The sequence below is a fragment of the Rhodococcus shunpengi genome (assembly GCF_048381395.1).
Lineage (GTDB): Bacteria > Actinomycetota > Actinomycetes > Mycobacteriales > Mycobacteriaceae > Rhodococcus.
Genome location: NZ_JBLWIU010000013.1, coordinates 1 through 102,795 on the forward strand (window position 1 = coordinate 1; position 102,795 = coordinate 102,795).

The following is a 102,795-nucleotide window of genomic DNA, read 5'->3' on the forward strand; positions in this document are numbered from 1 at the left end:
GTGGGAGTCGAGGTTTCCGTCGAGGGGCTGACCAAGTCCTTCGGCTCGCAACGTATCTGGCAGGACGTGACGTTGACGTTGCCGGCCGGTGAGGTCAGTGCGTTGCTCGGTCCGTCGGGTACCGGTAAGTCGGTGTTCCTCAAGTCGTTGATCGGTCTGCTGCGCCCGGAGGAGGGCTCGATCGTCATCGACGGCACCGATATTCTGCAGTGCTCGAGCAAGGAGCTCTACGAGATCCGCAAGTTGTTCGGGGTGCTGTTCCAGGACGGTGCGTTGTTCGGGTCGATGAACCTCTACGACAATGTCGCCTTCCCGTTGCGCGAGCACACCCGCAAGTCCGAGTCGGAGATCCGGCAGATCGTGATGAGCAAGCTCGAGCTCGTCGGTCTGCTCGGCGCCGAGGACAAGCTCCCGGGGGAGATCTCCGGGGGGATGCGCAAGCGCGCCGGGCTGGCGCGGGCGTTGGTGCTCGATCCGGAGATCATCCTGGTGGACGAGCCGGATTCGGGTCTCGATCCGGTGCGCACGACCTATATTTCGCAGACGTTGATCGATATCAACGCGGAGATCGATGCGACGATCCTGATCGTGTCGCACAACATCAATCTGGCGCGCACGGTGCCGGACAATATCGGGATGTTGTTCCGTCGGCAGTTGGTGATGTTCGGTCCGCGGGAGGTGTTGTTGACCTCGGATGAGCCGGTGGTCAAGCAGTTCCTCAACGGCACGATGATCGGTCCGATCGGGATGTCGGAGGAGAAGGACGAGGCGACGATGGCGCACGAGCAGGCGCTCGTCGAGGCGGGTCATCATGCCGGTGGTGTCGATGATGTCGAGGGGATCGTGCCGCAGATGCAGGCCACGCCGGGGATGCCGGAGCGGCAGGCGGTGGCGCGTCGGCAGGAGCGGGTGCGCTCGATCCTGCACACTCTGCCCCCGGCCGCCCAGCACGCCATCCTCGACGACTTGGACTCTCAGCCCCGAATCGCGGCGTTCACGGGGTCCGACGCGCCCACCGAACTGATCCCGGTGGTGCTGCGCTAGATAGGGGACGACAGCGACGGCCGGGGCACCTGCCGGCCGGCCAACCGAGCGACGAGTTCCGCGCGACTACCCGATCCCGTCTTCGCATAGACGGATTTGAGGTGGTCGTGCACCGTGTTCGGCGTGATGCCCCGGTGCCGAGCGATCTCGGCCGTCGACAGTCCGCTCAGCACGTCGGTGCACACCTCGCACTCGCGGGCGGTCAGCGCGTACGCAGCGAACAGCATGTCTGTGAGCTCGCTGCCGGCCGCGGGTTCGATCGTGACCGCGGTGCGGGATTCGTCGCCGTCGGTGCTCAACGGCGCCGCACGGACGACGATCCAGCCTCCACCGTCGTTGCGGATACGCGCCCGGAACACTCCGGTCGAACTCGCCCGAGCCCCGAACGTTGCCGCCCGCAACAGCAGTGCCAATCGCAGGGGACCGGCGAGCCATTCCTCCCATGCCCGCGCCGCGACCGTCGATGCGACCGGCTGACCCGCTGGATCCGTCACGATCACCGCCGGTCCCGGATCGGCTCCGGGGCGCGCGTGCAGGGTGTGGACGGCGGCCGCCCGGGTCGCGACGGCCACCGCCGGCGCGACCATCGTCAGGAACTCCAGCTCCCGCTCCGTGAAGTCCGGTCCCGAACGGACGAAACCCGCTGCTCCCCAACAGAACCCGTCCACTGTGAAGACGACCCGCACCTCACGGTCGAGTCCGAGTGGGCACCATACCGCAGCGTGCCGAAGGCTGTGGGCGACTTCGGTCGACGGTAGATCCGAGGCCCGCACCACCGTTCGTCCACTGCGGGCGATGTCTGCGAAGGTCGCGGGATCGTGTCCACCGCATTCCGATTCGGCGAGTAATGGCTCGTATTCGGAGGGAATGCGGTTGCGCCCACTGGTCATCGAACCGAATGCCGGGGTCAGGGGATCGAACAGTGCCCAGCACGTCAGGTCGCTGCGTACAGTGCGATCGACCAGTTCGATGGCACGCTGGTGCAGTGCGGTGACGCCGGCACCGGTGCCCGCGAACGCCAGGATCTCGCGGCGTAGCCGCTCCGCCCGCACTTCGAGCATGAACCCAGTATGCGCCGGATCCGGAAGACGGGAGCATCCCCGATTCAGGGGATGGTCCGGCTGCTTCCGGATCCATAGCGTCGCAGTTGTGTCCACGATTCATCTCCAACGTGCCGGTACGGGCAGGCGATTGTCGGTGCCGGATGCCGTCGTCACCGTGCTGTCGTCCGGTGAACACACCGGCGACGCCTACGAGCTCATGCTGGTCGAGGCGCCCTGCGGCAGCCCACCGCCGCTGCACACCGAGCCCTGGCCCAAGACCTACCACCTGCTGCGCGGCCGGATCCTCGTCCTCCTCGGCGGTGAGGGCTGCGAACTCGCCACCGGTGACACGCTCACCATCGCGGCGGGAACGACGAACAGCTTCTCGGTCCTCACCGACGACGCGGTTTTTCTCCTCGTCTGCCACGGCACCGGGATGAGCGGTTTCTTCACCGACCTCGACGCGCTGGGGGAGGAACACCTGCCCGAGGACGCGCTGACGAGCAGGTTAAGGCAGATCGCTACGCGCTATGGCATCCGATTCGCCGAGGAGGTCTCGCCATGATCGTCGTTGCGCAACTCGCGGCCTTGGTCGCTGCCGCGGTGCATCTGCTGGTCTTCGTGTGGGAGACGATCCTGTTCCGCCGTCCGAGCATCCACCGAGACGTGTTCCGCATCCCGACCGAGGACGTCCAGCCGGTGCGGATGTGGGCGTTCAACGTCGGCTTCTACAACCTCTTCCTCGGATCCGGAGCGCTCGCCGGCGTGATCCTGTGGTGGACCGGCCACGAGACGCCGGGCCGCACCCTCGTCGTCTACACGTGCTCGTTCATGTTCCTGGCCGGCATCGCACTGTTCGCCTCGGATCGGATGGCCATGAGCCGTCCACGCGGGGCCGGGGTCGTGGGGTCGCTGTGCCAGAGCGTGCCGTCGCTGGTCGCGCTCGTGACGCTGGCACTGGCGTAGAGGCGTCGCGGCCGACGATTCGGTGTTGTCGCAACTACCCGTTCAGGCTTCCTCGTCCGAGGTGTGCACGGCGGGAATCGAACCGAATCGCCCGGCCTGGAAGTCCTCCATCGCCTCGATGATCTCGGCGCGGGTGTTCATGACGAACGGACCGGCCATGACGACGCGTTCACGAATCGGCTTGCCTCCGAGCACGAACACCTCGAGGGCGTCGGTGCGCGAATCCTGCGTCGCGGCAGCAGAGATGGTCAGGCTCTCACCCCTGCCGAAGACGGCGGTCTGTCCGGTCCGGATCGGACGGTGTTCCGGTCCGGCCGCGCCATCACCGGCGAGCACGTATGCCAGGGCGTTGAACTCAGGGTTCCACGGCAGGGTGACGCTCGCTCCCGGTGCCACGGTCGCGTGCAGCAGGGTGATCGGCGTGTACGTCGAACCGGGGCCGCGGCGCCCGTCGAGTTCTCCGGCGATCATGCGGATGAGCGCGCCACCGTCGGCCGAGGACAGCAGGGCGACCTCGCCGCCGCCGATGTCCTGGTACCGCGGGGCGACGAACTTCTCGGCCTTGGGCAGGTTCACCCACAGTTGCACGCCGTGGAACAGTCCACCGCTGACCACGAGATGTTCCGGTGGTGCTTCGATGTGCAGGATGCCACTGCCGGCGGTCATCCACTGGGTATCGCCGCCACCGATGGTGCCGCCGCCTCCGTGGGAGTCGCGGTGCTGCATGATGCCGTCGATCATGTAGGTGACGGTCTCGAAGCCGCGGTGCGGATGCCAGGGTGTGCCTTTCGGTTCGCCGGGCGCGTAGTTCACCTCGCCCATCTGATCCATGTGGATGAACGGATCGAGGTACTTCGTCTCGATGCCCGCGAACGCACGGCGAACCGGGAAGCCTTCGCCTTCGAAGCCGCGCGGTGCGGTGGTCACGGACAGGACGGGACGCGAGAGCGCGTCGGGTGCGGGCTCTTCCACGCGGGGAAGAGTGAGAACGTTGTCGACAGTTACGGCAGGCACGGTAACCCCTCTCAGGCATGTAGTTGATTTGTCAACTACCTTACTGCACTCAACCTCCGTCCTCCTCGGGTTGTTCCCAGCCGAGGCGCGCCGCATCCACGACTTGACCCTGACGTAGCGTCAGGGTCGATGCTGAAGCCATGAGGATCAGCGACTTGGCCCAGGCCGCAGGAACCACCGTTCGCGCCGTCCGGCACTACCACCGGCTCGGGCTCATGCCCGAACCCCTACGGACACCCAACGGATACCGCGACTACGAACTCGCCGACCTGGTGCGCCTGCTGCGCATCCGATGGTTGGCCCAGTCGGGTGTTCCACTGGGTTCGGTGGCGACCGTCCTCGGCGGCCACTTCACCGACGGCGCCGACCGCGATGCCGAGTCCGACCTCACCGCAGACCTCGAATCGCTGCTCGAGGCGGCGGATGCCCAGATCCGGACCCTGCAGGTCAAGCGTGATGCTCTCGCCGCGATCCTCGAACGCCACCGCGCCGGCGACCGGCTCTCGCCCTTGCCGTCACCGATCGTCGACGCGTTCGACGAACTCATCGACGGCGAGGACGACCCGCACACCCGGTCGCTGTTCGTCCGCGAACGCGACAGCTGGGAGATGCTCGCACTCACCGGGCAGGCATCGCCGGAGTATCTCGACGCCATGCGAACCCTGCTCGACGACCCCGAACAACGGCACGCGATGGTCGCCGTCTACCGACGCTTCGGAGCGCTCGCCGGACAGGATCCCACCGCGACAGCCGACGAGATCACCGCCGTCATCGACGGCATGACCGCGCTGCTCGACGACATCCCGATCATGGCGGAGGTGCTCGGCTCGTGGGCGGCCGAGGCGGCAACTGCCCTCGAATCGAACACCGAGGTGCTCGCCGAGTTCCTTCCGGACCCGGCCCAGCAGGCCGTCGCGATCGGGTTCGTCCGGCGCGTCGCCGCACAGTCGGGACGGCAGCAGGACGGAATGCGGGCATGACCGGGCGCACCGTCCGGCTCGCCCACCGAGCCGCCCTCGTCCTCACCGTGGCGGTGGCTTGTACGAACGCCGTCCTCGCTGCGCTGGGCGTCTTCACACCGGCGACAGCACTGAAGGTCTGGCTCGGCTTCGAGTTACCTCTCGGGATCCTGGTGCTGATCGTCGGCGCACTGCGCGTCCGAGTTCTACGCCGATCCGGAATACCGTGGGCGGGGGTGCTCGACGAGCTCGTCGGCCGCGTGCCCGCGACCCTGATGCGCGCGGAGTTGAGAAGCTACCGCGCACTGTGGTTCCTGATACGAGGACGTCGCGTCGGCGCCGGCCCCGGGGTGACGACGATCGGCTACACCCGCGGCACGATGAGCGTGCCGATCGCGTGGCTTGTGGCGTCGGTCATCGAGATCGCGGTGGTCCACATACTCGTGCCCTGGGAATGGCTGCGCTGGACCTTGTTGATCGTGTCGGTGTACTCGCTTCTTCCTCTCGTGGGGTGGCTCGCGGATCGTGTCGTCAACCCGCATCTTCTGACGCGGGACGGCCTGGTCCTGCGCTCCGGGCATCAGGTCGTGGCCCATATCGATGCCGACAACCTGCAGCGATGCATCCCGCGCCATCGCTTCCAGCCGACGGAGACGGGCGTGGACGGCGAGGTGCTGTTCCTGCCCGGTCCCGACGGCACCAATCTCGACCTCGTCCTCGCGGAACCCGTCGAGGCCCTGCTGCCGGCATTCTTCGAACATCGCCGCCGTCCGGCGCTCGTGAGCCGGTTCGCGATCCACATCGACGATGCCGCAGCGGCGCGCCGAGTGCTCGACGCCGCGCTCCTCGCCTGACGCGGCGAGGGGGAAATCGACGATTTCGTCCACCGAATCCGTTCCACAGGCGGTGACCTGCGTTTATCGTGGATGCGACGAACGGAGCCTCCGTGTCCCGCAATTCATCCCGAGCCCTCCGCGCTCGCCTCGTCGCCGCGATCGCGTTCCTGTGCGCGAGCATCACGGTCACCGTGCCCCCGGCCGCCGGCGCCGAACCGGCCTTGTGCGCGTGGCGGTTCATGTCGAACGAGACGGTGCTCAACGTGGCGTTCCCCGACGTCAACGCCACCTACTGGGTGCTGCCCTATGCGCTGGGCCCGGGCGACTCGATCGAGGTGTCCGGCACCTATCCGGCCGCACGATACTTCTCGCTCAACACCTACGGCACGAACTTCGACACCGTCGACACGCTGCGTGACGACATGATCGTGCCGGATTCGGGCAGCGGGAACCCCTTCGCGGATGCGGCGGCGCGGAATCTTCCTCCGTCACAGCAGAAGTGGCGTGCCACCGTGGTACCCGGTCCGGCGGACCACGCGCGCAACGAGATCCGCGGGGTTCGAGAGGGGCAGAGCACCCCGGTGGGCTTCCTGATCATCCGCGTGTACGTGCCCGACGACGCCACATCTGTCAGCGGCGGCGTGCCGTTGCCCGAGGTGACCATGCGCCTCGGTGGGGCGACGATGCTCAGGCAGCCGTGCGAGCAACCGTTCGACCCGAACTCCTACACCGGACCCGTCGCACAGTTCGCGCAGGCAGGTTTCGACCAGGTCATCGCCGGTGCGGCGAGCGGTGCGTTCCCCGGTGGCACACCCGAGACGGTGTTCGTGAACCCGGCGAGTTCGTCGGGCCTGTTCCCCAACGGCGACAACAAGTATCTCGGAACGGCGCTGACCTACCAGCCGGGGCGGATCGTCGTGGTGCGGGCCAAGGCGCCACTGTTCCCCGACACCCGTGCGGGAGTGCCGGTCACGGTTCCCGATCAGCAGGTGCGGTACTGGTCGATGTGTCAGAACGATCTGGTCTCGCCGTATCCGGTGGTGGCGTGTGCCGGCGACTTCGAGACCGCGCTCGACGCGTCGGGCTACTACACGTACGTGATTGCTGCACCCACCGACCTTCCCTCGGTCGCCGACCCGACCGTGACCGTGCTGCCGTGGGGCGATACCACGGTGCCGAAGAAGGTGCTGTTCCTGCGCTACATGCTGCCGTCGTCGGCCTTCTACCCGCAGTCGATCCAGGCGTCGCAGGCGACCGGCACCGATCCTGCGACGGTGATGGGTCCGTACTATCCCGAGGCCGTGTACTGCTCCGCGACGACCTTCGTCGCCGGAGGCTACGCGGCATGCCGGGACGAAGCCGCGGGCTGACTCTCCGGGACGCGATGGTGCGGTGATCGCACACTGCGCACGAGAATTTTCTGATAGACGAGTGCAATGAACGATGACGCCCGACGCGGGACTCCGCCGAAGGATGCGCGTGCCGTCGAGGTGCAGGAACTCGTCGTGGTGGTCGGTGAGCGGCTGCAACGGCGGTCCGACGAGATCGTTGCGAGCATGGACGCGGCGATCGAGTCGGTCGTCGAGGATCTCGGCGAGTCCGAACTGACGGACATGCTGCGGGCGAGTGTGGAGGGCAATGTCGCCACGATCCTGCACATGATCAGCCACGACATCCCGCTCGATCGCATTCAGCCGATCACCGCGGCCACGGAGTATGCGGTGAGGCTCGCGCGGCACGGCGTTCCTGCGGCGGCGCTGCGGCGGGCGTACCACATCGGCTCCGACGACCTGTTCAACCAGGTGTTCGCCGAGATCCAGCAGCTCGATTGTGCACCCGACCTGAAACTCGAGCTGCTCCATCATTTCGCCGGGTGGATGCACAAGTACGTGGACTGGATGACGCGCGTCGTGCTCGACGCGCACGAAGAGGAGCAGCGGGTGCTGGTCCAGCAGTCCGAGAACGTGACGTCGGCGCTGGTGGAGCAGGTGTTGAGCGGCGGTGCGTTCGATACCGAGGAGTTCGCGACGAAGACGGGTTACCGGCTCGACGGAACCCACCTCGGTGCGATCGTGTGGATCGAAGGCCCGGCCCAGGGTGCAGACCAGACACCCGCGCTCGCGGTGGTGGCGGAGACTCTCACCGTCGCGGCCGGTGGGGGAGGCTCACCCCTGTTCGTGCCGGTGGATCGGCGCACGGCCTGGTTGTGGACGACGGCCGGTGGCACGGTCGTCGACGTGTCACGCCTTCGGACGGCTGTGCAGGCCGTCCCCGGGTTGCGCGTGGCGTTCGGGAAGCCGGGGGTCGGGGTCGCGGGATTCCGGCGGAGTCACGAGCAGGCCGAGGTGGTGCGGATCGTCGCGAGCACCGCGACCGTTCGGCACAGCCGAGCGGTGTACTACGGCGAGGACGGCATGTCCGCGACGGCGGTGCTGGCGCGCGATCTCGCGACGACCAGGCGTTTCGTCGCCGATACGCTGGGGCGGCTCGCGATCGACAGCCCGGCCGCGGAGCGGTTGCGGGACACGACGCGGGTGTTCCTGCGGACCGGCGGAAGCTATGTGCAGACGTCCGAGGAACTCGTCCTCCACCGGAACACCGTGAAGTACCGGCTGCAGAAGGCGGAGGACGAACGGGGGCGGCCGATCTCCGACAACCGGCTGGATCTCGAGTTGGCTCTGCACGTCTGTCATGTGCTCGGACGACCCGTGCTGATTCCCAAGGAGAAGCGTTCGTCCGGCCGCTGACCCGATTTTTGTGCAGGATCGACAAGAGAAGCGTCGAAGTTGGTCTCGTGGGGACGTGTCCTGGATCACGCCGGCAGCATAGTGTCGTGCATCACAACCGATACGTGCTCGTCGGACCGAGGAGCTGTAGATGCCCTTCTCCCGCTTTCCCTTCCTCCCCTGGAACGTCCCCGCCGAGGATCGCTCTCGTGCGGCGGTCCGGGACGACAGGCTCGAACTCACTTACGCTCAGCTCGACGACCGAACCCGCGCTGTCGCAGCACAGTTCGCGCGGCACGGCGTCGGCGCGGGCGACATCGTCGCGATCATGCTGCCGAACCGGGTCGAACTGCTCGTCGCGATGCTCGCGTCGTGGCGTCTCGGTGCTGCTGCGACACCCGTCAATCCGGCGTTCACGGAATCCGAAGCGGCCTATCAGATCTCGGACTCCGGCGCTGTCCTGGTGGTCAACCACTCGGTGGACGCACCGGCCGGCGGCCGACCCAGCATCGCAGTGGACGATCTCGCCGACGAGGGCGACGGCCCCGACCCTGTGGCCCTGCGCGGCGACGAATTGAGCCTGGTCATCTACACCAGCGGGTCCACCGGACGGCCGAAGGGCGTGATGCTCGATCACGACAACGCCGAGGCCATGTCGTCGACGATGGCGCAGCATTTCCGTCTCACCGCCGACGACCACTGCATGCTCGTCCTGCCATTGTTCCACGTCAACGCGATCATGGTGAGTGCACTGGCGGTCTGGCGTTCGCACGGACAGCTCAGTGTCATCGGGTCGTTCTCCGCGACCCGGTTCTTCGACCACGTGGAAAAGCTCCGTCCCACATACTTTTCCGCTGTACCCGCGATCTACGCGATGCTCGCGGCGTTGCCCGACACCGTGAGCCCCGACACCTCGTCGCTGCGGTTCGTGGTGTGCGGCGCCGCGCCGGTATCGAAGGAACTGCTGCAGCGGTGCCACGACCGCTTCGGCTTCGTCATGGTCGAGGGATACGGACTCACCGAAGCGACCTGTGCGTCCGCCTGCAATCCCGTCGACGGTGTCCGCAAACTCGGAACGGTCGGACCGGCACTGCCCGGACAGCGGATCGGGATCATGTCCCCGGAGGATGAACTGCTGGCACCCGGCGAGACAGGGGAGGTGGTCATCGCGGGACCGACGGTCATGCGTGGCTACCTCGATCGCCCCGATGCGACCGCCGAGACCGTCCGCGACGGTTGGCTGCACACCGGGGACATCGGGCTCCTGGACGAGGACGGTTATCTGCGCATCGTCGACCGCGTCAAGGACATGATCATCCGCGGAGGTGAGAACATCTATCCCAAGGAGATCGAAACCGTCCTGACCTCGGTCGACGACGTTCTCGAAGCCGCGGTCGTCGGGCGGCCCGACCCGGTCCTCGGCGAGGTTCCCGTCGCCTACGTGGAGCTGTACCCGGATGCGACGACGACCGCCGAGGACCTCCTCGAGCACTGCCGGCGGCACCTGATGCGCGCGAAGGTGCCCGAGCGGATCGACATCCTCGACGCGCTACCGAAGAACCCCGTCGGCAAGATCGACAAACCCTCACTCAGGCGCGCATTGCAACACGCCTGACCCTCATCCCTCGTCCTACCTCGACGCGAGTGCCCCTCGCGGTGATGAGCCCTGCCCACCTTCAGGAGTCACAATGGGATTCAAGACGGCAGACATGCCACCGGTCGACCCGGCCACCTACGACGACATGCCCTTCATGGAGCGCATGCGGGTGCTGGCGACCCACTGGGCCGAATACGGTTTCGGCAGCCCCAAACAGATGCACATGCTCTACGTGTACAAGCTGATCTTCTACGTTCTCGGTGGGGTGGCGGTCGTCGGACTCACCACGCCCGGACTGGGTTTCGCCGATCTCGCCGACTGGTGGGGCGAGCCGATCGTCTACCAGAAGCTGATGGTGTGGACGATCCTGTTCGAGATCACCGGCTACGCGTCGTCCTCCGGCCCGCTGGCGTTCAAGTTCAAGCCGTTCACGGGTGGCTGGCGTTACTGGACCCGCCGCGGCACCCTGCGGCTCCCACCCTGGCCGAAGGTGGTGCCGTTCACCCGCGGTGACCATCGCACCGTCGTCGATGTCGCGATCTACTTCGCGCTCCTGGCCACGCTGCTGTTCCTACTGCTCGGACCCGGCGTCACGACCGCTACCCTGCCGGGAAGCGAGGTCGGGTTGCTCCCGCAGTGGGCGCTGCTGACCTATGTCGGCCTCATCGTCGTCATGGGTCTGCGCGACCGCGTGGTCTTCCTGGCCGCACGCTCGGAACAGTACGTCGCCGTCATGTTCTTCTTCGGCATCTTCAGCAACCACGTCGACATGATCCTGGCCGCCAAGATCGCGCTGGTCACCGTGTGGTTCGGCGCAGGTGTCTCCAAATTCGGTCACCACTTCACCAATGTGATCCCGCCGATGCTCAGCAACACCCCGTGGATCACTTCGAAGCGGTTCAAGCGCTCGCTCTACCGCAACTTCCCGCAGGATCTTCGTCCGTCGAAGGTCAGCTGGTTCCTTGCCCACGTCTGCGGCACCGTCGTCGAACTCGTCGTCCCGCTGGTGCTGCTGTTCTCGACGAACACGACGATCACCTGGCTCGCCATCATCGGCATGGTCATGTTCCACATCTTCATCACCTCGACCTTCCCGCTGGCGGTCCCGCTCGAGTGGAACGTCTTCTACATGTTCGCCGCCGTCTGGCTCTTCGGTGGATTCCCCGCCGGCGCCGGCTACGGGGTGGGCGACGTAAGCTCCGTTTGGATCCTCGCGCCGATCCTCGTCGCCTTCCTGCTGTTCCCGATCCTCGGCAACCTGCGCCCCGACCTCGTCTCCTTCCTGCCGTCGATGCGTCAGTACGCCGGCAACTGGGCGTCGGCCCTGTGGGCCTTCCGCGGTGACGAGGCGGAGAACAAGCTCAACGAGAACCTCACCAAGTTCAACGACAACCAGATCGACCAGCTGAGTGGGGCGTTCGGCAAGGAGGTCGCCGAGATCTTCATGCAGAAGGCAGTCGCATGGCGCACCATGCACAGCCAGGGTCGCGGCCTGATGTCGCTGATGATGCGGCACCTCGACAAGCTCGAGAACTACCGCATCCGCGAAGGCGAGTTCACCTGCACGACCCTGGTGGGCTGGCAGTTCGGCGACGGTCACCTGCACAACGAGCAGACCATCAGCGCGGTGCAGGAACGGTGCCGGTTCGAACCGGGAGAATGCGTCATCGTGTGGATCGAGTCCCAGCCGATCCATCGGAAGACGCTGGATTACAAGGTGATCGACGCGGCGCTCGGTGTCGTCGAGCGCGGTCACTATCACATCGAGGACGCGGTCTCTGCGCAGCCGTGGCTGCCCGACGGCCCGATCCCGCACACCGTCACCTGGCGGATGTCCGGCTACGAACCAGCCGGGACGGCCTACCTCCACCCGCAGGTCCGGCCCGATCGTGTCAAGGTTGGAGCATGACCGACGCGGTGATAGTCGGCAGCGGGCCCAACGGGCTCGCTGCCGCCGTCGTCCTCTCCTCCGAGGGCGTACGGGTACGAGTGCTCGAGGCAGCAGAGACGATCGGTGGCGGTACGCGCAGCAGCGAACTGACCCTGCCGGGCCTGCTCCACGACGAATGCAGCGGCTTCCACCCGCTGGCCGTGGACACACCCTTCAGCCGGGAGTACGACCTCGCGGAACACGGGCTGAGCTGGTCGTGGCCCGAGGTGCAGTACACCCATCCGCTCGACGGCGGACGTGGCGGCGCGGCCTATCGATCTGTAGACGACACCGCCGCGGAACTCGGGACCGACGGGTCCATGTGGCGCCGGATCTTCGGCGCGCTGACCGAACGATTCGGCGGCATCACCGAGGACTTCCTGCGCCCGATGCTGCACGTGCCCGTCCATCCGGTGCTACTCGCCAGATTCGGGATGTTCGCCGCGATGCCCGCCGACGTGCTCGCACGCGCCTGGTCCACACCCGAGGCGCGCGCCCTCTTCGGTGGGGTGGCGGCCCACGCCCTGCGGCCCTTCGGCTCGCCGATGTCCTCGGCCATCGGCGTCGCGCTGGGCACGGCCGCGCACGCCTACGGGTGGCCGGTCGCGCAGGGCGGATCGCGCGCCATCGCCGCAGCGATGGCGTCACTGATCGAGAAGAACGGCGGCACCGTCGAAACCGGGGTACGCGTGGAGTCCCTCGACGAACTCGGCGACCCCGATCTGGTGTTCCTCGACACCTCACCCGCCGACGCCGTGCGGATCGTCGGCGACAGGCTGCCCCGCCGCACCGCCCGCGCCTACCGCCGGTACAAGCACGGTCCGGGGGCGTTCAAGGTCGAGTACGCCGTCGAGGGCACCGTGCCCTGGCAGCACGAACCGTCCCGCCGCGCCGGCACCGTCCACGTCTGCGGTTCGTACGCCGAGACGGCGGCAGCCGAACGCCAGGTGAACCGGGGGATCATGCCCGATCGTCCCTACGTCCTGGTCGGCCAACAGTTCCTCGCCGACCCGTCGCGATCCGCAGGGAACCTGAACCCGCTCTACGCCTACGCGCACGTCCCGCACGGGTACACCGGCGACGCGACCGAGCCGATCACCGCACAGATCGAACGGTTCGCCCCGGGCTTCCGCGACACGATCCGTGCCGTGCACGTGCGGACGACGACCGAGATGTCGGTCCACAACGCGAACTACGTGGGTGGGGACATCGTCACCGGAGCCAACAGTGCGGTGCAACTCGTGCTCCGGCCCCGCCCGGCACTGGACCCGTACGCGACCGGCGTTCCCGGGGTGTACCTGTGCTCGGCGGCGACTCCGCCGGGTGCCGGGGCGCACGGCATGTGCGGCTACCACGCCGCCCGGTCGGCGTTGGCGTACCTGCAGACACGAGGTGATCTTCCGGGGTGAATGTGCGGTGACGGGCGCGCGCGGCGCGCGAAACTTCGCACACGCAAATAACATTCTCCCGACATGCACTCCCCCCGGTGCTGAAGGAGCCCCCGTGACCGCAACCACCCCCCACCCTGCCCAGAACGCGCCGCGTGAAGACGACGGCTACTTCGGCCCCGGCTCCGTCTCGTGGAGGGTGTACGCCGACCCGTCCTCTCGCGTCGCGGGCATGGCGGGTCTGCTGCTGCAGGCACTCAACCCCGGGATGATGCGGCTGTTCGAGCACGCGTCGGCCGCGTACGTCGATCCGAAGGGGCGGGACGAGCGCACCGGCCGCTATCTCGACACGGTCATGTTCGGTGACAAGGCCCATGCGGATGCCGCCGCTGCGTCGGTGCGCCGCATGCACGCGCACGCCGTCTGGGACGACCCGCACACCGGCACCACGCTGCGCGCCGACGAGCCCGCGTGGATCGACTGGACGCACAACGCCCTCGCGTTCGCGCTGCTGCGCGGTGCGGAAGCCTTCGGCCTCGACCTGACCCCGGCCGAGCAGGACAAGTTCGTCGTCGAGCAGCACATCGCCGCAGAACTCGTCGGCGCGGACCCGGTCCGCCTGCCCGCTACCCGGGCCGACCTCGAGGCGTACGTCGACGAGCAGCGCCACTGGTTGTCGCTGTCGCTCGCGGCCGCCGAGGTGACGCACGCGCTCCGCAAGCCGAACCTGTGGGGCAATCCGGTGAAGGTGTTCACCTTCGTCGTCGTGCAGGACGGCATGCTGTCGCTGCTGCCGGAGTGGGCGCGCCTGATGTACGGAATCGAGGGGCGCCCGATGAACCTGCGCGCCGCGGCACGCACCACCAAGCGGCTCATCGGCATCGCTCGTAAGAACGAGTCGTACGACAAGATGGTCGCCGAGATCACCACGCGCATCGACGAGGCTCCCTACCGCAAGGTGCGTGCGCGCAAGGCCTGACCCTGTCTCAGAAGGAGGGATTCGGCCGGACGAACCGTTCGTCGATGTCGGCGATCGATCGGGCGCCGGTCAATGCCATGGTGAGGTCGAACTCGGCGATCACGTTGCGGATCACCTCCTCGACACCCTGTCGACCTGCGATCGCCAATCCGTACATGTAGGGCCGGCCGAGCAGCACGGCGTCCGCGCCGAGCGCGAGCGCAACGAAGACGTCGGCACCGCTTCGGATCCCGCTGTCCAGCAGCACGGTCGGCTCCCGGCCGATCGCGGCACGGATGTCGAGCAGGGCATCGAGCGAGGCGATCGATCCGTCGACCTGGCGTCCACCGTGGTTCGACACGACGAGGGCGTCGACTCCGAGATCCACGGCGCGACGCGCATCGTCGGGATGCAGAATTCCCTTGAGCACGATGGGAAGTCGCGTCCGATCACGCAACGTTGCCAGATGCTCCCAGCTCAGTCCCGGATTGGAGTAGATGTCGAGGAAGGTCTCCGCGGCGGCGCGCGGCACGGGGGAGCGGAGGTTGTCGAGGAGTCGACCCGGATGGTTGCGGGTCATCGACAGCAGCGTGCGGATCGCGCCGAGTGTGACATCGGGTCGCTCCGTCACCATCTCGCGGGCGGCGTCGATCCGCTCCCGGACGATGTCGAGGAAGCGGGGATCCGAGGTGTACTGTGCGATGCCCTCGCCACGTGCGAACGGCAGCGACCCGAGATTCAGGTCCTGCGGACGCCACCCCAGCATCGTCGTGTCGAGGGTGACGACGACGGCTTCGGCGCCGGCTGCTTCGGCCCGTCGCAGCAGGCTGTCGACGAGATCCTCGTCGGAACTCCAGTACAGCTGGAACCAGCGGGACGCAGAGCCCATCGCGCCGGCACAGTCCTCCATGGAATTGCAGCCTTGGTTGGAGAAGATGTACGGCACGCCGGTCGCGGCAGCCGCCCGCGCGATCGCCAGGTCGCTGTCGGCAGCCATCAACGCTCCCGCCCCGATCGGGGCCAGCAGCAGCGGCGAGGAGAGCGACGTGCCCGCCACGGTCGTACGCAGGTCGCGTTCGGTGATGCCGTGGGCCATGCGCGGGACGAACGCCCACCGGTCGAACGCGCGCCGATTGTTGCGCATGGTGCGTCCCTCACCGGCACCGCCCGCGACATACGCCCAGGCCCGCTTCGAACTCGCACGTCGGGCGGCGCGTTCGAGGTCGCCGAAGGACGTCGGAACGGCCGGACGCCGGCCCAACGCTCCATTGCGGTACACGACCCCCTGACGTTCCCGGCCGGGGCCGGCGGGTGCAGATGCGGCAGTTTCGGTCACGAGTGAGTTCCCCTCTCGAGCGGTGGCGCTTGTCGATCCTTCCTCACGAACCCGGTCGAGTGAACCGGTTACCGGTGTCGAATTCGTAATCGGTGCGGTGGATCCGACGGCGGGCGTACCGTCGGATCCATGACCGAGGACGGCCAGGTTGCCCCGTGGGACGACATCTACCGGGGCGTCGCCGAAGGGTTTTCGGGCCCCGTACCGTGGAACATCGGCGAACCCCAGCCCGAGATCGCCCGATTGATCGACGAGGGCAGATTCCGCAGCGACGTGCTGGACGCAGGCTGCGGACATGCCGAGACCTCCCTCCACCTGGCGGCACAGGGCTACACGGTGGTCGGTCTCGACCTGTCACCGACCGCCATCGAGGCCGCTCGAGACGCGGCAACGGAGCGGGGTCTGACGACCGCGACCTTTCAGGTCGCCGACATCACTTCGTTCACGGGTTTCGACGGCCGGTTCGCGACGATCGTCGACAGCACCCTGTTCCATTCGCTGCCTGTGGACCGGCGCCGCGCCTACCTGAGCGCCGTCACTCGTGCCGCTGCTCCGAGTGCGTTCTTCTTCGTCCTTGCCTTCTCGAAGGACGCCTTCCCTGAAGAGGGCCAGGGACCCAATCCGGTGACGGACGACGAGTTGCGCGACGCGGTTGCAGAGTTCTGGACCGTCGACGACGTGCGGCCGGCGTTCATCCACGCATTTCTCGGCGACGAGGATGCTGCCGCGTGGCAGCGTGACGACAAGGGCCGCTCGAAGCTCCCGGCCTGGTTGTTGTCGGCCCACCGCGGTTGAGGGTGCACGCGGACATTCGATTGCAGTGCCGGGGTGCGGAGTTCACCATCGGATCTGTCGGAGCGGACCACCCGCGCCTCGTCATGATCCAGGAGTCACCGTGCACCCGGATGTCCTACCCGGAACCGATCCGCTGGTCGAGTACGGCTGGTCCGAGCAGATCGCGGAACGGTTCGCGAACAACGATATCCAGGGAACTCCCGGCCGGATCGTGCGGGTCGGTCACCGTCTGTGCGGTGCTGCCGCGTACCGGCGCGATTCGTCGTGCCGACGCGTCGGGACGTTCGGGAGAGCAGGTTCTCGCCGCGAACGTCGACACCGTTCCGCCTTCCCCCGAGATCGACGAGCTCGCTCAGTACTGCCGCTTTACGGACTGTTCGCACGAGACCGAGCCGGGATGTGCGGTCCACGCCGCCGTCGACTGTGGCGACCTCGATGCCCGGCGAGTGGAGAGTCATCGCAAACTGCGGCGTGAGAACGAGTGGATCGCGGCCCGGTCCGATGCCCGGTTGCGGCACGAGCGGACCCGCGAGATCAAGGTGATGAGCCGCGCGATCCGGGCGTATTACCGCGACCGCTGAAGTTCTCGGCGCGGCATACAGGGCGGTCGGTACCAGTCAGTGCAGTTCGCGCGATGAACCGGGGCTTGCTACCGCAACACGCCGCGTCGACCCCGTTTCGGCGCGCTGATCATGGACGCCCCTGACCGAACGGTCGGGTCTTCGACCTGCGCGAACATACCGGTCGGTACTTCCGATTCGGGTCCGTTGCACCGTGAAGGCGGATGGACTCTTCTGCTCACGGCAGCGCGTTATCGAGGTGTGTCGTCGGACACGAAATGATTACGACCCGGCTCGGGGGTGTACACCTTCTCGGTCGAATCGAACTGGTCTGTTCTCGAGGGGGCGACCCATCGCGGCCTCGATTCGATCATCTGTGGGGCGAACCTTCGGCGCGTGCGGTCGTGTCATCGAAGGTGTTGCTACGCAGGGAATTCGGTGAGAGCACGTCGATCCTCCGTGGACGAGGGACAGGATCGGCCAGGTGCCGTTGCGGAAGGTTCTCGCTGGGCCGGCCGAATGCGAGGGCCGCAATGATCGACTTTCGAGTATGGCGTGGCTCACTTGCTTCGGTTCAGATGGCGTCGGCCACGATCGCTTGAAAACCTCTCGACCTGCGACGTTACCTGGTTGTGACCTGATGGTCGCGTGTTGGCCCTCCGTGCGGTGGTAACGATCCCGCCGGTGATGCCCGCGGCCCCGTTCGAAGGCCGAACCCAGCTTCGGCGAATCTTGGAGCACGACCCTTGTCCGTTTCATCATTGCGCCGTTTCCGTGCCGCGGTCGCCACCGCGGCCGTCCTCACCGCCGCGCTCGGCGTCGGCACCTCCGCCGCCCACGCCGACACCGCACCCACCACCCCCACCCAGACCCGTTTCCAGGAGCCCCGCGACCTGCTCCGGGCGCTCGACTTCGACGCCCTGGCCGCCGACGGCTGGACCGTGACCGACGACGAGGAAGAGGCCGAATCCGCAGAGACGACCGAGGTGGTCGAACTCGTCGCCGAGACGACTCCCGCGCCGCCCCCCGCCGTCACACCCGAGGAGCTGGCTCGCATCGTGCCGGGCATCCCGGCGGAGAAGGTCGAGCAGTTCATCGCACCGCTGAACGACGCGATGGCGCGCAGCGGCATCGACAACCCGGTCCGTCAGGCGGCGTTCATCGCCCAGCTGGCCGTCGAATCGGACTCCTTCCGCACCTTCGAGGAGTACGCGTCCGGTCGCGCCTACGAGGGGCGTGCCGATCTCGGCAACACCCATCCCGGCGACGGTGAGCGCTACAAGGGTCGCGGCGCGATCCAGATCACGGGCCGCCACAACTACGAGAAGGTCAGCGAGCACATCGGCGTCGACTTCGTCGCGCACCCCGAGCTGCTCGCTGCGCCGGAGAACGCCTTCACCACCGCTGCCTGGTACTGGACGTCGCGCAACCTCAACGAGGTCGCGGATACCGCAGGAATCGTCCGGGTGTCCGAGCTCGTCAACGGCGGTCACCACGCCCTCGGTCGCCGCATCGACGACTTCAAGCGTGGTCTGGACGTGCTGCTCCAGCCGTAAGCCCGACACGGTCGCACCGGGCCGATGAGTTCGGGGTGCGCCGGCGGTCTATCGGAGCATGAGAAAACTGATCTACGACTTCGGCGTGTCCCTCGACGGTTACATCAACGACCGCGACGGCAACATCGACTGGACCGACCCCGACGACGAACTGCACCAATTCCACAACGACCGGTTCCGTCAGCTCGAGCTCTCGCTGCACGGCCGGCGGATGTACGAGCTGATGGCCGAGTACTGGCCGCACCTGCCCGAGGACGCCTCGCCCATCGAACGCGACTTCGCCGAGCTCTGGACGACCACACCCAAGGTCGTCTTCTCCCGCACCCTCACCGAGGTCCACTGGAACAGTCGCCTCGTCAGCGACGACGCGGTGGAGGAGGTGCGCAGGCTCAAGACCGAGGGCGACGGCGTCATGGAGGTCGGTGGGGCAAATCTCGCCGCGTCGCTGATCCCGCACGGTCTCATCGACGAGTACCAGGTGTTCGTCTCACCCGTCCTGCTCGGTGGAGGCACACCGATGTTCCCGCCCCTGGAGAAGCGCGTCGATCTGCGCCTGGTCGAGACACGACAGTTCACCACCGCCGTGATGCTGCGTTATCTCGCCGAGTGAAAGTCCGCCGGCCGCCGGCTCAGAAGAGCTCCGGCGTCACCGGCGGCACGTCGTCGAGGAACGCCGTCACCATCGGCACCAGCACGTCCGCCTCTCCGGAGATGCCGAGGTGTGACATCGCGGGGAGGATCACCAGGCGTGCCCGGGGAACCTTCTGCAGCATCCCCGTCGCTGCTGCTTCCTCGTCGCCACCGCCGAGCAACCGGAACATCGTCACCGCGTGTTCCGGTTTCACGCCGTCCGCGTCGCCGACGATCACCATCGCGTTCGCAGTGATCGACCGCATCTGTTCGTCCGTGATCTGCTGGTCCTCGATGTTGAGGACCTTCATCTTGTCGACGTAGGCGGCGAACGCCGCGGGATCGGGCGTGTGCTCCGTGAACGACTTCTCGACCGAGGAACCGGCGAACACCTCGGCATCGAGATGTCCGACGCCCTCGAGCACCGACGCGTACCAACCGTCCTGCCGGTAGGTGGCCGACAACGTGACGAGCTTTCCGAGAAGGTCCGGATGGCGGAGCGCTACCTGCAACGCCACCCCGCCGCCCTGCGAATAGCCCATCACGTCCGCACGCTCGACGTTCAGAGCCCGCAGCAACTCCGCCGCATCGTCGCCGAACTGCACGTACGACATCGGACGATCGGTGTCCGGGGTGCGGCCGTGCCCCTGCTGATCGAAGACGATCACCGGGCGCCGTTCGGCGAAGGCGGTCACCCAGGACGGCATCGACTCGGTGCTCATGAACGCGCCGGGAATCAGCAGCAAGGGCAGCGGAGCGGACCCGCCGAGTTCGCCGTGCACCTCGAAGTACAGGCTCAGACCGTTGATGGGTAGATGTCCGCTGCGCGAGGGTGTCGAGTCCGCCATGTCACCCGGCCTTCACTGCGCGCCGGTGCCGGGACCGTAGAGCCGCGCCACGTCCGGGGAATCGAGCCACCCCGAATAGGTCGGCGACTGCGGCCAGCCCTCGGGCGAATCCTGCCATTTCTCCTGACGGCCCCACGGAAGAAGGTCGATCAGCGCGAAGGTGTAGCTGAGCTGTTCGGTGCCGCGGCCGGTGGTGTGCCAGGTGCGGTAGACCTTGTCGCCGTCGCGCAGGAACACGTTGACCGCGAACCCGCCACCGGGAGGTGCGTCGACGTCGGCGCCGAACGAACTCTCCGACGACGAGTACCACTCCATCGTGTTGCCCACCTTCGCCTTGTAGGCGAGGGCTTCGTCGATCGGCCCGTTGGTGACGATGACCATGCGGGCGTCGTAGTTGTCGAGGATGCCGAGCCGGGTCCACTGCGTCGTGAGACTCGTGCATCCGCCGCACTGCCATTCGGCACCGTCGGACCACATGTGGTGATAGGTGATGAGCTGCGAGCGGCCCTGGAACACATCGACGAGCCGGATCGGGCCGTCGGCGCCGACCAGCGTGTAGTCGGGCAGTTCGACCATCGGCAGCCGGCGGCGCTGCGCTGCGATGGCGTCTAGTTCGCGAGTGGCGGCCTTCTCCCGTCGCCGTAGGTCGTCGAGCGCCGACCGCCATGTCTGCTCGTCGACGATCGGAGGAAGGGTGCGGGTGGTCTGCTGGGTCATGACATCTCCCGGAGTCGGACGGATCCGTTCACGAATGTTGACCGGGGCGGGAGCCGGGAATCATCGCGGACGCGGCCACGAGTCCGAACGCCGGAGTGAGCACGGCCCCGTACCGGCCGGTATGTAGTGTCGTCGCGTGTCTCCTGATCCGTCTGTGACCGACCTGATCGACGGCGCGTGCAAGGTGCTGCGCGCCTACAAGCACGACGAGGTCGCCGACCGCGCCGAACGCAAACTGGCCGACACCGGCCGGCCGACGTCGATCGTGGTGGTGGGGGAGATCAAGCGCGGCAAGAGTCTGCTGGTCAGTGCTCTCATCGGCCGCGACGGCGCCGCTCTCGACGACGTCGAGCACTCGACCGCCGTCGCAACCCGTTTCGTCACCGCCACCGACGATTTCCCGGAGGGCACCGTCGAATTGGTGTTCCCCGACGGGCGCCGGCGCATCGACCGCGACGAGCTGGGGGAGTGGATCACCACCGGTGGCCGCTACGTCCAGGACCCGACCGTCGAGGTGCTGCCGGTCGCGGCGGTCGTGGCGATCGCGTCCGAGAAGCTCTCGAACGCGTCGGTCGTCGACACTCCCGGCATCGGCGGCCTCGACCCCCGGCACGCCGCGATGGCCGCTCACTCCGCCGATCGGGCCGCCGTGCTCGTGCTGGTGTGCGATGCGTCGACCCCGCTGACAGAACCGGAGATGCGGTTCCTGCGCGAGAGCGCTGCCGGGGTGGAGAACGTGCTGGTCGTGGTCACCAAGACCGACAAGAACCTCACCCGCTGGGAACAGATCGTCGCGGAGAACCGCCGCGCCGTCGCGGAACACGTCGGTCGCGACATCCCCGTCGTCGCGGTGTCGAGCGTGCGTGCCCTGGCCGCGACCGCGCTACCGCTCTCCCCGGTGCGCGAGCGCAGCCTCGTCTGCTCCGGGCTCCCAGGACTGTGGGAGATGCTCGACGAGCGGGTCGCCGCCGCACGGCACCGCCCCGAAGCCGACGCGCTGCGCGTCGCCCTCGACGGGTTGCGACGCATCGAAACCGGAATCAGCGACGAACTCTCCGTCGTGCGCCACGGCGAATCCGCGACCCCGGACCTGACCGCCGAGATGGAACGGCTCGAGGGCCTCGAGGACGAGGCGCAGCAATGGGAACAGCACCTGCAGCGCGACCTCACCCTCGCACGGCAACGGGCGATCACCCGCCTCGACGAGGAGATCGCCCGCGTGCGCGAGGACTGGACGACACGCATCAACAAGTCGTCGATGCAGGTGCTGCGGCGCTCCCCGCAGGTGTTCACCGCCCAGATCCAGACCGACCTGCTCGACGCGATGGCCACCACCGCGCAGGTCTTCCTCGACGACCTCGAGAAGATCGTCACCGACCTCTTCGACGACCCGCAGCAGTGGGAGCACATCCGCGAGATCACCCTCGAGGCGCTGCAGACCGATCCATTGGTGACCGGGGAGGTGGGCTCGAAACGCCAAGGGCTGCTGGATCCGAGCGTGCTGACGATGGGCATGATCGGCACCACCATGCTCGGCGCGGTGATCGGGGCCGGTGCCATCGCCGGCGTCGCCTGGGTGGCGATCAATCTCGGGTTCAAGGCGATGCGCACCGGCAAGACGAACCTGCTGACCTGGCTGCGCGAGACCCTCGCGACCGTGCGGACCGTCACGACCCGCATGCTCGAGGCCGCGATGGCCACCACCCGCCCGGAGATCGTGCTGCGTCGCCGCAAACACCTCCAGGACCGGATCACCGAGTTGCAGAAGCGTATCGACGAGGCCAAGCGCGCCGCGCGGGCGGACGCCGCGACCCGCACCGCGAACATCGAACGACTGGAGAAGAACCTGCGCATCACCCGCGCCCGCATCACCCCGATGGAGACGGCTCTGAGGGGAGGTGCCGCATGAGTGCCCCGCATACCCCACCGCAAGCCGCGCCCGATCCGATGCACCAGCGCATCGACGCGGCCCTGCACCAACTCGCCGCGCTGAGCGGCGATCTCGTCGCCCACGCCAACCGCATCGGCGCGATCCTGTGGTCGCCGCCGCGTATCGTCGTCGTCGGGCGGCTCAAGGCCGGCAAATCCACCCTGGTGAACGCGTTGATCGGGGCGCCGGTCGCCGAGACCGCGGCGCTCGAGGCCACCAATGTCGTCACCGTCTACGAGAACGGTGCGCCCTCCCGCGCCGACGTGGTGTCCACCGATGGCACCCGCCGACCCGTGCCGCTGGCACTCGGCACCACCGTCGACCTCGGCGTCCCGCCGGAGCAGGTCGCGTACGTGCACCGCTACCTGCCCTCCCATGCGCTGAGCACCATCACCCTCGTCGACACCCCCGGTCTGGCGACACTGACTGTCACCAATGCCGCCGCAACCGAGCGCGCCCTGATCGACGGATTCGAGCAGACCCGCTCGGCGTCCGTCGACGCCGACGCGGCGGTGTTCCTGTTCGACTCGATGCCGCGCACCGACGAGGTCGAATTTCTGCAGCGCCTCGGCTTCACTCCGCTGAACACACTCGGAGTGCTGTCGCGCGCAGACGGTTTCGGCCGTGGGGTGCTCGGCAACCGCGATCCGCTCGGACACGCCGCCGAACACGCGAACGTGCTCGCGCGGCGGTTGGCGGGACAGGTCGGCACGGTGGTGCCGGTCGCCGGGTTGCTCGCGCAGACCTCCCACACCGGTGCGTTCACCGACGCCGACGCCCGCGCGCTCGCGGCGCTCGACCCACTGGCCCCGTTGGAGCTGTTCGATCTGCTCGACGCCGATCCGGCCGCGCTGCCGGTGCCACGCGACCAGGTGTGGCGACTGCTGGAGCTGATCGGGGAGTACGGGCTCGTGCACGCCCGCGCGCAGGCAACGGGTGGGGCGCACCAGGTCAACCAGTGGTTGTCCGGGGTGTCCGGCGTCCATCCGCTGCGAGCGGTGCTCGAACAGTCGTTGCGTCGCTTCGCGGTGCTGCACCGCGCCGGCCGGATCCTCGCCGAACTCGACGCCCTCGTCTATTCGCATCCGGCGCGCGACGCCATCCGGCAGATCGTCTCGGCGCTGCGCACTGACCCGGCGCTGGTGCCGGTGGAGTTGTTGCGGGCGTTACGATCTCTGCTGCAGGCCGACCCGAGCGCGCCGGTGGTCGACGAACTGGTCCAGGTGCTGCGCGGGGTCACGATCGCCGAGGCCCTGAGGCTGGAGCCGACGGCGTCACCCGAGCAGATCCGAGCGATGGCGCAACAGAAGCTTGTCGCGGTGCAGGCACAGAGCGTGTCGACGCGGTCTGCGGCGGAGGACACGGCCCTGACAGCGCTTACGCACGTCTATACGGTGATCGCCCGCGGTTACTGACCCGGCCTGCGTGTTACGCGTCTACGCGTTGAGATCGGGCTCGTCGACGCTGTCGGTGAAGTCGGACGGGGCGGCCTCGTCGTCCGAGGAAGGCTCGCTGTTGTCGTCGTCGAGGGCGGGATCGGTTCCACCTGCGCTGGCGAGGTCGGCGTCGGAGTCGGAGTCGAGGACAGGATCGAGGTCGAGAGAGCCGACGGTGACCACCTCGGGGTCGATCTCGTCGTCGTCCGGGATCAGTGAGATGTCGACCGCGGCAGTGCCGGGGTCGGTGGCGATGTCGAGCGCGCGCTCCCAGACCTGATCGGGCAGTTCCGGTAGGCCGGCGAGCACATCGATACCGAGCAGCTCCCCCAGGGAGGGCAGCGGATCGGTCTCATCGCTTGTCATGGGCTCTTCCTTCTTCCCCCGTTGTCCGTCGTCTTCAGGTTGGAGTCGTGTGGGCCCCGGAATGTTCCTGCCACGTCCCAATCTACCGGTCAGGGATCGAGACCGGCGGGATCGAGGCGGGCGGGATCGAGCAGTTCGACGAGTTGTGCTCGTCCCCGGTTGATACGGGTCTTGACCGTCGCGACCGGCACGTTCTGATGCTCGGCGATCTCGGCGTAACTCATCTGGGCGTACTCGCGAAGCACGACCGCGACGCGGAACTGTTCCGGGAGTTGAGCAAGGGCGTGACGCACCGCATCGGTGTCGACGACGCGATCGGCCGGTCCCGGCACCGTGGAGGCCCGACCGAGGTCGATCTCGTCGTCGGGGATCTCGCGGCGCTTGCGCACGATCGCCAGCGCGGCGTTGCTCGCGATGCGGTAGAGCCAGGAGCCGAAGCGGGAGGTGCCCCGGAACTTGTCGAGGTTCTGCCAGGCGGCGATCAGGGCGTCCTGCAGGGCGTCCTCGGCGTCGTGGCGGTTGCCGGTGATCTGCACACATACCGCCCACACCTGGGTGCGGGACGGTTCCACCAGTGCGGCGAACGCGGCGCGGTCGCCGGACCGGCACCGCTCGATCAACTCGGTCTCGTTCATGGCACCCCCATCTGTACGCGGAGTAACCTACCCGGCCGCGTCGCGCAGCGGTCCGGTGACCGTCATCGGTGGCGCGCACCGACGTTCACCGGACCGCGAGGGAGGTCAGTTCTCACCCAGGCCCATTTCCTCGGCGCGGACGAACTTGACGTACTGCGTCGCGACGCGCTGTGGCACGGTGCGCAGGGTGTCGGAATCGGGGTTCTCGTTGCCGATCGAGCGGAAGCCGGACAGTTCGGCCATGTAGCGGCCGTAGGTCATCAGGCACGCGGCGGCTCGGCCCTCGGCGACGTCTCCCGACCAGCAGGTGGTGTTCGGAAGTCCCTGCGTCAGCGAGGGATCCTCGACGAGGTCCGGATAGGCCTCCGCCGTGTGTGCTGCGAACGCGTCCTTCAGGACCTCGGCCTCGTCGGGGCCGGCGGTGCGATAGACGACGCTGTTGACCTTCGCGACACGATCGGTGCCGGTCTGCTCGAACACCACCCCGGTGTCGGCCGGAGCGGAGTCGTAGTGCAACCAGCCGTCGGGTCCGTAGACCGCCATGTCGGAGTTACGCGAGTACTCGCTGTCGACGAATCCCACGGCTCGGGCCATCACCTTGTCCAGATCGATCGGCAGCGAGGCGATCTCGTCGGTGGGGGTGGCCGGGAACCGGTCGAGCAGTTCGATCTGCCGCTGCACGCCGCGGGTCGCGGCATCGGTGATCCACTCGGTCCCACTGCTGTCGTCGCCGCTGTAGGTGTAGACGACGAACATGCCGCGTGTGGTGAGCGTGCTCAGGGAGATGGTGTCCAGTTCCGGCCAGGAGTGGGTGGTGGCCAGCGTGTCGGGTAGCTCCGGCAGCGATATCGGGGTTTCCGGACCGGTGGCGAACGGGCCGTCCGCGGGCGCGAGCTTGTACTCGTACAGGGCCTGTGCGGCGCCGGAGGCGTCCTCGGTGGTGGGGAAGCGCCAGACACTGACACCGAATTCGCGGCTGTCGTCGTCGGTGCTCCGGAAGCTGGTGAAGGCGTTGATGATCGAGAACTCTTTCAGGATCTCGTTCTCGCTGCCGGAGAAGATGTTGCCCGTGCCGCCGAGGAACACCCCGTTGGTCGATCCGCCGACGGAGAGAGCCGGGTCGACGGTGTGCGGGTGGACGACGAACTCGGCGAGTCGCTGGCCTTCCACCGCCGGACCGAAATCCTCGGCCGCCATGCCCAGCGCAACGAAATCGCGCGGCTGGGTGTTGTAGTCACCGGTATCGAGCGAGTCGAGATCTACACCGGCAGAGGTCTGTTCGGTCGTGGTCTCGTCGACGACGGTGGCGTCGCTGTCGGAGGAGCAGCCGGCCACGGTGACGACGGTGACGGCCGCCAGGGCCAGGGCGAGACGGCCGGTTCGAGGGATGCGCATGAGAAGAGGACTCCTGAAGAGGAAGGTATGGAAAAGGGGAGACGGAGGGCGCTCAGGCGTTCCAACCGAGTTCGGCGAGCAGTGCCTCGCCGCGCTCCGTCGTCATCGAGAACTGCGCGACGAGTCCGGTGGACTTGTCGATGACGGTGAAGTACGAGTTGCCGCCCGGTGGGTGGTCGTAGTCGGCGATGCGCGTGCCGTCCGCCGAGACGATCCTGGTGTTGTCGTTCTTGGCGTCGCGGAGCCGGATGAAGTTCGAGCGTGCGTACTGATCGTCCCGGTACGCCGACACGGATTCGTAGTCGGTGGGCTCCATGCCCAGCGCCTTCCCGAGGTTGGAATTGGGGCTGATCTGGCACCGCACCTGCATGGCACCCTCCAAGGAGAAGCCGGACTTCTCGCACGAACTCGACCCGGTGAGCAACTTGGTGGGCAGCAGTTCCACCACCTCGTCGGTGCTCTCGCTGCGATAGACCGAATCCGACGTCGCCGGAGGCGGTGCTCCGCTGTCCGACCTGTCCTCGGCCACAGCGGGGGCGGCTGCGGCGCCGGCCGACGCTCCGTCGTCCGCGTCCCCACGGGTGAGTCCGAAGACCGCCCCGGCGGCGACGAGCACCGCCAGCACGGCGCCTCCGGCGATGAGCAGGGGCCGAGACGGTCGTGACCGCTCCGTGTCGCGCGTCGTTGCCGAGTCCGGTTGTGCCGCCGGGGTACCCGGACGGGGAACGCCGGGTCGCGGTGTTGCGGGGCGGGGAGTGTCCGGCCGCAGTACCTCGGTGTCGCGGTCGGCGGCGGGTTCGGTGGTGCGTCCGCCGGCGACGAACCCTGCCGCGCCCTTGGCCACGACGGTCTTCGGGTCGTCGAGGGTGGCGATGGACCCGAGTTCGGACAGCCGCCGATGCACGTACGGGATTCGGGAGGAGCCGCCGGTCAGATACAGCGCCTGCAGACCCGACCGGTCCACCCCGGCATCGCGCAGCACCTGGGCGGCGAGCTGCACGCCACGGGTGATCTGCGGTTCGATGAGCTGCTCGAACTCGTCGCGGGTGATGGTGAAGGTCAGGTCCGCGCCGTTGCCGGTGATCCGGATCGTCGCCGAGGGGTGCTCGGAGAGCAGTTCCTTGGCGCGGCGGATCTGATCGTCGAGGGTGCGTCGGGCGTCGAGTCCGTCCGGGGTGTGCAACCACGCCGCCAGGTCCGGGGCGTCGTCGCGCAGGCGTTCGTCGACCCACCGGGCGACGGTGGCATCGAGGTTCTTGCCGCCGAGGGTGTTGTCGCCGCCGGCCCGGATCACCTCGAAGGTCCACTCGCTCGTCGCGGTGAGAACGGCGATGTCGAGGGTGCCGCCACCGAAGTCGAAGACCGCGATCGTCGAGCCCTTGACGATCTTCGCGTCGTGCTGGCGCGAGTAGTAGAACGCCGCGGCGCGGGGTTCGGAGATCAGCGAGACGCTGCCGCCGAGACCGGCCAGGGACGCGGCGTGCCGCAGCACGTCGAGTTCGCGCTGGGACCAGGCCTCGGGGTGGGTGAGCACGACCTCCGCCGGAGGATGGTTGTTGTGCCGGGGCAACGCCTGGTTGTAGACGGTGCGCAGGACCGAGGCGATGGTGTGGGCGACGGGGACGTCCTGGCCGCGGACCATCACCGATCCGACCGCGACGTGGGTCTTGGGGTAGGCGACGAAGCCGGCCGGGTCCACGGTGGCCTGGTTGATGGCCACGTCGCCGGTGGTGATCGCACCGGTGTGGTCGACGTACACCGAGGACGGCATGAGGTTGGAGGTGTGGGTCAGCGGCAGTGATTCGACCCGGTCCGGGCCGATCCGGTGTGCCGCCGACGTGTTGGACGTGCCGAAATCGACCGCCAGAACCCAGCTCATCTCGATCGTGCCTCTCGAATGCGAACCCACAAAACCTGCATGGACGGTGTGATGACCGTCGCGGACTCTATAGCGGCGACCGGTCGTCGCCCGGTGGCGGGTGTCACGATGCCCCCGGGGCGGGGCACTGCGCCGGAGGAACCTGCACCCGCACCTCGACGTAGCGCAGGATCTGCCCCTCGTGACACCAGCCGGGCCGGATCATCGCGGCGACCAGGTTCTCCTCCGCCGGTGCCGTTGCCGGCGTCACCGCCACCGCACGGTGACGGCTCGGATCGAACCGCGTACCGGGCTCGATGGCCAGACGTTCGACCCCCAGCTCGGCGAGTCGTGCGGTCGCGGCGGCGCGCTCGGGCCCGTCCGCCGCGACGTCCGCCGCCGCGATCAGTTCGTCGATCCGCTCACGGATCTGCGGTGACATCACCTGCTTGCCCTTCGTCTCGGATCGGTCGGAGTGGTTCTCAGGCCAGATCGGAACCGGCGTCGGTCGACTCGGAACCGTTGTCGAAGGCCGAGACGTCGACGTAGTCGTCGGCGATGCCGTCGCCGTCGTAGTCCACCGCACCGGAGTGCAGGTCGATCACCACGTCGACCTCACCGTCGCCGTCCTCGTCGAAGACGGCCAGATCGAGGCGGCCGTCACCGTCGAGATCACCGGCGACGGCGTCGATGTAGCCGTCGCCGTCGCGGTCGAACTCGATCAGGTCGGCGTTGCCGTCGCCGTCGGAGTCGCTGATCTGCGCGTCGGTCCTGCCGTCGCCGTCGTAGTCCACCAGCGACAGGTCGACCTGACCGTCGCCGTCCACGTCGACGTCGGCGACGCGGGTGCCGTCACCGAGGGTGTACTCGTCGAGCACGACCGGCTCGGTGGAGGCGGATCCGGACGTCACGCTCGAGGTGGACTCGGCGTTCTCCGCGGCGGTGCGATCGGAGGCCGAGGAGGCCGATCCGGCGGAGCTCGACGCACCCGAGTTGCTCGCCGAGCCGTAGGACGAGTCCGAGCTCGAGGAGCCGGAGCTGTCGTACCGCTCGTAACGCTCGTAGGACTCGTAGCTCGTCGATCCCGACTGGTCGGCCGAAGACGAACCGTAGGAGGAGTTGCCGTCGTAGGAGGACTGCGAGCCGTACGACGAGTCCGCGCGGTCGCTTGCGGTGGACTGCGATGCGGCCCGGTCGGAGTTCGAGGAGCTGCTGCCGGGAAAGGAATTGGTAGCCATGGTCGGTGCCTCTTTCGGTGTCTCGGTGACTGACACAGGTAAGAGGGACCGGGAGGCGGAAAGGTTCCCGCCGAATCGAAAAAGTTTCCGAGATTCCTGATCGGCGGTGGAAACCCCAGGTCACGGCGCTGCAACCGGTCGAGGTTCGTGTCGGTCGTGGAACGCAGAACGGTGCGGCCGCATCAGCGACCGCACCGTTCGATGGGGTCCGGAGGACCGTTACGCGCCCTGGCGGACCGGCATGCGGCGGCCCATCGTGGCGAGGGCTGCGCCGAGCACTGCGGTGGCGGCGAGTCCGGCCAGTGCCGCAAGGAATTCGGTGCCGCTGAGCGTGCCGTAATCCGCAAGGCCGGGAAGACCGGCGAAGGCAGCGTCACCGACCGGCAGCGAATAGGCACCCACGATGTGCTCGAGACCGTCCGGGCTGCCGGACGCGACGAGCGCCAGCGCGCAGGCGCTGACCACGCCCAGGCCGCCGATCGCGGCGAGACCACGCCGGACGGCAACGGGAGTGACGGAAGGCCGCGCGTCCCGCGCGGCGACGCCGGGCGCGAACGCCATCACGGCGCTCAGCACAGCGGCGGTGATGAGGGCTTCACCGAGACCGATGGCCAGGTGGACCGCGGTCAGATCGCCGATGAACGCTGCTGCGGCGCCGGTTCCGACGGTCGCCGAGTACGCGACGCCGAGAACCGCGGCGCTCACCGGCACGGACAGACCGGCGCCGACGGCCGCGGTGGTCCGCGTCAGCTTCCCGAGGCCGAGTCGCTCGGCGCCGGTACGGACGGCGGCCGTGACGAGGACGGGCAGCACCGCCATCAGCAGCACGTTCACCCCGAGGGCGTTGATCCCGCCGTCCCCGAACAGCAATGCCTGCACGCCGACCACGGCGGTCATCGCGAGAAGGGCGAGCCGGGGCCCGAGGAGCGCGGTCACGAGAGCGCCGCCGATGAGATGGCCGCTGATGCCGCCGGAGATGGGGTAGTTGACCATCTGAGCGCCGAAGATCATTGTGGCGGTCGTTCCGGCGAGAAGGGTGTCCCGGGTCGTGATGCGCGGCCGCCCGGCGGTGGCGGCGAGGACGACCGCACCGGTGGCGATCGCCGCGGCGGGCGCGGTGGCGCTCATGGGGAGGAAATGGTCAGGGACGTGCATGGGTGAGACTCCCTTCGAGGGTGGACGGGTGAACGTGTGTGGAGCGCCAGGAGCGCCAGGTCGACTCGAGCGGCGAGGAGTGGGTATCGGCGCCGAGGAACCGCAGCAGGCTGCCGGGCCCTTCGAGCTGGACGACGCCGTCGCCCTCGGCGCGTCGCCCGTAGTTCGCGATGACGTCGTGCACCCGGGCGGAACCGAGGATCCCGGGCTCGGGGAACACGCCGTGCGCGTACAACTCCTCGACGAAGAGGGGACGACGATCGAGCGTGACCGAGGTACGGCTGCGGATCGCACCCCCGGTTTCTCCGTGGCGTCCGAGGACGAGGGTCTCCCGCATGCTCACGGTGGCGTCGGAGGCGAGTTCGATCCGGGTGTCGCGGTGCACGCGGGCACCGGTGGCGATCACGAACGGGTAGGTGTCCCAGACGAGAGTGCCGCCCTCGGCGACGGTGATCCGCACGTCCCACCGGGACAGCCGGTTGTCGGCATCGTAGGCGACGGTGCCTCCGATGTCCTGCAGTTCGAGCGTGCACCCGGCGTCGACGTGAACGTCGACGGTCACCGCGTCACCACCGAGCAACAACGCGCCGGCGGCGACGAGAGCGACACGCGCGTGGTCCGGGCCGACCTCGACCGTGCGGGGGACGAGCATGCCCGCCCGCAGGGTCAGGCGTGCCCGGCCCGGTGCGCGGTCGATGCGGATCGTGGTGCGGGACATGATCAGTCGTGGGTGTGTGCGACGGCGTGATCGTGGCTGTGACCGTGACCGTGACCGTGACCGTGCCCATGGCCGTGATCGTCGTCCTCGTCGGCGTGGAAGTGCGGAGCCATCGGACCGGGATCGACGGGGGTGTGCGACCCGGCGCGGTGGGCTGCCAGCATCTCGCGCACCCAGTCACCGAGCGCCTGCACGGATGCGGCATCGGTCCGGGACAGAGCCAGCACCGGTCCGCCCTCGCGGGCCTTCTCGGCGTCGGCGACCATCTGCGGCACGTCGACACCCACATAGGGGGAGAGATCGGTCTTGTTCACCACGAGCAGGTCGGCGCGGCTGATGCCCGGACCACCCTTGCGGGCGACGTCGCCACCACCGGCGACATCGAGCACGAAGATCTGCGCGTCGACGAGGGCGGGGGAGAAGGTCGCGGTGAGGTTGTCGCCGCCGCTCTCCACCAGGACGACGTCGAGCGGCGCGAAGTCACGTTCGAGATCCTCGACGGCCAGCAGGTTCATGGTCACGTCGTCGCGGATCGCGGTGTGCGGGCACGCACCGGTCTCCACCGCGCGGATGCGCTCGGGATCGAGCACGCCCGCCGAGCGGAGGAAGCGCGCGTCCTCGTCGGTGTAGATGTCGTTGGTGATCACGCCGAGCTGCAGCTCGGACGCGAGGGTGCGGCAGATCGTCGCGATCAGCGAACTCTTGCCCGTGCCGACGGGACCGGCGACGCCGAGACGGAGCGAACGGGTGGTGGTGTGTTCAGGCACGGAACAGCCTTTCTGGAGCGGATGCGTGGGCTTCGGCCCACAGTTCGGTCTGGGGGCCACCGGTGGCCGGGATGTCCGCCGGATCGGTGAGAGCGGACAGCTCGGCGATGAGCGGTTCGAGATGAGCGCATGCCTCGAGCGCCCATCGCGAACCGGTGGCCGGGTCGGTGGGGTGCAGTTTGAGGAAGGCCGCGACGATCGCCTGCGCCTCCTCGTACAGCACCAGTCGGGCGGTGTCGATCGCTGGAATGCGCGCGAGCGCTGCGATGGCCCCGACCACCAGTCCCCGCGACGGCCGCGGGGTCCGGACGTCGAGATCGTCGAGAACAGTGGAGGGCCACAGGTTCCGGGCCAGTCGCAGATAACCGCGGGCCAGCAACCGGGACGCATCGCGTTGGGCCGGGCCCGGAGTGCGCGCCGCCCAGTGGTCCTCGATCTCGTCGATCCGTAGCGCCAGGGCCGCTCCGGCGGCGGAGTCCACCGCGTGCCGGGTCACCACGGCGACACCGGCCTCGACCGCCGCCGAGGTGCGCAACCGTGCGACGAGGAAGCGGCGCACCTCGGTCGGTGACATCCCACCCTGGAGCGCGGGCTCGAGCCCACCCGAGTTGACGTTCCCGCCGACCGGCGCGCGCCCGTCCGCGAGGAGGAGCAGCACCGTGGTGGGGGACAGAGTGTCGGGCAACATCAGAACATCGAATACAGCTGCGCGAGCGGCAGTTCGGTGGCGGGCGCCGGAACGACCCGCTCGCCGTCGATGTCGATGTCGAAGGTGTCGGGACGGATCTCGATGCGCGGCAACACGTCGTTCTGCTTCATGTCGGCCTTGCCGATGTGCCGGGTCGGCCGCAGCGGCAGCAGTCTGCGGCGCAACCCGAGCCGTTCTGCCAGGCCCTCGTCGAGGGCGGCGGGGGAGACGAACGACACCGATGTGTGCGGGGCGAGCGCATCGCCGAACGCCGGTCGCTGCAGCACCGGCTGCGGAGTCGGGATCGACGCGTTGGGGTCGCCGAGCGCGGCCCAGGCGATCGATCCGCCCTTGATGACCAGCGACGGCCGGATACCGAAGAACTTCGGATCCCACAGCACGAGGTCGGCGAGCTTGCCCTCCTCGATCGAACCGAGTTCGTGGTCGACGCCGTGCGCGATCGCGGGGTTGATCGTGTACTTCGCGACGTAGCGACGAGCCCGTTCGTTGTCGGCGGGCATGCCGCCGTCGAGCGCCCCGCGCCGGTTCTTCATCACGTGCGCGACCTGCCAGGTGCGGGTGACGACCTCACCGATGCGGCCCATCGCCTGGGCGTCGGACGAGGTGATCGACAGGGCGCCCATGTCGTGCAGGATGTCCTCGGCCGCGATGGTGGTGGCCCGGATCCGGGACTCGGCGAACGCGAGGTCCTCCGGCACGGCGGGGTTGAGGTGATGGCAGACCATCAGCATGTCGAGATGCTCGTCGACGGTGTTGATCGTGTGCGGCAACGTCGGGTTGGTCGAGCCCGGGATGATGTGCGGCAATCCGGCAATGCTCAGGATGTCCGGGGCGTGCCCGCCGCCGGCGCCTTCGACGTGGAAGGCGTGGATCGAGCGTCCGCCGATCGCAGCGAGCGTGCTCTCCACGAAGCCCGCCTCGTTGAGCGAGTCCGAATGCAGCGCGACCTGCAGTCCGTGCTCGTCGGCCGCGCGCAACGCCGCATCGATCGCGGCCGGTGTGGAGCCCCAGTCCTCGTGCACCTTGTACCCGGCGGCACCGGCGAGGGCCTGCTCGCGCAGCCCCTCCGCAGAGACGGTGTTGCCCTTGCCGAGCAGCAGCACGTTCACCGGCAGCACGTCGAGCGCGCGGTGCATCTGCATCAGGTGCCACGGACCCGGCGTGACGGTGGTGGCCTTCGATCCCTCGGACGGACCGGTCCCACCGCCGGCGATGGTGGTGATGCCGGTGGCAAGCGCCTCGACGATCTGCGACGGCGACAGCAGGTGCACGTGCGAGTCGAAGGCGCCCGCGGTGAGGATGCGACCTTCACCGGAGATGACGTCGGTGGACGGGCCGATCTGCAGCTTCGGGTGCACTCCGTCGGCGATGTCGGGGTTGCCGGCGCGACCGAGGGCGACGATGCGGCCATCGCGGATGCCGACGTCGGCGCGCACGATGCCCCACCAGTCCAGCACGATCACGTTCGTGATCACGGTGTCGGGAGCGCCCTCGGCTCGGGTCGTCACACCTTGGGCCATCGATTCGCGGATGGATTTGCCGCCACCGAAGACGGCTTCCTCGCCGCCGAAGGTGCGGTCCTCCTCGATCTGGATCCACAGGTCGGTGTCGCCCAGGCGCACCTGGTCACCGACCGTCGGTCCGTACAGTGCCGCGTACTCGGCGCGTGTGATCTCCACGTTCTCAGTCCTCCTGCTTCCGCACCTGGATGCCGGGTACGACGCGTTGTCCGCGCAGGGCGACGGCACCCAGCTCGCGGCTGCTGCCGGGTTCGAAGCGCTGCGAGGTCCCCGACGGGATGTCCAGGCGGAAGCCCTGCGCGCGTTCGCGGTCGAATTCGAGGGCCGCATTCGCGTCCGGCAGGTGGATGTGTGAGCCGATCTGGATGGGACGATCACCGGTGTTGAGGAAGACGAGGGTGATGCGCTCGTCGTCGGAGCGGTCCGCGTTGAGGGTGAGGGAGCCCTCGGCGACGCGAATCGCTCCGGGTCCCGAAGTCGGTCCGGATGCCATGTCGGGGCTCCTTTCAGGAAATCGGGTGGTGGATCGTGACGAGTTTGCGTCCGTCCGGGAAAGTGGCCTCGACCTGCACGTCGGCCAACATCTCGGCGACGCCGTCCATCACCTCGTCGCGGGCGAGGACCTCGCGGCCCTTCACCATGAGGTCGGCGACGGCGGCGCCTTCGCGTGCCCGTTCGATCACCCAGGTGGACAACAGGGCAACGGCTTCGGGATAGTTCAGTCGGACGCCGCGGTCCCGCCGGTCGCGCGCCACCATGCCGGCGACGGCCAGAAGGAGTTTCTCGGTGTCGGCGGGAGTCAGCTGCATATGTCGTTCTTTCGTACGAGTCGGCGGTCGTGCAATCGATGCCGATCATGCGCGGCTGTTGTTTCGCGGACGTTACCCCCGCGTATCGCGGAGAAATCCGGACACGCCGACCTCAGAAGTGCTGCCGCACTGCGTGACCGCGACGACACCCGGAGCGGGATGTCTCTACCGTCGTTCGTGGTCGAACAGTCCTACGGCCGCTCCCGATCGATCGGAAACGGCCGTAGGTCAGCAATATTCGAGACGTTCGTCGCTAGGACGGAACAGTGACCTCCTGATATCCCGCGAGGATGTCGTCGGTGTGTTCCCCGTGCAGCGGCGGCGCCGACCGCAGCGGTGGTCGCTGCCCACCGAAATTGACCGGGAACGCGATCTGTTCGAGCGGACCCGACGGGTGGTCGACGGTGCCGACCATGCCGATCGCGGCGGTGTGCGGATCGCCGTAGATCTCGTCGAGATGCCGGATGGGGGAGACCGGCACGTCGTGGTCTTCCAGGACGCGGCACCAGTGCTGCACCGTCCCGGTCGCGAACGCCGTGGTGAGGACCTCGTCGAGTTCGCTGCGATGCTCGATGCGATCACGATTGCGGAGGAACCGCACATCGGTCGCAAGTTCCGGTCTTTCCAGTGCCGTGCACAGCTTCTCCCACAATCCGTCGTTCCCGACCGCGACGACGAAATAACCGTCGTTCGCCGGATACGCCTGGTAGGGCGCGAGATTGGGGTGCGCGGAGCCCAGGGCGTGCGGGCGCTCCCGGGTGGCGAAGTAGTTCGTGGCCCAGTTGACGTGCATCGCCAGCTGGCATTCGAACAACGACGTGGTGACGTACTGGCCGCGACCGGTGCGAGCGCGTTCGACCAGCGCGGCGAGCACCCCGATGACCCCGAACAGGGCCGCACCGAGATCGCCCATCGCGTAGCCGGCCTTCATCGGCGCGCCGTTCGGTTCCCCGGTCAGCGACATCAGACCGCCTGCGGCCTGGGCGACCATGTCGTAACCGGGCTGGTCGGCCAGCGGGCCCTCGTCACCGAAGGCCGAGATGTGCAGCACGATCAGGTGCGGATACTGCTCGGACAGGGCGCGGTAGTCGAAGATCTTCTGCAGACCGCTGCCCGGCTTGAAGTTCTCGACCACGACGTCGGCGTCGGCGAGCATCCGGTGCACGATCCGCTGCCCTTCCTCGGACTTGAGGTCGATGGTCACCGACTTCTTGCCGCGGTTGACCGCGAGGTAATAGGTGGCGTCGTCGCCGACGAAGGGCGGCCCCCACACCCGGGTGGGGTCGCCATCGTCGGGGTGCTCGACCTTGGTGACATCGGCGCCGAGGTCGGCGAACGACATGGTCGCGTACGGTCCGGCGAGGATTTTCGACAGGTCGAGGACCTTGACGCCGGCGAGCGGGGCGGGGCCGGTGGGATTCGTGCTCATGAGCGGGCTCCTGTCAGTGCAGTCGGTGCCGCATCGGCGGCGGCCGCGGCGGCCGCGACGGACGGGTCGACGTCGGTGCCGTCGGTGATCGCGGCGAGGTGGTCGACAGCGACGGCATTCGGCTCACCGGCCAGGCCGTCCAGGTAGGCGTGGGCGACGAGCAACGACCGGTGGCCGAGACCGCGCTCGATGCGGTGCGACGCCAGGTCCACGAGCAGGGTCGCCATCACCGTCCGTGCGAGATCGTCGGTGTAGATCGCGCAGCGGGTCTGCGCGTGCGTGTCGTCGCCGGCGAGCAGGTCCTCGCCGCGCGCCTCGAGTGCATTCCAGCGTTCCCGCAGTGCCGCGACCGCCGGGGCGCATTCCGGATGCGCCGCGTCGAGCAGGGTGCGCTGCGCGTCGGCGAGGACCCGGTGCGCGCCGCTCTTGCGCATGGACCGCAGTACGTCGAGCGCGATGACGTTGCTCGAACCCTCCCAGATCGATCCGAGATGCGAGTCGCGGACGAGGCGGGCGAACACGCGGTCCTCGATATAGCCGCTGCCACCCCGGATCTCCATCGCCTCACCGGTGACGGTGCGGGCACGTTTGCAGATGTAGTGCTTGGCGACGGGCGTGAGGATCCGGACGACACCGCGGGCCTGCTCGTCGCCCTTGTCGGCACGGTCGAGGGTCGCACCGCTGTAGGCGACGAGTGCGAGCGCGGCCTCGGCGTCGAGCAGCAGCGGCAGCAGGGTGGCGCGCATGAGCGGTTGATCGAACAGGGACCTCCCGAAGACCTCCCGTTCCTTCGTGTGAGCGACGGCGTCGCGCACGGCACGCCGGATCAGGGCGCTCGAGCGCATCGCGTTCGACAGGCGGGAGGTGTTGAGCATCTCCGTCATCTGCCGGAATCCACGGTCGAGGTCGCCGACCTGCAGCGCGTACGCGCCGTGCAGGGTGATCTCACCACTGGGCATCGATCGCGTGCCGAGCTTGTCCTTGAGCCGGTCGATCGTGTACGAGTTCCGGCTGCCGTCGGGAAGTTGCTTGGGCAGCATGAACATTCCCACCCCGCGCGTGGAGTTCTCGTCGCCGCCGGGGAACCGGGCGAGGGTGATCACGACGTCGGCGTCCGGGTTGGAGGCGAACCACTTACGTCCGGTCAATCGCCATGTGGTGCCGTCGAATTCGGCCCGGGTCTCGGTCTTCGCGATGTCCGTTCCGGCCTGGGTCTCGGTCATGAACATCGCGCCGGTCAGGGCGGTGGCGGGATCGGGGGAGGTCAGGCCGTCGATCCACGGACCGAACACCGTAGGGTCGCCGAACATCCGCAGGGTGCGCGCGGCGGCATCGGTCATCGACACCGGGCAGGCGAGGCCGAACTCGGCCTGCACGAACAGATACGACGCCAGGTACTTGACGAGATGCGGGGGTGTGTCCGTCCAACCGTGGATCGGGCGGTGCGACAGTGCCGAGAGGCCGTATTCGCTGTAGGCGGCGCGGCACAGTTCGAGATAGGCGGGGTGGTATTCGATGCGGTCGATCCGTTCGCCGTCGGGGTCGTACTGGTGCAGTACCGGCGGATGGGCGTTCGCGGTGGCCGCGAGCGCGTCGAGACGGTCGGCGGCGTCGGCACCCAGACGATCGAGGAGGCGGTCGGTGAGCGGCCGGTCGGCGTCGGAGATCCAGCGGTCGAGTACCGCGTGCAGGGCCGGGTCGGTGTGGGCGTAGTTCATGGTCGTCCGTTCGTGTCAGGAGGCGTCGGCCGTCGTCCGGGCGGGTGCGGGGCGTGGTTCGTCGGGCTCGGTGCCGGTCGGTGAGCGTTTGAGCAGGGTGGTCATGCAGACGAGAGAGAACAGCACGTACCCGATCCCGAGGCCGACGACCGGCCGGATCGAGTCGGTGCGCTCGAGGAGGAACTGGCTCGCCATCGGGATCACTATCACCGGCGCAACCGTGTAATGTCCAAGACCTAATCGAGCACGATTGTGTAGATAAACCGACAAAATCGAGGTCGGCATGGAACTTCGGCAACTGCAGGCCTTCCTGGCGGTGGCCGAGGAGTTGCACTTCGGACGCGCAGCGGAGCGACTGCATATCGCCCAGTCGCCGCTCAGCCAGACGATCCGCGCGCTCGAACGCGAACTCGGCGCCGAGTTGTTCGCCCGCACCACGCGCTCGGTGCAACTCACCGCGGCCGGTGAATCGCTGCTCGGACCCGCACGCGTGATCGCCGCGCAGATCGAGATCGCCCGGACCGTCGTGCGGTCGACGGCCTCGGGTGTCACCGGGGTGGTGAGCGTCGGGTTCGGCGGCGCGAGCGGATACACGGTGATCTCGCAGCTGACCCGGCTGCTCGAGGAGCGTTGTCCCGGCATCGAGCTGGATCTGCGTCCGCAGACCTACACGGGGGAAGTGCTCGATCTCGTCTCGCAAGGACTGCTCGACATCGGGATCGTCGGCCTCCCGGTGCCCCGGGACGTCGCCACCGAGACGGTGCGGCAGGAATCGCTCATGGTCGCGCTGCCGGCCGACCATCGGCTGGCGGCGCGGGAGGAACTCGATGCCGCCGATCTGACCGGCGAGCGGTTCGTCGTGTATCCCGCCGCCCACGGGTCGAGCGTGCGGGAGATGACCTTCACGGTGTGTCACTCCGCCGGATTCACCCCGGTGATCGCCCGGGAGGCGCCGGATCCCTACAGCCTGCTGGCCCTCGTCGGAGCCGGGGTGGGGGTAGCGGTCGTCGTCGCGTCGACCACCGACATCACCGTGACGGGCGTGCGATACGTCCCGCTGCGGAACAGTCCGGTGCTGCCGATCGCGCTCGCGTGGCGCTGCGACAACCCGGCACCGGCGGTCCGGCGGGTGGTGGATGTGCTGCGCGCCCATGTGAACTGACCGCTGCCGCGCCCTGGTATCTGCCCTGCGGGTAGTGCGGGCGTGCCAAGGTGGAAGGCACCCTCGAAGGGCCCGACGCTCGAGCGGAGGAGGTGACCCGACGGTGCCTGTGCCTGCATAGGTCATGCGGGACGGAAAGTCAACGGTTGACGGATGTCGAGTGCTGCAGGTTACATCTTAGCGGTAAGCCATTTAGGGCTTAAGTAACTGGAACACGAAACCGAGGACCCCATGACACCGGTATCGACCACCATGTCCAGTAGTGCGGAAATGATCAGTGCACGCCTCGAACGGCTGCCGATGAGCCGGTGGCACATCAAGGCGCGGGTCGCCGTCGGCGCCGTGACCTTCTTCGACGGCTTCGACCAGCTGATGATCGCGTACTCCCTCCCCGTCCTGATCCCCAAATGGAATCTCACCCCCGCCTCCGTCGCGTGGGTGATCGCCATCGGCGGCATCGGCATGCTCGTCGGCGCACTCGGTGGCGGCTGGCTCGCCGACCGCATGGGCCGCCTCAACGTCATCATCGCCTCGCTCGCGCTCTATGCGGTGATGAGCCTGGGCATGGCGTTCACCGACTCGCTGATGCTCTTCCTGGTCTTCCGCTTCGTCCAGGGCATCGGACTCGGCGCCGAAGTCCCCGTCGCCGCCACCTATATCGGCGAGATCACCAAGGCCCACAAGCGCGGACGCTTCGTGCTGCTCTACGAGGTGATCTTCCCCGTCGGCCTCGTGGCCTCCGCGATCGTCTCCGCCTGGGTGGTCCCGCGCTTCGGCTACCAGATCCTCTTCGCCCTCGGCGCCATCCCGATCCTGCTGCTGCCGGCCCTGTTCCGGCTGCCCGAGTCGCCCCGCTGGCTCGCCGCGCGCGGACGCCTCGACGATGCCGACGCCGCGATGCGCCGGATCGAGACCGAGATCTCCGGTCGCCACGGTGAACTGCCCGAACCCCGCCCGATCGTCTCCGCCGTCGCCGTCGACACCTCCCGCGGCCGCTTCATCGAGGCGTTCCAAGGTGTGTACCTGCGCCGCACCCTCATGCTCGCCGCGATCTGGGGCAGCGCCTACTTCGTCAATTACGGCATCGCCTCCTGGCTGCCCACCCTCTACCGCACCGTCTTCGAGGTCAGCGTCGACACCGCGCTGCACTACTCGATCTTCACGACCGTCGCCGGTCTCGTCGGCTGCCTGGCCGTCGCGTTCCTCATCGACAATCTCGGCCGTCGCATCTGCATCACGTCGTCGATGGTTCTGTGCGCGGCGCTGCTGTTCCTGCTCGCCGGTACCGGCACCGGTTCGGCCGTGACGGTGCTGCTGTGGTCGGCCGGCGCGGCACTGTTCGTCTTCGCAGTGAACATGGCCCTGTACGTCTACACCGCCGAGCTGTACCCGACCCGGATGCGCGCCATCGGTTGCGCGATCGGCGGCGCCGCCGGCCGCCTCGGCATCATCGTCGGCCCGCTCGTCCTGGGCGGCATCCTCGACGCCGGCGGCACCCTGACCCTGGTCTTCGGGCTGTTCGGACTCGTCGCCCTCGTCGGCGCGATCGTCGTGGGCCTGTTCGCGACCGAAACCCGTGAGAAGACCCTCGAGGAGATCTCCCAGTGACCACCGCACTCCACCCCGCCGTCACGGACACCGATCTCGACTTCGTGCCCGTCCCCGACGAGATGCTCGTAGCCGGTACCTGGCGCCGTGCTACCGGCCCGGCCTTCGAGGTCACCGACCCCGCCACCGGCCGCGTCCTGCAGACCGTGCACCAGGCCGTCGCCGCCGACGTCGACGACGCCGTCGCGGCCGGGAAGGCCGCCTCCGAGGATCCGGCCTGGCGCGGACTGCTTCCGCACCAGCGCGCCCGCTACCTGCACCGCATCGCCGACGGCATCGAAGAGAACTCCGCGCGACTGGCACTGTTGCAGAGCTACAACACCGGCAAGACGCTCGCCGAGACCACCGCCCTCGTCGGCAGTGCGGCGGGAACCTTCCGGTACTTCGCGGCGGTCCTCGAATCCGGGGACGACGACCTGACCGTGCCGCGCGGCAACTACCTGTCGATAAGCGTGCACGAACCGATCGGCGTGATCGGGGCGATCGCCCCGTGGAACTCGCCCGTCGCGAGCGACGCCCAGAAGATCGCACCCGCCCTTGCCGCCGGTAACGCCGTCGTCCTCAAGCCGGCCGAGTGGACGCCACTCGTGTCGCTTGCGCTGGGAAGGATCATCGACGACAGCGGTCTGCCCGCCGGATTGCTGTCGGTGCTGCCGGGCAAGGGCTCGATCGTCGGCGATGCGATCGTGCAGCATCCGGGCATCGGCAAGGTCACCTTCACCGGCGGCACCCGCACCGGTCGCACGATCGCCCACGCCGCGGCCGAGAAGCTCATGCCCGTCTCCCTCGAACTCGGTGGCAAGTCGCCGACGATCGTGCTCGACGACGCCGACATCGAGCAGGCCGTCGCGGGGGTGATGTACGGGATCTTTTCGTCGAGCGGACAGAGTTGCATCGCCGGTTCGCGGCTGTTCGTCGACCGGTCCCTGTACGAACCGTTCGTCGCGCGGCTCGTCGAACGCACCCGCGCTCTGCGCATCGGCAACGGCCGCGATCCGCTCACCCAGGTCGGCCCGCTCGTGCACCACGCCCACCGCGACTCGGTCGCCTCGTACGTCGACCTCGCCCGCCGCGAAGGCGGACGTGTCCTGTGCGGGGGAGCGGTACCCGACGATCCCGCCCTCGCGGACGGCGCCTACTACCTCCCGACGATCGTGGACGGGTTGAGCAACGACGCCCGCGTGTGCCGCGAGGAGATCTTCGGCCCGGTGCTCGTGGTCCTGCCGTTCGACGGGGTGGACGATCTCGTCGCGCAGGCCAACGATTCGGTGTTCGGTCTGGCCGCCGGGATCTGGACCCGCGACTACCGCCGTGCGTGGCGGCTCGCGCGGCGCCTCGACGCCGGCACGGTCTGGATCAACACCTACAAGCGGTTCAGCATCTCCACCCCCTTCGGTGGGGTGAAGGAGAGCGGTCTCGGTGTCGAGAAGGGCCGCGACGGCATCGCCGCTTATTCGCGGTGCAAGAGCGTGTATTTCGGTCTCGACGACAGCCCCGACACCTGGGCGGACTGATCCCCGGCCACCCGGCCGGAATCGCCTCTGTACACCCAAATATCTTAGCGCTAAGATAGTTACCTGTAAGACATTGGAGGGATCGTCATGAACGAACCGATCGCCCGACTGCGGCGCCTACGCTCCGTCGAGCTCCGCACACACGCTGCCGCCGAATCCACCGACTTCTACTCCCAGGTCTGGGGCCTGCGCGTCGTCGAACAGGGCCGCGAAGGCGCTTGGCTGCGCGGCACCGGCGACCAGCACCACGCCCTGCAGCTCACCCAGGCCGAGCGAAACGGGCTGGGCCGCGTCAGCTTCGCCGTCTCCACTCCCGCCGAGGTCGACGAGGCCGCACGACGCGTCGCCGCCCGCGGCATCCCCGTCGTCTTCGGTCCCGGCCCCCTGGACGACGTCGGCGGCGGCTACGGATTGCGCATCGTCGATCCCGAGGGCCGCGTCCTCGAGCTCGTCGCCGACACCCTCGCCGTCCCCGCCCTCGGCCGCGAGGACGCCGTCCCGGTCGGGGTCACCCACGTCGTGCTCAACACCGTCGACATCGACGCCGCCGTCCGCTTCTACTGCGACGTGCTCGGCATGCGGGTCTCCGACTGGTCCGAACACCAGATGGCATTCCTGCGCTGCAACTCCGATCACCACAGCATCGCCTTCAACCAGGCGCAGTGGACGTCGGTCAACCACGTCGCCTACGAGATGCCCACCGTGGACCACTTCATGCGCGGCATCGGCCGGCTGCGCCACCACGGCCAGCTGCCCCTGTGGGGGCCGGGCAAGCACGGACCCGGCGACAACACCTTCTCCTATTTCGCCGACCCCGCCGGCCTGGTGTGCGAGTACACCTCCGGCATCGCACAGGTCGACGAGGACCGCTGGCTGTGCCGGGTGTGGCGCCGCGTCCCGGAACTGTCCGACCTCTGGGGCACCGCCGGACCACCCTCGCGTCAGGTGCGTGAGCACATGGCCGGCATCCCTGACCCCGGTGCCTTCGAACGCTACGACCTCGAGCAGGCGTCATGATCCACGTCGCCGACTACGGCACCGGACCGGCCGTGCTGATGCTGCACGGCATCGGCGGCAGCTGCGACAGCTTCTCCCCGCAGTTCTCCGGCCTCGGTGACTCCCTGCGCATCCTCGCCTGGGACGCGCCCGGTTACGGCCACAGCGACGATCCCGACCGCCCGTTCGACCTCGACGACTACGCCGACGCCGCCGCCGACGTCATCCGCGCACACTGCGGCGACGACGGCGCCCATGTCCTCGGCATGTCGTGGGGAGGCGTCGTCGCGACCCGGCTGGCCCTGCGCCACCCGGGCCTCGTACGCAGCCTGATCCTCGGAGACTCCACCGTCGGCTCGGGCACCGACGCCGACACCGCCTCGGCGATGCGCTCCCGGGCGGCCGACCTCGCAGCGAACGGCCCCGCCGACTTCGCTGCCCGGCGCGCACCGCGCCTGCTCTCACCCGAGGCACCCGCCGACCTCGTCGACCGCGCAACGGACATCATGGCCGGCTCGGTCCGGCTACCCGGCTACGGCCACGCCGCCGAGTCGATGGCCGCGACCGACCACACCGGCGACCTCGCGCACATCGACGTCCCCACTCTCGTGTTGTGCGGCGACGCCGACACCGTCACCGGTGTCCCCGCGAGTCAAGTACTCGCCGGCGGCATCCCCGGCGCGGTCTTCGTGACCCTCCGCGGCGCCGGGCACCTCGCCAACCAGGAACGCCCCGACGCCTTCAACGCGTGGACCGAATCCTTCGTCCACATCACCGAACGCCTGCGCGAACACACCCCCGCGCACGTCTGACCCCCCGCATCTATCCCGGAACGGAGCATCACCATGGCACTCGACTACACCACCTCGGACCTGAAGGAATTCACGGACTCGCTCATCCTCACCCGCGGCACCCGCCACGAGGACTGGGACACCCTCGGATTCCAGGCCAAGGCCGGCGACCGGTTCCGCCGCGCCCAGATCCGCTACGTCGGTTCCGGTGCCACCGGCAACCACGAGAACGACAACCGCACCATCCCGTCGCGCGGCTTCACCTTCTCCAACATGCTGCTGCCCGCCGGTGCCGAAGGCCCCGAGCACACCCACCACGACGCCGAGGAAGCGTTCTTCGTCCTCGAAGGCGAGGTCGAGGTCGGCATCCACCGCGACGGCGTCGTCGAGAAGCGCACACTCGGGTACCGCGACATGATCGTCGTTCCTGCCGGTGTGCCGCGCAGCCTCAAGAACACCGGCACCACCGACGCCCTGTTCTGCGTCATCATCGGCACGCAGAAGCCGCAGGTCCCGACCTACCCGGAGACCTCCGCCGTCTTCGGCATCTCCCGGGACTGAGCGTGGGCACCCTCGACGACCGCACGATCGTCGTCACCGGAGCGGCGCGCGGCCTCGGACTGGCCATCGCGCGCCGCCTCGGCGACGCCGGCGCCGCGGTCTGGATTGCCGACATCAACCCGCACGGTGAGGACGCCGCCGCGAAACTGCGCGCCGACGGCATCGCCGCGCGGTTCGTACACGTCGACCTCGCCGACGCCGACTCCGTCGATGCCTTCGCCGCGCAGGTCACCGCCGACGGACCGATCTACGGACTGGTCAACAACGCCGCGCTCGCCGACGGCGTCGGCGGCAAGGCCGTGCACGAGCTGGCCGTCGAGGACTGGGACCGGGTGCTCAACGTGAACCTGCGGGGCACCTTCCTCGTCAGCCGCGCCCTCGTCCCGTCGATCCTCGATTACGCCGAGCAGCACGGCACCGGCCGGGTCGTCGCCATCGGTTCCGACGCCGCGCTGTACGGATCGCCGCGCCTGACGCACTACATCGCCTCCAAGGGCGGAGTGTCGGCGCTGACCCGCACGATGGCCCGCGACCTCGGCCCGTATGGGGTCACCGTCAACACCGTCTCGCCCGGCCTGACGGAAAGCGAATCGGCACAGTTCGTTCCGCAACACCGGCACGATCTGTACCGGCTGAACCGGGCGTTGACCCGGCCGCAGCAACCCGCCGATCTCGTCGGCGCCGTCGCCTTCCTCATGGGTGACGAGGCGTCGTACATCACCGGGCAGGAACTGGTCGTCGACGGCGGCTTCGTCCTGCACTGACTCTTCGAGTCCTGCACTGATCTCACGGAAGGACCGGGTCGTGGACCTGCTTCTGAACAACCGCACCTGTCTCGTCACCGGCGGCAGCTCCGGCATCGGCCTCGCGACCGTCGCCATGTTGCTCGCGGAAGGTGCCAACGTCGTCACCTGCGCCCGCGACCTCGATCGACTGAACACTGCGCTGGACGCGTTGCCCGGCCGCGACCGGGCGCACGCCGCAGCCTGCGACGTCCGCGACCCCGCCGCGGTGGCTGCTCTCGTCCAGGGCGGATACGAGCGGTTCGGCGGACTCGACGGCCTGGTCAACAACGCCGGCAACTCGCGGATGAAGGCCCGCGCCGAGACCACCCTCGACGACTGGCGCGACGAGTTCGACCTGAAGTTCTCGAGCGTGCTCAACACCGTCGACGCAGCGCTCCCGCTGCTGCGGAAATCGGATGCGGCGTCGATCGTCAACATCTCCGCGGTGCTCGCGCGTCAGCCCGAGACCAAGCTGGTCACTACCAGCGCCGCACGGGCCGGACTGCTCAATCTGAGCAAGTCGCTGTCGCTGGAACTGGCCCGCGACGGGATCCGCGTCAACTCGGTCGCCCTCGGTCTCGTCGACACCGGCCAGTGGCGTCGCCGCTACGAGAACTCCGGCTACACCGGAAGTTTCGACGAGTGGGAGGCCGAGATCGCCGCCGACCGCGGTATCGGGCTCGGACGCTTCGGCACCGCCGACGAGGTGGCCTTCCACATCGTCGGCCTGCTCTCACCCCGCTCGTCGTACGTGACGGGCACCAGCATCGACGTGTGCGGCGGTGTCGCGCGCTATGTCTGAAAGGAATGTCATGACCGCACGCTCGGGTAACGGTGGGGATCTGCTGGTCCAGGTGCTGCGCGAGGCCGGTGTCGACACCGTCTTCGGCATCGTCAGCGTGCACAACCAGCCGCTGGTGGAAGCGGTGAGCCGGCAACTGCGGTTCGTGCCCGTGCGGCACGAGGCGACCGCCGTCAACGCCGCCGACGGATACGCCCGTGCCACCGGAGGACTCGGCTGTGCCCTCACCAGCACCGGCACCGGGGCCGGCAACGCCGCCGGATCCCTCATCGAATCCCTCAGTGCCGGAACGCCGGTGCTCCATGTGACGGGACAGATCGAGTCGCGCTTCCTCGGCTCGGGACGCGGGTTCATCCACGAGACGAAGGACCAGCTCGGCATGCTCGAGGCGGTCTCGGCGCACGCCGCGACGATCCTCGACACCGGCAGCGCCGGAAAAGTACTGCGCGAAGCCGTCGCCCACGCGTTGTCGACGCCCGGTGGACCGGCCAGCATCGAATGGCCGATCGACCTGCAGTACGCAGACGACTACATCCTCGAACCGGCACCGGTGACGCTCGGGACGCCGCGCAGCGCGGATCGCACCCAGGTGGAGGCGGCGCTCGCTGCGATCGCGCAGGCTCGGCGACCGGTGATCTGGGCGGGCGGCGGAGCAGCGCGGGCAGGGGACGCGCTGACCGCCCTCGTCGACCGCTGGGGTGTGCCGCTGCTGACCAGCAACTCCGGTCGCGGCGCCGTGCCGGAGAGCCACCCGCTGTGCATCGGCAATTACGGCTCGTCGCCGCTCGGCCGGGCGCTGCTCGCCGACGCCGACCTCGTGGTCTCGCTGGGCACCCACTTCCGTTCCAACGAGACCGGCGACTATTCGATCCCGATGCCCCCGCGGCACGTGCAGGTGGACCTGGATCCGGCCGCGCCCGGCCGCGTGTTCGCCGCGGATCTGCCGGTCGTCGGCGAGGTCGGTGAATTCCTCTCGGCGGTACTGGGACTCGATGGACTCGGCGATGCCGTCGAGGCAGCGTGGACGGAACGCGCCTGCGAGACTCGGCAGCGTGTACGGGAGAACCAGCGCCACGGACTCGGTGACCACGCGGTCTTGTGCGATGCGGTGCGCGCCGTGCTGCCCGACGATGCCGTCATCGCCCGGGACGTGACGATCGCGTCGAGTTCGTGGGGCAACCGACTCCTGCCCGTCTACGACCCGCGCAGCAACATCTTCCCGCGCGGCGGCGGCATCGGGCAGGGCCTCGGCATGGCGATCGGCGCGGCCCTGGCCGACGAGACCCGGCCGACCCTGGCGCTCGTCGGGGACGGGGGACTGGCGGTGCACCTCGGTGAGGTCCTGACGATGGCGCAGGAGAAGCCGTGGCTGGTGCTCCTCGTGTGCAATGACGGCGGTTACGGCGTACTGCGCAACATGCAGACCGGCTCGGGGCAACGGCCCTACGCCGTCGACCTGACCACCCCGGACTTCGCGCTGCTCGCGCGGGCGATCGGGGTCGAGTACCGGCGCATCGGATCGGCGGGGGAGGCGCACCCGGTGCTCGAGGGTGCGGTGTCGCTGCAGGCCCCGGCGATCGTCGAGGTCGACCTGGCCTCGTACGGGGAGATGCCGGCGCCGTTCACGCCGCCGGTGACGGTCCCGGGCACGTAGACGAGCTGAAAAAAGAAATCTCGCTCGACTGTGGCGCGCGTAACATCTTAGCGCTAAGATACTAAGCACTGAATCAATTACTCGGAGGGTGATCATGGCTGCTGAGACCGTCGACCTCATGGTCCGTCAGATGCGGGTCGAATCCACCGGAGTCCTCTCGCTCCGACTGGAGCGACCCGACGGAGCGGCCGTGGACCACTGGACCCCCGGCGCCCACCTCGACCTGCACCTCGGCGGTGGTCACATCCGGCAGTACTCCCTGTGCGGCGACCCCGACGACAAGACCGGCTACCGCGTCGCCGTACTGCACGAGAAGGCCGGCCGCGGCGGATCCCGTCGTGTCCACGAAATCATCCGCCCGGGCGACGTCGTCACCGTCAGCGCCCCGCGCAACAACTTCGAGCTGCTGCCCTCGCCGCGCTACGTCTTCCTCGCCGGCGGCATCGGCATCACCCCCATCCTCGCGATGGTCCGCGAAGCCGACCGCGCCGGTGTCGACTGGGAGCTGCACTACGGCGGCCGCTCGAAGGAGACGATGGCCTTCCTCGACGAACTCGCGCCCTACGGCGACCGGGTGCACCTCGTCGCCGAGGACGCCGACGGAATGCTCGACCTGCCATCGATCCTCGGCGATTCCCGGCCCGACACCCTCGTCTACGCCTGCGGGCCCGAAGGGTTGCTCACCGCCGTCGAGTCTTTCGCCGACCGCTGGCCGGCCGAGGCCATCCGGCTCGAACGGTTCAAGGCCAAGGAACGCGAGGCCGACGCTGCTGCCGACGCGTCGTTCACGGTGGTGTGCGAACGCTCCGGAATCTCCGCCACCGTCACACCCGAGAAGACCGTCCTCGACACCCTCGAGGAAGCCGGTGTGGACGTACCGAACTCGTGCCGCGAAGGAATCTGCGGCACCTGTGAGACCCGCGTCCTGTGTGGGACCCCCGACCACCGCGACTCGCTGCTCTCGGCCGCCGAACAGGAGTCCGGCGCCACCATGATGATCTGTGTCTCCCGCGCCCGCTCCGCCGAGCTGGTGCTGGATCTGTAGAAAGGACCTCCCGATGGATCGGTACCTGGTGATCAATCAGGCCCGCACGGCCGACCCCACCCCCTACGAGATCAAACTCGCCAAGGCCATCGAAGCCGTCTTCGGATCCGGCGTCCACGACCTCAACGGACTCGTCCGCGGACTCAACGCCTCCGGAATCCACGCGCCCGACGCGCAGGAATGGACCGCCGAATCGTTCACCGCCGAGATGCGCCGGATCGGAGCCTGACCATGGTCAATCGACTGCACCGCAACCTGACCGCCGACGAGATCTTCGCGACCGGCATGCGCAACCAGTGGCACGCCGTGTGCCCCTCCGGCTTCGTGGAACGCGGCAGCATCCGCAAGCTGCGCCGGCTGGGGGAGGACTGGGTCCTCTACCGCGGCTCCGACGGCACCGTCCGCATGCTCGCAGACCGCTGCCCGCACCGCGGCGCACCGCTCTCGCAGGGTGTGCACCTCGGCGACCGCATCGCCTGCAAATACCACGGCGTCGAGGTCGACGGCACCGGCACCGTCGCGAAGGTTCCGGGTATGCCCGGCTGCAACCTCGAAGGCAAGAAGCTGGTGACTTCCCTGCCCGTGCGCGAGGTGGGCGGCGCGATCCTCGCGTGGTTCGGCACCGACCCCGACGTCGAACCCGCACCGCTGGATCTTCCGGACCCGCTTGTGGACGAGGATGTCTCGGCCTTCCTCTGCTACGCCGAATGGGAAGCACCGTGGCGGTTCGCCCTCGAGAACCTCCTCGACCCCATGCACGGTGCGTTCCTGCACCACGAATCGCACTCGATGTTCGGCGGCGAGACCTCCGCGCGGTTCCGTATCCGCGAGACCGATCGCGGTTTCTTCTTCGAGAAGACCGATCAGCGCGGCGTCAACTTCGACTGGGTCGAGTACTGCCGCACCGGCGTCGACTGGGTGGACCTCGAGATCCCGTATCCGCCCACGGCCGGCCCGGGCGGACCGTTCGGGATCGTCGGCATGGGCACCCCCATCGACGCCGAGACCACAGCGGTGTTCTTCTGGCGTTACCGCCGGGTGCAGGGCTGGGAACGCGACGTGTGGCGGTTCCTGTACCGCACGGTGCTCGAGGAACGTCACTGGGAGGTCCTCGAACAGGACCGCATCATGCTCGAGGGCATGGCCCCCGACGCAGATCAGGCCGAGAACCTCTACCAGCACGACCTCGGGGTGATGCGCCTGCGACGCCTGTACCGTTCCCGCGCCGACGAACTCGCCAAGGAGATGGCCGGCTGACGAACGGAAGAGCGGCGGAGACTTCGGTCTCCGCCGCTCTCGCGTATGTGGGGTGTGTGATCCGTCGGCATGCAACGGTATCGATGATCAGTGGTCAGCCACCCTGGTGCCGGACGAGTGAGTGCTCGAGCTTGCGCAGCAACTGCACGAGTTCGGCCTTATCGTTCTTCGACAGCTCGGCGAGCATGCGCGTCTCGTTCTCGAAGTGCGCGACAGCGATCTCGTCGATGAGTTTCTTTCCGGCAGGAGTGAGTTCGGCGTAGACGATGCGCCGATCCTCTGCGTCGCGTTCGCGCCGCACCAGTCCGGCCTTCTCGAGGCGATCGATGCGCAGTGTGATCCCACCTGTGGTGACCAGTGAACTCTCCGCGAGCTGACCCGAGGTCATGCGGTACGGCTTTCCGGCGCGGCGCAGTGCGGCCAGGACGTCGAACGAAGCCATGTTGATGCCGTACTCGTCGAAGACTCGGCCGATCGCACTCTGATACCGCAGATACGTGCGGTGAAGGCGTCCCAGCACCTCGAGGGGAGTGACGTCCAGTCCGGGCCACTCACGGGCCCACTGGTCGACGATGTCGTCGACGGCGTCACGGTCGGGAACCCTGTCGCGCCCCACGTTGCCCTCCTCGTGCTGTCGGAAATATCCGGGCTCAGTGGTTGAGCGCCAAGACATCCTTCACGATACGGGCAACGCGGGGCGCGTGGGGAGTTCGGGTCTCAGCGCGTCGCGGTGGCGATCGCGTCGATCTCGACGGTCGCACCGTAGGGCAGGGCGCTGACCTCGACGAAGGTGCGGGCCGGTCGGGGCTCGGCGAACAGTCGCTCGAACTGGCGGTTCGCCTCCTCGCGCAGCGACAGGTCGGTGACGTAGTAGGTGAGCTTGGCGACGTCCTCCAGTTTGCCGCCGACCACGGCGAGTCGGTCGGTCATGCGGTCGATCGCGGCGTCGAGGGCTTCGTCGCGTCCCTCGACTGCGACGCCTTCGGGGTCGACGGACAGGGCGCCGGAGACGAAGACGAGATCGCCGGCGACGAAGGCAGGGCTGTAGGGATGGTGGGCGCTGACGGTGGTCAGGGACATCGTGATCACTCCTGGTTGCGGGACACGGTGCCATTTATCTTAGCGCTAAGGTAAGTGTGGTGCCAGGGTCGAATCATCCTTGGAAGGAGTCGGTATCGGAATCCGTCGCGGACGTCAGCCCAGTGCGCCGACACTCTTACCGGTCAGCGTCACGCGACCGCCAGTACAGATGCACCGGCAACTACCGAGTCGCGAGGACCGATCGGGCATGGTTGAGCACGGTGTTCAGTGCGCGTTCGGCGGCGGCGCGATCGGACGGGTCGACGGCATCCCAGATACCGGACGTCAGCTCCTCGATGCGATGTTCGATCCTCGCCACGGTATCTTGTCCGGATGCGCTGAGCCGGTCGTCGCGGACCAGCCCGCGAGCGATCAGGGAATCGAGGACCTCCGCAGTGTCCGGTGCGTAGGTGGTGTTGTGGAGCAGCGCGGCGAGAGTCCGCGAACCGTCGGATCGTTCGGCGAGGCGCAGTGCGACCCACTGTGTCTCGACCAGGTCCTCGTCGGCAAGGGCTACGGCCAGCAGAGCGTTGAGGGCCTTCTCGGTGCGGCCGATGAGTTGTGGTCCGAAAGCGATCATGGTTCCCTCCGCGAGTGTCGTTGTGCGGACAGCACAGCACCTCGAGTCGACTCGAGGTCAACCGACGGGACCGATGAGATCGGGGAGTTGTACCGGTCTGTCCGAGTAACACCGATCCGCGTCACCGACGCCCACGGGACCGAATCCTGATCGAGAAGGAGCCGAGATCATGGGACAGGCACAACACACCACGAGGACCACCGAGGACGTGATCGACCGGTTCGATCGGGCGTTCCGCAGTTCGAAGACCGCACCGACCGTCGCCGAACTGGAAGGTTGAGCGGCAGTGACCACCCTCAGCGCCAACGGGGTCGACCTCGGCGTCGAGTTCTTCGGCGACGACGACGCACCACTCGTCCTGCTCGTCGGCGGGACGACGATGCTCTCGTGGCCCGACGAACTGTGCAAACGGCTCGCGGCGGGTGGGCGTCGTGTCGTGCGGTACGGAAGGACCCGGACGCCCCCGGCTACACCCTGCGCGACCTCGCCGACGACGCGGCAGCCCTCGTCGACGCACTCGGTGGTGGGCCGGCGCATATTGCGGGAATCGGCGTCGGCGGCATGGTCGCCCAGGTCGCGGTGCTCGACCATCCCGCCGCGTTCCGCGCGCTGACCTTGGTTGGGACGCGTTCGGTCGCCCCGGGCCCGTGTGACCGCGACCTTCCCGATCACGACGCAGCGACGATGAAGCGCATGCTCGCACTTCCGATGCCCGAGTGGGCCGATCGCACGGCCGTGGCAGAGTTCGCCGCTGCCCGCGCAGCAGTCCTCGGCGACGATCCGGACGCCGCGCGCGCGGTCGCCGAGCGCATCTGGGACCGCACACCGAACGATCAACCGTCGGCCCACTCCGCGAATCAGCTCGGAATGGTCTTCTCCAGGCTCGATTGCACGCCCCGCTGGCGAGAACGCTTGCCCGAGGTCGGCATCCCGGCCCTCGTCGTGCACGGTCGCCGGGATCCGTTCTTCCCCGTCGGCAACGGAGAAGCCATCGCACGCGAGATCCCGGGAGCGCGGTTGCTCGTCCTGGACGATGCCGGCACCGCGGTCCCTGTTGCGGCAGTCGACGTGATCGCCGAGGCGATGCTCGCGCTGGATCGTCAGCTGCTCACGCGGACCAGGACCGCCAGCGCAGCCTGTCGATGGTGATCACCGGTCCCGGTGGTCGTTTCGCCTGGTACTGCGGGTATTTGCGGACGAGTGCGTCGATGCCCGCAGTTCCCTCGGCAGTGTCGGCGTCGTGGACCGTGGCGATGCCGTCGATGCGGACCCACCACAGCTGCGACCAGTCGTCGCTGTAGTGGTCGACGAGCACGCACACCCGCGGGTTCTCTGCGATGTCGGCGAGGCGACGTAGACGCCGGGTGGATTTGGGTTTGTCGTCGACGCAGGTGTGGATCACGTCGCCGTCGAGGGCGAACACGATCGGAACGAGGTGCGGCTCGCCCGATCCGTCGGCGGTGGCGAGGCGAGCCACGCGGGCATCGGCGACACTGCGACGGACATCCATGCGCCTCACGGTAACCGGACGGTCAGTGGCGGCCGGGCAGATCGACCTCCGGCACCGTCTTGTCGGTGCGTAGTCCTCGCCAGCTCGGATGCCGGAGGCTTCCGCCTGCGTACTCCCGGTACTCGACCTCTCCGACGAGGATGGGTTCCACCCAGTGGGCTCTGTGGGTCTCCCGTGCCGGCGGCGCAACTGCCAGCGGGGTCGTCGGTCGCTCCAAGGGACGCAGCTGCGATCGCAACTCACGTCTGGTCGCAGCGGTGAACCCCGTCCCGACCCGGCCGATGAACACCAACCGTTCCTCGTCGTCGTGGGCGCCGAGCAGCAGTGAACCGATGCCGCCGGCGGCCTTGCCGGATCCGGGGAGCCACCCGACGACGACCACCTCGGTGTTCCGACGCAGCGGCGTCTTGATCCAGCCGTCGCTGCGGGTCCCGGGTAGATACGGTGCGTCCGGGTCCTTGGCGACGATCCCTTCGAGGCCGTGTTCGCGCGCGACCGTGAGCATGGTCGGTGCGTCGACATCGGTCCAGTAGGGCGACAGCTGAACCCGCGGTCCGGGGACGATCAGATCGTCGAGGACGGCCCGGCGCTCCAGATAGGACAACTCCGTCGTGGACTGTCCGTCGAGAGCGAGGACGTCGAACAGGTAGATCAGGACCGGTAGCTCGGCACGTAGCTCCTCGGTGGGGCGGTGGACGTGCATGCGGCGCTGCAACCGGGCGAAGGAGGGCCGACCCTCGGCGTCGAGGGTGACGATCTCACCGTCGACGATGCAGTCCCGGCCGTCCGTCGCAGTGGTGAGCGGGCGGGGGAGTTCGGGGAAGCTCCGGGTGATGTCGTTGCCGGTGCGGCTGGTCAGCCGGCACTGCCCGTCGGCCACCGTGGCGAGGGTGCGCTGGCCGTCCCATTTCATCTCGAACGCCCAGTTCCCGGTCGGCGGCGGACCGAGGGTCGCCAGCATCGGGGACAGTTCCGTCGTCGTGGAGGGCATGTCCCGAGTCTGCGGTACGGGGCCGGGACGGGACCGGAGAATGCGCGGTCTCGTCCGTCGGTGCGTCCCTCGCGCCGCGACCCGGGCCGTGCGAGGCTGACGTCATGACGCGTGCCGCGACGCAGAACATGACCCTCGTTCCCGGAGGCACGTTCTGGATGGGGTCCGAGGACTTCTATCCGGAGGAGCGACCGGTCCACCAGGTGACGGTCGACGGGTTCTGGATGGACACGCACCCGGTGACCGTCGCCGAGTTCCGGCGCTTCGTGAAGGACACCGGATACGTCACCACCGCGGAAGTCGCGCCGGACCCCGCCGATTATCCGGGCGCCGATCCGTCCCTGCTCGTGCCCGGATCGCTCGTGTTCACGCCTCCGCCGGGACCGGTACCGCTCGACGATTACACGCGCTGGTGGTCGTTCGTCCCGGGTGCCGACTGGCGCCATCCCGAGGGGCCGGGCAGCACCGTCGGCGGGCGGGAACGCCATCCCGTCACCCACGTCTCGTGGTTCGATGCCCGCGCCTACGCCGAGTGGGCCGGCAAGGAGCTGCCGACGGAGGCGGAATGGGAGTTCGCCGCCCGCGGCGGACTCGACCGCACGGCCTTCACATGGGGGGACGAACACGAACCGAAAGGCCGACCCGGCGGGAACGTCTGGCAGGGCGAGTTCCCGTGGCAGAACCTCGAAACGGACGGATTCGCCGGAACCTCACCTGTCGGACACTTCCGGCCGAACGGATACGGGCTCCACGACATGGCGGGCAACGTGTGGGAGTGGACCGCCGACTACTTCACCGCGAACCATGCTTCGAGCAGTAAGAACGTCGCGCCGGCGTCGTCGTGCTGCATCCCGACGAATCCCCGTGTCGACAAGGCCGAACACGATCCGCGCGAGGCGTATCCGCGCCGTGTCATCAAGGGCGGATCGCATCTGTGCGCCCCGAACTACTGCCTGCGGTACCGACCCGCGGCCCGCCAGGGTGACACCGAGGAGACCGCGACGTGCCATATCGGATTCCGCTGCATCATTCGCCCGTAACAGGGCAGGTTTCACCCTGATCAGGGGTGTGTGCGGCCCGATACCGGTGGTGTACTGGGAACGGATGGGGTGAGAAGAGGCATCCACCATGAGCCAGGATCTGCGTCCGGATCCGATCCCGGGCGGAGAAACTCTGCCGTTCCCACCGGTGCCGTCGGGAAGCATCGCAGGACGGACCATGCAGGAATCGGTCTACAGCCCACGCGCACAACACCGTCGCCTTCCCGACGACGCCCCGAATATCCTGGTCGTCCTCATCGACGACGCGGGCCCCGGTCTGCCGAGCGCATTCGGCGGCGAGGTGAGCACACCGACCCTCGATCGCCTGCTCGACGAAGGCATCAGCTACAACCGCTTCCACACCACGGCGATGTGCTCGCCCACCCGCGCATCGTTGTTGACCGGACGCAATCATCACCGCGTCGGAAACGGGCAGATCGCCGAACTCGCCAACGACTGGGACGGATATTCCGGGCACATCCCGAAATCGAGCGCCACCGGGGCCGAGGTGCTGCGCCACTACGGTTACACCACAGCGGCTTTCGGCAAGTGGCACAACACTCCTGCGGAGGAGACCACCGCAGCGGGTCCCTTCGACAACTGGCCCACCGGAGTCGGTTTCGACTACTTCTACGGTTTCCTCGCCGGCGAGGCGTCGCAGTACGAGCCGAATCTCGTCCGCAACACCACCGTCGTCCTGCCCCCGAAGAGTCCCGAGGAGGGCTACCACCTCAGTGAGGACCTCGCCGACGACGCGATCGGCTGGTTGCGCCGCCACAAGGCACTCGATCCGTCCCGGCCGTTCTTCATGTACTGGGCCAGCGGGTGCCTGCACGGGCCGCACCACATCATGAAGCCGTGGGCCGACCGGTATGCGGGCAAATTCGACGACGGATGGGACGCCTACCGCGAGCGCGTGTTCGAGCGGGCCAAGGAGAAGGGCTGGATCCCGCCGGAGGCCGAACTCACCGAGCGGCACCCCACCATGACGGCGTGGGACGACATCCCCGACGACGAGAAGCCCTTCCAACGACGCCTCATGGAGGTCGCGGCCGGATACGCCGAACACTGCGACGTCCAGGTGGGGCGGCTGTTCGACGAACTCGACCGGCTGGGCTACCGCGACAACACCCTGGTCTTCTACATCTGGGGCGACAACGGGTCGTCCGGTGAAGGCCAGAACGGCACCATCAGCGAACTGCTCGCGCAGAACGGGATCCCCACGACCACGGCCCAGCACATCGCGGCGCTCGACGAGCTCGGCGGACTCGATGTTCTCGGCTCGCCGAAGACCGACAACATGTATCACGCAGGGTGGGCCTGGGCGGGCAGCACGCCCTACAAGGGCATGAAGCTTCTCGCGTCCCATCTCGGGGGAACCCGCAATCCCATGGTGGTGCGCTGGCCTGCGCGCATCACGCCGGATCGCGCCCCTCGCACCCAGTTCCTGCACTGCAACGACCTGGTGCCTACCTTCTACGAGCTGCTGGGCATCGCACCGCCGCGGATCGTCGACGGGATTCCGCAGGATCCGATCGACGGCGCGGGTTTCGCCCGGACCTTCGTGGACCGTGACGCGCCGGCGGGTAAACTCACCCAGTACTTCGAGGTCATGGGCAGCCGAGCGATCTACCACGACGGATGGATGGCGTCGGCTTTCGGTCCCCGCGCACCGTGGTTGCCCGGTCTGCCCGGCGGGATCCGCGATTGGAGCCCGGACGACGACACCTGGGAGCTCTACAACCTCGACGAGGACTGGACGCAGAACCGCGACCTCGCCGAGCAGTACCCCGAGAAGTTGGCCCAGATGCGGGAGATGTTCGCGATCGAAGCAGCCAAGAACAACGCTCTTCCCATCGGTGGGGGGCTCTGGGTCGCGGCGATCCATCCGGAGCAACGCATCACCACGCCGTACACGAGTTGGGATTTCACCGGCGACGTCACCCGTATGCCCGAATTCTGTGCTCCTGCACTGGGAAACAAGAACAACCGGGTCTGCATCGAGGTGACCTTCCCGGAGCGGGCGCACGGCGTCCTGTACGCGCTGGGGGCCAACGGTGGTGGTCTGACGTGCTTCGCGGACGACGGTTACCTCTGCTACGAGTACAACCTGTTCATCCTGATGCGGACGAAGGTGCGCTCGGAGAGCCGCGTCGCGCCCGGACACCACCTCGTCGAGGTGGCCACCAAGTACGCCGAAGCGCGCCCCGGTGGTCCGTTGAACGTCCGGATGTCCGTCGACGGGCAGTCGGTGGGGGAGACCGTCGTACCGGTCAGTGCGCCGTTGCTGTTCACGGCGAACGACTGCCTGGACATCGGCACCTGCCTGGGTTCACCGGTCTCGCTCGACTACTTCGACCGCGCACCGTTCCCGTTCGACGGGAGCATCGACAGGATGACCGTCGAATACACCTGAACGCAGCTCTTCGAGCGCCTTACCGACTCCGGGCGGTGGATCCGCCCGGAGCCGCGAGGTCTGTCAGTTGAACTCGTCCGGATGAGGTCCGGTGCGCAGATCGCGATCGGCACCGGCGATGGTGGACATGTCCTCGTCGGTCAGCTCGAAGTCGAAGACCTCGAAGTTCTCCCGGATCCGGGACGGCGTGACCGACTTGGGGATGACGACGTTGCCGAGCTGCAGATGCCAGCGCAGCACCACCTGGGCCGGCGACTTGCCGGTGTGTCCGGCGATCGACGTGATCGCCGCGTCGTCCAGCACGGCGCCCTGGGCGAGCGGGCTCCACGCCTCGGTGGCGATGCCGTGCTCGGCGTGGAAGCCGCGCAGTTCGCTCTGCTGCAGACCGGGGTGCAGTTCGATCTGGTTGATCGTCGGGACAAGCGAGCTGCCGTCCAGCAGGCGCTGGAGATGGGCGGGCTGGAAGTTCGACACGCCCGCGGCGCGGAGGCGTCCCTCTTCGACGAGGCGTTCGAGGGCACGCCAGGTATCGGCATAGAGATCGCGGGCCGGGGTCGGCCAGTGGATCAGGTAGAGGTCGAGACGATCGAGGCCGAGCGCGGCAAGGCTGGTGTCGAAGGCACGGAGGGTGGCGTCGTAACCCTGATCGGAGTTCCACACCTTCGTCGTGATGAAGAGCTCGTCGCGGGACAGTCCGGAGTCCGCCAGCGCGCGGCCGACGCCGGCCTCGTTGCCGTAGGCCGCGGCGGTGTCGATGTGGCGGTAGCCGGTCTCGAGTGCGGCGCTGACGGCCGCGGTGGTGTCGTCCTCGGGGATCTGGAAGACGCCGAAGCCGAGCTGGGGGATCTCGACGCCGTTGTTCAGGGTGACAGTGGGGATCGTGGACGATGTCACGAGGTGGTGCTCCTTCGGGGGTGTTCGCGTAGTTCGGGATCAGAGCGGACGCGGCCAGGACGGCCCCGACGGCGTTGGGTGCCGTGTACCCGAATCCGGCGGATATCACCATGCCGCCGAGCCAGGCGGCCAGAGCGTTGCCGAGATTGAAGGCACCGATGTTGGCGGCGGACGCCAGGGTCGGGGCGCCGTGCGCATGGTCGAGGACGTGCTTCTGCAAGGACCGCGGGTTGCTGTCGCGCTATCTGTGTCCCACCGATCGCCGCGGCATCTACACCGACGTCACCGACGCCGGCCGGCGCCTGCTCGAGGAGGCCCGGCCCACCCGCAACGCCGCCTTGCGGGAGGCGCTCGACGAAGCCGCGGCCGAACCCGTCCTCGCGCCGCTGGTCGACGCCATCCGGCAGTTGCAGGACGGTGATCGGCCGGATGCCGCAGGGGGCCCGGAACGACGCTGACGGGGCCATCTCGCGGCGACGTCCTCCGCGCGCAGACCTTTCGGAACAGGTGAGATCACGCGGCCGGGTCGGGTATCGTCTCCCCTGGTGTGCCGGGAAGTCTGGTCGGCGGGAACAGCTTTCTTCGACGACCCCGGAGGGGACATGAACGCAGCGGTACACCTCTTCTCGGCCCACGCACCTGGGGGTACGCCATGAACTGGGCCGTCTTCGTTGCCTTCCTCGTCGTATGGGTGCTGTCAGGACTCGTGACCGGTCTGTGGATGGCACGTCGAGGCCACGACCCTCGCTGGACGATCATCGCCGTCATCCTCGGACCGCTGTTCGTCCCCATCGCCTTCGAGCGCATCGAGCGTGTTCCCCGGCCCGTCGAAGTGACGACGGTGGCCCGGCAGCACGCCGGAGAGGCCGATGAAGGCGGACTCCGCGTGATGGTCGGCTACGACGGATCCACCGAGGCCAAGCATGCGCTGGACGCGGCGCGACGACTGTTCGGCCCGGCCGGAGGAGTGCTCGAACTCGTTGTCGTGATCTCCTACGACGACGCCGGCGATCCCGACTCCGAGCTCCTCGCCACGGTGCGACGACGACTCGAGCAGGCCGTCGAATCGATGGGTGATATTTCGGTGGGATATGCCGTCCTCGCCGGCCCGGCCGGTCGATGCCTGGGTTGGTTCGCCGAGGAACACCACGCCGACGTTCTCGTCGTGGGACGCCGCGGACGAGGCATGTCCTCCCGAATGCTCGGTAGCGTCGCCGAATACCTCATCGGACACTCTCATGTGCCTGTGCTCGTCGTCGATCCCACCGTCGTCTCGCCGGACGCGGGTGCGAACGAACCCACGGTCGCAGTTCGGGTCGCTCCCGAGGAGAATGTGACGGGCACCGCGTCGACCTGACCCGATACGGTATGGTCGATCTCGGTGCGCCGGGAAGTCTGGTCGGCAGAAGTAATTACGTCGTCGAACCGGAGGACCCGTGTCTGTACCCATATGTCCCGTCGCCACCCGTCCCGCCCGAGCCCTGCAGCCGGCGCAGTGACCGGCACCCTCGCGGAGCACGTCCACCGCAGCGCCGAAGGTCGCATCGGCCTCCCGGCCGCGTGTCGGCGTCCGACACCGAAATCGCAGGGATGCCATAGTTTTCGGTACCCGATCCCACTCCGGGGATCGGAACGTCCTGCCGCCCATGCGGATCGGCTGCATCCGCCCCGGCCGGTCCCCGTTCGCGCACCGCGTGCCGTCGAGAATTCCGAGGACCTGTGATGCCGAACATCTTCTCCGGAGTCCCCTTCCTCTCGCGCGGAACATGGCAGGACACACGCCGTGTGACGGAGATCCTCCGCAAGGAGACCGTCGGCGGTGTCCTGCTGCTCATCGGCGCCGTCATCGCATTGATATGGGCGAACACAGGATGGTCGGATTCCTACCATGCCCTGCGGGAGACCCGGATCGGTCCGGCATCGTGGCACCTGGACCTGACCCTGGGCACCTGGGCGGCCGACGGCCTGCTCGCCGTGTTCTTCTTCGTCGTCGGCGTCGAACTCAAACGGGAATTCGTCGAAGGCAGTCTGCGGGATCTGCGGCGTGCCGCCATGCCGGTGACCGCCGCCCTGGGCGGCATGATCGTCCCGGCCGTGATCTTCGCCGTCATCAATCTTCGTGGTGGCGCCGACGCGTTGAACGGATGGGCGGTCCCGACGGCGACCGACATCGCGTTCGCCGTAGCGATTCTCGCCGTCATCGGTAGTCATCTCCCGTCGGCGCTGCGAACGTTCCTGCTCACCCTCGCCGTGGTCGACGACCTGCTCGCCGTGACCGTGATCGCGGTCTTCTACACCGACGAGGTGAACCTGCTCTACCTGGGCGGGGCGCTGATCCCGTTGGCGCTGTTCGGCATCGCGCTCCGACGCGGCTTCGGTTCCTGGTGGCTCCTGGTGCCGTTGGCTGCAGTGACCTGGTGGCTGGTCCACGAATCCGGTGTGCACGCGACCATCGCCGGTGTACTGCTCGGCTTCGCGGTTCCCGTCGCCCGGCAGGTGGGGGACCGCACGATTCCGGTCGCCGAGCACGTCGAACACCGGATCCGGCCGCTGTCCGCCGGTATTGCCGTGCCGGTCTTCGCCTTCTTCGCCGCCGGCGTCACCGTCGGAGGATTCACCGGCCTGGCGAACGCCCTCACCGATCCCATCTCCGCCGGGGTGATCGCCGGTCTGGTCGTCGGCAAGGTCGTCGGGATCTTCGGGGTCAGCTACCTGGTGGCGCGCTTCACCCGAGCACATCTCGACGACGAGCTGAGTTGGGTGGACGTGCTGGGTGTGTCCCTGCTCGGCGGTATCGGCTTCACGGTGTCCCTGCTCATCGGCGATCTCGCCTACGGTGCAGGAACCGTCGCGGCCGATCACGTGAAGGTCGCCGTGCTGTGCGGATCGTTGCTCAGCGCCGCTCTGGCCTCGACTGTTCTCGTCGCCCGTAACCGTGCCTACCGCACGATCAGGGCGGCCGAGCAGGTCGACGAGGACGGCGACGGGATTCCCGACGTCTATCAGCGATGATCGATACCTCGGATCGCGGTCGGGACGGTCGGCCGTGGTGGGTCCAGCCGACCGTGCGGTCACCGCAGGCCCTGCTGAAGTGCGTCTTCTGGCCGGTCGCCGTGATGCTCGTCGTCCATCGCACGGTGATCCTCGCCGTCGACGGTGCACGCACGGACGACTTCACCGGTGTCTACCGCGCAGCCGTCGCCTTCTGGAACCGTGAACCGGTCTACACAGCGACGTACGAACACGTCGACCCGCACTACCTCTACCCGCCGTCGGGTTCGCTGCTGATCGCACCGTTCGCGGCCCTCGAACACGAAGTCTCACGATGGGCGTTCATCGGGGTCAACGCGGCGGCCGTCCTCGTTGCCGTGTACCTGGTCGTGCGGATGTTCGGGTACATGGCACGATCGGCGGCGTTCCCGATCGCGGTGGCGGTCGCCTTCGCGTCCGAATCGGTGATCAACACCCTGGTGTTCACCAACATCAACGGTGTGGTCCTACTCGGTCAGATGGCGTTCCTGACGTTGTTGCTGGCGCGGCGGGACCTCTGGGCCGGCGCCGCGATCGGGGTGACCTTCGCGATCAAACCGATTCTCGCGCCGTTGCTGTTGCTTCCCGTGCTGCGCCGCCAGAGCAAGACTCTCCTGACCGCCGCAGCGGTGCCGGTCGGGCTCACCGCACTCGCGTGGCCGTGGGCTGCGGATCCGTGGCAGTTCGTCGAACGCACCGTTCCGTATCTGTTGCAGTCCCGCGACTACTTCAACAGTTCGATCACCGGCAACGGCACCTATTACGGTCTGCCCGAACCCCTGATCGTCGCGTTGCGCATCGGTTTCGCGTTCCTCGCCGCGGCCACGCTGTATCTGCTCCACCGCTACCACCGGCACGAGGAGGTGTTCTTCGTCGTCACCGGTGCCGGTGTGCTGATGACCGCATCGTTTCTGCTCGGTTCGCTCGGGCAGATGTACTACTCGATGCTGCTGTTCCCGTTGCTCATGAGCGTGGTCCTGCCGCAGTCCGTGATGCGGAACTGGCCGGCATGGCTGGCGGTGTACGGCTTCCTCAGCGCCGACGAATGGTATTCGGGCAGATGGGTGCAGGCGGGCCGGTACGCCGAGTACATGCGCCCGACACTGGGCTGGTCGCTGCTGCTCATCGTGATATTCGCGGTGCTGGTCGATCGCCGACGATCCGCACGCGTCCCCGAACCGGTCACAGACCCTTCGGTGGACATCGCTCGGACAGGGCGTCAGAACGCGTCGGCGCCGAAACTCTGAGCATAGTAACCGCGGATGTGCTCGACGATGCGCTTGCGGGCGAGCGTGGCATCGCCGGCGCGGACCGCGTCGACGAGACCGCGGTGCTCGTGACGCAGCCGCACGCAGGTCGCGGGCCAATCGGTGTGTGGTGCGCCCGCGAGGACGTAGCTCTCGATGGAGTCGCGCAGACCGGCCATCATCGCCGCGACGACGAGGTTGCCCGCCGCGTCGGCCATCGCGACATGGAACTGGGCGTCGAGAACGAGGAACTCGGGTGCAGCCAACTCCGGATCGTCCATCGCGTCCAGCAGTTCCTCGGCCGGGGTGAGTTCCGGTGCCGGGGTCCGGTTGGCCAGCGTCTGCATCACTTCCGTCTCGAGTACCAGACGTGTGCGGACGATGTCGGAGACCGGGAAGTTCTGCGCCGCGACCTGCAGACGCATGAGCATAGACATCCCGCCGGTGGGTCGCGAGACGATCATCGCGCCGGCGTTCGGCCCGGACCCCGTGTGGGTGCTGAGCAGCCCGAGGGCCTCCATCACCCGCAGTGCCTCACGAACCGAAGACCGGCCGACGCCGAGTTGTGCGGCGAGCGTGCGCTCCGGGGGCAGACGCTGGCCCGGGCCGAGTTCTCCCGAGACCAGCATCTGCTCCAAGTGGTTCAGTACCTGCTCCCACGCACGACCCTCGGACGACGACATGACTTCAGAGCCTAGTCGATTCCGGATCAGGGGAGCATCCAGGACAACACCAGCGTGGACTGCAGGTAGACCAGCACACAGAGGATGACGAGCATCGCGACGCTGTAGCCGATCACCTTGCGCAACAACACCGATTCGCTGCCCGGCTGATCGACGGCGGTGGCGGCGATGGTGAGGTTCTGCGGGCTGATCAGCTTGCCGACCACACCACCGGAGGTGTTCGCCGCGACCAGCAGGGTCGGGTCGATGCCGGCGGTCTGCCCGGCGGCCTGCTGCAGGCGGGCGAACAGGGCGTTGGCGGATGTGTCCGAGCCGGTGACGGCGGTGCCGAGCCAGCCGAGGATCGGGGAGAACAGGGCGAAGATCGCGCCGGTGCCGGCGAGCCACGTGCCGATCGCGACGGTCTGGCCGGACTGGTTCATCACGTAGCTCAGGCCCAGGACGGTGGCCACCGTGGCGATGGCGAGCTTCATCCGCACGACGGTGGTGCCGAAGGTGGCCACGGCCTGGCGGACGGTCAGCGGGAACATGCCGCCGCTGTCCCACCGCGCGTAGACGAGGGTGACGATCGCGCCGCTGAGCAGCAGCAGTGTTCCCGGCGACGACAACCACGAGAAGGTGTAGACCGCGCTGCTCGACGCGTCGCCGTTGCCTGTGAGCAGATTGCCGTACAGGCCGGGCCACTCGATCTTGACATCGGTGGCGGCGAGACGCTCCGGCAGATCGACACCGACGGTCCACAGCTTCGCAATACCGAACACGGTGATGACCAGCAGGTACGGGAACAGGGCCATGACGACGCGCGAGGTGGTCAGCGACTCGTCGGCGACGGGACGCTGCGGAGCACGAGCGGCTCCGGGGCCCTCCTTGCCGGCCTGGACCGCGATGGTATCGGTGCGGGTGCGCGAGAGCTGGCCCTCGGGGGTCCGCGGCTTCCAGACCTGCAGCATCAGTACGGCGGCGGTGAGACCGGCGAGCGAGGCGACGACATCGGTGAGTTCGTACGAGAAGTGGCTCGAGCACCAGAACTGGGCGAGCGCGAAGGTCGTGCCGGTGACCAGTGCGATCGGCCAGGCCTGCCGGACACCGCGACGACCGTCGACGAGGAAGAGCAGCAACAACGGCACGAAGAGAGCCAGGATCGGTGTCTGACGGCCGACGACGGCGGCGATCTCGGTGGCGGGGATGTCGGTCAGGGCGCCGGCGGTGGTGATCGGGATGGCCATGGCGCCGAAGGCGACCGGTGCGGTGTTGGCGATCAGGACCGTGACCGCGGCCCGCAGGGCGGGCATGCCGAGGGTGACGAGCATGGCGCCGGTGATAGCGACGGGCGCGCCGAATCCGGCGAGTGCTTCGAGCATGCCGCCGAAGCAGAAGGCGATGAGCATCGCCTGGATCCGCATGTCGCCGTGACCGATCGAGTTGAAGATGCGCCGCAGATCCTCGAACCGGCCGCTGACGACGGTGAGTTCGTAGAACCAGATCGCAGTGATCACGATCCACATCACCGGGAAGAGCCCGAAGGTAATACCCTGCAGGGCGGACAGGCCGGCCAGCGGCGCGGGCATGTCGAAGCCGATGATCGCGACGACGAGAGCGACGACGAGGGCGCCGAGTCCGGAATACCAGGCCTTGAGTTTGAAGCCGGCGAGCAGGACGAAGAAGGTCAGCAGCGGCGCAAGGCCCACGAGAGCCGATGCGGTGAGGCTGCCTGCGATGGCGTCAGTGGCGGGTGTGAATGTCACCGCCGATATCCGGGTTGCCACACGAAACTCCTGTGGTTGCGCCGCTGTTGGCGGCGGATCTGATTTCGACCGATGTGGTCAGACCACGTGAAAGTACACCATGGTCCGCGTCACAGTCGACCCGTGACGGAATTTGCGGTCACTGTCCGAAAATGTGCGGCGGATCTCCGGAACGTGTGGTTCAATGTGGTCAGACCACACCCCCGATGCGGAGATCTCCATGCGAATCGCCCTGTTCGCGACGTGCCTCGGCGACACGATGTTCCCGAAGGCCGTTTCGGCCACCGCCCTGCTCCTCACCCGGCTCGGGCACGACGTCGTCTTCCCCGAACGCCAGACCTGCTGCGGCCAGATGCACGTCAACACCGGCTACCAACCCGACGCGCTGCCGCTCGTCGAGAACTACGTCGACGCCTTCGACGACAGCAGCATCGACGCCGTCGTCGCCCCTTCCGGATCGTGCGTCGGATCCGTCCGTCACCAGCACGAAATCGTCGCCTCCCGTTACGGTTCCGCGTCGTTGTGCGGGCGGGTCGACACCGTCAAGGCCAAGACGTACGAGTTGTCCGAATTCCTCGTCGACGTCCTCGGCGTCACCGACGTCGGTGCGTATTTCCCTCACCGGGTGACCTATCACCCCACCTGCCACTCGTTGCGGATGCTGCGGGTGGGGGAGAAGCCGCTCCAGCTGTTGCGTGCCGTGCGCGAGATCGACCTCGTCGAACTGCCCGAGGCCGACTCGTGCTGCGGCTTCGGCGGCACCTTCGCGATCAAGAACGCCGAGACCTCCACCGCGATGCTCGCCGACAAGCTGAGCAATGTCGCCGCCACCGGCGCCGAATACTGCAGCGCCGGCGACTCGTCGTGCCTGATGCACATAGGTGGCGGTCTCACACGACTGCGCACCGGTACCCGCACCATCCACCTCGCCGAGATCCTCGCCTCCGTGGAACCGGCCGTCGCCCCCAAGGGAGTGCCCGCGTGACCGCACTCGGTATGCCCGTCGTCCCGCCACGAGGATCCGGAAATCTGCGCGGTATCAAGGCGTTTCCCGACGCGGCGCACCAGGAACTCGCGAACCCCCAGTTGCGGCGCAACATCGGCAAGGCCACCCACACCATCCGCGCCAAGCGACTGAACGTCACCGGGGAACTGCCCGACTGGGAACAACTGCGCGACGCCGGCGCCGCCATCAAGACCGACGTGCTCAACCGCCTCCCGGAACTGCTCACCCAGCTCGAGGAGGCGGTGACCGCGCGGGGCGGCGTGGTGCACTGGGCGGCCGACGCCGCCGAGGCCAACGCCATCGTCACCGAGCTGATCCGGAAGACGGGATCCGACGAGGTCATCAAGGTCAAATCGATGGCCACCCAGGAGATCGGGCTCAACGAGTACCTCGAGGAACAGGGGATCGCGGCCTACGAGACCGACCTCGCCGAGCTCATCGTCCAACTCGGCCACGACAAGCCCTCGCACATCCTCGTGCCCGCCATCCACCGCAACCGCGCCGAGATCCGCGAGATCTTCCTACGTGAGATGCCGGACGTCGACCCCGACCTCGACGACAACCCCCGCCATCTCGCCGCCGCGGCACGAAAGTTCCTGCGACACAAGTTCATGACGGTGCCGGTGGCGGTGTCGGGCGCGAACTTCGGCATCGCCGAGACCGGCACCCTCGTCGTCGTCGAATCCGAGGGCAACGGCCGCATGTGCCTGACGCTGCCGCAGACACTCATCACCGTCATGGGCATCGAGAAGCTGCTGCCCACCTTCCGCGACCTCGAGGTGTTCCTGCAGCTGCTGCCGCGCTCGTCGACTGGGGAGCGCATGAACCCCTACACCTCGATGTGGACCGGTGTCACCCCCGGCGACGGCCCGCAGGAATTCCACCTCGTGCTGCTCGACAACGGCCGCACCGCCGCGCTCGCCGACGATATCGGACGCGAAGCGCTGCACTGCATCCGGTGCTCGGCGTGCCTGAACGTGTGCCCGGTCTACGAGCGCACCGGAGGCCACGCCTACGGCTCGACCTATCCGGGCCCGATCGGCGCCGTCCTCAGCCCGCAGTTGGCCGGGATGGACCAACCCGACGACCCCAACGCCAGCCTGCCGTTCGCATCGAGCCTGTGCGGTGCCTGCTACGACGCCTGTCCCGTCAAGATCGACATCCCCTCGTTGCTGGTGGAACTGCGCCACCAGAAGGTCGAACACGCCCGCTTCGGACCCGAGGCCGCGGCGATGAAGGCCGCGTCGCTGGCCATGTCGTCCTCTCGACGCTGGACGGCCGCGCAGAAGGCCGCCGGACTCGGCCGCGTCCTCGCCGGCAAGAAGGGGAGAATCACCAATCTGCCCGGTCCGCTCGCCGGCTGGACCGACGCTCGCGACATGCCGGCCCCGCCGAAACAGACCTTCCGGCAATGGTGGGCCTCCGACGAAGGACGTGCCGCACTCGCGAAGGCACGCGAGGAAGGACAGCAGCGATGAGCAGCCGCGACGCGATTCTCGGCCGGATCCGTTCGGCGCAGACTCTGGCACCGCCGACACCGGTCGAGGTACCGCGTGACTACCGTCTCGGACGCACCCTGCCGGACGCCGAACGCCGTGAGCTGCTGGTCGACCGGCTGGTCGACTACAAGGCCCACGTGCACGAAAGCACACCGGAGGATCTGCATGTTGTGCTGGCGAAGATCCTCACGGCTCGTGGGGTGCGCCGCGTCGGGATCCCGGAGGGCCTGGATCGGTCGTGGCTGGCGGAATTCGGTGGCGAGGTGGTGGTCGACTCCATCGACCGGCCCGCAGCCGACCTCGGTGATCTCGACGGGGTCGTCACCGCTTCGGCCGTCACCTGCGCCGAGACGGGCACGATCTTCCTCGACGGCAGCCCCGACCAGGGGCGACGCGCGCTCACGCTGGTGCCCGACCTGCACGTGTGCGTCGTGGCGATGAGCGACGTCGAGGTGGGAGTGCCCGAAGCGCTGGCCCGGCTCGTCCCGGAACGGCCTATCACCATGATCAGTGGACCGTCCGCGACGTCGGACATCGAACTCGAACGCGTCGAGGGCGTGCACGGCCCCCGCACCCTGGAGGTGGTGATGATCGGATGACCGTGCTGACCGAGCGTGTCCGGCCACGACTCGGATGGCAACAGCATGCCAACTGCCGGACCTCTGACGAGTACTTCTTCTTCGCCCCGGAGGGCGAGCCACCGAGCATCCGCAGGCGGCGCGAGGTCGTCGCGAAACGCATCTGCGCGAACTGCCCGGTGCTGGTCGAGTGCCGCACCCACGCGATGCTCAGCGGCGAACCGCACGGAGTGTGGGGTGGACTGTCGGAACACGAACGGCTGCAACACCTGAAACGTTGAGCGCACGCAATCTTCGGTGTTTCCGACATCGCTGAGCGCGGTCGGGAACACCGAAATCGAGAACGGCTACGCACGGCCGGCGCGGCCCACCCCGTCGAAATGGGGTAGTCGTCTACGCAGGCGCCGGTATCGGCCGGTTCCCATACTGATCCCGCGGGGTTCTCCCGCATCTCTTGTCACCCTTCGGATCAGAGGAAACCATCATGATGACGGACGATGTCGACGGCCCCGTCGAAGCCGAGACCACGGGCCGGCAGATCATCACTTTCACCGAGGACAGCACCCATGAGGAACGGGTGGCCGCACTCGAATCGATCGGCGGCGTGACCTCGATCGCGTCCAGCGACGAGACGGGACCGGAAGCGGTACCCGCCGACGAACTCGAATCCGCCGACGCGACCATCTTCGAACGACTCGGGGTGGCTGTCGCCGCGGTCGACGGGTCGCAGGTCGAATCGCTCGAGGAAGTCGCGCGGCAGGATCCGGCGATCGTGGCCGTGGAACCCGAACATGTCATCCATACCCTGGCGGCACCACTCGCCATGGAGACACATCTGGCGGACGGCCGCAGGCACACCTGGGGTCTGCAGGCCACCCGTGCGCTCGCGTCGCAGTTCGATGGCTCCGGCGTTCGGGTGGCCGTGCTCGACACCGGATTCGACCTGAACCATCCCGACTTCGCGGGCCGGACGATCATCAGCAAATCGTTCATCGCAGGCCAGGCGGTCCAGGACGGGAACGGACACGGCACCCACTGTGTCGGCACGTCCTGCGGACCGAGGAATCTACCGAACGCGCGAGGCTACGGCGTCGCGCCGAAGGCGGCGATCTTCGTCGGGAAGGTGCTGAGCAATCAGGGCAGTGGGTCCGACTCCACAATCCTTGCCGGGATCGAGTGGGCGTTGGCCAACGGGTGCCAGGTCGTCTCGATGTCTCTGGGCGCCAACGTTCCTCAACCGGTGATGGCCTACGAGGCCGTCGGACAGCGCGCACTGGCTGCCGGGACGCTGATCATCGCTGCTGCGGGGAACAACGCTCGTCGGCCGGCGGACCCCGGATTCGTCGGAAGTCCCGCGAACTCGCCGTCGATCATGGCGGTCGCGGCACTGGCGTCCGACCTGAGGATGGCGGCGTTCTCGGCCAGGGCCACCGTGGTTCCGGGCGGTGCGATCGACATCGCCGCACCCGGTGTCGACGTGTACTCGTCGTGGCCGATGCCGGACCGCTACAACACGATCAGCGGCACGTCCATGGCCACGCCGCACGTGGCCGGATTGGCGGCGCTCATCGTGCAGAGCACAGCGAAGACCGGGAAGGAACTCTGGAAGACGCTGGTCGACGGGGCCGAGGTGCTGCCGTTGCCGCAGACCGACGCAGGCGCGGGGTTGGCCACCGCACCGTGAGTCGGTACCCGATGCGCAAGGCCTCCGTCGTCCTGGCGGTGTTGTCGGTCGTAGTCCTGGTGTCGGTGACGGCCTGCTCGCACGACGCCACGAATCCGCAACGAGGGGGCACCTCGGAGGACGGGGAGACATCCATGGTGGAAACACCCCGAGAGCACCTGGTCGTCCTTGCCTCCGCGCAGGCCGAGGCGGCCCTTGCCGGCATCGAGGCAGCGGCCCCGGTGACCCAATTGCTCCGGCCACGGCTGCTCCTCGTCCTCACGGATCCCGATGCGAGGGAGAACATTCGAAGAATCCTCGGTGTCTACGGCACCACCCCCGACAGGGAACCACTCGGTTTGTCGCCCGAGGAACAGTTGTTCGTGGACGCCTGGGTCGCCCAATGCGCGCCGAAGACGCGCCCCGGCGAGGGCTCGAACTGGGACACTCCCGGGTTCGAACCGCCGGATATCCCCGGCCGGTGACTTACCGGACCGGTTTGCACACCATTTTCGACATCAGGAGCATGACATGGCCGGCGACCTGAACATCACGGAACGCGTCGTGCGTGCAGACGACGTACGCGCAGCCGATCCGAGCGACGAGGCACAGGAACGAACGATCCACCGCTACGGGCGGATGGCCATCCTTGCCGCTCCGGGGGAGTCCGCGGAGGAATCCGTCCCGGAGATCGGAGACATGCGGGACCTCGTCGACGACCCCACCGAGGTCGAGACACTGGGCCTCGCGGCGCAAGGGCTGCGCCAATCCGCCGACTACCGTCGTGCGAAGGAGAACCGACCCCGCGACGGTCAAGAGTGGGACATGGGGGATTGCACGTCGGTTGTGCCCGTCCCGCCCCAGGTGGCAGAGCGCGACAGTCAGCAGGAAGCGGGACCGACGAGTTCCTATCTCGAGGGGTCGGTGGCGGTCGGCATCGTCATCGTTCAGGGACCGACTGCGGCATTGAGCTTCTCCGAGGCCGCGGTGGTGAAGGTGGTCGCCGAGGTCCAGAACGGTCTGGGTTGGCTCGCCACCGCAAACCCCTTGGCGGGCATTTCCTTCTCGTACGACATCCAGAACGTGAACCTGAGTGTGCCGGCGGATCCGTCCGCCGCCGACCTCGAGGCGCACTGGCGTGATCCGGCGATGGGCGCGCTGGGATACAGTGCCGACTGGAACGGCGTGGGTGCTTATGTCGAGGACATCCGCAGCCGTTACGGAACCCGCTGGACCTACTGCGCCTTCTTCACGAAGTATCCACTCGGTCACTTCGCGTACGCGGGTGCGCCACGGGTCGTCATGGACTACAACAACGACGGCTGGGGCCCGGACAACATCGACCGGGTGTTCGCGCACGAGACCGGGCACATCTTCGGCTGCCCGGACGAGTACGCGGACAGCAGATGCACGTGCGGCGGTGCCTTCGGACGATACGGACTCGTCAACGGCAACTGCGAGAACTGCGCGGCCGAAGGTGGCGTCCCGTGCCTGATGAAGGGCAACACGTTCACCGTCTGCGGCTTCACTCCCGGGCACCTCGGATGGGCGCCGCAGCTCGCCGTCAACAATTTCGGGTACAACGCCGGATCGTGGCGCACCGATCGGCATCCGCGGTTCCTGGCCGACACCACGGGTGACGGTCGTGCGGACATCGTCGGTTTCGGTGATGCGGGGGTGTACGTGTCCCGGGCACAGGCGGACGGGTCGTTCGGGCCGGTCACGCGCGTCGTCGACGACTTCGGATACAACGCGGGTGGATGGCGCGTGGAGCGGCATCTACGGTTCCTCGCGGACACGACCGGGGACGGCCGGGCCGACATCGTCGGATTCGGCGAGGCGGGCGTGTATGTCTCCCTGGCGCGAGCCGATGGGACGTACGGGCCGGTCACGCGCGTCGTCGACAACTTCGCCTACAGCGCCGGAGGATGGCGGATCGATCGGCACCCGCGGTTCCTGGCCGACACCACCGGGGACGGCCGGGCGGACATCGTCGGATTCGGCAATGCCGGCGTCTACGTGTCGCGGGCACTGGGCAACGGCGGGTTCGACGCGCCCGGATTGATCGTCACCAACTTCGGTTACGACGCCGGTGGGTGGCGGGTCGACCAGCATCCGCGGTTCCTGGCGGACACCACAGGTGACGGTCGCGCCGACATCATCGGGTTCGGCAGCGCCGGAGTGTGGCTGCACAGATCGTGACCGTACTCGAGCGAGGAGTTCCGGCCGATGCGACGCACCGGCCGGAACCCCTCATCCACGTCTATGCCGATCCCAGCAGGCGTGCTGTAGCAGCAACGTTCATGCGCAGGATCTCGAGTGCGAGGTCGTAGTCGATGGAATCGAGCGTGTCGCGCGCACTATGGATGTTCGCGTTCGTGCTGTCGGCTCCTTCGATGGTCAGCACCGCGGGGATGCCCTTCTCGAGGAACGGCACGTGATCGCTGTTGAGCGGATGCAGGCTGGTCTGCACAGCCAGCGTCGTGTAGGTCGCGGCGGCCCGGGCAAGTTCGTCGATCAGGTGCTGCGACAGGCTCGCGCCTTCGAAAAGAACGGTGGGCTGCGGGGCATTGAGCGAGGCGATCATGTCCATGTTGACGACGCCTCGGATGCGCTCCCGTTCTGCAGTCGACAGGCCGGCGACGTAGGCGAGGCTGCCGACCAGTCCCTGCTCTTCACCTCCGAACAGGATCAGACGCAGATCGTGCTCTGCCACATGGTGTTCGAGCGTCTCGGCGATCGTCAGCAGTCCCGCGCTGCCCGAACCGTTGTCGTCGGCTCCGGGGGCGGCAGCAGCGGGGCCGCCCGCGATGTTGATGGAGTCGAGGTGAGCGGTGACCACCACGACGCTCCTGGGCGAGGGGCCGCGACCCGGTCGCTCGGCGATCACGTTCGAGCTCGTAGCGCCCTCGAACACGACCGTGTCGAGGAGGTGCGGCATCGTGCCGCCTGTTTCTCGTGTCACGTCAGTCATGGTTGCCCCGATTCGAACGTGAGGATCTCGTCGTCGACGGAGAGCACCGTGTGCACATGTGGATTCGGGTCCGTCTCGGGAAGGACGGTGCGGACACGACCGTGGCCCAGGTCCTGCCACTGTCCGACACGCGCGCGACCACGATCGTCGGGACCGCCGTCGTATTCGACGTAGGTGCCGTCCTGCCGGAACTCGAATCCGGGTCGTCCGCGCGAGCGAGGAAACGGAAACCCGCGAGGGCGGTAGACCCTCGCGGTGTCGGTGTCCTCCTCGTACGAATGGAACCAGGTACCGATGATCGAAGACGGGTCGTTCACAGTGCGTCCTGACGAGTCCGTGGTGGGTGGTCAACCGACACGGTCCAGGATTCCGCCGATGCGGTCGAGGAGCGACCGGAGCGACGCGATCTGACGTCGCAGCTCGTCCATCTCGCGGTCGAGCGACACAAGCGCCGAGGTGTCGGTTCGCGTCTCACCGTTGCCGGTCGGGCCGAGTGCGAGCGATTCCGTCCGGGCCGGTTCCAGCGCCCCGAGCAGGAACGACGCCCGCGGTCCCTCCAGGCACGCCCGCATACGGAGCGCCTGCCCGGCGGTGAACATGAACATCGCCGCGTCGTCGGTGTAGTCCATGTAGTTCATGAACATGTCGCCGTGTGGACCGTTGTTGCAGGTCACTCGTGGATACCTCGGCTTGCCGAAGTTGTGGCCCGCCTGGTTGGGGGTGTCGTCGACGAAATCGGTGCCCGAGCATCCGTCGCCGTCGTCGCCCCAGATGTGGCGCAGGCTCAGCCAGTGACCGATCTCGTGTGTCGCGGTGCGACCGAGATGGAAGGGAGGTCGCGCCGTGCCGGTGGTCCCGAAACACGAATGGACGATGACGACACCGTCGGTTGCTGCCGGTCCGCCGGGGAACTGGGCGTAGCCGAGGATCTGGCGACCGATCGAATCGCGAAGGTCGTTGCACAGCCAGATGTTGAGGTAGTCGTCGCTCGGCCAGGGGTCGGCGCCGCCCGTGTCGGACGACTTGATGTCGTCCTCGTCCGCCGTGAAGAACTCCTTCGTCGTCGGGGTCCTGGTGATCCCGTCGGTCGGGGCGCCGTCCGGATCGACTGTCGCCAGTCGGAACTCGACGTGGATGTCGGCGACGAGGTCCTTCCAGACCTCCGGCACCTTCGTGCGGTCGGGGTTGGTGGCGCGGAAGTCTCGGTTGAGGGCGTCGATCTGGCTCCGAATCTGGTCTTCACCGATGTTCTGGGAGGGCGACGCGGGATCGTGCACGACGTGAACGACGACCGGAACGGTCACGACACCTGTCGGGGCCGGTGCGCGCCGTCCTGTCCGGTAGGCGAACACCCGGTTCTCGAACATCTCGCAGCGCTGCTTGTAGCTGGGGCTCTGCAACAGCAGTTTGTGGTGCACAGCCATCGTTCCGCAGACCTCGCGGGTCGACGGGGAGTCCAGGTCGGCCATGACGGATCCTTTCCTGAGCCGGAAACAGCTTCGAATGAAGCATCACGCTCGGGTGCTGCGGAATCATGCGTAGTCGACCACTCGAAACCCTCCTTTCGGATGACACCGAATCCGACGCAACTATCCACGAGGGGAGTCTGCCACCCGGACGGACCGATTCCGGGGATGCCCGAGTGTGCGGATCTGCGATGTCGAGCGACCTCACGCGCTTGTCCGTCTGCTATTCGACGCCGTATATTCGGCGCCGACTATTCGAAGCGAACCAGTCGCAGAATCGCAACGCCTCCCGACGATCGAAGGAAATCGAGACCGGTGTCCGATCAGCCCCGCATCCCCGTCCTGACGCCTATGGCCGTCGCGGTACTCGGGCTGCTCGAGGAACGGCCGATGCATCCCTAGGAGATGCACCAGCTTCTGCTCAAGCGTCGCGAGGACAACCTCATCAAGCTGCGACCGAGCTCGCTGTACCACATCGTTTCCCGCCTCGCGGAAAGCGGACTGATCCGGCAGGAAGGCACCGAACGCGCAGGTAATCGGCCCGAGCGGACAACCTACAGCATCACCGCGGCCGGCGAGGCGGCCGTGCGGGCCCGCCTCGCCGAGATCATCCGACGGCCCGTCCGTGAGTATCCGATCTTCCCTCTCGGTCTCGCCGAATCGCACAACCTTCCGGCAGACGAGGTCGTCGTCCTTCTCGGAGAACGCATCGACCGGCTCGAGGAAGAGCTCGTCGAATTCGACGCGATCCGCACGTGGGCCGCGGACAACGGCGTGCCGCGTCGCTACTGGGTGGCCGTCGACTTCCTCCGGGACAGGACCGCCCACGAAGCGGAGTGGCTTCGTGGACTGATCGAGGAGATCCGCGACGGGTCCTTGGTGTGGCAGAGCGTCGATGCCGCCGATCGACAACTTCCGGACCCGCCCCATGATCTCGGTCGCGACTGGGGTGCTGCGCTGACGGACGAGACTCTCGCCGAACTGCGGAGGAGCGGTGCGGGAAGTAGTGGTCCCGGTCGGCCGTAGTGCATCGACCGAACCGGGACACCTTGACCCAATAGATCGCCGGTCGCGCTCGACCGGTACGAACAGGAACGAAATCGATGAAAACTGAACGTAATCCGTGGTGGGGCCTGTCGGCCCTGGTGGTCGGGTTCTTCATGATCCTGCTGGATCTGACCATCGTCGCGGTGGCCAACCCGGCGATCATGGCCGACCTGCAGGCCGACATCAATCAGGTCGTCTGGGTGACCAGCGCCTATCTGCTCACCTATGCGGTGCCCCTGCTGTTCACCGGTCGTCTCGGCGACCGGTTCGGCCCCAAGCACGTCTATCTCGCGGGCCTGGTGGTGTTCACCGCGGCGTCGCTGTGGTGCGCGACCTCCGGCACCATCGAGATGCTCATCGCCGCCCGCGCCGTCCAGGGACTCGGCGCGGCGCTGATGACGCCGCAGACGATGGCGATCATCACCCGCACCTTCGCGCCCGACAAGCGAGGCGCGGCCATGGGTCTGTGGGGCGCCGTCGCCGGTCTGGCCTCGCTGCTCGGCCCTCTCGTCGGCGGTGTACTGGTCGATTGGCAGGGCTGGAACTGGATCTTCTACATCAACGTCCCGGTCGGCATCATCGCCTTCATGCTGGCGGCATGGCTCGTGCCCAGCCTCGAGACCCAACCGCACAAGTTCGACGTCGTCGGCGTGATCCTCAGTGGCGTCGGATTGTTCCTGCTGGTCTTCGGAATCCAGGAAGGTTCCAGCCGCGACTGGGACGTCTGGACCTGGACGATGATCGTCGCGGGTATCGCGGTGATGGTGCTGTTCGTGTTCAACCAGGCGCGTAACAAAGGTGAACCCCTCGTGCCATTGGCCCTGTTCCGCGACCGGAACTTCTCGATGTCGAACATCGCGATCTCGTCGATGGGCGCAGCCATGACCGCACTGATGGTTCCGGCCTACTTCTATCTCGAGACGGTCCGCGGATTCTCACCCACGCGCGCTGCCCTGATCTTCGCCCCGATGGCGATCGTCACCGGTCTCACGGCGCCGCTCATCGGCAAGTTCTCCGACCGGATGCCGCCCCGGGTGCTGCCCACCGTCGGCTTCACACTCTTCTCCGCGTCGATCTTCGGGTTCGCGGTGCTCATGACGCCGGACAGCCCCATCGTGCTGTTCCTGCTCATCGCCGGTATCGCCGGCGTGTCCAATTCGTGCATCTGGGCACCGCTGGCCTCCACCGCCACGCACAACCTGCCCATCCGCCAGGCGGGCGCCGGTGCCGGCATCTACAACACGACCCGGCAGGTCGGTTCGGTGCTGGGCAGCGCCGCGATCGGTGCCTTGATCTCGTCCTTGATGGCCGCGCAGGGACTCGGTGAGGTGCAGGCGGGCGAGGGCGGCGGAGCAGCAATGGGAACCGCTCTCCCGGAGCAGATCGCGGAGAAGTTCAGCACCGCGCTGAGCCAATCGATGCTTTTGCCCGCCTCGGTCCTGATCATCGGGATCGTGGCGTCGGCGATGTTCGTCGGCCACGCCTCGTCGCAGCGGAAGGCGCAGGCCGGCACTTCGGCCGATCGCGCAGAGGTCACCAGCTGAGCCGGGTTCGCGTCAGTGGCCTGGTCGCCACGAACGAAAGAACGCTCCCACCGAGCTTGGCTCGGTGGGAGCGTTCTCGTTCGCTCAGGAGTGCGGTCAGCCGTAGTGGCAGACGTAGCTGACGGCTTCGGTGACCTCGATGTCGAACGACGAGTCGCCGGGCACCGAGAAGGAGTCGCCTGCACCGTAGGAGGTCCAGTCCTCGCCGCCGGCCAACCGGACGCGGCACGCGCCGCTGTGCAGTTCCATGACCTCCGGAGCGGCCGTGCCGAAGTTGAGGGTCGCGGGCAGGATCACGCCGGCCGACTTGCGGGTTCCATCCGCCAGATGGAAGTTGTGGCTGACGCACTTGCCGTCGAAGTAGACGTTGGCACGCGGGTCGAGCGTCACGTTGGCGTAGGTCGAAGTCGGCTCACTCATGAGCTGGAGCGTAGCGAGGAGGGTGCAGGTCGCCGGTCGCCGGGGTCGGTGTGCGAGACCACTTCCGCTGACTGACCGCGCAGAGCGTGTTCGGCAGGGGCTCACAACGCAGAAGTGCGGCTCGCAACCCACAGGGTCGACCACCAGGGTTGTGAGCCTCATTCTTCGGTTGTGGACCTCCGTCTGCTCGGCACGCTGTCGACCGTCCCGCTCGGCTGGTTCACCGCCCGACTTCGGGCAGGTCAAGCACGTCGTCCAGAACGACACGCTGTCGCTGCACTACCTGGTGACCCACGTCGTGCCCGACGCGGTCGCTGCTGTCGTCGCACCCGTCGCGGTGGGCGGACCGAGGTTCGGGATGCCCGCCGGATTGGTTCGTAATCGCTGTATTCCATTGCAGAGGAACAAGTTCGAGCCAAACTCTATCGGCGGTTCTGCGAGAGTTGATGCTCTGCGTTCAGGATGGTGGCGGTCTCGACGTCGGTGCATGCAAGCTCGGTCGCAGAGAGGATGGCGCGGTCGGCGGCCGTGTCGGCCACCTGTTGCCACTTTCCGGTCGTGCGGGTGGTGACGAGGATCCGCAGGTGGGGGCAGAGGTCGAGCAGAGCGGCGACGTGTGGTTCGATGCCGTGGATGCGATCGACTGCGTCGAGGATCAACACGATCTGGTGCTGCAGTGCGGAGAAGAGGGAGCACAGTGTCTGGAACGGGGCGGGCCGCGCTCCGGTCTTGTGGCGCCGGTTCGGGCGTGTACCGCCGAAAGGACGTCCGTCCAGTACTCGTCCGGGGTGCTTGTGCCCGCGGGAGCAGTCATGGGTACGACGATCGCGTCGGGCTCTGCTCCGTTGAGCAGCCACGACCGTGCCAGAACCGTTTTTCCCGCGAACCGGTTGCCTTGCAGGACGACCAGAAGTGTCGTGCTCGACAAGGTGGCGAACAACCGAGCGCGCGGGGACGTGTGGCTGTCCAGCACTGTCGGGAACCTCGACTTCCGTCCGGTGGATGCGCGCAGGACCCCGACAACCCGCACAGACCCATCTGTCTAATGCAGAACGCAATACACATTTTATCTCGGGGTTCAAGGCTCGTGTGGTGCAACAGTCGGAAAGTGGCGCAACTCTTGCGGGAATCCTCGGCCGAGTTCTCGACGATCACCGACGGGGGATGAGCCCCTCCGCGCATACGACGCACGGTCGCAGGGCGGGGAGGGGCACGTCGTTCTATTCTATCCTCTGAACTCCGAATACCTTGGATACCAGCATCTTTCATGGAATCAGATGTCGCCGACCCTGTTCCTTCGGGTCGCGGGGATGAGCTGGTGGAGGTCTCGCGCTCGGCACCCCGAGTCCTATTGCTGTTCTTTGCCTAGTCAAGGTAATGTCTTGAACATTCGGTGTGGTCTCCTGCAGGGGAGTGCACGAGTCACCCGAATGCGCGCCCCGCCGTGTCGCCGGTCCATTTCCCGGCCGACGTCGACACCATGCCGGGGCGCGGATATGTCGATGCCCGCCCCGCATCGGCATGGGTCCCGATGCTGCCCCTGGCGCGTCGGACCCCCCTCTGTCGGCGCGGCTGAGGCCGTCGCCGCGCCGACGGGGGGTCTCTGAAGTTGATGTCCCGGCAGAAATGCCGAGCTCTCGACACCGAAGACGGCGACACCGCGAACAGCTGCACATACGCCGTGCGTAACCGGATCCGTGGGTCGAACCACCCGCCGTGCGCCCCGACTTCGCGTCCCATCTGCTTACAGGTAACAGGCGGGACCGCTGATTCGACCCATGATTCGTGAACCTTCACCAAGCGCCGGCCGCCGTCGTGTTCGCGGCCGTCATGTGTGTAGTGGCTGCCGTCCTGTTCCGGGATCACAGTGTCGCCGTCGCGTTCGGCTGCGCTGGGGCAGTGCTGATCGTCGTCGGAGCGACGCTGAGAATCACCCGATTTCCTGCTGGTGATCCGTTTCCCCGATGTGCAGTATGTCGGCAGTACATCACCGCTGGCGGGCACGATGGCTTGTGCTCGGCTGACTGTGCCGCAGAATATTCTGTCGCACTGGAGAAGCAGGAGGAAGAAGATCGATGGTGGCGCGCGATCGCGTAGCTGGTCGACTACCGAGGGGCGTTGACGTGCGCCCCAGGATTTTCGACCGCGACGAGACCGCCGACGCTCGGGTGGATGTCACTTCGAGTGCTTCACCTGCACGTTTACACCTGCGTTCTGCGCGCACGGGCAGCCGCCTGCCAACGGTGCACCTATCCCTGACGAACTGTCCCCGCAGGCCCGGTCCGTTGGCGTCGAGGAATTGTCGGCCGACTCGAGGGCCTGTACCGATGGCGATCCAGGCCCACGAGCTGCGTCTCGATCGGGTGCGTCAGTTGCTGCTGCCGAAGGCTGGAAGTCCGAGTCCCGGAACCGGGGGAGCGGGAGCATCTGTGGGCACGGTGAGGACGGTGGAGGACTGCTGGACCGCGAAGGCGGTCAAGGGGAACAAGGCAAGAATGTCGCCGATCCCGGGGTAGTCCGAGGCCCACATCGCGGTGTTGTCGGCGTTGACGCAGGTTGCCAGCGCCACATAGGAGCCGTCCGGTACTTCGGTGATGGTCTGCGTGGTGGTCCCGGGCTGGACCTGGTCCGAGGCGTACAGCGTCTGACCGGGGCCGGTGACCTCCCAAATGGGAGGCAACACCCCGCCGGGCGCAGTGGCGAGCGAGGTCGTACATGTCAGCACGCCGTCGGTGGTGTTGATGATCGTGTTGGTCACGCTGGTGCCGTCGACGCCGAAGGCGTAACCGACTTCGTCGGCGGTGGCAGCCGACCCGAGGGCAGGGGCGGTCACGGTGAAGGCAGCAACGGCGGTGGTGAGTACCGCAGTACGAATGATCGATCGCATCGAGGTTCCTGACAGTCGAATGAAGGGAGTACCTATGTGATCTTGCTGTAAATGCGACCGGTTGGCATGTTTTCGGTGATGGTCCGGCATTTGTGGTGTTCGAGCACGACCTCGTGCTCGACTCTGATCGACGAGACATACCGAACCTCGTCGTCTCAGTCGAAGGTGGTCGCCGTCGATGTTCCGGTCCTTTGGTGACCGGGCTCGACTGGATCGACGCCGTCGCTGTCCCCGGCGGACGCCCGGATCGATGTGTAGTTGTGGAGATCGAATGTGCGGGTGTGTAACCGATATCGCCATGTGGGGCCAGGCCACAGGGAGCGGTTGATTCCTTCGCGGTCGAGATACCAACTGTGGCAGCCGCCTCGGGTCCAGGTCGTCGCAGCCGAGTCGTGGTGGATGCGTGTGGTGAATCGGTGTTGTGCTTGTTCGCGGACGACGAGTGCATCGGCGCCGATGCGGTCGGTTTCCTCGAGCGCGGCAGCGATGTAGCGGAATTGGCTTTCGAGCATGAACAGCACCGAGGTGTGTCCCACGCCGGTGTTCGGTCCTCCGAGAACGAATGCGTTGGGTATGCCGGCCATGGTGGTTCCCAAGTGCGCTGCGGCACCGTCACGCGCCCAGATCTCCTGCAGGCTGATTCCGTTTCGGCCGTGGACGGGCATGCGCATCAAGGCGGCGGAGACGTGGAATCCGGTGGCGTGGACGAGCACGTCGATCTCGTGCCGGCGGCCGTCTGCGGTGTGCACGGCGTCTGCTGCGAGTTCTGTGATGGGGGAAGTCTTGAGGATGGTGGTGGGTCGGCGCAGGGCGGGATAGAACGTGTCGGAGAAGATGATGCGTTTGCAACCGATCCGGTACGAGGGTGTCAGTGCTCGGCGCAGGACGGGGTCGGGTATCTGGGCGTGCAGGTGACGCAGGGCCCGCGCCTCGAGGGCGGTGCGGCGACGCTGCGATCCGATCAGGGCGGGGAGAAGTGTTTCGTTGCGCCAGTATTCGACGGTCCGGCGTGCACGGTAGGGCAGCGGCACTCGGGTGCGTGGCCGGGGCAGGACCCAGGCGGGGGTGCGTTGGAACACCGTGACCCTGCAGGCGTGGTCGGTGAGGGCGGGGACGAGTTGGGCGGCGCTGGCGCCGGTGCCGATGACGCCGACGCGGGCGCCCCTCAGGTCGAGGTCGTGGTTCCAGCGGGCGGTGTGCAGGACCGGACCGGCGAAGGAGCCGGCAAAACGGGGGATGCGTGGGACGTTCAGTGCGCCGGTCGCCAGGAGGAGGAAGCGGGCGCGGTGGAGTGCTCCGGTGCGGGTGTGGACGTACCAACGCGCGTCGGTGTCGTTCCAACGGCAGGCGGTGACCTCGGTGTCGTAGTCGACGCGAGCGGTGCGGTGTATCCGGTCCGCCAGGAGTCGGCTGTGGCGGAGGATCTGGTGATGATCGGCCTGTCCACTGATCCAGCTGGGAAGCCGGGTGAACGAGTAGGAGTACAGAGCCGGGTGGATGTCGCATTCGCAACCGGGATAGGTGTTCTCGCGCCAGGTGCCACCGGGGCCGCTGCTGCGTTCGAGGACGTGGACGGTCCGTCCGCGGTGGGTGAGGTAGTGGGCGGCGCCGAGTCCGGCGAGTCCGCCGCCGACGACGAGTACTTCGGTGTCGATCACTTGAACAGTGTTCAATACTGGCGGTGATCAGTCAAAATTCGGGTGTGAGACATCGTCACGTCGACTACCGGCCGGAGGGGTCTCAGACCGACCGCGTCCGCGGTCACGGTTCCCGGTCCAGCGCCCCGGCACGTGCACATACGCCGCACGGTGTGCGGTCCGGGCCGGGGACACGGGCGTTCGACCGTGCGGAGCCGACGAGACGAATGCCGGAACCTCGTGGAGGGGGATCGGGCGTCGGTGTCGAAGACGTCGCGCTCGGCTGCGGCACGGTCGAACGACCGGACTTATGCGTTGTTCTGCGGCGTAGCAGCGGCACGTCCGCCCAGGTAACCGAACACGAGTCCGAGCGAGATGGTTCCGCCGGCGCCGCCGTAGAAGCCCTTCGTGGGCGCGCCACCGGAATTGCCCGCCGCGTACAGGCCGGGGATGACCTTGCCTTCGGTGTCCAATGCCCGCCCGTCGGCGTCGGTCTTCGGGCCGCCGACGGTGCCGAGTGCGCTGGCTTCGACCTTCAGTGCGTAATACGGCGCAGTGTCGATGGGGCCGAGAACACTCGACTTCGGACTGTTCAATACCGGTCGAATGATCTTGGCCAGCGGGCCGACGATCAGTGAACGCAGACGTTCCGGATCGTTCTTCCGTGCGACTCGTCCTGCGAGTTTGTCGACCACCGGACCGATGGCCTTGGCGAGGATCGTGCGGGCCTTGGCGGTGGCGGCGGGGAAGCGATTGTCGGGGGAGTATTTGCCCAGTCGGGGGTAGTACGCGCCGAAGTAGCGGTCGAACAGGGTGTCGCCGCGGTGGAACTGCGGGTCGCGGCCGCGGGCGGCGTCGGGGTTGAACCGGTCGACGGTGCGGAGCAATCCGACCTCGTCGACCCCGATCTTGTTCGCCAGCTCGGCGAGAGTATCGGCCTGGTGGAGGTATTCGGGAACCTCACCGCCGGGGGTGACGCCGAAGATGCCGAACTTCGTCCAGTACTGGTGGTCGAAGATCAGCCAGGCGGTGGCGTTGGGCATGGTGCCGGTCTGGGGGTCCACCTCACGCATGATCTGCCCGAACTGGTCGTAGGCCAGGGCTTCGTTCGCGAACCGCCGGCCCGTGCTGTTGACCATGATGCTGTGCGGCAGTGCACGCTCGCCGAGGAAGACGCGGCTGAGGGGTCGGCCTTCGAGTTCTTCACCGGGCAGTTGCACCCCGGGCATCCACCAGGCGTCTTCCATGCCGGTCAGGTCTGCGCCGACGTCCTCGGCCAGTTGCACGGCGATGCCGTCGTGGCCCTTGGGGGAGACCTGCACGCCGAACGGAGCGCCGAGATGGGTCGTCGTCAGCTCGGGGGAGCTTTCGTATCCGCCGCTGGCGAGCAGAACACCCTGGGTGGTGCGGACGGTGTGTTCGACGCCGCCGGCCTTAACGACGACGCCGGTGACCTTCGAGTCCTCGATCACGAGCCGGGTGGCGGGTGCTTCGACGCGCACGTCGACGCCGTTGCGCAGGTTTGCTTCGAGCAGCGCGCCGATCAGGGCGGGGCCGGCGAGCCAGATCTCATCGATGCCGATGCCGCCCAGCAGCCAGAAGGGCAGTGGGTTCTTGGCCATGCCGGTGGTCAGGGCAGGTCGGACGTACTTCGCAGCCTCGCCGAGTCCCTGGGGTGAATACGGACCGGGGAACAAGGCGCGGCCGACGGACGCACCGTCGATGTCCGAGCGGTAGTCGGGCCAGATCGTCGGGATCCACCCGAACGAGGTGTGCTCTTCGATGTACCGGGCAACGTGGGGGCCGGTCTGCAGGAACTTCTCGATCATGTCGTGGTCGAGAACCTTGTCGCGTCCCTCGCCATAGATGTAGCGACGGGCCTGGTCGAGATCGTCGTCGATCTTCAGGTCGTCGGTGGAGAAGCCGTGATTGGGTATCCATGCGGCGCCTGCGGAGATGCCGGTGGCGCCGCCGACGAGTTCGCGGGATTCGACCACGAGCACTCGTGCACCCTCCTTGGCCGCGGTGAGCGCTGCCATCAGGCCGGCTCCGCCGGAGCCGACGACCGCGACGTCCACTTCTTGCGGGATGCCGTTCTGGGATACCGTCCCGATGGAGCCGGTGAACCGAGTCGAATTACCGATCATGATCCTCCAACCTTTCAGTTTTCGGTGCGCCTTCGTTGTGCAAGCGCGAATACCGTATTGACTGTCAAATCAACAAGATTGACGTTTCTCTGTGGTGTCCGAACGGCAGCGCCGATCCGAGCGGAGGCGGAGCGTGCCCAGAAGCCGGCGCAGCATCGATATACGTGGTGTGCCCGGCTCGGGGCACTCGCGCGGTCGCGTCCTCGAGTCTCGGGTGTCGCCTCGACGTGTGGTGTTGCACGATCGTGGTGTGCATCCCAGGCGATGATCCGATATCGACCGCAGCCCTGAGGTCCTTCCGTTGCCGATCACACCGACATCGGCCGGGACCGGCGCAGCGCCCTCGTGCGAGGTCGCGGGCCGGACGGCCGATCGGTGGGAAGAACCGAATGTACTCGTCAGGACTGCAGTCGATCTCGACGGGACGACCCCCGTTGCCAGGATCGGTCGTCCTTCCACTCTGTGGTGGGAAGGGCGATGTCAGTTCGCGAATTTGGAGGCCACGGTCACGACGCGGTGGGCCATGTGGTCGAGGGCCGCGATCGTGGCGTCGTCGAGTTCGTTCTGGTTGTTCGGTCCGGTGACGTGCCCGACTCCGTAGGGATTGCCATCGGCGAACTTGAGCGGATCGGTGTAGCCGGGTGGCACGATGATGCCGCCGAAGTGCATCAGCGAGGTGTACAGGCCGGTGAGGGTGGTCTCTTGTCCGCCGTGCGCGGTCTGGCTCGAGGTGTAGGCGGCGTACACCTTGTCGGCGAGTTCGCCCTGTGCCCACAGACCGCCGAGAGAGTCGATGAACGTCTGGAAGGGGGCGGCGGTGCTGGCGAAGCGGGTCGGTGAGCCGAAGATGACGGCGTCTGCCCATACGATGTCCTCACCGGTGGCGGCCGGCAGATTCTTGGTGGCCTCGTAGTTTGCAGTCCAGGCGGGGTTTTCGGCGAAGGTGGCCGGGTCGCGGGTCTCGGCGATGTGGCGCACCCGGACCTCGGCGCCGGCGGCCTCGGCGGCCTTGCGCAGTCGCTCGGCCATCGCGGTGCCGTGCCCGGTGGCGGAGTAGTAGATGATCGACAGATTGGTCATATCGGTCCTTTCCTGATCGATGCCCATGTGTCTGTGCGCAGGGCAGGATCTGGGCGGTTCTCCCGCGCACGCGTCGGCGGACACCGCACTTCGTCGAGTCGCGACCCGGTCGGTCGGGACTTCTTCGACAACACGCAACTAGTTGCGATGTCAACTAGTTTCCACTGTAGTGCAGATGGTTGAAATGTCAACCAAAGGCTCGTCGCAGTGTCGCCGAAGTCAGTGGGATTGCCGACCCCGTCGCGGCCCTTCCGCACCCGCAGGTGGGTTCCCCGGCCGACGCGACACCGGAAAGTGGTCCGGATCGAAGGTGGAGGGAAATGGGGGAGGTGGGGATCACAGAGCTTGGAAGCTAGGGAACACGGCGATCGCGCAGGCGGCGATGATTCCCGCGATTCCGGTGACGATTGCGAGCAGGGCTCGCAGGGAAGCGGCTTCGTCCTCGGCGACCGTCGGCCGCGAGCCGGCCAGCGCCCCGCAGACGGCCGCGATCATCCCGAGGATGAAGCCGAGTTCGAAAAGCCAGAAGAAGGCGAGGGACAGCACGCCCATCCAGGCCGAGACCGTCGGCAACAATGAGCGCGGTCGGTGCGGTCCTCGACGTCCCCGCGCCTCCGGACAGAGGGGGCGCGCCGAATCCGAGTCGCGAGGGTCGCTCATCGCTCCTCCTTCGCGTGGGGGACGAGTCGGACCGACAGGAGTTGTTCGGGACCGTACGTATCGGAGATGTGTGTTTCGAGATGGGCGCGGAGCCGGTTCTGGGCGCAGGTGCGGGCGACGAATGCTAAAACCCCGGGGACGTGCACCGAGGGTGCAGAGGCCGCTCCGGGGTCATTGCTGTCCACTGTATCCGGGCCGGAGGGGCATGCCCACCGGTTTGCAGCATTTCCGACTCGGGCAATCCATATGGTCTCGATGTCGGACCATTCGTTGTGCCCAGTCGACTTCCCCCCGAAGCGGGGCACGTGAGACGGTAGGGCTGCCGCTCTCGGGGATGCGGCCGCATGCCTCCTGGGGTGTTGCCGAGCTGGATGTGAGCCGATGGTGCACGCGTAAGTGTCCAGGTCCCGTAGTGAGCGAGTCTCGCCGGAATTGTCCGTTCCAGGGCGAACGTTGCGGCGACCGTGCTGCGGTCGTGTCGGTCCCGGTCTCCAAGAGTGGGGTTGCCACCCGAACGTGACACCTGATGTCGTGACGAGATTCGATACCGAGGGAGGGACACGATCACATGGATACGGTGGACGGCACAGATGCTTCGGTGACCGGCGCTGGGCGCGGAGTCGGGCGGGACAGTGCTCGAACTCCTGCGTCCGAAGGTGCGCACGCGACGATGCAAGACGAAGAGGAGAGGGTCGTACTGCTCCACCGAGACGGGCCCGTAGGAGTGATCACCCTCAACCGGCCTCACGTTCTCAACGCCGTCGACGCCGCTGTGTCCGATGCATTGGGCGCCGCCCTCGACGAGATCGATCGTGATCCCGATCTGCGGGTCGGTGTCTTGACCGGAGCGGGACGGGCGTTCTGCGCCGGCGCCGATCTCGGGGCCTTCGCCGCTGGTGGATCCGTTCTGCCGACGAACCATCCGGAGTGGGGTTTTGCCGGCCTGGTCCAGCACTACGTGTCCAAGCCGCTCGTCGCCGCTGTCAACGGTGTGGCGGTCGGCGGTGGCACCGAGATCGTGCTGGCATGTGATCTCGCCGTGCTCAGCTCCGAGGCCACGCTCGGATTGCCGGAGGTCAAACGCGGTCTCATCGCTGGAGGCGGGGGTCTCGTACGTCTTCCGGGGCAGATTCCCCCGAAAATTGCTGCGCACGCGGTCTTTACCGGAGAACCTCTTTCGGCCGAGATGGCCCTGCGTTGGGGGCTGGTCAATTCGGTAGTTCCGCCCTCGGAGGTACTGCCCGAAGCATTACGTCTGGCTCACGTCATCGCAGACAACGCACCCCTCGCGGTACGCGCCAGCAAGAAGGTCATGTCGCACGCACATGCAGCCGGATTCGAAGACGATGTCTGGAAAGTCAATTCAGCCGAGTCCGATGCCGTGTGCGCCAGCGAGGACGCGTCGGAAGGTGCCGCGGCATTCACCGAGAAACGACCGCCCGTATGGCGGAACCGTTGACCGCCGCACAGCTTTCGCTGTGCGCCGATCCGTGAACACAACGCGTCCGTAGGGCTGCGCTGTGTAGTGCGACAAGTGACACCGTGGATGCCTCGTGCGGTATCCGAGTTATCCGGCCGGCCCATGGACCCGGTACGTCGTAGCCGGAGTAGAGAGAGGCAGCCGCTCCCGGATTCTCCAGCTGCACTGTCCCCCTCGGGATCGAGTGGGGCCTCGGCAGCGTGGACATCTCGAACCGCATGAACTTTTCTGCATACAATCGTAATCCCGAGGGGCACTGGTGAAGAGAACGACAGAGACAGTCGGACACGTTCGGAATGCGGCTCGGACACAGACCGCGTTGCTGGATGCAGCTCTCCAGGTCTTTCTCAGAGACGGATACAGCAAAGCTACGACCGAGGAGATCGTGGCGCTGGCGGGGGTCACCCGAGGAGCTCTCTACCATCACTTCGCGAACAAGCACGAATTGTTCCGAGCCGTGATCGAGCGCGCGCAACGGGAGGTCGCGGAAGCCCTTGTGCCCCCAGAGCCGGTCGATGCTTCGTGGGAGGCGTTCATCGGTGGGGTGCTCACTGCTCTCGCCTCCGCTCAGGACCCGGCGACGCGTCGATTGCTGCTGATCGAAGCACCTGCCGTCCTTGGGTGGATCGATATCCGGAAAGCTCAGGAACCGCTGCTGCACAGTATCGCGACCATGCTCGAGCCGGTCGAAACGGTTGAGCGAGGACCGTCGATTCGCACGTCGATACTCGCTCGTCTACTGCTGGCTGCAGTCGAAGAGGCGATGTTGTACCTGGCACACGCCGATCACCCCCGGCACGACCACGCAATCGTGCAAGCCGAAGTGCGCACCATTCTCGAGAAGACCGGTCTTCCCGGGCGGTAGTGGCCGAGACACGACCGGAAGCGAGCACTTGACCGACGCGGACGTCGGACACGATGACGCGGGGTCGGACGACCGTTGCGGTCGATCCCTACGGTGCCCACCCCGCCTCCGCTCCCACGGAGATATGATCAAGGTGTTCGACTCCACCCGGCTATGGACGAGGCCGCCGATGGTTGACATCGATCCGATGGCGACACAGCGGGACGATCGGTCCCACCTTGTGGCCGAATTGAGCGCGGTGGGATTCGAGGACCTCCACGAGATCGGCAGCGGTGGTTTCGGCGTCGTCTTTCGAGGTCGGCAGCCCGAGCTGGATCGCACCGTGGCGATCAAACTGTTGACCGCGCGGCCGGATCCCGACAACGTCGAGCGTTTTCTGCGCGAACAGCGTGCGATGGGTCGTCTCTCCGGCCACCCGAACATCGTCACCGTGTACGGGGTCGGTACCACTGCATCCGGTCAGCCCTACATCGTGATGGAGTATCACCGACGCAACTCTCTCGAAGTTCGGATTCGGACGCAGGGCCCACTGCGTTGGGAGGACGCACTCGAAGTCGGCGTCAAGATTGCCGGCGCTCTGGAGACCGCGCATCGGATGGGCATGCTGCACCGGGACGTCAAGCCGGCCAATATCCTGCTCACCGATTACAGTGAGCCGCAACTGACCGACTTCGGAATCGCGCGCGTCGCCGGAGCCTTCGAAACCGCCAGCGGCGAGGTAACGGGATCTCCGGCATTCACCGCACCCGAAGTACTTGCCGGTCAGGCCCCTACCCCTTCGGCCGACGTGTACGGACTCGGTGCAACCGTGTTCTGCGCAATCACCGGACACGCGGTGTACGAGCGACAGCGCGGTGAATCGGTGGTCGCGCAGTTCCTGCGGATCACCCGCGGTCCGGTGCCGGACCTCTGTGAGGATGCCCGCATCCCGGACGACCTCGGCGAAGTGATCGAACGCGCGATGAACCGAGATCCTGTCTCGCGTACCGGTACTGCCGCCGAATTCGGTGAACAACTCCGTGCCGTCGCGGAATACCACGACTTGCCGGTGGACCGACTTCCGATGCCCGACACCGCCGACACCGCCGACGCCGCCGTGCCTGCCCGGACCACGACCGGTGATCTCGGCCCTCGACGACGTAGTGGATCCGGTCGGTTGCTCCTTCCGATACCCGCCACACGGTTACGCCCGCCGACGACGACCCGACCATTGGTGGTGCGCGAGCGCCTCCTGCAGATATTGCGAGCGGGCGGGCCGCGCATCCTGACGGCGATCACTGCTCCACCGGGCTTCGGCAAGACCACCCTTGCCGCGCAATGGTCGCGCGAGTTGACCGCGACAGGCATCCATGTGGCGTGGTTGTCCGTCGATACCGACGACAATGAAATCGTATGGTTTCTGTCGCATCTGATCCAGGCCCTTCGACAGGTGCGACCGATGTTGGCTCGCGAACTCGTCGCGGTGCTCGACGAGCACGGCGACGATGCCATGCACTACATGCTTGCCACGCTGATCAACGACGTTCAGCAATCCGCCGAACAAGTCGTCCTGATCATCGACGACTGGCACCGGATCTCCCACCCCGACGCCCTCGCTGCGATGGCGTTCCTGTTGGACAATGCCGACGCAGCGAACTTGAGAGTTGTCGTCACCAGTCAGGCACGCACCGGAATGGCGTTGAGCCGTATGCGCGTTCGCGACGAATTGATCGACGTGGACGCCGCCACACTGAGGTTCGACCTTTCGGAAGCGCGAGCACTGCTGGTCGATGTCGCCGGGCTACGTCCGACCGAGGAGGACATCGCCGCGCTGACCCGCGCGACCGGAGGCTGGGTGGCCGCGCTCCACCTGGTTTCACTGTCACTACGCGCCAGCGACGACCCCGCAGGGTTGATCCGCGGAATCACCGGTCGCCACCACGCCATCGAGGACTATCTCGCCGAGAACGTCCTCAGTTCCATCGAAGCCCCGACTCTGGACTTCTTGCTCGCTACCAGCATCTGCGAGTACATCTGCGCGGACCTGGCCGGCGCGCTCACCGGAACGACCCGAAGCCAGGCTCTGCTCGAGGAGATCGAAGACCGAGGGTTGTTCCTTCGCCGACTGGATCAGGACCGCACCTGGTTTCGCTACCACCATCTGTTCCGCGAGTTCCTCCATCGCTGGATCGAACGCGAGAGCCCCGAACGCCTGAGCCGGTTGCATCGCATCGCAGCACAATGGTTCGCCGACCACGGGTTCATCCGAGAGGCGGTCACCCATGCCGAGGCAGCAGGGGACGAGGAGATGGCCGTGGACCTGGTGGAACGGCACGGCACGAACTTGCTCGAGCTCTCTCAGGCCGCCTCGGCACTGGTACTGCTCGACAAGCTGCCGCAGTCGGCGCTTGCCGGCCGGCCCCGTCTGCAGCTCATGGTGGCGTGGAGCAACATTCTCCTCCATCGCCTTCGACCCGCCGAACGAGCCCTTGCCGCTGCCGAAGCTCTTCTGGCGGATGCGACCGTCACTGTCGACGACACCGAGGAAGTCAACGCGGAGATCGGTGTGATCCGCGCCCTCGTCGCAGCCCGTTCCGACCGTTACGACTCGACGGACGAACTCGTTCGTCCGGCTTTGGCTCGAGCCGATGCGCTTTCTCCGTGGGTCGTGTCGGCAGCGACCAACCTCGCGAGTATGGCTGCAATCCACCGCTTCGATTTCCCTGCCGCCGAGCAACTTCAGGAATGGGCCGCTCCTTACCACAGTCGAAATCGCGGACCGTATGCCCGGATGCACAGTTCTTGCTGCCTGGGCATCATCGCGCACGAACGACTGGAGATCTCGACTGCGGAAGAGCAGTTCCGACAAGCTTTGCGAACGGCACGTAACGGAAGCAATGGGAACTCGACCGCTGTGCGACTCGGCGGTGCATTGCTCGGTGGGTTGCTCTACGAGCAGAACCGTCTCGATGAGGCAGATCGGCTTCTCGACGAGAGCTTCCTGTTGGGATATGAAGCCGGTGCAGTGGACTTGAAGACGGTCCGGTATACGGCCGGTGTTCGAATCAAGGCGGCGCGCGGCAATCGTGCCGCCGCCGCACAACGCCTCGACGCGGGCGCCCGGGCGGCGCACGCATTGAAGCTGCTCAGGTTGCGAGCCCAGATCGAGGACGAACGTGCGCGACTGCGGCTACCTGCGACGATCGGCATTCCCGTCCGCCTGCCGCCCACGTATGCGGAACGGCGCCGACCCGTGCACGGGATCGACGCGACCATTGCTCAATTCGACGAGTCCGTCGGCATTCGGACCCTCCTCGACGACGGCACACCGGACTCGCTGGAAACGGCGTGCAGGTGGGCGCAGGAATGGGTGGACCTCCTCGTCGATGCCGGCCGTCCGCGGGCGTTGTTGCAGGCACGGTGTCTGCTGGTAGACAGCCTGGCCACGGCCGACCGCACCGACGAGGCCGAAGCGCTGCTCGCAACGATCACTGTCCAGTGTGTCGCGCTCGGTATCGTGCGTGTCCTGCTCGACGGTGGACCGCACCTGGTGGCGCTGCTCGAGGACGTGCGAGCGGACGAGAGCAGGCAACGGAACAACAAATGGCCACCGATGTCCGACCGGTTCTGGAGCGTGATTGCCCCGCCAGGCCCGTGACGTCCGGTCGGTGTGCAGGCCGCACTGTCGATGAGTTCTTTTGTCGTCGAGTCTCTTGTCGGAAGTCGTTTTCGGAGTCGAGCAGTCGTCTTGTGGACCGGCACCGGGCGGTTCGTGCCTGTCGCCTCCGGAAATGTGTTCGCCGGCGCGGGTGAGCGCAGACTGCTGCGCTCATGCCCTGCAAGCGACATCTGCCGTCTCGATGACAGCGGGTGCGGTCACGTCCTACCCGTGAGGCGATACTTGCGGTATGGAGGTAGTGAACGGTTCGTCCGGTTCGGGGGATGATGTCGCGGTGTTGTCGTTCGAGTCGACGGTCCCGCGCAGGCATGTCCACCGCCAGGCGGTATCCGAGGTCTTCCTCACCGATTGCGTTCGCGGTCCCGGACCGGACCGGTTCGTTCTGGGTGCGCAGTGGCCGCGTCTGCACGGTTTTTATCGCAGCCGGTCCGGTCGTTACGACCCGATGCTGCTCGCAGAGACGCTGCGGCAATGCGTGATCTATCTGGCACACACCCGGTATCGGGTCTCTCTCGGTCAACGGTTCGTGATGCAGGAGATCGACATCAGCGCCGAGTTCGAGCGCCTGGTGATCGGTGCCGGTGCCGCCGAGGTCGCCGTCACTGCGGTGGTATCGGATGTGCGACGTCGTGGCTCGCAGGTCACCGCCTTGAGCGCCGCACTCGAGTTCGCGATCGCCGGTCGCTGTGTCGGGTCCGGAAGGGGCCGAACCGTGGTTCTCGCGGCCGAGGAGTACGACATCGTTCGTTGGGGTGAGGGCGGGCCACGTGCGCTCGGCTCTGTACCGAGGGGGGTGCCGGTCGATCCGGACGTGATCGGGGTGCCGGTCGTCGGGGATGTGGTGGTGGGTGCGACGGTACGGCCGGGTCGCTGGCGAGTGCTGCCGGACCTGTCGCATCCGGTGTTGTTCGACCATCCGTCCGATCACTTGCCGGGCATGCTCGTCCTCGAGGCTGCCCGTCAGGCGGCACGAGCGGAGCTCGGGGACCCGGAGGGGGATCCGGTGTCGATGAGCGTGCAGTTTCACCAATTCGTCGAACTCGACGTTCCGGCGGAGATGGTGGTCTCGGGACTCGAAGAGGGGAGCGCAGGTGCCCATGTCGTGCTCGAGCAGCAGGGGAGGGCAATGGCTACCGCCACGCTGAGGTGGGCCGCTCGTGCAACTCGTGTGCCGGGACCGGGATGCGGCGGGTAGCGGCGTGTCAGGCCGGTTGGTGTGTGTTGCTCCAGCGGGCGTGGCGGATCCTGTCGCTGTCTGGGCGGCAGTCGGAGGTCAGGATGCCGTTGAACAGGAACTGAAGCATCTGGTCGATGCGTTGTTCGAGATCGATGCGCCGATCGAGGACATTCGAGACCATCTGGACCCCGGTGAACGCAGAGATGACGAACCGTGCCAGGTCGGGGGGGTCGATTGTGGGGAGGAGGTCGCCCTCGTCGATCGCGGTCTCGACGAGGTGCCGGCAGGCTTCGATCCAGTCCTGGTACGGTCCCGGTTGGTTCGGTTCGGCGCCGGCGCTGAATTCGAGGGTCAACCGGATGCCGGCGCGGACGATCGGATCCTCGACGATCTGCCGTCCCATCTCGTGGCAGAGCATCACGATCTGCTCGAGCGCCGAGGCCTGTGTGGCGGCGATCGCGCCGACTGCGGCGATGGAGATGGCGTGTTGTTGTTCTACGACGGCGTGTGCGAGTTCGTCCTTCGATTTGAAGTGGAAGTACAGGGCACCTTTGGTGAGCCCACTGCTCGCGTCGACGATCGCCCCGAGGCTGGCACCGTCGAATCCCAGCCGATCGAACGTAGCGGCCGCTGCTGCCACGATCTGCTGCCGGGTCTCTACTGCCCGAGCTTGTTTGGCCACACCCCGTGTCCTTTACTCGATGATCTACCGAAAGGCGAGTCGTGGAGCATCTCGGCCCTCTGCCTCCTCTGAGGCGAACCGTACCACCGGACCGGAACGACATTGCGGACCACGCCTCGGCGCCGTCGACATCCCCGTTGCACGTCGCGGTCGTGGGTTCGAGCGGTTTCCTCGGCGGGGCGGTGCTCGACGCTCTCCGGAACACGGGGGTGGCATGCACGTCGATAGCGCGCCGTCCGCTCGCATCCTCGAGACCGGCGATGCGGGTGGTGGCGGCAGATCTACTCGATGTGGAATCGTTGACCGACGCGCTGGCCGGTGTCGACGTGATTGTGCACGCGGCCTCGTATACGGGCTCCGACACAGCCCGATGTGAGGAGGTCAACGCTCTCGGTACCGAGAATCTGGTGACGGCCGCTGCCCACCACCGTATCGAGCCCATCGTGTATCTGAGCACGATCGGCGTCTACGGACCTGGACCGCATCGCAACGTCATGGAGGGTGAACTTGCTCCGGCTCCGGTGACTGCGCTGAGCGCCAGTCGGCTGACCGCCGAAAACCATGTACGCCGATATGGCGGTCTGGTGCTGCGTTCCGGATTCGTGCACGGACCCGGCGACCGGTGGTTCCTACCCGGGTTGGCGCACCTCGTTGCGACTCTCGGGGTATGGATCGACGACGGCGTCGCACGGCAATCGGTGATTTCGCGCGGGGACGTCGGCAGACTTACCGCCGCGGTTGCGGCGCGGCCGCTACACACTGCGTGGCGTGGGGGCATGCGTCATCTCGCTCATCCGAACGCGGTGACCGTCCGCGAGCTCGTGCACGCCGCCGCCGCAGAAGGACTTCTCACCCCACCGATCGACTCCGTCGACTTCGAAGAGGCACTGCGGATAGGTCGGAAGCGGGGACTGTCCGCACGTCATATCGATCTGATCGGGCACGATCATCACTACGTCAGCACCCGAGTCTGGGCTGATACTGCACTCGATCCCTCGCCGGAGGTCTTGAGTCCCCACTCACCGTAGGGGTGCTCTGGACGTCCCGAAGTGGATGGCGTTCGCCGGGTTCTCCGGGCGTACCGACCGTGCAGCGGGTATGTATCGGTAAGACGTTCCCTGTGCGCTGGACATGAGGTACTCTCTATTCGGCTGCAATACCGGTCGAATGGTATTGTTTGCCCGGCCTGGCATCGATGTGGATGAATATGGGGAGTGTTCGAACGCATCGGCGGGTGATGTGCATCGAGTTGCTGACAGGCCGGTGATGGTGAGAGTTACGAGGGGTGCTCACCATCACCGGCCTGCGAGGTTCCGTCGGCATACGGCGCCGACGGACCTTCGTCCACGCGCTGGGGGGAGAGCGCGCGAACTGTGCCTCCGTCAGGGAGCACGGGGGCACAGCACAGACTATTCGAGACCTCGACCGTGTGCACGACCAACCCCTCCGGGTACACGAAGTTGTCGAAGTAGGGGCCCAGGATGGTGCTGTATCGGTCATCGGTGCTGTCGACCGTTGGGGTCGGTGAGCTGCTGTGACACGCTGCCGTCGGCGTCGGCGAGAAAGATCGGTCACCATCCGTCGTCGACGGTCGCTTTCACCGATGTCGGCTCGCGTGTAGCGGGACGCACCGGATCGCGGTGGGGTCCGATCCTGGAAGTTTCTCCTACAGAGTCGTCCTGTTACGAAATGACGACCGGCCCAGTTGTTCCTGTCACTGCCCACCGTCCGTCGACATGATCGAGGACGTAGGTGAGGCCGAGTCCGCAGTCCCTGCCGCACCATAGTCCGGCGCCGACGTGGACCGTTCCGTCGTCCTGCCGTCCGAGGGGGGACAGTCCGACCAGGACGCCGTCGTTGTCGACCCCGGTCAAGCCCTGTCGTGCGGGCTCCGTATGCAGCTGAGGGTCTGCGACGAACTCGACGGGCGGCAGATCGGCGGCTCGTGCGGTGATCTCGTTCTTCAGATCGGTGTCGAACTGCGGTCCATCGGCGGCGATGGACATTTCCGAGCTGCGTGATGCGGGACCGTCGACGATGTAGATGTACCCGACGGGAGTCGGTGCTTTCGCGAAGGGGTTGTCCACGAGGATGAGGTGGTGCAGGGCAGCCGAATAGATCTGTGATTGTGCGCTCGGTACAGGCGTGCTCGTGGCCGTGTCGAGCGGGTCGGTGCCGGCTCCGGTGTCCGTGCTCGAGCAGCCGGTCAGGGCGGCAGCAAGGACCAGCGCGGAGGTCACCGTTCGGATGCTCACGGTTCGGATGGTACCGATAGCGATGATGTCTTCGTCCTGCGTCCGCACTGGTCGAACAACCTGGTGTTCGTGGTCGGCAGAGTGCCTCGTCTTCGTGGACCGTGGTTACGGTGATTGTGCCATGCGAGCCAAAGCGACTGTTGCTGCTCGTAATTCGTCGGCCGAATCGAGTGGCGACAGATAACCGGCGCGCGTCATGGCTCGACCGCGCGGCGTGGTGACATCGAGGTCCAGGCCGTAGCGGTCGGCTCCGACACAGGTTGCTGCTGTGGCATCCGGGAATCCGCCGAGCTTCCGGGCCATTGCCAGCAACGAATCGGCGTGATCGTCGTTGAGATGCGCGATCGCACGAGCGGCCGACGGGGTAACCGGATCCGGCAGCGCTTCGGCGTAGTCCTCGGCGGTGGCCGAATCCATCCGCCCGTACCCCCCCGACCCAGCGCACGCGCTGCACCCGCAGAATCCAGAGCGAGAAGTCGCTGAAATCGATGTACACGCGTGCCGCGGGGACAGCGGCCAAGTGCGCTTCCCGTGCCGCGGCCAACTCCTCGCCCTCGGGCCGCTCGACGTATCCCGCGAGGGTGATGCGGGTGCTGGCGAGCGGGTCGGACTGCGGGGCAGGAGCTACGATCGCGATGCTCGCGCGTGGATCGCGCGCAAGATTACGGCCGTGCTCTGCCATGTGCGACACGCACAACACCGGAGAGCCTCCGACCAGTCCGTACGTCACGAAGGAAGCCCAGGGGTCTCCGTCCTTGGTGAGGGTCGCGAGAGTGCCGGTGTTCGTCGACGCTGCGACCGTCCGTGCTTCTTCGGCGGCAGAGGGTCGTGTCGCGTTCACGATCTCTGTCAGTGGCGGCGGCACCGTGGGGGCGTCGCCGGGGTTTCCATGATCCGAGTTCGTCATTGACGAGACGGTACCGGGTGGAATTCTCGACGTTCGCATGTTGAGGTCCGTTGTGTCCCGATCCGAGCGGCGCCTCTTCTCGGAGCATCCGAATCATGTCACCTTCTGCCTCGCCCGGTGTCGACAATCACCGCTACAGTCCTCGCGAGCTTGCCTTGGATCGAATTCGGGTCGATCGGGTACCTGCGACAATTTCCGAGTGCAGATTCCCACCGTCGAACCGCTGGTGTCCCGGCTGACCCGTGTACTTTCGCGTCCCCGTCGTGTGCGTGCGTTCGCTCGGGCCGGACTGTTGGACGGCTTGACGGGGGCAGCCCGACGTTCCCGGATCGCGGTCCTGCACCAACTTGTCGATCATGGAGTGAGCATGACCGAGTTGGGTCGGGCGACCAGCGCCGGTCAATTGGCCTATCTGGTGTTCGATGATGCGTTGGCGCCGCGCGGGGAGATGTACACCTTGGAACAGATTGCGCAGCAGACCGGCGTTCGGTCGGCCGATGTGGAGCGATGGTTTCGGTCGATGGGTCGGGGTGTGTCCACGACGGAGGCGGCAGATTACAGTGAAGATGATCTGCGTCTGGCGCGGTTGTTGACGGAGTACCGTGCGCTCGGGAGTGACGATGCCACCTTGTTTGCGTTTGCTCGGGTGGTCGGCAGAAATGCCTCGATGTTCGCAGATGTCAGCAGGCCGTTCCTGGAGAAGCAGTTGGAGGTGTATCGGGAGCGGCCCGAGGCTGCTCTGACGCTTGCTCAGGACCTGAGGCAGTTCGCTGCCGTTCAGTCCCGCCTGCTCAGTCAGGCTGTGACGACGCGGCTTCGTCAGCATCTCAGCCATCAGGTCCGTATCAGCGGGACCGATCGCCCTTCGCCGGACGTCTACGACGTGGCCGTGTGTTTCGCGGATCTCGTCGGATTCACCCCGTTGGGTGAACAGCTCTCGCCGACCGAGCTCGGAGGCTTGGCCGACCGGTTGGACAGTCTTACCACCGATCTGGTGGAGGAACCGGTTCGGTTCGTGAAAACGATCGGTGACGCGGTCATGTTGATCTCGCCCGATCCGACCGCGCTTGCTCAGGCGGCTGTGCGACTTGTGGATTCCGCTCGGCACCAGGGACTTCCGCCGCTTCATGTCGGCATCGCATGGGGTGCGGTAGTGCACAGTGCGGGTGACTGGGTGGGGCAATCATTGAATCGCGCCAGCAGGATCGTTGCGGTTGCGGAGCCACTGGAGATACTGGCCGACAGCGAGACGATGAGTCGCCTGGATGCATCCCTCTTGGAGGTCGATTTCGCGGGGTCGTACCAGCTGAAGGGGTTCAGCGGTGAGCAGGAGCTCTACCGTGTGCGATCTGCGACGAACGAACGTTGACGAGATCGACGATCGATCTCGGCAAGAAATAAGTGCGAGAGTATATTTCGGCAACGCGCGGGGTGGGCGTCACCGACTCGCCGATTTTTTGGCGATCCGTCGTCGACAGTGCACGAGGTCGCCTGTTCATCGGTGACCTCGCCGGCGTCGAGACCCTTGTCGACCGCTACGGTCCTCTCGACGGTGTCCACTACGGACAGGGCTGTCCTTCGGTCCTGCTGCCGCGGGTCGCTCTAGTGGCGATCCTCGGAGTACGAGGGCGTGCTGCGCATCCGCGGTGGCGCGGTGGGGAAGTGGTAGTGCCCACCCCGCCGCCCTTGACGAACACCGGCCTCTCCGTCGAGATGTCTCCACGACGTAGCGGGGTCACCGTGACGATCGGTCACCCACTGCTCGACCGCCTCATCGAGGTGCGCTTCGCCAGCTCGTGAGGCGAACACCAACAGGATCAACGGTGCGCTGAGCACGAGCGTGCCAACGGCGAAGGCAGCGAGCAGCAGCGTCATGATCGGCACACCGTCAGGAACCGGTGCTTCCGTGGACATGTCGACGTGCAGACCGGCCATGCCGGTGTAATGCAACGCTGCCACGGCACCGCCCATGATCACCGCTCCCAGCACGCGCGTGGCAAGCCGTGCAGCTCTGCGGGCCAGCCACAATGCAGCTGTGGAAGCGCCGATGCCGATGAGTATCGAGACCATGACGAAGAGCGAATCATGGGTGAGTGTGCCACTGATCCGAATCGCGGCCATACCGCTGTAGTGCATCAGACTGACCGCCAGTCCCATCACTACTCCGCCTACGGACAATGCGATTGCACGTCCGAGGGGGCCCGCCGACAAGGCCCGAATATCGATGAGCCACAAGCCGAACAAAGTTGCAGCTACTGCCACTGCCGCGGACAGCGCCGTCAATACGGGATCGTAACGGATCAACGAACCGGGCACTGCGAAGCCCATCATGGCAATGAAATGCGTAATCCAGATACCGACGCCTCCGAGGGACAACGCACCCAACAACAACCACGCCCACCGAGCCGTCCGTGAGGAACGGGTGTGGGCCTGCCGGACGCAGGACAGCCCGACATAGGACCCGGCAATCGATGTCCCGTAGGCGACGAAGAGCACCCACAGACCCAAATCGAAATGATGTATTTCGTGCGTCATCGTTTTCCTTGCATACGGCACGCCCGAGTGCAAGCGGACATGCCAATCTCCCTATAGGCGGACAGGTTCGTCCCTGCTGACGGACAGCTGATCTCCCTTCCGATGGACACGGGGGCCGGCGGTGTGTCGGTCCTGACACAGACGCCCCTCCGGGGTTTTGCTCGAGGTCTTCGACCACCTACGAGCAACTCCCACCGGAGGGACGCATGAAGAAGTCTGACAGGGACATCATGGAAATTCTCGAGGCCTACGACACCACCGGCAACGCGCACTCCGCAGCGCAGCTGGCCGGGGTCGATCCGAAAACCGTCCGACGCTACGTCGCCGCCCGAGACGCCGGTATGCCGCTGACCGGCCCGTCGCGACGGCCACGCATCATCGACGACTACATGCCCAAGATCGAAGAATGGGTCGAGCGCAGTAAAGGCAAGGTCCGCGCCGACATCGTCCACGAACGCCTCGTCGATCTCGGTTTCGACGGCACCGAACGCACCACCCGACGCGCCGTCGCAGATGTGAAAGCAGCATGGCAGGCCGGCCATCGCCGCACCTATCGACCGTGGATCACCGAGCCCGGGTTGTGGATGCAGTTCGACTGGGGCGACGGCCCGAAAGTTCCTGGCCCGGGCGGGGTTCTACGCTCGACCTTGTTGTTCTGCGCCTGGTTGGCATGGTCCCGCTACCGGGTGGTGATCCCGGTCTGGGATCAGACGTTGCCGACGTTGATCGCGTGTCTCGACGCCACGGTGCGTCGCTTCGGCGGAGTCCCGACCTACGCGTTGACCGACAATCCGCGCACCGTGAGCATCGATCACATCGCCGGAATCCCGGTGCGGCATCCGCAGATCGTCGAGACCGCCCGCCACTACGGCATGACCGTGCACACCTGCATCCCTTACGATCCGGAATCGAAGGGCGGCAGCGAAGCAACCGTCAAGATCGCCAAGGCCGATCTGGTGCCCACTGACGCGAATCTGCTGCCGGACTATGTGTCGTTCGTCGAACTCGAGGCGGCCTGCGAGCGGTTCTGCGCCACCGTCAACGGCCGTCGGCACCGCGAAAGCGCCCGCATCCCCACCGAGGCGGTGGCCGAGGAACGCGCCCGCCTGCACACCCTGCCGGCCAGCCCGCACACCCTGGCACTGGGCACCACCCGCAGTGTCGGCACCGACCAGACGATCCGCTTCGGGTCAGTGCGGTATTCGACCCCGCCCGGGTTGGTCGGCTCCGAAGTGTGGGTGCGCGTTGCCGGCACCGAACTGGTCGTCGTGGCCGATCTCGATGCCCTGCCCCGGGTTCCGGACTGGGCTGAGAACAGACGGGGTTTGAGTGAGGTTGCCCGGCATCTGCTTTCGACACCGGGCAACCCGCAGATCGACCCGGCGCATTATCCCGATCATCCGCAGGATCCGGACGGGTCACCGAAGCCGCCGGTCCCGAAGGCTCGCTCCGCGGCCGAGGCCCGGTTCCTCGACCTCGGCCCCGGTGCGCACACCTGGTTGATCGCCGCGTCGGCGGCCGGGACGGTCCGGATCCGGGCGAAGATGACCGGCGCGGTCGAGTTGGCCGCATTTGTCGGCGCCGCCGCCGTCGATGCCGCGTTGGCGGTCGCGGCCGAGGCCGGCCGCTTCGCCGACGGTGATCTGCCGGCGATCGTCGCGCATCACACCGCCACCGCAGCCGAGACCGGGCTCGTCGTCGCCGACGAGGCTCATTCGGTCCAACCCGGCACCGCGGCCTGGGCGGGATTCGGTGCCGCCGGAACCGGAGTCGGGTCATGAACGCCTCTGCACCACCACTACCCGACGATCTCATCGCCGTCCTCAAACGGATGCGGCTACCGTATCTCCGCGCCGCCGCACCGGAGGTGCTGGCCACCGCCAAAGCGCAGCGATGGGATCCCACCGAGGTCCTCAAGGTTCTTCTCGACGAGGAGGTCCGCGGTCGGGATGAGGCGACGAAGGCGATGCGCCGAAAAACTGCAGGGCTTCCCGCGGGCAAGACGTTTTCCTCCTGGCGCGAGACGGATTCGTCGATCCCGCTACCCACCCAGCACGCTCTGGCCACGTTGGAGTGGGTGGGGCGTGCCGAGAATCTTGCGGTCAGCGGGCCGTCGGGAACCGGCAAGACCCACTTCGTCGAGGCACTCGCGCATGCGGTCATCGACGCGGGGATGCGGGTGTCCTGGTTCAGTCTCGAATCGTTGACCGCCGCGATCGGGCGGGCTGCGGTGGACGGATCGATCACCAAGACCATCACCCGCATCACTCGCGCCGAGATGATCGTCGTCGACGATATCGGCATGCTGCCGTCGGGGCAGGCTGCTGCCGAGGCGTTCTACCGTCTCGTCGACGCTGCCTATGAGCGGCGCAGCGTGGTGGTGACCAGCAACCTCCACCCGTCCGGCTTCGACACGATCATGCCGGAGACCCTAGCCACCGCCGCCGTCGACCGATTGCTGCACCATGCGCATGTCGTGATCACCGAGGGCACCTCACTGCGGCTGCAGGACGCCACCGCCGGACGCGGGGTGATGCCGTTGACCTGACCTGGTGCGGGAGATCGGCTGACCGCCGACAGGGAGATCAGCTGTCCGCGCGCAGGGACATGACCTGTCCGCCTACAGGGACGCTCTCATGTCCCTTGACACC

At 67.1% G+C, this 102,795-nt stretch carries 94 protein-coding genes and 4 pseudogenes; 54 read left to right on the forward strand and 44 right to left on the reverse strand.

All coding sequences use genetic code 11. The features are described 5' to 3' along the window. Window positions 1-1,044: ABC transporter ATP-binding protein (locus ACNJ7K_RS09715; protein WP_487041571.1), on the forward strand; the 1,044-nt coding region annotated here is incomplete at its 5' end. Here the strand turns inward: ACNJ7K_RS09715 and ACNJ7K_RS09720 are convergent. Then, window positions 1,041-2,105 carry a helix-turn-helix transcriptional regulator gene (locus ACNJ7K_RS09720; protein WP_159418317.1) on the reverse strand — a complete coding sequence of 355 codons (1,065 nt, stop codon included), beginning with the start codon at window positions 2,103-2,105 and terminating at the stop codon, window positions 1,041-1,043. The genes ACNJ7K_RS09715 and ACNJ7K_RS09720 overlap by 4 nt on opposite strands. Before the next feature lie 88 nt (window positions 2,106-2,193). Here ACNJ7K_RS09720 and ACNJ7K_RS09725 point away from each other — a divergent pair, with 88 nt between their 5' ends. Then, window positions 2,194-2,652, forward strand: coding sequence for a cupin domain-containing protein (locus ACNJ7K_RS09725; RefSeq protein WP_159418316.1), 459 nt, complete (start codon window positions 2,194-2,196; stop codon window positions 2,650-2,652). Beyond that, window positions 2,649-3,053 (forward strand): DUF1304 domain-containing protein, encoded by a 405-nt coding sequence (locus tag ACNJ7K_RS09730; RefSeq protein WP_120282600.1) that lies wholly within the window; start codon window positions 2,649-2,651, stop codon window positions 3,051-3,053. The genes ACNJ7K_RS09725 and ACNJ7K_RS09730 overlap by 4 nt, the downstream gene beginning before the upstream one ends. A gap of 42 nt (window positions 3,054-3,095) precedes the next feature. Here ACNJ7K_RS09730 and ACNJ7K_RS09735 read toward each other — a convergent pair whose 3' ends face one another. Beyond that, window positions 3,096-4,067, reverse strand: a complete 972-nt coding sequence (locus ACNJ7K_RS09735) for a pirin family protein (RefSeq protein WP_159418315.1) — start codon at window positions 4,065-4,067, stop codon at window positions 3,096-3,098. Between the two features lie 140 nt (window positions 4,068-4,207). On the opposite strand from ACNJ7K_RS09735, the gene ACNJ7K_RS09740 reads away from it, so the two are divergent. The 8 genes from ACNJ7K_RS09740 to ACNJ7K_RS09775 all read left to right on the forward strand — a co-directional run bounded on the left by ACNJ7K_RS09740 (window position 4,208) and on the right by ACNJ7K_RS09775 (window position 14,482). Next, window positions 4,208-5,047, forward strand: coding sequence for a MerR family DNA-binding transcriptional regulator (locus tag ACNJ7K_RS09740; RefSeq protein WP_487041572.1), 840 nt, complete (start codon window positions 4,208-4,210; stop codon window positions 5,045-5,047). Next, complete coding sequence (locus tag ACNJ7K_RS09745) at window positions 5,044-5,880, forward strand: hypothetical protein (RefSeq protein WP_159418313.1); 837 nt, start codon at window positions 5,044-5,046, stop codon at window positions 5,878-5,880. The genes ACNJ7K_RS09740 and ACNJ7K_RS09745 overlap by 4 nt, the downstream gene beginning before the upstream one ends. A 92-nt stretch (window positions 5,881-5,972) precedes the next feature. After that, complete coding sequence (locus ACNJ7K_RS09750; protein WP_404817793.1) at window positions 5,973-7,232, forward strand: hypothetical protein; 1,260 nt, start codon at window positions 5,973-5,975, stop codon at window positions 7,230-7,232. Window positions 7,233-7,298: 66 nt separating this feature from the next. Continuing rightward, complete coding sequence (locus tag ACNJ7K_RS09755; protein ID WP_268655708.1) at window positions 7,299-8,609, forward strand: PucR family transcriptional regulator; 1,311 nt, start codon at window positions 7,299-7,301, stop codon at window positions 8,607-8,609. Between the two features lie 130 nt (window positions 8,610-8,739). After that, entirely contained in the window at window positions 8,740-10,203 is a 1,464-nt protein-coding gene (locus tag ACNJ7K_RS09760; protein ID WP_268655709.1) for a class I adenylate-forming enzyme family protein, read from the forward strand. A 73-nt stretch (window positions 10,204-10,276) separates the two neighbouring features. Next, on the forward strand, window positions 10,277-12,094 hold the full coding sequence (locus ACNJ7K_RS09765; protein WP_159418310.1) for a DUF3556 domain-containing protein: 1,818 nt from the start codon (window positions 10,277-10,279) through the stop codon (window positions 12,092-12,094). Further along, the gene (locus ACNJ7K_RS09770; protein WP_159418309.1) at window positions 12,091-13,524 is read left to right on the forward strand and encodes a phytoene desaturase family protein; all 1,434 of its coding nucleotides are present in this window, start codon (window positions 12,091-12,093) and stop codon (window positions 13,522-13,524) included. Before ACNJ7K_RS09765 ends, ACNJ7K_RS09770 begins: the two co-directional genes overlap by 4 nt. Window positions 13,525-13,618: 94 nt before the next feature. Beyond that, complete coding sequence (locus tag ACNJ7K_RS09775) at window positions 13,619-14,482, forward strand: oxygenase MpaB family protein (protein ID WP_159418308.1); 864 nt, start codon at window positions 13,619-13,621, stop codon at window positions 14,480-14,482. A gap of 7 nt (window positions 14,483-14,489) precedes the next feature. On the opposite strand, the gene ACNJ7K_RS09780 is transcribed toward ACNJ7K_RS09775, so the two are convergent. Then, window positions 14,490-15,797 (reverse strand): alpha-hydroxy-acid oxidizing protein, encoded by a 1,308-nt coding sequence (locus tag ACNJ7K_RS09780; protein WP_159418307.1) that lies wholly within the window; start codon window positions 15,795-15,797, stop codon window positions 14,490-14,492. 129 nt (window positions 15,798-15,926) lie between these two features. Here ACNJ7K_RS09780 and ACNJ7K_RS09785 point away from each other — a divergent pair, with 129 nt between their 5' ends. The 4 genes from ACNJ7K_RS09785 to ACNJ7K_RS09800 all read left to right on the forward strand — a co-directional run bounded on the left by ACNJ7K_RS09785 (window position 15,927) and on the right by ACNJ7K_RS09800 (window position 19,318). After that, window positions 15,927-16,592: a class I SAM-dependent methyltransferase gene (locus tag ACNJ7K_RS09785; RefSeq protein WP_120282610.1), complete on the forward strand. Its 666-nt coding sequence runs from the start codon at window positions 15,927-15,929 to the stop codon at window positions 16,590-16,592. Window positions 16,593-16,828: 236 nt separating this feature from the next. After that, the gene (locus tag ACNJ7K_RS09790) at window positions 16,829-17,173 is read left to right on the forward strand and encodes a ribosome small subunit-dependent GTPase A (RefSeq protein WP_159418306.1); all 345 of its coding nucleotides are present in this window, start codon (window positions 16,829-16,831) and stop codon (window positions 17,171-17,173) included. Between the two features lie 725 nt (window positions 17,174-17,898). Then, window positions 17,899-18,708 (forward strand): glycoside hydrolase family 19 protein, encoded by an 810-nt coding sequence (locus ACNJ7K_RS09795; RefSeq protein ID WP_225623545.1) that lies wholly within the window; start codon window positions 17,899-17,901, stop codon window positions 18,706-18,708. Window positions 18,709-18,766: 58 nt separating this feature from the next. After that, window positions 18,767-19,318 (forward strand): dihydrofolate reductase family protein, encoded by a 552-nt coding sequence (locus ACNJ7K_RS09800; RefSeq protein WP_230791649.1) that lies wholly within the window; start codon window positions 18,767-18,769, stop codon window positions 19,316-19,318. 19 nt (window positions 19,319-19,337) lie between these two features. Here ACNJ7K_RS09800 and ACNJ7K_RS09805 read toward each other — a convergent pair whose 3' ends face one another. Further along, window positions 19,338-20,186: an alpha/beta fold hydrolase gene (locus ACNJ7K_RS09805; protein ID WP_230791648.1), complete on the reverse strand. Its 849-nt coding sequence runs from the start codon at window positions 20,184-20,186 to the stop codon at window positions 19,338-19,340. A 12-nt stretch (window positions 20,187-20,198) separates the two neighbouring features. Beyond that, a complete protein-coding gene (locus tag ACNJ7K_RS09810; RefSeq protein WP_159418304.1) occupies window positions 20,199-20,903 on the reverse strand; it encodes a DUF899 domain-containing protein in 705 nt (234 codons plus the stop codon). 154 nt (window positions 20,904-21,057) lie between these two features. Between ACNJ7K_RS09810 and ACNJ7K_RS09815 the strand changes: the two genes are divergently transcribed. Together ACNJ7K_RS09815 and ACNJ7K_RS09820 are read left to right on the forward strand one after the other, a co-directional pair. Then, complete coding sequence (locus tag ACNJ7K_RS09815) at window positions 21,058-22,812, forward strand: dynamin family protein (RefSeq protein ID WP_487041573.1); 1,755 nt, start codon at window positions 21,058-21,060, stop codon at window positions 22,810-22,812. Continuing rightward, on the forward strand, window positions 22,809-24,248 hold the full coding sequence (locus tag ACNJ7K_RS09820) for a GTPase (protein WP_487041574.1): 1,440 nt from the start codon (window positions 22,809-22,811) through the stop codon (window positions 24,246-24,248). The genes ACNJ7K_RS09815 and ACNJ7K_RS09820 overlap by 4 nt, the downstream gene beginning before the upstream one ends. A 21-nt stretch (window positions 24,249-24,269) precedes the next feature. Here ACNJ7K_RS09820 and ACNJ7K_RS09825 read toward each other — a convergent pair whose 3' ends face one another. The 16 genes from ACNJ7K_RS09825 to ACNJ7K_RS09900 form a co-directional block, all read right to left on the reverse strand. Then, entirely contained in the window at window positions 24,270-24,635 is a 366-nt protein-coding gene (locus tag ACNJ7K_RS09825; RefSeq protein ID WP_120282618.1) for a hypothetical protein, read from the reverse strand. A gap of 89 nt (window positions 24,636-24,724) precedes the next feature. Then, a complete protein-coding gene (locus ACNJ7K_RS09830) occupies window positions 24,725-25,270 on the reverse strand; it encodes an RNA polymerase sigma factor (RefSeq protein ID WP_120282619.1) in 546 nt (181 codons plus the stop codon). 105 nt (window positions 25,271-25,375) lie between these two features. Next, window positions 25,376-26,665, reverse strand: a complete 1,290-nt coding sequence (locus ACNJ7K_RS09835) for a DUF7373 family lipoprotein (RefSeq protein ID WP_487041575.1) — start codon at window positions 26,663-26,665, stop codon at window positions 25,376-25,378. Window positions 26,666-26,717: 52 nt separating this feature from the next. Continuing rightward, a complete protein-coding gene (locus ACNJ7K_RS09840; RefSeq protein ID WP_487041576.1) occupies window positions 26,718-28,544 on the reverse strand; it encodes an Hsp70 family protein in 1,827 nt (608 codons plus the stop codon). Window positions 28,545-28,647: 103 nt separating this feature from the next. Beyond that, window positions 28,648-28,965 (reverse strand): nucleotide exchange factor GrpE, encoded by a 318-nt coding sequence (gene grpE, locus ACNJ7K_RS09845; RefSeq protein ID WP_120282622.1) that lies wholly within the window; start codon window positions 28,963-28,965, stop codon window positions 28,648-28,650. 40 nt (window positions 28,966-29,005) lie between these two features. Further along, complete coding sequence (locus tag ACNJ7K_RS09850) at window positions 29,006-29,761, reverse strand: FG-GAP repeat domain-containing protein (protein ID WP_120282623.1); 756 nt, start codon at window positions 29,759-29,761, stop codon at window positions 29,006-29,008. Between the two features lie 219 nt (window positions 29,762-29,980). Continuing rightward, complete coding sequence (locus ACNJ7K_RS09855; RefSeq protein ID WP_487041577.1) at window positions 29,981-30,916, reverse strand: energy-coupling factor ABC transporter permease; 936 nt, start codon at window positions 30,914-30,916, stop codon at window positions 29,981-29,983. Next, entirely contained in the window at window positions 30,903-31,634 is a 732-nt protein-coding gene (locus ACNJ7K_RS09860) for an urease accessory protein UreD (protein ID WP_120282625.1), read from the reverse strand. The genes ACNJ7K_RS09855 and ACNJ7K_RS09860 overlap by 14 nt, the downstream gene beginning before the upstream one ends. A 2-nt stretch (window positions 31,635-31,636) precedes the next feature. Further along, the gene (gene ureG / locus ACNJ7K_RS09865) at window positions 31,637-32,401 is read right to left on the reverse strand and encodes an urease accessory protein UreG (protein ID WP_268653602.1); all 765 of its coding nucleotides are present in this window, start codon (window positions 32,399-32,401) and stop codon (window positions 31,637-31,639) included. Then, the gene (locus ACNJ7K_RS09870; RefSeq protein WP_159418296.1) at window positions 32,394-33,089 is read right to left on the reverse strand and encodes an urease accessory protein UreF; all 696 of its coding nucleotides are present in this window, start codon (window positions 33,087-33,089) and stop codon (window positions 32,394-32,396) included. Before ACNJ7K_RS09870 ends, ureG begins: the two co-directional genes overlap by 8 nt. After that, on the reverse strand, window positions 33,089-34,789 hold the full coding sequence (locus ACNJ7K_RS09875; RefSeq protein ID WP_159418295.1) for an urease subunit alpha: 1,701 nt from the start codon (window positions 34,787-34,789) through the stop codon (window positions 33,089-33,091). The genes ACNJ7K_RS09870 and ACNJ7K_RS09875 overlap by 1 nt, the downstream gene beginning before the upstream one ends. A gap of 4 nt (window positions 34,790-34,793) precedes the next feature. Further along, a complete protein-coding gene (ureB, locus tag ACNJ7K_RS09880) occupies window positions 34,794-35,123 on the reverse strand; it encodes an urease subunit beta (RefSeq protein WP_120282629.1) in 330 nt (109 codons plus the stop codon). A 13-nt stretch (window positions 35,124-35,136) separates the two neighbouring features. Continuing rightward, window positions 35,137-35,439 carry an urease subunit gamma gene (locus ACNJ7K_RS09885; RefSeq protein ID WP_120282630.1) on the reverse strand — a complete coding sequence of 101 codons (303 nt, stop codon included), beginning with the start codon at window positions 35,437-35,439 and terminating at the stop codon, window positions 35,137-35,139. Between the two features lie 253 nt (window positions 35,440-35,692). Continuing rightward, entirely contained in the window at window positions 35,693-36,868 is a 1,176-nt protein-coding gene (locus tag ACNJ7K_RS09890; RefSeq protein WP_487041578.1) for a CaiB/BaiF CoA transferase family protein, read from the reverse strand. Continuing rightward, on the reverse strand, window positions 36,865-38,586 hold the full coding sequence (locus ACNJ7K_RS09895; protein WP_487041579.1) for an acyl-CoA dehydrogenase family protein: 1,722 nt from the start codon (window positions 38,584-38,586) through the stop codon (window positions 36,865-36,867). Before ACNJ7K_RS09895 ends, ACNJ7K_RS09890 begins: the two co-directional genes overlap by 4 nt. Before the next feature lie 15 nt (window positions 38,587-38,601). Next, window positions 38,602-38,781, reverse strand: coding sequence for a hypothetical protein (locus tag ACNJ7K_RS09900; protein WP_174246921.1), 180 nt, complete (start codon window positions 38,779-38,781; stop codon window positions 38,602-38,604). Window positions 38,782-38,869: 88 nt separating this feature from the next. Here ACNJ7K_RS09900 and ACNJ7K_RS09905 point away from each other — a divergent pair, with 88 nt between their 5' ends. From ACNJ7K_RS09905 to ACNJ7K_RS09960, 12 genes are all read left to right on the forward strand, one after another. Next, on the forward strand, window positions 38,870-39,748 hold the full coding sequence (locus ACNJ7K_RS09905; RefSeq protein WP_487041580.1) for a LysR family transcriptional regulator: 879 nt from the start codon (window positions 38,870-38,872) through the stop codon (window positions 39,746-39,748). Between the two features lie 231 nt (window positions 39,749-39,979). Then, entirely contained in the window at window positions 39,980-41,356 is a 1,377-nt protein-coding gene (locus ACNJ7K_RS09910; protein WP_120282635.1) for an MFS transporter, read from the forward strand. A gap of 62 nt (window positions 41,357-41,418) precedes the next feature. Then, window positions 41,419-42,870, forward strand: a complete 1,452-nt coding sequence (locus ACNJ7K_RS09915) for an aldehyde dehydrogenase (RefSeq protein ID WP_120284273.1) — start codon at window positions 41,419-41,421, stop codon at window positions 42,868-42,870. Between the two features lie 87 nt (window positions 42,871-42,957). Then, the gene (locus ACNJ7K_RS09920; protein WP_085468236.1) at window positions 42,958-43,887 is read left to right on the forward strand and encodes a VOC family protein; all 930 of its coding nucleotides are present in this window, start codon (window positions 42,958-42,960) and stop codon (window positions 43,885-43,887) included. After that, window positions 43,884-44,678, forward strand: a complete 795-nt coding sequence (locus ACNJ7K_RS09925; protein WP_120282636.1) for an alpha/beta fold hydrolase — start codon at window positions 43,884-43,886, stop codon at window positions 44,676-44,678. Before ACNJ7K_RS09920 ends, ACNJ7K_RS09925 begins: the two co-directional genes overlap by 4 nt. A 33-nt stretch (window positions 44,679-44,711) precedes the next feature. Then, entirely contained in the window at window positions 44,712-45,218 is a 507-nt protein-coding gene (locus ACNJ7K_RS09930) for a cupin domain-containing protein (protein WP_106199710.1), read from the forward strand. 2 nt (window positions 45,219-45,220) lie between these two features. Next, entirely contained in the window at window positions 45,221-45,982 is a 762-nt protein-coding gene (locus tag ACNJ7K_RS09935; protein ID WP_059383468.1) for a 3-oxoacyl-ACP reductase family protein, read from the forward strand. Window positions 45,983-46,022: 40 nt separating this feature from the next. Next, window positions 46,023-46,805: an SDR family oxidoreductase gene (locus ACNJ7K_RS09940; RefSeq protein ID WP_106199707.1), complete on the forward strand. Its 783-nt coding sequence runs from the start codon at window positions 46,023-46,025 to the stop codon at window positions 46,803-46,805. Continuing rightward, entirely contained in the window at window positions 46,798-48,459 is a 1,662-nt protein-coding gene (locus ACNJ7K_RS09945; RefSeq protein ID WP_120282637.1) for a thiamine pyrophosphate-binding protein, read from the forward strand. The genes ACNJ7K_RS09940 and ACNJ7K_RS09945 overlap by 8 nt, the downstream gene beginning before the upstream one ends. A 94-nt stretch (window positions 48,460-48,553) precedes the next feature. Then, window positions 48,554-49,504 (forward strand): PDR/VanB family oxidoreductase, encoded by a 951-nt coding sequence (locus tag ACNJ7K_RS09950; RefSeq protein WP_120282638.1) that lies wholly within the window; start codon window positions 48,554-48,556, stop codon window positions 49,502-49,504. A 13-nt stretch (window positions 49,505-49,517) separates the two neighbouring features. After that, entirely contained in the window at window positions 49,518-49,733 is a 216-nt protein-coding gene (locus ACNJ7K_RS09955) for a recombinase-like helix-turn-helix domain-containing protein (RefSeq protein WP_159418293.1), read from the forward strand. A gap of 2 nt (window positions 49,734-49,735) precedes the next feature. Further along, on the forward strand, window positions 49,736-50,761 hold the full coding sequence (locus ACNJ7K_RS09960; protein ID WP_159418292.1) for an aromatic ring-hydroxylating oxygenase subunit alpha: 1,026 nt from the start codon (window positions 49,736-49,738) through the stop codon (window positions 50,759-50,761). Between the two features lie 94 nt (window positions 50,762-50,855). Here ACNJ7K_RS09960 and ACNJ7K_RS09965 read toward each other — a convergent pair whose 3' ends face one another. From ACNJ7K_RS09965 to ACNJ7K_RS09975, 3 genes are all read right to left on the reverse strand, one after another. Continuing rightward, the gene (locus ACNJ7K_RS09965; protein WP_159418291.1) at window positions 50,856-51,377 is read right to left on the reverse strand and encodes a MarR family winged helix-turn-helix transcriptional regulator; all 522 of its coding nucleotides are present in this window, start codon (window positions 51,375-51,377) and stop codon (window positions 50,856-50,858) included. A 101-nt stretch (window positions 51,378-51,478) separates the two neighbouring features. After that, window positions 51,479-51,841 (reverse strand): RidA family protein, encoded by a 363-nt coding sequence (locus ACNJ7K_RS09970; protein WP_026061146.1) that lies wholly within the window; start codon window positions 51,839-51,841, stop codon window positions 51,479-51,481. A 181-nt stretch (window positions 51,842-52,022) separates the two neighbouring features. Continuing rightward, window positions 52,023-52,421 (reverse strand): hypothetical protein, encoded by a 399-nt coding sequence (locus ACNJ7K_RS09975; RefSeq protein ID WP_487041581.1) that lies wholly within the window; start codon window positions 52,419-52,421, stop codon window positions 52,023-52,025. 286 nt (window positions 52,422-52,707) lie between these two features. Here ACNJ7K_RS09975 and ACNJ7K_RS09980 point away from each other — a divergent pair. Continuing rightward, a pseudogene (locus ACNJ7K_RS09980) lies at window positions 52,708-53,570 on the forward strand (alpha/beta fold hydrolase). Here ACNJ7K_RS09980 and ACNJ7K_RS09985 read toward each other — a convergent pair. Both ACNJ7K_RS09985 and ligD read right to left on the reverse strand, forming a co-directional pair. Then, window positions 53,530-53,931, reverse strand: coding sequence for a TIGR03668 family PPOX class F420-dependent oxidoreductase (locus ACNJ7K_RS09985; protein ID WP_230791630.1), 402 nt, complete (start codon window positions 53,929-53,931; stop codon window positions 53,530-53,532). The pseudogene ACNJ7K_RS09980 and the gene ACNJ7K_RS09985 sit on opposite strands and share 41 nt — an antisense overlap. Before the next feature lie 22 nt (window positions 53,932-53,953). Then, on the reverse strand, window positions 53,954-54,922 hold the full coding sequence (ligD, locus tag ACNJ7K_RS09990; protein ID WP_230791629.1) for a non-homologous end-joining DNA ligase: 969 nt from the start codon (window positions 54,920-54,922) through the stop codon (window positions 53,954-53,956). Window positions 54,923-55,026: 104 nt separating this feature from the next. On the opposite strand from ligD, the gene ACNJ7K_RS09995 reads away from it, so the two are divergent. Then, the gene (locus ACNJ7K_RS09995) at window positions 55,027-55,962 is read left to right on the forward strand and encodes a formylglycine-generating enzyme family protein (RefSeq protein ID WP_230791628.1); all 936 of its coding nucleotides are present in this window, start codon (window positions 55,027-55,029) and stop codon (window positions 55,960-55,962) included. Window positions 55,963-56,050: 88 nt separating this feature from the next. Further along, window positions 56,051-58,378 carry an arylsulfatase gene (locus tag ACNJ7K_RS10000; RefSeq protein ID WP_487041582.1) on the forward strand — a complete coding sequence of 776 codons (2,328 nt, stop codon included), beginning with the start codon at window positions 56,051-56,053 and terminating at the stop codon, window positions 58,376-58,378. A gap of 63 nt (window positions 58,379-58,441) precedes the next feature. On the opposite strand, the gene ACNJ7K_RS10005 is transcribed toward ACNJ7K_RS10000, so the two are convergent. Continuing rightward, window positions 58,442-59,272, reverse strand: a complete 831-nt coding sequence (locus ACNJ7K_RS10005; protein ID WP_487041583.1) for an aldo/keto reductase — start codon at window positions 59,270-59,272, stop codon at window positions 58,442-58,444. A gap of 37 nt (window positions 59,273-59,309) precedes the next feature. Next, window positions 59,310-59,492, reverse strand: a pseudogene (locus tag ACNJ7K_RS10010) (MFS transporter); the annotation flags it as partial. Here ACNJ7K_RS10010 and ACNJ7K_RS10015 point away from each other — a divergent pair. The 4 genes from ACNJ7K_RS10015 to ACNJ7K_RS10030 all read left to right on the forward strand — a co-directional run bounded on the left by ACNJ7K_RS10015 (window position 59,419) and on the right by ACNJ7K_RS10030 (window position 63,549). Further along, window positions 59,419-59,730 (forward strand): hypothetical protein, encoded by a 312-nt coding sequence (locus ACNJ7K_RS10015; protein ID WP_487041584.1) that lies wholly within the window; start codon window positions 59,419-59,421, stop codon window positions 59,728-59,730. The pseudogene ACNJ7K_RS10010 and the gene ACNJ7K_RS10015 sit on opposite strands and share 74 nt — an antisense overlap. A gap of 194 nt (window positions 59,731-59,924) precedes the next feature. Next, entirely contained in the window at window positions 59,925-60,629 is a 705-nt protein-coding gene (locus ACNJ7K_RS10020; protein WP_059383455.1) for a universal stress protein, read from the forward strand. Between the two features lie 428 nt (window positions 60,630-61,057). Beyond that, a complete protein-coding gene (gene nhaA / locus ACNJ7K_RS10025; RefSeq protein ID WP_455409080.1) occupies window positions 61,058-62,284 on the forward strand; it encodes a Na+/H+ antiporter NhaA in 1,227 nt (408 codons plus the stop codon). Beyond that, window positions 62,281-63,549, forward strand: a complete 1,269-nt coding sequence (locus tag ACNJ7K_RS10030; protein ID WP_487041585.1) for a glycosyltransferase family 87 protein — start codon at window positions 62,281-62,283, stop codon at window positions 63,547-63,549. Before nhaA ends, ACNJ7K_RS10030 begins: the two co-directional genes overlap by 4 nt. Here the strand turns inward: ACNJ7K_RS10030 and ACNJ7K_RS10035 are convergent. Together ACNJ7K_RS10035 and ACNJ7K_RS10040 are read right to left on the reverse strand one after the other, a co-directional pair. Beyond that, window positions 63,522-64,232: a FadR/GntR family transcriptional regulator gene (locus tag ACNJ7K_RS10035; protein WP_085468243.1), complete on the reverse strand. Its 711-nt coding sequence runs from the start codon at window positions 64,230-64,232 to the stop codon at window positions 63,522-63,524. The two genes, ACNJ7K_RS10030 and ACNJ7K_RS10035, sit on opposite strands and share 28 nt — an antisense overlap. A 26-nt stretch (window positions 64,233-64,258) precedes the next feature. Next, window positions 64,259-65,977 (reverse strand): L-lactate permease, encoded by a 1,719-nt coding sequence (locus ACNJ7K_RS10040; protein WP_455409081.1) that lies wholly within the window; start codon window positions 65,975-65,977, stop codon window positions 64,259-64,261. Between the two features lie 220 nt (window positions 65,978-66,197). Here ACNJ7K_RS10040 and ACNJ7K_RS10045 point away from each other — a divergent pair, with 220 nt between their 5' ends. From ACNJ7K_RS10045 to ACNJ7K_RS10075, 7 genes are all read left to right on the forward strand, one after another. Then, complete coding sequence (locus ACNJ7K_RS10045; protein WP_026060979.1) at window positions 66,198-66,962, forward strand: (Fe-S)-binding protein; 765 nt, start codon at window positions 66,198-66,200, stop codon at window positions 66,960-66,962. After that, complete coding sequence (locus ACNJ7K_RS10050; protein WP_159418282.1) at window positions 66,959-68,461, forward strand: LutB/LldF family L-lactate oxidation iron-sulfur protein; 1,503 nt, start codon at window positions 66,959-66,961, stop codon at window positions 68,459-68,461. The genes ACNJ7K_RS10045 and ACNJ7K_RS10050 overlap by 4 nt, the downstream gene beginning before the upstream one ends. Further along, window positions 68,458-69,081, forward strand: coding sequence for a LutC/YkgG family protein (locus tag ACNJ7K_RS10055; protein ID WP_059383450.1), 624 nt, complete (start codon window positions 68,458-68,460; stop codon window positions 69,079-69,081). Before ACNJ7K_RS10050 ends, ACNJ7K_RS10055 begins: the two co-directional genes overlap by 4 nt. Then, window positions 69,078-69,341: a WhiB family transcriptional regulator gene (locus ACNJ7K_RS10060; protein WP_159418281.1), complete on the forward strand. Its 264-nt coding sequence runs from the start codon at window positions 69,078-69,080 to the stop codon at window positions 69,339-69,341. The genes ACNJ7K_RS10055 and ACNJ7K_RS10060 overlap by 4 nt, the downstream gene beginning before the upstream one ends. A gap of 203 nt (window positions 69,342-69,544) precedes the next feature. Further along, window positions 69,545-70,744, forward strand: coding sequence for a S8 family peptidase (locus ACNJ7K_RS10065; protein ID WP_487041586.1), 1,200 nt, complete (start codon window positions 69,545-69,547; stop codon window positions 70,742-70,744). Between the two features lie 11 nt (window positions 70,745-70,755). Continuing rightward, window positions 70,756-71,208: a hypothetical protein gene (locus tag ACNJ7K_RS10070; RefSeq protein ID WP_487041587.1), complete on the forward strand. Its 453-nt coding sequence runs from the start codon at window positions 70,756-70,758 to the stop codon at window positions 71,206-71,208. Between the two features lie 46 nt (window positions 71,209-71,254). Then, complete coding sequence (locus tag ACNJ7K_RS10075) at window positions 71,255-72,925, forward strand: FG-GAP repeat domain-containing protein (protein ID WP_487041588.1); 1,671 nt, start codon at window positions 71,255-71,257, stop codon at window positions 72,923-72,925. Between the two features lie 61 nt (window positions 72,926-72,986). On the opposite strand, the gene ACNJ7K_RS10080 is transcribed toward ACNJ7K_RS10075, so the two are convergent. The 3 genes from ACNJ7K_RS10080 to ACNJ7K_RS10090 are packed head-to-tail and all read right to left on the reverse strand — an operon-like array spanning window position 72,987 to window position 75,166. Further along, a complete protein-coding gene (locus tag ACNJ7K_RS10080; RefSeq protein WP_455409083.1) occupies window positions 72,987-73,688 on the reverse strand; it encodes a M28 family metallopeptidase in 702 nt (233 codons plus the stop codon). A 5-nt stretch (window positions 73,689-73,693) separates the two neighbouring features. After that, complete coding sequence (locus ACNJ7K_RS10085; RefSeq protein ID WP_455409084.1) at window positions 73,694-74,014, reverse strand: hypothetical protein; 321 nt, start codon at window positions 74,012-74,014, stop codon at window positions 73,694-73,696. Between the two features lie 30 nt (window positions 74,015-74,044). Further along, window positions 74,045-75,166: a zinc metalloprotease gene (locus ACNJ7K_RS10090; protein WP_487041589.1), complete on the reverse strand. Its 1,122-nt coding sequence runs from the start codon at window positions 75,164-75,166 to the stop codon at window positions 74,045-74,047. A gap of 402 nt (window positions 75,167-75,568) precedes the next feature. Here ACNJ7K_RS10090 and ACNJ7K_RS10095 point away from each other — a divergent pair, with 402 nt between their 5' ends. Both ACNJ7K_RS10095 and ACNJ7K_RS10100 read left to right on the forward strand, forming a co-directional pair. Further along, complete coding sequence (locus tag ACNJ7K_RS10095) at window positions 75,569-76,189, forward strand: PadR family transcriptional regulator (RefSeq protein WP_455409086.1); 621 nt, start codon at window positions 75,569-75,571, stop codon at window positions 76,187-76,189. 77 nt (window positions 76,190-76,266) lie between these two features. After that, on the forward strand, window positions 76,267-77,754 hold the full coding sequence (locus tag ACNJ7K_RS10100; protein ID WP_455409087.1) for a DHA2 family efflux MFS transporter permease subunit: 1,488 nt from the start codon (window positions 76,267-76,269) through the stop codon (window positions 77,752-77,754). Window positions 77,755-77,850: 96 nt separating this feature from the next. On the opposite strand, the gene ppnP is transcribed toward ACNJ7K_RS10100, so the two are convergent. The 7 genes from ppnP to ACNJ7K_RS10135 all read right to left on the reverse strand — a co-directional run bounded on the left by ppnP (window position 77,851) and on the right by ACNJ7K_RS10135 (window position 86,585). Then, window positions 77,851-78,174 carry a pyrimidine/purine nucleoside phosphorylase gene (gene ppnP / locus ACNJ7K_RS10105; RefSeq protein WP_230791614.1) on the reverse strand — a complete coding sequence of 108 codons (324 nt, stop codon included), beginning with the start codon at window positions 78,172-78,174 and terminating at the stop codon, window positions 77,851-77,853. Window positions 78,175-78,596: 422 nt separating this feature from the next. After that, entirely contained in the window at window positions 78,597-78,836 is a 240-nt protein-coding gene (locus ACNJ7K_RS10110) for a hypothetical protein (protein ID WP_230791733.1), read from the reverse strand. 1,706 nt (window positions 78,837-80,542) lie between these two features. Beyond that, a complete protein-coding gene (locus ACNJ7K_RS10115) occupies window positions 80,543-81,061 on the reverse strand; it encodes a hypothetical protein (RefSeq protein ID WP_230791613.1) in 519 nt (172 codons plus the stop codon). A 155-nt stretch (window positions 81,062-81,216) separates the two neighbouring features. Next, the gene (locus ACNJ7K_RS10120; protein WP_487041590.1) at window positions 81,217-82,719 is read right to left on the reverse strand and encodes a flavin-containing monooxygenase; all 1,503 of its coding nucleotides are present in this window, start codon (window positions 82,717-82,719) and stop codon (window positions 81,217-81,219) included. A 287-nt stretch (window positions 82,720-83,006) separates the two neighbouring features. Next, the gene (locus ACNJ7K_RS10125) at window positions 83,007-84,845 is read right to left on the reverse strand and encodes an FAD-dependent oxidoreductase (RefSeq protein WP_487041591.1); all 1,839 of its coding nucleotides are present in this window, start codon (window positions 84,843-84,845) and stop codon (window positions 83,007-83,009) included. A gap of 480 nt (window positions 84,846-85,325) precedes the next feature. Next, the gene (locus ACNJ7K_RS10130; RefSeq protein ID WP_120282666.1) at window positions 85,326-85,925 is read right to left on the reverse strand and encodes an NAD(P)H-dependent oxidoreductase; all 600 of its coding nucleotides are present in this window, start codon (window positions 85,923-85,925) and stop codon (window positions 85,326-85,328) included. A 336-nt stretch (window positions 85,926-86,261) separates the two neighbouring features. Further along, window positions 86,262-86,585 carry a hypothetical protein gene (locus ACNJ7K_RS10135; protein ID WP_230791610.1) on the reverse strand — a complete coding sequence of 108 codons (324 nt, stop codon included), beginning with the start codon at window positions 86,583-86,585 and terminating at the stop codon, window positions 86,262-86,264. A gap of 670 nt (window positions 86,586-87,255) precedes the next feature. On the opposite strand from ACNJ7K_RS10135, the gene ACNJ7K_RS10140 reads away from it, so the two are divergent. The 5 genes and pseudogenes from ACNJ7K_RS10140 to ACNJ7K_RS10160 all read left to right on the forward strand — a co-directional run bounded on the left by ACNJ7K_RS10140 (window position 87,256) and on the right by ACNJ7K_RS10160 (window position 93,783). After that, window positions 87,256-88,044, forward strand: a complete 789-nt coding sequence (locus ACNJ7K_RS10140; protein ID WP_230791609.1) for a crotonase/enoyl-CoA hydratase family protein — start codon at window positions 87,256-87,258, stop codon at window positions 88,042-88,044. Window positions 88,045-88,384: 340 nt separating this feature from the next. After that, window positions 88,385-88,930 carry a TetR/AcrR family transcriptional regulator gene (locus ACNJ7K_RS10145; RefSeq protein WP_230791608.1) on the forward strand — a complete coding sequence of 182 codons (546 nt, stop codon included), beginning with the start codon at window positions 88,385-88,387 and terminating at the stop codon, window positions 88,928-88,930. 187 nt (window positions 88,931-89,117) lie between these two features. Next, window positions 89,118-89,864, forward strand: a pseudogene (locus tag ACNJ7K_RS10150) (serine/threonine-protein kinase); the annotation flags it as partial. Between the two features lie 282 nt (window positions 89,865-90,146). Next, window positions 90,147-92,567, forward strand: a complete 2,421-nt coding sequence (locus ACNJ7K_RS10155) for a winged helix-turn-helix domain-containing protein (protein WP_487041595.1) — start codon at window positions 90,147-90,149, stop codon at window positions 92,565-92,567. 250 nt (window positions 92,568-92,817) lie between these two features. Beyond that, window positions 92,818-93,783 (forward strand): ScbA/BarX family gamma-butyrolactone biosynthesis protein, encoded by a 966-nt coding sequence (locus tag ACNJ7K_RS10160; RefSeq protein WP_120282670.1) that lies wholly within the window; start codon window positions 92,818-92,820, stop codon window positions 93,781-93,783. Between the two features lie 7 nt (window positions 93,784-93,790). On the opposite strand, the gene ACNJ7K_RS10165 is transcribed toward ACNJ7K_RS10160, so the two are convergent. Beyond that, window positions 93,791-94,447 carry a ScbR family autoregulator-binding transcription factor gene (locus ACNJ7K_RS10165; protein ID WP_183070700.1) on the reverse strand — a complete coding sequence of 219 codons (657 nt, stop codon included), beginning with the start codon at window positions 94,445-94,447 and terminating at the stop codon, window positions 93,791-93,793. Between the two features lie 152 nt (window positions 94,448-94,599). On the opposite strand from ACNJ7K_RS10165, the gene ACNJ7K_RS10170 reads away from it, so the two are divergent. Beyond that, window positions 94,600-95,475, forward strand: coding sequence for an NAD-dependent epimerase/dehydratase family protein (locus ACNJ7K_RS10170; RefSeq protein WP_487041592.1), 876 nt, complete (start codon window positions 94,600-94,602; stop codon window positions 95,473-95,475). A 654-nt stretch (window positions 95,476-96,129) separates the two neighbouring features. Here ACNJ7K_RS10170 and ACNJ7K_RS10175 read toward each other — a convergent pair. After that, a complete protein-coding gene (locus ACNJ7K_RS10175; protein ID WP_147414425.1) occupies window positions 96,130-96,702 on the reverse strand; it encodes a hypothetical protein in 573 nt (190 codons plus the stop codon). Between the two features lie 105 nt (window positions 96,703-96,807). Then, a pseudogene (locus ACNJ7K_RS10180) lies at window positions 96,808-97,609 on the reverse strand (HugZ family pyridoxamine 5'-phosphate oxidase). A gap of 265 nt (window positions 97,610-97,874) precedes the next feature. Between ACNJ7K_RS10180 and ACNJ7K_RS10185 the strand changes: the two are divergent. Further along, complete coding sequence (locus ACNJ7K_RS10185) at window positions 97,875-98,978, forward strand: adenylate/guanylate cyclase domain-containing protein (protein WP_487041596.1); 1,104 nt, start codon at window positions 97,875-97,877, stop codon at window positions 98,976-98,978. A gap of 233 nt (window positions 98,979-99,211) precedes the next feature. Here ACNJ7K_RS10185 and ACNJ7K_RS10190 read toward each other — a convergent pair whose 3' ends face one another. Further along, entirely contained in the window at window positions 99,212-100,177 is a 966-nt protein-coding gene (locus tag ACNJ7K_RS10190; RefSeq protein WP_487041593.1) for an MHYT domain-containing protein, read from the reverse strand. 173 nt (window positions 100,178-100,350) lie between these two features. Between ACNJ7K_RS10190 and istA the strand changes: the two genes are divergently transcribed. Together istA and istB are read left to right on the forward strand one after the other, a co-directional pair. Beyond that, the gene (gene istA / locus ACNJ7K_RS10195) at window positions 100,351-101,925 is read left to right on the forward strand and encodes an IS21 family transposase (RefSeq protein ID WP_268655857.1); all 1,575 of its coding nucleotides are present in this window, start codon (window positions 100,351-100,353) and stop codon (window positions 101,923-101,925) included. Further along, window positions 101,922-102,692, forward strand: a complete 771-nt coding sequence (gene istB, locus ACNJ7K_RS10200; RefSeq protein WP_487041594.1) for an IS21-like element helper ATPase IstB — start codon at window positions 101,922-101,924, stop codon at window positions 102,690-102,692. Before istA ends, istB begins: the two co-directional genes overlap by 4 nt. The last annotated feature ends 103 nt before the right edge of the window (window positions 102,693-102,795 follow it).

What these genes read in the sequence shown, in the direction of transcription:
- ACNJ7K_RS09885 (WP_120282630.1), bottom strand. Translation starts at nt 35,439, where the DNA reads ATGCAGCTGACTCCCGCCGACACCGAGAAACTCCTTCTGGCCGTCGCC.
- ACNJ7K_RS10135 (WP_230791610.1), bottom strand. Translation starts at nt 86,585, where the DNA reads ATGAGCGACCCTCGCGACTCGGATTCGGCGCGCCCCCTCTGTCCGGAG.
- ACNJ7K_RS09890 (WP_487041578.1), bottom strand. Translation starts at nt 36,868, where the DNA reads ATGAGCACGAATCCCACCGGCCCCGCCCCGCTCGCCGGCGTCAAGGTC.
- ACNJ7K_RS09985 (WP_230791630.1), bottom strand. Translation starts at nt 53,931, where the DNA reads ATGGATGTCCGTCGCAGTGTCGCCGATGCCCGCGTGGCTCGCCTCGCC.
- ACNJ7K_RS09855 (WP_487041577.1), bottom strand. Translation starts at nt 30,916, where the DNA reads ATGCACGTCCCTGACCATTTCCTCCCCATGAGCGCCACCGCGCCCGCC.
- ACNJ7K_RS09920 (WP_085468236.1), top strand. Translation starts at nt 42,958, where the DNA reads ATGAACGAACCGATCGCCCGACTGCGGCGCCTACGCTCCGTCGAGCTC.
- ACNJ7K_RS09745 (WP_159418313.1), top strand. Translation starts at nt 5,044, where the DNA reads ATGACCGGGCGCACCGTCCGGCTCGCCCACCGAGCCGCCCTCGTCCTC.
- ACNJ7K_RS09975 (WP_487041581.1), bottom strand. Translation starts at nt 52,421, where the DNA reads ATGATCGCTTTCGGACCACAACTCATCGGCCGCACCGAGAAGGCCCTC.
- ACNJ7K_RS09720 (WP_159418317.1), bottom strand. Translation starts at nt 2,105, where the DNA reads ATGCTCGAAGTGCGGGCGGAGCGGCTACGCCGCGAGATCCTGGCGTTC.
- grpE (WP_120282622.1), bottom strand. Translation starts at nt 28,965, where the DNA reads ATGTCACCGCAGATCCGTGAGCGGATCGACGAACTGATCGCGGCGGCG.
- ACNJ7K_RS09800 (WP_230791649.1), top strand. Translation starts at nt 18,767, where the DNA reads ATGAGAAAACTGATCTACGACTTCGGCGTGTCCCTCGACGGTTACATC.
- ACNJ7K_RS09905 (WP_487041580.1), top strand. Translation starts at nt 38,870, where the DNA reads ATGGAACTTCGGCAACTGCAGGCCTTCCTGGCGGTGGCCGAGGAGTTG.
- ACNJ7K_RS09850 (WP_120282623.1), bottom strand. Translation starts at nt 29,761, where the DNA reads ATGGCTACCAATTCCTTTCCCGGCAGCAGCTCCTCGAACTCCGACCGG.
- istB (WP_487041594.1), top strand. Translation starts at nt 101,922, where the DNA reads ATGAACGCCTCTGCACCACCACTACCCGACGATCTCATCGCCGTCCTC.
- ACNJ7K_RS10115 (WP_230791613.1), bottom strand. Translation starts at nt 81,061, where the DNA reads ATGCGATCGATCATTCGTACTGCGGTACTCACCACCGCCGTTGCTGCC.
- ACNJ7K_RS09825 (WP_120282618.1), bottom strand. Translation starts at nt 24,635, where the DNA reads ATGACAAGCGATGAGACCGATCCGCTGCCCTCCCTGGGGGAGCTGCTC.
- ACNJ7K_RS09785 (WP_120282610.1), top strand. Translation starts at nt 15,927, where the DNA reads ATGACCGAGGACGGCCAGGTTGCCCCGTGGGACGACATCTACCGGGGC.
- ACNJ7K_RS09970 (WP_026061146.1), bottom strand. Translation starts at nt 51,841, where the DNA reads ATGTCCCTGACCACCGTCAGCGCCCACCATCCCTACAGCCCTGCCTTC.
- ACNJ7K_RS09895 (WP_487041579.1), bottom strand. Translation starts at nt 38,586, where the DNA reads ATGAACTACGCCCACACCGACCCGGCCCTGCACGCGGTACTCGACCGC.
- ACNJ7K_RS10130 (WP_120282666.1), bottom strand. Translation starts at nt 85,925, where the DNA reads ATGACCAATCTGTCGATCATCTACTACTCCGCCACCGGGCACGGCACC.
- ACNJ7K_RS09960 (WP_159418292.1), top strand. Translation starts at nt 49,736, where the DNA reads ATGGTCAATCGACTGCACCGCAACCTGACCGCCGACGAGATCTTCGCG.
- ACNJ7K_RS09765 (WP_159418310.1), top strand. Translation starts at nt 10,277, where the DNA reads ATGGGATTCAAGACGGCAGACATGCCACCGGTCGACCCGGCCACCTAC.
- ACNJ7K_RS10090 (WP_487041589.1), bottom strand. Translation starts at nt 75,166, where the DNA reads ATGGCCGACCTGGACTCCCCGTCGACCCGCGAGGTCTGCGGAACGATG.
- ACNJ7K_RS09830 (WP_120282619.1), bottom strand. Translation starts at nt 25,270, where the DNA reads ATGAACGAGACCGAGTTGATCGAGCGGTGCCGGTCCGGCGACCGCGCC.
- ACNJ7K_RS09755 (WP_268655708.1), top strand. Translation starts at nt 7,299, where the DNA reads ATGAACGATGACGCCCGACGCGGGACTCCGCCGAAGGATGCGCGTGCC.
- ACNJ7K_RS09930 (WP_106199710.1), top strand. Translation starts at nt 44,712, where the DNA reads ATGGCACTCGACTACACCACCTCGGACCTGAAGGAATTCACGGACTCG.
- ureB (WP_120282629.1), bottom strand. Translation starts at nt 35,123, where the DNA reads ATGGCATCCGGACCGACTTCGGGACCCGGAGCGATTCGCGTCGCCGAG.
- ACNJ7K_RS09805 (WP_230791648.1), bottom strand. Translation starts at nt 20,186, where the DNA reads ATGGCGGACTCGACACCCTCGCGCAGCGGACATCTACCCATCAACGGT.
- ACNJ7K_RS10140 (WP_230791609.1), top strand. Translation starts at nt 87,256, where the DNA reads ATGCAAGACGAAGAGGAGAGGGTCGTACTGCTCCACCGAGACGGGCCC.
- istA (WP_268655857.1), top strand. Translation starts at nt 100,351, where the DNA reads ATGAAGAAGTCTGACAGGGACATCATGGAAATTCTCGAGGCCTACGAC.
- ACNJ7K_RS10075 (WP_487041588.1), top strand. Translation starts at nt 71,255, where the DNA reads ATGGCCGGCGACCTGAACATCACGGAACGCGTCGTGCGTGCAGACGAC.
- ACNJ7K_RS09840 (WP_487041576.1), bottom strand. Translation starts at nt 28,544, where the DNA reads ATGAGCTGGGTTCTGGCGGTCGATTTCGGCACGTCCAACACGTCGGCG.
- ACNJ7K_RS09910 (WP_120282635.1), top strand. Translation starts at nt 39,980, where the DNA reads ATGACACCGGTATCGACCACCATGTCCAGTAGTGCGGAAATGATCAGT.
- ACNJ7K_RS10030 (WP_487041585.1), top strand. Translation starts at nt 62,281, where the DNA reads ATGATCGATACCTCGGATCGCGGTCGGGACGGTCGGCCGTGGTGGGTC.
- ACNJ7K_RS10020 (WP_059383455.1), top strand. Translation starts at nt 59,925, where the DNA reads ATGAACTGGGCCGTCTTCGTTGCCTTCCTCGTCGTATGGGTGCTGTCA.
- ACNJ7K_RS09915 (WP_120284273.1), top strand. Translation starts at nt 41,419, where the DNA reads ATGCTCGTAGCCGGTACCTGGCGCCGTGCTACCGGCCCGGCCTTCGAG.
- ACNJ7K_RS09900 (WP_174246921.1), bottom strand. Translation starts at nt 38,781, where the DNA reads ATGGCGAGCCAGTTCCTCCTCGAGCGCACCGACTCGATCCGGCCGGTC.
- ACNJ7K_RS09820 (WP_487041574.1), top strand. Translation starts at nt 22,809, where the DNA reads ATGAGTGCCCCGCATACCCCACCGCAAGCCGCGCCCGATCCGATGCAC.
- ppnP (WP_230791614.1), bottom strand. Translation starts at nt 78,174, where the DNA reads ATGAGTGAGCCGACTTCGACCTACGCCAACGTGACGCTCGACCCGCGT.
- ligD (WP_230791629.1), bottom strand. Translation starts at nt 54,922, where the DNA reads ATGCCCTCCACGACGACGGAACTGTCCCCGATGCTGGCGACCCTCGGT.
- ACNJ7K_RS09760 (WP_268655709.1), top strand. Translation starts at nt 8,740, where the DNA reads ATGCCCTTCTCCCGCTTTCCCTTCCTCCCCTGGAACGTCCCCGCCGAG.
- ACNJ7K_RS09955 (WP_159418293.1), top strand. Translation starts at nt 49,518, where the DNA reads ATGGATCGGTACCTGGTGATCAATCAGGCCCGCACGGCCGACCCCACC.
- ACNJ7K_RS09950 (WP_120282638.1), top strand. Translation starts at nt 48,554, where the DNA reads ATGGCTGCTGAGACCGTCGACCTCATGGTCCGTCAGATGCGGGTCGAA.
- ACNJ7K_RS10125 (WP_487041591.1), bottom strand. Translation starts at nt 84,845, where the DNA reads ATGATCGGTAATTCGACTCGGTTCACCGGCTCCATCGGGACGGTATCC.
- ACNJ7K_RS09730 (WP_120282600.1), top strand. Translation starts at nt 2,649, where the DNA reads ATGATCGTCGTTGCGCAACTCGCGGCCTTGGTCGCTGCCGCGGTGCAT.
- ACNJ7K_RS09770 (WP_159418309.1), top strand. Translation starts at nt 12,091, where the DNA reads ATGACCGACGCGGTGATAGTCGGCAGCGGGCCCAACGGGCTCGCTGCC.
- ACNJ7K_RS10055 (WP_059383450.1), top strand. Translation starts at nt 68,458, where the DNA reads ATGAGCAGCCGCGACGCGATTCTCGGCCGGATCCGTTCGGCGCAGACT.
- ACNJ7K_RS09740 (WP_487041572.1), top strand. Translation starts at nt 4,208, where the DNA reads ATGAGGATCAGCGACTTGGCCCAGGCCGCAGGAACCACCGTTCGCGCC.
- ACNJ7K_RS10065 (WP_487041586.1), top strand. Translation starts at nt 69,545, where the DNA reads ATGATGACGGACGATGTCGACGGCCCCGTCGAAGCCGAGACCACGGGC.
- ACNJ7K_RS10095 (WP_455409086.1), top strand. Translation starts at nt 75,569, where the DNA reads ATGCACCAGCTTCTGCTCAAGCGTCGCGAGGACAACCTCATCAAGCTG.
- ACNJ7K_RS10000 (WP_487041582.1), top strand. Translation starts at nt 56,051, where the DNA reads ATGAGCCAGGATCTGCGTCCGGATCCGATCCCGGGCGGAGAAACTCTG.
- ACNJ7K_RS10160 (WP_120282670.1), top strand. Translation starts at nt 92,818, where the DNA reads ATGGAGGTAGTGAACGGTTCGTCCGGTTCGGGGGATGATGTCGCGGTG.
- ACNJ7K_RS09945 (WP_120282637.1), top strand. Translation starts at nt 46,798, where the DNA reads ATGTCTGAAAGGAATGTCATGACCGCACGCTCGGGTAACGGTGGGGAT.
- ACNJ7K_RS09860 (WP_120282625.1), bottom strand. Translation starts at nt 31,634, where the DNA reads ATGTCCCGCACCACGATCCGCATCGACCGCGCACCGGGCCGGGCACGC.
- ACNJ7K_RS09870 (WP_159418296.1), bottom strand. Translation starts at nt 33,089, where the DNA reads ATGTTGCCCGACACTCTGTCCCCCACCACGGTGCTGCTCCTCCTCGCG.
- ACNJ7K_RS09995 (WP_230791628.1), top strand. Translation starts at nt 55,027, where the DNA reads ATGACGCGTGCCGCGACGCAGAACATGACCCTCGTTCCCGGAGGCACG.
- ACNJ7K_RS09810 (WP_159418304.1), bottom strand. Translation starts at nt 20,903, where the DNA reads ATGACCCAGCAGACCACCCGCACCCTTCCTCCGATCGTCGACGAGCAG.
- ACNJ7K_RS10060 (WP_159418281.1), top strand. Translation starts at nt 69,078, where the DNA reads ATGACCGTGCTGACCGAGCGTGTCCGGCCACGACTCGGATGGCAACAG.
- ACNJ7K_RS09925 (WP_120282636.1), top strand. Translation starts at nt 43,884, where the DNA reads ATGATCCACGTCGCCGACTACGGCACCGGACCGGCCGTGCTGATGCTG.
- ACNJ7K_RS10070 (WP_487041587.1), top strand. Translation starts at nt 70,756, where the DNA reads ATGCGCAAGGCCTCCGTCGTCCTGGCGGTGTTGTCGGTCGTAGTCCTG.
- ACNJ7K_RS10100 (WP_455409087.1), top strand. Translation starts at nt 76,267, where the DNA reads ATGAAAACTGAACGTAATCCGTGGTGGGGCCTGTCGGCCCTGGTGGTC.
- ACNJ7K_RS09835 (WP_487041575.1), bottom strand. Translation starts at nt 26,665, where the DNA reads ATGCGCATCCCTCGAACCGGCCGTCTCGCCCTGGCCCTGGCGGCCGTC.
- ACNJ7K_RS10045 (WP_026060979.1), top strand. Translation starts at nt 66,198, where the DNA reads ATGCGAATCGCCCTGTTCGCGACGTGCCTCGGCGACACGATGTTCCCG.
- ACNJ7K_RS10035 (WP_085468243.1), bottom strand. Translation starts at nt 64,232, where the DNA reads ATGTCGTCGTCCGAGGGTCGTGCGTGGGAGCAGGTACTGAACCACTTG.